93 protein-coding genes, 1 tRNA gene and 11 pseudogenes (1 of these 105 running past the window's edge) are annotated in these 115343 nt (G+C 56.2%); 49 read left to right on the top strand and 56 right to left on the bottom strand.

Annotated features, from left to right (window positions below):
- The 4 genes from AU509_RS18315 to AU509_RS11545 form a co-directional block, all read left to right on the top strand.
- Positions 1 to 1031 carry the 3' portion of a glycosyltransferase family 2 protein gene (locus AU509_RS18315; RefSeq protein ID WP_085653413.1) on the top strand. 244 nt of this gene lie to the left of the window's left edge, so only the last 1031 of its 1275 coding nucleotides appear in the window; its start codon lies off the left edge, out of view; it ends in the stop codon at positions 1029 to 1031.
- A complete protein-coding gene (locus AU509_RS11555) occupies positions 1031 to 2455 on the top strand; it encodes a radical SAM protein (RefSeq protein ID WP_094118391.1) in 1425 nt (474 codons plus the stop codon). The genes AU509_RS18315 and AU509_RS11555 overlap by 1 nt, the downstream gene beginning before the upstream one ends.
- A gap of 119 nt (positions 2456 to 2574) precedes the next feature.
- On the top strand, positions 2575 to 3378 hold the full coding sequence (locus AU509_RS11550; RefSeq protein ID WP_094118390.1) for a hypothetical protein: 804 nt from the start codon (positions 2575 to 2577) through the stop codon (positions 3376 to 3378).
- Positions 3379 to 3820: 442 nt separating this feature from the next.
- Positions 3821 to 4606, top strand: coding sequence for an endonuclease/exonuclease/phosphatase family protein (locus AU509_RS11545; RefSeq protein WP_094118389.1), 786 nt, complete (start codon positions 3821 to 3823; stop codon positions 4604 to 4606).
- A 125-nt stretch (positions 4607 to 4731) separates the two neighbouring features.
- Here AU509_RS11545 and mltD read toward each other — a convergent pair whose 3' ends face one another.
- A complete protein-coding gene (mltD, locus tag AU509_RS11540; RefSeq protein ID WP_094118388.1) occupies positions 4732 to 6120 on the bottom strand; it encodes a murein transglycosylase D in 1389 nt (462 codons plus the stop codon).
- 70 nt (positions 6121 to 6190) lie between these two features.
- Entirely contained in the window at positions 6191 to 6946 is a 756-nt protein-coding gene (gene gloB / locus AU509_RS11535) for a hydroxyacylglutathione hydrolase (protein WP_085653408.1), read from the bottom strand.
- Between the two features lie 43 nt (positions 6947 to 6989).
- Between gloB and AU509_RS11530 the strand changes: the two are divergent.
- Positions 6990 to 7711, top strand: a pseudogene (locus AU509_RS11530) (class I SAM-dependent methyltransferase).
- On the opposite strand, the gene rnhA reads toward AU509_RS11530, so the two are convergent.
- Complete coding sequence (gene rnhA / locus AU509_RS11525) at positions 7708 to 8274, bottom strand: ribonuclease HI (protein WP_162896321.1); 567 nt, start codon at positions 8272 to 8274, stop codon at positions 7708 to 7710. The pseudogene AU509_RS11530 and the gene rnhA overlap by 4 nt on opposite strands.
- Between rnhA and dnaQ the strand changes: the two genes are divergently transcribed.
- The 18 genes from dnaQ to AU509_RS11435 all read left to right on the top strand — a co-directional run bounded on the left by dnaQ (position 8228) and on the right by AU509_RS11435 (position 31421).
- Entirely contained in the window at positions 8228 to 8962 is a 735-nt protein-coding gene (gene dnaQ, locus AU509_RS11520) for a DNA polymerase III subunit epsilon (protein WP_094118387.1), read from the top strand. The genes rnhA and dnaQ overlap by 47 nt on opposite strands.
- 125 nt (positions 8963 to 9087) lie before the next feature.
- Positions 9088 to 9164: transfer RNA gene (locus tag AU509_RS11515), tRNA-Asp, on the top strand.
- Between the two features lie 1080 nt (positions 9165 to 10244).
- On the top strand, positions 10245 to 11015 hold the full coding sequence (locus AU509_RS11510) for a thioesterase II family protein (RefSeq protein ID WP_094118386.1): 771 nt from the start codon (positions 10245 to 10247) through the stop codon (positions 11013 to 11015).
- 30 nt (positions 11016 to 11045) lie between these two features.
- Entirely contained in the window at positions 11046 to 11909 is an 864-nt protein-coding gene (locus tag AU509_RS11505; protein ID WP_094118385.1) for an isocitrate lyase/PEP mutase family protein, read from the top strand.
- Positions 11909 to 12832, top strand: coding sequence for a hypothetical protein (locus AU509_RS11500; protein WP_094118384.1), 924 nt, complete (start codon positions 11909 to 11911; stop codon positions 12830 to 12832). Before AU509_RS11505 ends, AU509_RS11500 begins: the two co-directional genes overlap by 1 nt.
- Positions 12829 to 15009: an iron-containing redox enzyme family protein gene (locus AU509_RS11495; protein ID WP_094118383.1), complete on the top strand. Its 2181-nt coding sequence runs from the start codon at positions 12829 to 12831 to the stop codon at positions 15007 to 15009. The genes AU509_RS11500 and AU509_RS11495 overlap by 4 nt, the downstream gene beginning before the upstream one ends.
- Before the next feature lie 107 nt (positions 15010 to 15116).
- Positions 15117 to 16280, top strand: coding sequence for an acyl-CoA dehydrogenase family protein (locus AU509_RS11490; RefSeq protein ID WP_244200982.1), 1164 nt, complete (start codon positions 15117 to 15119; stop codon positions 16278 to 16280).
- Complete coding sequence (locus tag AU509_RS11485) at positions 16277 to 17416, top strand: cytochrome P450 (RefSeq protein WP_094118381.1); 1140 nt, start codon at positions 16277 to 16279, stop codon at positions 17414 to 17416. Before AU509_RS11490 ends, AU509_RS11485 begins: the two co-directional genes overlap by 4 nt.
- A 19-nt stretch (positions 17417 to 17435) precedes the next feature.
- Complete coding sequence (locus AU509_RS11480) at positions 17436 to 18758, top strand: ATP-grasp domain-containing protein (RefSeq protein WP_094118380.1); 1323 nt, start codon at positions 17436 to 17438, stop codon at positions 18756 to 18758.
- Complete coding sequence (locus AU509_RS11475) at positions 18751 to 20013, top strand: MFS transporter (RefSeq protein ID WP_094118379.1); 1263 nt, start codon at positions 18751 to 18753, stop codon at positions 20011 to 20013. Before AU509_RS11480 ends, AU509_RS11475 begins: the two co-directional genes overlap by 8 nt.
- 31 nt (positions 20014 to 20044) lie before the next feature.
- Positions 20045 to 21406: a lysine N(6)-hydroxylase/L-ornithine N(5)-oxygenase family protein gene (locus tag AU509_RS11470; RefSeq protein WP_094118378.1), complete on the top strand. Its 1362-nt coding sequence runs from the start codon at positions 20045 to 20047 to the stop codon at positions 21404 to 21406.
- A gap of 30 nt (positions 21407 to 21436) precedes the next feature.
- Positions 21437 to 22501 carry an NAD(P)/FAD-dependent oxidoreductase gene (locus tag AU509_RS11465; protein ID WP_094118377.1) on the top strand — a complete coding sequence of 355 codons (1065 nt, stop codon included), beginning with the start codon at positions 21437 to 21439 and terminating at the stop codon, positions 22499 to 22501.
- A gap of 23 nt (positions 22502 to 22524) precedes the next feature.
- Positions 22525 to 24726, top strand: coding sequence for a class I tRNA ligase family protein (locus AU509_RS11460; protein ID WP_244200981.1), 2202 nt, complete (start codon positions 22525 to 22527; stop codon positions 24724 to 24726).
- On the top strand, positions 24723 to 27977 hold the full coding sequence (locus AU509_RS11455) for a non-ribosomal peptide synthetase (protein ID WP_094118375.1): 3255 nt from the start codon (positions 24723 to 24725) through the stop codon (positions 27975 to 27977). Before AU509_RS11460 ends, AU509_RS11455 begins: the two co-directional genes overlap by 4 nt.
- Positions 27974 to 29470: an AMP-binding protein gene (locus tag AU509_RS11450; protein ID WP_094118374.1), complete on the top strand. Its 1497-nt coding sequence runs from the start codon at positions 27974 to 27976 to the stop codon at positions 29468 to 29470. Before AU509_RS11455 ends, AU509_RS11450 begins: the two co-directional genes overlap by 4 nt.
- Before the next feature lie 11 nt (positions 29471 to 29481).
- A complete protein-coding gene (locus AU509_RS11445; RefSeq protein ID WP_100053521.1) occupies positions 29482 to 29754 on the top strand; it encodes a hypothetical protein in 273 nt (90 codons plus the stop codon).
- Positions 29755 to 29778: 24 nt separating this feature from the next.
- Positions 29779 to 30393 (top strand): GNAT family N-acetyltransferase, encoded by a 615-nt coding sequence (locus tag AU509_RS11440; RefSeq protein ID WP_094118372.1) that lies wholly within the window; start codon positions 29779 to 29781, stop codon positions 30391 to 30393.
- Positions 30390 to 31421, top strand: a complete 1032-nt coding sequence (locus AU509_RS11435; protein WP_094118371.1) for a C45 family autoproteolytic acyltransferase/hydolase — start codon at positions 30390 to 30392, stop codon at positions 31419 to 31421. The genes AU509_RS11440 and AU509_RS11435 overlap by 4 nt, the downstream gene beginning before the upstream one ends.
- 433 nt (positions 31422 to 31854) lie before the next feature.
- Here AU509_RS11435 and AU509_RS11430 read toward each other — a convergent pair whose 3' ends face one another.
- From AU509_RS11430 to AU509_RS11335, 20 genes are all read right to left on the bottom strand, one after another.
- Positions 31855 to 33261, bottom strand: coding sequence for a condensation domain-containing protein (locus AU509_RS11430; protein ID WP_094118370.1), 1407 nt, complete (start codon positions 33259 to 33261; stop codon positions 31855 to 31857).
- A gap of 35 nt (positions 33262 to 33296) precedes the next feature.
- Complete coding sequence (locus AU509_RS11425; protein WP_162896383.1) at positions 33297 to 34589, bottom strand: MFS transporter; 1293 nt, start codon at positions 34587 to 34589, stop codon at positions 33297 to 33299.
- Between the two features lie 30 nt (positions 34590 to 34619).
- Positions 34620 to 35555 carry a sulfotransferase family protein gene (locus AU509_RS11420; protein WP_094118369.1) on the bottom strand — a complete coding sequence of 312 codons (936 nt, stop codon included), beginning with the start codon at positions 35553 to 35555 and terminating at the stop codon, positions 34620 to 34622.
- A gap of 797 nt (positions 35556 to 36352) precedes the next feature.
- The gene (locus AU509_RS11415) at positions 36353 to 37021 is read right to left on the bottom strand and encodes a GIN domain-containing protein (RefSeq protein WP_094118368.1); all 669 of its coding nucleotides are present in this window, start codon (positions 37019 to 37021) and stop codon (positions 36353 to 36355) included.
- Between the two features lie 20 nt (positions 37022 to 37041).
- Complete coding sequence (locus tag AU509_RS11410; protein ID WP_094118367.1) at positions 37042 to 38379, bottom strand: cytochrome P450; 1338 nt, start codon at positions 38377 to 38379, stop codon at positions 37042 to 37044.
- 12 nt (positions 38380 to 38391) lie between these two features.
- Positions 38392 to 39333 carry a beta-ketoacyl-[acyl-carrier-protein] synthase family protein gene (locus tag AU509_RS11405; RefSeq protein ID WP_085651167.1) on the bottom strand — a complete coding sequence of 314 codons (942 nt, stop codon included), beginning with the start codon at positions 39331 to 39333 and terminating at the stop codon, positions 38392 to 38394.
- On the bottom strand, positions 39324 to 40184 hold the full coding sequence (locus tag AU509_RS11400; RefSeq protein ID WP_094118366.1) for a hypothetical protein: 861 nt from the start codon (positions 40182 to 40184) through the stop codon (positions 39324 to 39326). The genes AU509_RS11405 and AU509_RS11400 overlap by 10 nt, the downstream gene beginning before the upstream one ends.
- Positions 40184 to 41293, bottom strand: coding sequence for an acyl-CoA dehydrogenase family protein (locus AU509_RS11395; protein WP_094118365.1), 1110 nt, complete (start codon positions 41291 to 41293; stop codon positions 40184 to 40186). Before AU509_RS11395 ends, AU509_RS11400 begins: the two co-directional genes overlap by 1 nt.
- 98 nt (positions 41294 to 41391) lie before the next feature.
- Positions 41392 to 42336 carry a 3-oxoacyl-[acyl-carrier-protein] synthase III C-terminal domain-containing protein gene (locus AU509_RS11390; protein ID WP_085651170.1) on the bottom strand — a complete coding sequence of 315 codons (945 nt, stop codon included), beginning with the start codon at positions 42334 to 42336 and terminating at the stop codon, positions 41392 to 41394.
- A complete protein-coding gene (locus tag AU509_RS11385) occupies positions 42320 to 43126 on the bottom strand; it encodes an alpha/beta fold hydrolase (RefSeq protein ID WP_094118364.1) in 807 nt (268 codons plus the stop codon). Before AU509_RS11385 ends, AU509_RS11390 begins: the two co-directional genes overlap by 17 nt.
- The gene (locus AU509_RS11380; RefSeq protein ID WP_139824048.1) at positions 43126 to 43710 is read right to left on the bottom strand and encodes a hypothetical protein; all 585 of its coding nucleotides are present in this window, start codon (positions 43708 to 43710) and stop codon (positions 43126 to 43128) included. The genes AU509_RS11385 and AU509_RS11380 overlap by 1 nt, the downstream gene beginning before the upstream one ends.
- A gap of 90 nt (positions 43711 to 43800) precedes the next feature.
- Positions 43801 to 44949, bottom strand: a complete 1149-nt coding sequence (locus AU509_RS11375) for an acyl-CoA dehydrogenase family protein (RefSeq protein WP_094118362.1) — start codon at positions 44947 to 44949, stop codon at positions 43801 to 43803.
- A 79-nt stretch (positions 44950 to 45028) separates the two neighbouring features.
- On the bottom strand, positions 45029 to 46582 hold the full coding sequence (locus AU509_RS11370; RefSeq protein WP_094118361.1) for an AMP-binding protein: 1554 nt from the start codon (positions 46580 to 46582) through the stop codon (positions 45029 to 45031).
- The gene (locus tag AU509_RS11365; protein ID WP_254901566.1) at positions 46515 to 48026 is read right to left on the bottom strand and encodes an AMP-binding protein; all 1512 of its coding nucleotides are present in this window, start codon (positions 48024 to 48026) and stop codon (positions 46515 to 46517) included. Before AU509_RS11365 ends, AU509_RS11370 begins: the two co-directional genes overlap by 68 nt.
- A 46-nt stretch (positions 48027 to 48072) precedes the next feature.
- Positions 48073 to 48336, bottom strand: a complete 264-nt coding sequence (locus AU509_RS11360; RefSeq protein ID WP_085651176.1) for an acyl carrier protein — start codon at positions 48334 to 48336, stop codon at positions 48073 to 48075.
- Positions 48323 to 49879, bottom strand: a complete 1557-nt coding sequence (locus AU509_RS11355; protein WP_094118360.1) for a class I adenylate-forming enzyme family protein — start codon at positions 49877 to 49879, stop codon at positions 48323 to 48325. Before AU509_RS11355 ends, AU509_RS11360 begins: the two co-directional genes overlap by 14 nt.
- Positions 49876 to 50844: a beta-ketoacyl-[acyl-carrier-protein] synthase family protein gene (locus tag AU509_RS11350; RefSeq protein ID WP_094118359.1), complete on the bottom strand. Its 969-nt coding sequence runs from the start codon at positions 50842 to 50844 to the stop codon at positions 49876 to 49878. Before AU509_RS11350 ends, AU509_RS11355 begins: the two co-directional genes overlap by 4 nt.
- Positions 50841 to 51674 (bottom strand): hypothetical protein, encoded by an 834-nt coding sequence (locus tag AU509_RS11345; protein ID WP_094118358.1) that lies wholly within the window; start codon positions 51672 to 51674, stop codon positions 50841 to 50843. Before AU509_RS11345 ends, AU509_RS11350 begins: the two co-directional genes overlap by 4 nt.
- Before the next feature lie 2 nt (positions 51675 to 51676).
- Positions 51677 to 53005 carry a diaminopimelate decarboxylase gene (lysA, locus tag AU509_RS11340; RefSeq protein ID WP_094118357.1) on the bottom strand — a complete coding sequence of 443 codons (1329 nt, stop codon included), beginning with the start codon at positions 53003 to 53005 and terminating at the stop codon, positions 51677 to 51679.
- Positions 52992 to 53291 carry a hypothetical protein gene (locus AU509_RS11335; RefSeq protein ID WP_085651181.1) on the bottom strand — a complete coding sequence of 100 codons (300 nt, stop codon included), beginning with the start codon at positions 53289 to 53291 and terminating at the stop codon, positions 52992 to 52994. Before AU509_RS11335 ends, lysA begins: the two co-directional genes overlap by 14 nt.
- 258 nt (positions 53292 to 53549) lie before the next feature.
- Here AU509_RS11335 and AU509_RS11330 point away from each other — a divergent pair, with 258 nt between their 5' ends.
- From AU509_RS11330 to AU509_RS11310, 5 genes are read left to right on the top strand one after another with little or no spacing between them, the layout of a single operon-like run.
- Positions 53550 to 54467 (top strand): hypothetical protein, encoded by a 918-nt coding sequence (locus tag AU509_RS11330; protein ID WP_094118356.1) that lies wholly within the window; start codon positions 53550 to 53552, stop codon positions 54465 to 54467.
- Between the two features lie 10 nt (positions 54468 to 54477).
- Positions 54478 to 54732: an acyl carrier protein gene (locus tag AU509_RS11325; RefSeq protein WP_085651183.1), complete on the top strand. Its 255-nt coding sequence runs from the start codon at positions 54478 to 54480 to the stop codon at positions 54730 to 54732.
- Complete coding sequence (locus AU509_RS11320) at positions 54729 to 55418, top strand: acyl-CoA dehydrogenase family protein (RefSeq protein WP_085651184.1); 690 nt, start codon at positions 54729 to 54731, stop codon at positions 55416 to 55418. Before AU509_RS11325 ends, AU509_RS11320 begins: the two co-directional genes overlap by 4 nt.
- Positions 55400 to 56752 carry an MATE family efflux transporter gene (locus AU509_RS11315; RefSeq protein WP_094118355.1) on the top strand — a complete coding sequence of 451 codons (1353 nt, stop codon included), beginning with the start codon at positions 55400 to 55402 and terminating at the stop codon, positions 56750 to 56752. Before AU509_RS11320 ends, AU509_RS11315 begins: the two co-directional genes overlap by 19 nt.
- Entirely contained in the window at positions 56742 to 57785 is a 1044-nt protein-coding gene (locus tag AU509_RS11310) for an alpha/beta fold hydrolase (RefSeq protein WP_162896319.1), read from the top strand. Before AU509_RS11315 ends, AU509_RS11310 begins: the two co-directional genes overlap by 11 nt.
- A 30-nt stretch (positions 57786 to 57815) precedes the next feature.
- On the opposite strand, the gene AU509_RS11305 is transcribed toward AU509_RS11310, so the two are convergent.
- From AU509_RS11305 to AU509_RS11250, 12 genes are all read right to left on the bottom strand, one after another.
- The gene (locus AU509_RS11305; protein WP_094118353.1) at positions 57816 to 59126 is read right to left on the bottom strand and encodes a sensor histidine kinase; all 1311 of its coding nucleotides are present in this window, start codon (positions 59124 to 59126) and stop codon (positions 57816 to 57818) included.
- 5 nt (positions 59127 to 59131) lie between these two features.
- Complete coding sequence (locus tag AU509_RS11300; RefSeq protein WP_094118352.1) at positions 59132 to 60550, bottom strand: sigma-54-dependent transcriptional regulator; 1419 nt, start codon at positions 60548 to 60550, stop codon at positions 59132 to 59134.
- Positions 60551 to 60575: 25 nt separating this feature from the next.
- Positions 60576 to 63008 (bottom strand): ADOP family duplicated permease, encoded by a 2433-nt coding sequence (locus AU509_RS11295; RefSeq protein WP_094118351.1) that lies wholly within the window; start codon positions 63006 to 63008, stop codon positions 60576 to 60578.
- Between the two features lie 10 nt (positions 63009 to 63018).
- Entirely contained in the window at positions 63019 to 63726 is a 708-nt protein-coding gene (locus AU509_RS11290; RefSeq protein WP_085651190.1) for an ABC transporter ATP-binding protein, read from the bottom strand.
- Positions 63727 to 63740: 14 nt separating this feature from the next.
- Positions 63741 to 64925: an efflux RND transporter periplasmic adaptor subunit gene (locus tag AU509_RS11285; RefSeq protein WP_162896318.1), complete on the bottom strand. Its 1185-nt coding sequence runs from the start codon at positions 64923 to 64925 to the stop codon at positions 63741 to 63743.
- A gap of 518 nt (positions 64926 to 65443) precedes the next feature.
- Positions 65444 to 66406 (bottom strand): class 1b ribonucleoside-diphosphate reductase subunit beta, encoded by a 963-nt coding sequence (gene nrdF, locus AU509_RS11280; RefSeq protein WP_094118350.1) that lies wholly within the window; start codon positions 66404 to 66406, stop codon positions 65444 to 65446.
- 22 nt (positions 66407 to 66428) lie between these two features.
- Positions 66429 to 68558, bottom strand: a complete 2130-nt coding sequence (gene nrdE / locus AU509_RS11275; protein ID WP_176223478.1) for a class 1b ribonucleoside-diphosphate reductase subunit alpha — start codon at positions 68556 to 68558, stop codon at positions 66429 to 66431.
- Positions 68558 to 68965: a class Ib ribonucleoside-diphosphate reductase assembly flavoprotein NrdI gene (nrdI, locus tag AU509_RS11270; protein WP_085651194.1), complete on the bottom strand. Its 408-nt coding sequence runs from the start codon at positions 68963 to 68965 to the stop codon at positions 68558 to 68560. Before nrdI ends, nrdE begins: the two co-directional genes overlap by 1 nt.
- Positions 68966 to 68974: 9 nt before the next feature.
- Positions 68975 to 69208 carry a glutaredoxin-like protein NrdH gene (gene nrdH, locus AU509_RS11265; protein ID WP_085651195.1) on the bottom strand — a complete coding sequence of 78 codons (234 nt, stop codon included), beginning with the start codon at positions 69206 to 69208 and terminating at the stop codon, positions 68975 to 68977.
- A gap of 201 nt (positions 69209 to 69409) precedes the next feature.
- Positions 69410 to 70204, bottom strand: a complete 795-nt coding sequence (speD, locus tag AU509_RS11260) for an adenosylmethionine decarboxylase (RefSeq protein ID WP_085651196.1) — start codon at positions 70202 to 70204, stop codon at positions 69410 to 69412.
- Positions 70205 to 70233: 29 nt separating this feature from the next.
- Complete coding sequence (speE, locus tag AU509_RS11255) at positions 70234 to 71097, bottom strand: polyamine aminopropyltransferase (protein ID WP_085651197.1); 864 nt, start codon at positions 71095 to 71097, stop codon at positions 70234 to 70236.
- Between the two features lie 108 nt (positions 71098 to 71205).
- Positions 71206 to 71553 carry a YacC family pilotin-like protein gene (locus AU509_RS11250; RefSeq protein WP_085651198.1) on the bottom strand — a complete coding sequence of 116 codons (348 nt, stop codon included), beginning with the start codon at positions 71551 to 71553 and terminating at the stop codon, positions 71206 to 71208.
- A gap of 243 nt (positions 71554 to 71796) precedes the next feature.
- On the opposite strand from AU509_RS11250, the gene AU509_RS11245 reads away from it, so the two are divergent.
- The 3 genes and pseudogenes from AU509_RS11245 to AU509_RS19085 form a co-directional block, all read left to right on the top strand.
- The gene (locus tag AU509_RS11245; RefSeq protein ID WP_139824047.1) at positions 71797 to 72018 is read left to right on the top strand and encodes a hypothetical protein; all 222 of its coding nucleotides are present in this window, start codon (positions 71797 to 71799) and stop codon (positions 72016 to 72018) included.
- Positions 71925 to 73406: an ABC transporter permease gene (locus AU509_RS11240; protein WP_176223477.1), complete on the top strand. Its 1482-nt coding sequence runs from the start codon at positions 71925 to 71927 to the stop codon at positions 73404 to 73406. The genes AU509_RS11245 and AU509_RS11240 overlap by 94 nt, the downstream gene beginning before the upstream one ends.
- Positions 73407 to 73413: 7 nt before the next feature.
- Positions 73414 to 74421, top strand: a pseudogene (locus AU509_RS19085) (ABC transporter ATP-binding protein); the annotation flags it as partial.
- Here the strand turns inward: AU509_RS19085 and AU509_RS18960 are convergent.
- The gene (locus AU509_RS18960) at positions 74353 to 74793 is read right to left on the bottom strand and encodes a DUF6515 family protein (protein ID WP_322788442.1); all 441 of its coding nucleotides are present in this window, start codon (positions 74791 to 74793) and stop codon (positions 74353 to 74355) included. The pseudogene AU509_RS19085 and the gene AU509_RS18960 overlap by 69 nt on opposite strands.
- 87 nt (positions 74794 to 74880) lie before the next feature.
- Positions 74881 to 75222, bottom strand: coding sequence for a hypothetical protein (locus AU509_RS11225; protein WP_085651202.1), 342 nt, complete (start codon positions 75220 to 75222; stop codon positions 74881 to 74883).
- A 334-nt stretch (positions 75223 to 75556) separates the two neighbouring features.
- Here AU509_RS11225 and hpt point away from each other — a divergent pair, with 334 nt between their 5' ends.
- The gene (gene hpt / locus AU509_RS11220; protein ID WP_085651240.1) at positions 75557 to 76087 is read left to right on the top strand and encodes a hypoxanthine phosphoribosyltransferase; all 531 of its coding nucleotides are present in this window, start codon (positions 75557 to 75559) and stop codon (positions 76085 to 76087) included.
- Positions 76088 to 76163: 76 nt separating this feature from the next.
- Here hpt and can read toward each other — a convergent pair whose 3' ends face one another.
- Positions 76164 to 76823: a carbonate dehydratase gene (gene can, locus AU509_RS11215; RefSeq protein WP_085651203.1), complete on the bottom strand. Its 660-nt coding sequence runs from the start codon at positions 76821 to 76823 to the stop codon at positions 76164 to 76166.
- 112 nt (positions 76824 to 76935) lie between these two features.
- Between can and AU509_RS11210 the strand changes: the two genes are divergently transcribed.
- From AU509_RS11210 to AU509_RS11200, 3 genes are read left to right on the top strand one after another with little or no spacing between them, the layout of a single operon-like run.
- Positions 76936 to 77874 carry an ABC transporter ATP-binding protein gene (locus tag AU509_RS11210; protein WP_094118346.1) on the top strand — a complete coding sequence of 313 codons (939 nt, stop codon included), beginning with the start codon at positions 76936 to 76938 and terminating at the stop codon, positions 77872 to 77874.
- Positions 77871 to 78641, top strand: a complete 771-nt coding sequence (locus AU509_RS11205; protein WP_094118345.1) for an ABC transporter permease — start codon at positions 77871 to 77873, stop codon at positions 78639 to 78641. Before AU509_RS11210 ends, AU509_RS11205 begins: the two co-directional genes overlap by 4 nt.
- 58 nt (positions 78642 to 78699) lie before the next feature.
- On the top strand, positions 78700 to 79941 hold the full coding sequence (locus AU509_RS11200; RefSeq protein ID WP_094118344.1) for a polysaccharide deacetylase family protein: 1242 nt from the start codon (positions 78700 to 78702) through the stop codon (positions 79939 to 79941).
- A gap of 50 nt (positions 79942 to 79991) precedes the next feature.
- On the opposite strand, the gene panD is transcribed toward AU509_RS11200, so the two are convergent.
- The 9 genes and pseudogenes from panD to thpR form a co-directional block, all read right to left on the bottom strand.
- Positions 79992 to 80372, bottom strand: a complete 381-nt coding sequence (gene panD, locus AU509_RS11195) for an aspartate 1-decarboxylase (protein WP_094118343.1) — start codon at positions 80370 to 80372, stop codon at positions 79992 to 79994.
- A gap of 20 nt (positions 80373 to 80392) precedes the next feature.
- Positions 80393 to 81247, bottom strand: a complete 855-nt coding sequence (gene panC, locus AU509_RS11190) for a pantoate--beta-alanine ligase (protein ID WP_085651208.1) — start codon at positions 81245 to 81247, stop codon at positions 80393 to 80395.
- Between the two features lie 15 nt (positions 81248 to 81262).
- Entirely contained in the window at positions 81263 to 82057 is a 795-nt protein-coding gene (gene panB / locus AU509_RS11185; protein WP_094118342.1) for a 3-methyl-2-oxobutanoate hydroxymethyltransferase, read from the bottom strand.
- A 94-nt stretch (positions 82058 to 82151) separates the two neighbouring features.
- Complete coding sequence (gene folK / locus AU509_RS11180; RefSeq protein ID WP_085651210.1) at positions 82152 to 82646, bottom strand: 2-amino-4-hydroxy-6-hydroxymethyldihydropteridine diphosphokinase; 495 nt, start codon at positions 82644 to 82646, stop codon at positions 82152 to 82154.
- Positions 82646 to 84051: pseudogene (pcnB, locus tag AU509_RS11175) on the bottom strand (polynucleotide adenylyltransferase PcnB). Before pcnB ends, folK begins: the two are co-directional and overlap by 1 nt.
- Positions 84052 to 84119: 68 nt before the next feature.
- Positions 84120 to 85035: pseudogene (gene gluQRS, locus AU509_RS11170) on the bottom strand (tRNA glutamyl-Q(34) synthetase GluQRS).
- A gap of 77 nt (positions 85036 to 85112) precedes the next feature.
- On the bottom strand, positions 85113 to 85568 hold the full coding sequence (gene dksA / locus AU509_RS11165; protein ID WP_026741198.1) for an RNA polymerase-binding protein DksA: 456 nt from the start codon (positions 85566 to 85568) through the stop codon (positions 85113 to 85115).
- A gap of 161 nt (positions 85569 to 85729) precedes the next feature.
- The gene (gene sfsA / locus AU509_RS11160; protein WP_085651213.1) at positions 85730 to 86452 is read right to left on the bottom strand and encodes a DNA/RNA nuclease SfsA; all 723 of its coding nucleotides are present in this window, start codon (positions 86450 to 86452) and stop codon (positions 85730 to 85732) included.
- A 5-nt stretch (positions 86453 to 86457) separates the two neighbouring features.
- Positions 86458 to 86994 (bottom strand): RNA 2',3'-cyclic phosphodiesterase, encoded by a 537-nt coding sequence (gene thpR, locus AU509_RS11155; RefSeq protein WP_094118341.1) that lies wholly within the window; start codon positions 86992 to 86994, stop codon positions 86458 to 86460.
- Positions 86995 to 87068: 74 nt separating this feature from the next.
- Here thpR and hrpB point away from each other — a divergent pair.
- From hrpB to fhuB, 5 genes and pseudogenes are all read left to right on the top strand, one after another.
- A pseudogene (gene hrpB, locus AU509_RS11150) lies at positions 87069 to 89512 on the top strand (ATP-dependent helicase HrpB).
- Between the two features lie 101 nt (positions 89513 to 89613).
- The gene (gene mrcB, locus AU509_RS11145; protein WP_085651216.1) at positions 89614 to 92100 is read left to right on the top strand and encodes a bifunctional glycosyl transferase/transpeptidase; all 2487 of its coding nucleotides are present in this window, start codon (positions 89614 to 89616) and stop codon (positions 92098 to 92100) included.
- A gap of 534 nt (positions 92101 to 92634) precedes the next feature.
- Positions 92635 to 93434 (top strand): annotated as a pseudogene (gene fhuC / locus AU509_RS11140) (Fe3+-hydroxamate ABC transporter ATP-binding protein FhuC).
- A 2-nt stretch (positions 93435 to 93436) separates the two neighbouring features.
- Positions 93437 to 94360 carry a Fe(3+)-hydroxamate ABC transporter substrate-binding protein FhuD gene (gene fhuD / locus AU509_RS11135; protein ID WP_094118340.1) on the top strand — a complete coding sequence of 308 codons (924 nt, stop codon included), beginning with the start codon at positions 93437 to 93439 and terminating at the stop codon, positions 94358 to 94360.
- Positions 94357 to 96345 (top strand): Fe(3+)-hydroxamate ABC transporter permease FhuB, encoded by a 1989-nt coding sequence (gene fhuB / locus AU509_RS11130; RefSeq protein WP_094118339.1) that lies wholly within the window; start codon positions 94357 to 94359, stop codon positions 96343 to 96345. The genes fhuD and fhuB overlap by 4 nt, the downstream gene beginning before the upstream one ends.
- 38 nt (positions 96346 to 96383) lie before the next feature.
- Here the strand turns inward: fhuB and hemL are convergent, their stop codons facing one another.
- Positions 96384 to 97664 carry a glutamate-1-semialdehyde 2,1-aminomutase gene (gene hemL, locus AU509_RS11125; protein ID WP_094118338.1) on the bottom strand — a complete coding sequence of 427 codons (1281 nt, stop codon included), beginning with the start codon at positions 97662 to 97664 and terminating at the stop codon, positions 96384 to 96386.
- A gap of 309 nt (positions 97665 to 97973) precedes the next feature.
- Here hemL and erpA point away from each other — a divergent pair, with 309 nt between their 5' ends.
- Positions 97974 to 98318: an iron-sulfur cluster insertion protein ErpA gene (gene erpA, locus AU509_RS11120; protein ID WP_085651221.1), complete on the top strand. Its 345-nt coding sequence runs from the start codon at positions 97974 to 97976 to the stop codon at positions 98316 to 98318.
- 124 nt (positions 98319 to 98442) lie between these two features.
- On the opposite strand, the gene mtnN is transcribed toward erpA, so the two are convergent.
- Positions 98443 to 99144 carry a 5'-methylthioadenosine/S-adenosylhomocysteine nucleosidase gene (gene mtnN / locus AU509_RS11115; RefSeq protein ID WP_094118337.1) on the bottom strand — a complete coding sequence of 234 codons (702 nt, stop codon included), beginning with the start codon at positions 99142 to 99144 and terminating at the stop codon, positions 98443 to 98445.
- Positions 99145 to 99303: 159 nt separating this feature from the next.
- Between mtnN and dgt the strand changes: the two genes are divergently transcribed.
- The 6 genes and pseudogenes from dgt (at position 99304) to AU509_RS11085 (ending at position 106553) form a co-directional block, all read left to right on the top strand.
- Positions 99304 to 100818 carry a dGTPase gene (gene dgt, locus AU509_RS11110; protein WP_094118336.1) on the top strand — a complete coding sequence of 505 codons (1515 nt, stop codon included), beginning with the start codon at positions 99304 to 99306 and terminating at the stop codon, positions 100816 to 100818.
- 168 nt (positions 100819 to 100986) lie between these two features.
- Positions 100987 to 102435, top strand: coding sequence for a serine endoprotease DegP (gene degP / locus AU509_RS11105; protein ID WP_094118335.1), 1449 nt, complete (start codon positions 100987 to 100989; stop codon positions 102433 to 102435).
- Between the two features lie 327 nt (positions 102436 to 102762).
- A pseudogene (locus AU509_RS11100) lies at positions 102763 to 103772 on the top strand (sulfate ABC transporter substrate-binding protein).
- 98 nt (positions 103773 to 103870) lie between these two features.
- The gene (cysT, locus tag AU509_RS11095; RefSeq protein WP_085651226.1) at positions 103871 to 104683 is read left to right on the top strand and encodes a sulfate ABC transporter permease subunit CysT; all 813 of its coding nucleotides are present in this window, start codon (positions 103871 to 103873) and stop codon (positions 104681 to 104683) included.
- 9 nt (positions 104684 to 104692) lie between these two features.
- Positions 104693 to 105572 (top strand): annotated as a pseudogene (cysW, locus tag AU509_RS11090) (sulfate ABC transporter permease subunit CysW).
- A pseudogene (locus AU509_RS11085) lies at positions 105562 to 106553 on the top strand (sulfate/molybdate ABC transporter ATP-binding protein). The pseudogenes cysW and AU509_RS11085 overlap by 11 nt, the downstream one beginning before the upstream one ends.
- A 1461-nt stretch (positions 106554 to 108014) precedes the next feature.
- On the opposite strand, the gene AU509_RS11080 reads toward AU509_RS11085, so the two are convergent.
- From AU509_RS11080 to AU509_RS11050, 7 genes and pseudogenes are all read right to left on the bottom strand, one after another.
- Positions 108015 to 108407: a Mor transcription activator family protein gene (locus AU509_RS11080; protein ID WP_085651229.1), complete on the bottom strand. Its 393-nt coding sequence runs from the start codon at positions 108405 to 108407 to the stop codon at positions 108015 to 108017.
- A 144-nt stretch (positions 108408 to 108551) separates the two neighbouring features.
- The gene (locus tag AU509_RS11075) at positions 108552 to 108794 is read right to left on the bottom strand and encodes a hypothetical protein (RefSeq protein ID WP_094118334.1); all 243 of its coding nucleotides are present in this window, start codon (positions 108792 to 108794) and stop codon (positions 108552 to 108554) included.
- 2 nt (positions 108795 to 108796) lie between these two features.
- Positions 108797 to 109698 (bottom strand): annotated as a pseudogene (locus tag AU509_RS11070) (ExeA family protein); the annotation flags it as partial.
- A 198-nt stretch (positions 109699 to 109896) separates the two neighbouring features.
- Positions 109897 to 111657: a DDE-type integrase/transposase/recombinase gene (locus AU509_RS11065; protein WP_094118333.1), complete on the bottom strand. Its 1761-nt coding sequence runs from the start codon at positions 111655 to 111657 to the stop codon at positions 109897 to 109899.
- 9 nt (positions 111658 to 111666) lie between these two features.
- Positions 111667 to 112583, bottom strand: a pseudogene (locus tag AU509_RS11060) (DUF3102 domain-containing protein).
- Positions 112584 to 112600: 17 nt separating this feature from the next.
- Positions 112601 to 112906 carry a helix-turn-helix domain-containing protein gene (locus AU509_RS11055; RefSeq protein WP_085651234.1) on the bottom strand — a complete coding sequence of 102 codons (306 nt, stop codon included), beginning with the start codon at positions 112904 to 112906 and terminating at the stop codon, positions 112601 to 112603.
- A gap of 54 nt (positions 112907 to 112960) precedes the next feature.
- Positions 112961 to 113149 carry a DNA-binding protein gene (locus tag AU509_RS11050; protein ID WP_085651235.1) on the bottom strand — a complete coding sequence of 63 codons (189 nt, stop codon included), beginning with the start codon at positions 113147 to 113149 and terminating at the stop codon, positions 112961 to 112963.
- 86 nt (positions 113150 to 113235) lie between these two features.
- Here AU509_RS11050 and AU509_RS11045 point away from each other — a divergent pair, with 86 nt between their 5' ends.
- A complete protein-coding gene (locus AU509_RS11045) occupies positions 113236 to 113658 on the top strand; it encodes a helix-turn-helix domain-containing protein (protein WP_162896316.1) in 423 nt (140 codons plus the stop codon).
- Positions 113659 to 113676: 18 nt separating this feature from the next.
- Positions 113677 to 114207, top strand: coding sequence for a hypothetical protein (locus AU509_RS11040; RefSeq protein ID WP_085651236.1), 531 nt, complete (start codon positions 113677 to 113679; stop codon positions 114205 to 114207).
- Positions 114208 to 115343: the final 1136 nt, after the last annotated feature.

Genomic DNA, 115343 nt, shown 5'->3' with positions numbered 1-115343 from the left:
CTTCCGCGAGAAAGAAAGGGATGGATTACGCTTCTCAGCGCGCCAGTATTCGTAATATCGAATACGGCGTCAATAATAAGCACTATATCGTTTCCGCCGATGCGGACTGCGAAGTCGATCAATATTGGATCGACGAACTGGTTTATACCATGATCGAACAACAAGGCGATTTGGGCACCTGTAATTACTACTACGACAAAAGTGATTTCGAACTGCGGCCCAATCTGTATCGTGAAATCGATAAAACTCTGCGTTGCCGCCACTTTTCGTTCTCGCTGTTCGGCGGTTTCCCTGACGGTAAAGGTTTCGCGGTCGAAAAACGGATGTACGATGCGGTAGGCGGCATCGAGATTTTTTACCAGTTGGAAGGGGGACGCTTTGTCGAACACCTCTCCGACGACTGGGACTTTGGCATCAAGGTCATTGCCTGCGGCGGTAAGCCGGTCTATGCGCCGGACGCTTACGTCAAAATCAACAGCCGACGCGTGGACACGCTGCTGTACGAGGTGATGAACGGGACCGCTTACGGAAAAGACGGCATCATCATCATGAAAGATGTTCGCCCTACGGAGCACGCGCTGGAAAACTATCAGGATTTGTCGCCTGAACAGGCTGAAATCTCATGGTTTAACTCGATCAAAGACTACATACCGAAAAATATCGTATTGCCGGTCTTATTGAATCCGTCGCTGCTAGTTGATAACCCAGAGGTGATCGAGTTCTTCACGCCGGAAGTGGCGGAAAGTTTGTACCGCCGTATCTATCAAATCAAGTATGAAACCAGCGTCGTCGACTTCAAGCCGATCCACGCATATAAAACGCCCGCCTTCCGCCTCTATTTTGAATTCCGACACGAGATATTCAATTCGCTGCGGCGTTTTGTCGGTGAGGATATCGGCTCAGCACCGCCGCTGCCAGCCTGTTTCGATACCGTGGATGAAAAAGACTTCCTGCGCTTTGTGTACTACTTCTGCGAAGACCGCGAGTCGGGCGAAGCGCATAACTATTTTGCCAATGGCGGGGTGTTTTGATGAATAAGAGCCATCTTGATACCTTGCTCGATCTCGATAGCCGGTATCCCACACCGATAGTGTGTGAGGTGCTGGCGAAGGAAGAGAATGCGAAGCTGCTCGACTATGTCGTCAAAGACCCCTTTGGGTGCCACGTTTTCCCCGGCGATATTGAGGATTACCCGCTCTCTGATTTTCATGCAGACATGGATGTGGAAGTGGGCAAAGCAGAGCGGATCCACCTCTGGGCTTATATCCCAACTTGCCGCTATAAGTGTCACTTTTGCCAGTTCCCTACGGTGATCCTCAACCCGGAATCAGCCAAAGCGGGCGCGCTGTTCACCGAAGTGGTGGATCTGAATATAAAAGAGGCGCAGCTGTGGCTGAAGCATGTTCCCAGCCTCGCTCGTACGCCCGTCGGTGAATTCAACATTTTCGGCGGCACGCCTTCGCTGTTGCCGGAGGCCGAATTGCGTCGGCTGATGGCGTTTTACATGGAGAACTTCAACTTCTCCTCCGCCACGCTGCGGTTTGAAGGCGAGCCGGGCAGCCTGCCTGAAAACTATCTGAGCATCTTGAAAGAGTTGGGATTCACCAAGTTGTCGTTCGGCGCTCAGTCGTTCAACGATCGCCTCATCCATGCCTGCGGCAGAAGACATACGGCGGCGGAGTGTTTTTCTACGTTGGAAAATGCCAAAGCGATGGGGTACGAGCTGATCACGATCGACCTGATGTATGGGCTGATGGGACAGACGGTGGATGATGTGGCCTACGACATGGAGATGGTGAAGAAGTACGACCTGTCGCATGTGGTTTGCACCAAGCTGCACATGAAAGAGTTTATGGAAACCCGCAGCGGCGTGTCGGGGAAACGTAAAAACCTCTGGCAACGCAAGCTGATCTCGCTGGGCGATAACGAAATGCCGAGTCTGGGAAAACAGTACCAGATGCGTCAGCTGGTGGAGGGCTATCTGGCCGACGACTACCTCGAACATCCCACGATGTATTTCCACAAACGTGATTTGCCGCCGGAGAAATGGAAAAGCCTGATCACCGATCTCGACAAGCAATATCCCGAGGTCGCGATAGGGCTGGGCGGAAGCTCTAAGTCGCGTCGCTCCGAGATGATTAACCTGACGGAGTACGGAGAGTATCGCGATGCCCTGAACGAGGGACGTCTGCCCTGCGGATCGATACGTGGCTTCTCCCCGCATCAGCAGCGTGTCAATGCTTTCAAAATGGCGCTATCGACGCTGATCCCGGTTGACGATGCGGTCTACAAACAACGATTTGATGGGGAAAGCTTCTTTGATAATCCCACCATCTCGGCGGCGTTGCCCCAACTTGAAGAGAAAGGGTTGGTGACCGTGGACAACGCCGTGGTGACCTTAACGCCCGCAGGACGAGTGCTGGTGGAAGCCATTATCAACACGCAGTTTGAGTAAGCGACTCTGACGCCTCAGGGCGTCAAATGAGGGAGCTTAAAAATACGGAACGTACGCCGAAAACCCGCCGCCGGTGACTTAGCCCGTCGGCGCGGTTCAGGCGTGTAAGGATGAGTGTGATGCAAAACTTCTCTTCTCGTGTATTCAGTTTTTATTACATTGGTATTGATACCGAAGCGGGGGTCACTAACGCACAGTTTGAAGCCTTTGTGCGTGATAAAGGCGTTCAACTGCCGATTTATCCGGGATGGCGTTGGACCTTGTTGCGCGGGCTGCGCGGGGAACGTACCGACCAATATCTGATGTTGTTCGAAATGAAAAATGCCGAGGCGCGCGATCTGTACGTCGATGAAAACGGCAACCTCACGGCGCTGGCTCGGCAGTTCTGGCAGGATGCGCCTGAGGCGCAGGAGATCCTCGAAGTGTGGAAACATCTGGCCACTTTCGCGGAATTGCCCACGTTGTTCACCGACTACCAGCTTTTGGCGGAAAACAACAAAAGTACGGTGAAACCCGGCCCTCGCTATCATCAAGGGGAGGAGGGGGACGAGACTGCGCGAGTCATCGGCATTCATAATCTGGCCTTGCGAACGGGGGTTACCCCCGCGGAGTTCGAGTCCTTTATCGCGGAGAATCACCACCGCATAGAGGACTATCCCGGCTGGAAATTTCATTTGTTGAAAGGGGAGCGCGGCAACCGGCTGGATCAATACGTCGTCATGATGGAGATTGAGAGCGTGGAGGCATTGACGGTGTTTTATCCGGAGGCGGATATCGGCACTCAGGAAACGGACAAGTTCGCTCAGGCGCATCGCGATACGAAGCAGATGTATGAAGAGTGGAAAAAACTGGCCTCGTTCTCTGGCTCGCCGCAGATTTATACGGACTACATCTCCGTCGCCGAATGCGGAACCTGTGACTAGCACGCCTTCACGTTAGGTGCCGTTGTATGTCTGGTGCGGCACACGGCGAACCCGATAGCCTGAACACTTTGTTCAGGGCTTTTTTATCTTGTTGACGGCGTATTCGACCGTGCTCTATAGACCATGTTGATCATCTGCATCAGAACCGCTGGCGGTCGCTGTCATGACGAACAGACGTAGTTTCTTATTACATTATAAGTGATGGGGTGACACAGTAACGATTGCTCTGCTGCGCTCATGTCACGTATGTGATTGCAATATGGAGTATTTTTTCTTTTTTATGGGCAAGAATCCTGACTGTTTTGATCCCGCATTTTGCCCCAACTGGCTCCCCTCGTTTTCCAATCCGCTGTTGAAACTCATCGGCAAAGCCCTATAACTGGACTATCACTGTTGCAGTAAGCAGTCGCTGACACTCAGTCATCTTGATAGCAGGCGAGACGTGCGAAAGAAAACTTATGCCATGAGATATGTAGCCGGGCAGCCTGTGGAGAGAATTTTCCAGCCGGTGGTGATGCATTATTCCGGGCAGCCGGTATTATCCGGTCCGCTGCCTTTGGAGGACGGTGTTTTACGTCTGCTGGTGTGGAATATTTTTAAACAACAGCGGATGGATTGGCTGTCGGTGCTGAAAGGCTTTGGCCAGAACGCTCAACTGATGCTCCTACAGGAAGCGCAGAGTTCGCCGGCGTTGATTCAGTTCGCCACCTCCCACTATCCTGCCGCCGATCAGGTTCCCGCTTTTTCCCTTCCGCAGCATGCTTCAGGCGTAATGACGCTCTCTGCCGCGCAACCAATGTATTGCTGTCCTTTGCGTGAGCGTGAGCCGCTGCTGCGCCTGTCCAAATCCGCGCTGGTGACGATCTACCGCCTACACGATGGACGTTCATTGATGGTCGTGAACATTCACGCCGTCAATTTCAGCTTCGGCGTCGAGGTCTATACCAAACAGCTGCAGGCTATTGGAGAACATCTGAATCATCACAGCGGACCCGTGATTATGGCGGGGGATTTCAACGCCTGGAGCCAGCCGAGAAGCAATGCGCTCTACCGTTTTGCCGGGGTAATGGGGTTAAAAGAGGTGATGTTTAGCAACGATCAGCGGCGCAGGGCGTTTGGTCGTCCACTGGATTTCGTTTTCTACCGCGAGCTCGACGTGGCGCACGCCTCCGTGCTGGTCACCGATGCTTCCGATCACAACCCGCTGCGGGTGGAGTTCAATCTCTAGGCGCTTCGGCCGATGGCCTGGGGTTTGAATGAACGGCCTTCGCTTTCCCTCGTTTCTGTTGCTGTCACGGCGTTACGCCCATAAAAAAACCTCTCCGAAGAGAGGTTTTTGCTTTACGTGACCGATCAGGAATCGGGAGATTGTTTTTTGCTGACGAACAGCGTCAGTCTGTCGCCCGGCTGGATATTGGCATTCTTGTTAATGACCGTATTCCAGCGCATCACATCTGCGATGTCGACGCCGTGACGTTTGGCGATACTTGCCAGCGAGTCACCTTTGCGAACATGGTAGATGATCGAGCCACTTTTACTGCTGGCATCAGACCCTGCCGTGGCGAAAGATGCTTTCGCGACCTGAAGCGTTTGACCTGCTTTCACCGTATTGCCACGAAGGTTATTCCAGTTCTGCAGGTCTTTGGTGCTGACATTGAGCCGTTTGGCGATGGCGGATAACGTATCGCCTGTACGGACTTTATATTCAGAACCCCGGGTTGTTTGTGCCAGACGCGTCGGCTGAACCGCCGCAATATCTACTTCTGCCAGCGAGTCTTTCAACTGCTCGACATGTGCCTTCGGTACCATAATGTAATGCGGCCCGTTTGGCGCAGTCACATTCTGTTTATAACCCGTATTGTAGCTTTTCAATTTTGTGACGGGTAAACCGGCTAGCTCGGCGGCTTGGGTCAGCTGCATCTGCTGTCCTAAATCCACTTGCGCCAGGGCACGTTCTTCATTCGTTTTCGGCAGGTCAAGGCCGTATTTTTTGCTATGCTTTAAAATGTCGCTTAAAGCCAGCATCTTGGGCACGTAAATCGACGTTTCGTAAGGGAGCGCCAATGACCAGTAATTCGTTGGGCGGCCCTTTGCCTTATTCGCTTTGATGGCTTGCATCACACGACCTTCACCACTGTTATAGGCGGCGATGGTCAGCAACCAGTCTCCATCAAACATCCGGTTAAGGCGCTGCATCATGTTTAATGCGGCTGTCGTGGAAGCGGCGACATCGCGGCGTCCGTCGTACCATTTATCTTGCTGCAATCCATAATGACGTCCCGTTCCTGGGACAATCTGCCACAATCCAACGGCGTTGGCCGACGATTGGGCGTTTGGATTAAAAGCGCTCTCCACTATGGGTAGCAGTACCAGTTCCATCGGCATTTTACGTTGCTTAATCTGCTCGACTATCCAGTACATGTACGGCTCTGCCCGTAATGTTACATCGTGGAGATAGCTCTTATTTTTCAAATAACGCTGTTTCTGCTCGCGGATCCGGGCGTTTTCCGGAACCTCCATCTTCAGCTCACGACTAATTAAGTTCCACAGGTCCTGCTGCGCGAGGCTGTCATCATCCAACCATCGCGCCCCGGTCTCTCGACCTTCGGCATACTTTCCTGCTTCACTTTGACTGGCCGAAGACAGACTCTGTGCATGTTGTTTGGGCTGGGAGGTATCATGGGGTGAAACCTGGCAGCCTGCCAACAAGACCGAGGCGATAAGTATCGCTTTAGCCTTCATATTTTTGTCAACAGTTGCTCAAAAGACGAACGATCATACTTTGATTGGTCAATGCGTACAACTAAAACCTTCAGAAGTGGTCCTTCATAGCCCTTAGTTGCGCAAATGTCTGCCAATCGCCCCTGGTGCTCACATCGTTAAATATTTTTCTTTGTAAATCAGTGTTATGACAACGTAAAAAAAGATTAATATTTCGCTCAAAACCGAGGTTTGTCGGGACTGTTGACAGCCCTTTTTCCCTTAATTGTCTGACTTTTAGCAGATAGTCGGCAATTGTCGGTTCCTCTGGCCATAACCGATGGGCGAACTCCAGGTTTGACAACGTATATTCGTGAGCGCAACACACCAATGTCTCATTCGGTAGCCGGGAAAGTTTGCTTACCGATTCAAACATTTGTTCCGGTGTGCCTTCAAAAATACGTCCGCATCCAGCGGAAAACAGCGTGTCGCCGCAAAACAGGTATGGAGCGCTATAATACGCGATATGTCCCGCTGTATGCCCTGGGACGGAAAAAATAGAAAATTCCGAGTCCAGCAACGTCAGGCGGTCGCCCTCGTTTAAGATATGTGTCGTTCCGCTGCGGGAAGTTTCCTGCGGACCGTAAATGTCGATGTGGGGAAAGCGTTCCTTCAAGGCTTTTACGCCGCCGACGTGGTCCTGATGGTGGTGGGTTAACAGAATAGCCACCGGCGTAAGCTGCTGCGCTTCCAGCGCCGCCAGCACCGGCGCGGCTTCTCCGGGGTCGACGATCACACACGCCTTGTGTTGATTGATCAGTAACCAAATGTAGTTATCTTTGAGTGCGGGAACACTGATAAGATTCATGGTGAGTCCTCTGTTTGCCGTTACCTGTGGAAGATACTAGAACATGAAGCCAGCACAAACTGTCCAGACTGTAGAGGCTCCTGATTCATGGGACTCCATCCCCTGGGGGACATCCTATCGCGATACGCTCGACGATGCGCTACAGCCGTGGTGGCCGAAGATTTTTGGTTTTCACCTGGTGAGGGTAGGCGCGCTGAGCGCAGAATTGAATAGCGCGGACTGCGCCATCCCCCATCAGATTAACGTTACCCAGAACCGTGCCTGTGCGGATGTCATCGCCGACCCGTGCCAACTGCCGTTTATCGAGAAATCTGTGGATGCCTGTCTACTGATTCACGCCCTGGCGTACTCCAGCGATCCCCATCGCGTGCTGCGGGAAGTGGATCGTGTGTTGATCAACGATGGCTGGCTCATCATCAGCGGTTTTAATCCGATGAGTTTGATGGGATTGGGAAAGGTGGTGCCGGGGATCCGGCGTCGACAGCCGTATTGCAGTCGAATGTTCAGCCAGATGCGGCTGCAGGACTGGCTGAATCTGCTCAACTATGAAATCGTGCATCACACCAGCTGCATGCCTTGCCCTGGCGTCAGCAAGGGCAGGGCCGTTGGAACAACCATCTGCCGCTGCTGGGATGTTTGAACCTGATTGTGGCGCGTAAACGCACTGTGCCGCTAACGTTTACGCCGATGCGTTCCAGACTGAAAAAAACACCGATGCGCAGTCCGGTGGGCGTGACGAAAAGTTATCGTCGCGGCCCGGATTAATCCTGTTTGTAACCGACGTCATCCTGTGTTGGAGAGCCTGCCGCTTCACGCGCTAGCTGATCGCAACGTTCGTTTTCCGGGTGACCGGCATGGCCTTTCACCCATTCCCACTGGATGGTGTGGTGGTGGATCGCTAAATCCAGCCGCTGCCAGAGATCGACATTTTTTACCGGCTTTTTGTCGGCGGTTTTCCATCCGCGTTTTTTCCAGTTGTGAATCCAACTGGTGATCCCCTGACGGACGTATTGGCTGTCCGTACTGAGCGTCACGTCGCACGGTGTGGTCAGCGACTCCAGCGATACAATCGCCGCCATCAACTCCATGCGATTATTCGTCGTGAGACGGTAACCGGCGCTGAGCTCTTTTTCGTGCTGTTTATAGCGCAACACCGCGCCGTAGCCCCCGGGGCCGGGGTTGCCGAGGCAGGAGCCGTCGGTGAAAATTTCTACCTGTTTACGCATCTCTGGTAGACTCTTGTCCATGCTGAAAACCACAAGTCTGACATAAACGAAAACGATGAGCACTGAAATAACACGACAAATCGTCCTGGATACCGAAACCACGGGTATGAACAAGTTGGGTGTTCATTACGAAGGTCATCGCATCATCGAAATCGGTGCCGTTGAGGTGATTAACCGTCGTCTAACCGGCCGCAACTATCATGTTTACCTCAAGCCCGATCGCCTGATCGACCCGGAAGCCTATAACGTTCACGGGATCAGCGACGAGTTCCTGGTCGATAAACCTACTTATGCCGACATTGCCGACGACTTCATGGACTTTATCCGTGGCGCCGAGCTGGTCATCCATAACGCGGCGTTTGATATCGGCTTTATGGACTACGAGTTCCGGATGCTGCAGCGAGATATTCCCAAGACGGAAACTTTCTGCAAAATCACGGATAGCCTGCTGTTGGCCCGTAAGCTTTTCCCCGGCAAGCGTAACAACCTGGATGCGTTGTGCGACCGTTATCTGATCGACAACAGCAAGCGTACGCTACACGGCGCGTTACTCGATGCCGAAATTCTGGCGGAAGTCTATCTGGCGATGACCGGCGGCCAGCGTTCGCTCGCGTTTTCCACGGATAACGAAGGGTCGCAGCAGGCGAATCAGGGAGACACTATTCAGCGCATCGCGCGTCCGGCGTCAGCGTTGCCGGTGATCTACGCCAGCGATGACGAGGTAATGGCGCATGAACAGCGGCTCGATCTGATTGTGAAAAAAGGCGGCAGCTGCCTGTGGCGTGATTGAACATCGCCTGAGCGAAAACAGACTCTGCGCTGGAAATCTGAGCAAACAGAGTCGGTTAGCGTGAAAAAGCATTGACGTGATTAGGGCACCATTTTAGTATTCAACCCGCTCACAGAGCGCAGAGTGGAGCGGTAGTTCAGTTGGTTAGAATACCTGCCTGTCACGCAGGGGGTCGCGGGTTCGAGTCCCGTCCGTTCCGCCACTTATCTTTCCCAGGGTGTTGTTCAACATCCTGGATGAAAAAACCGCATACCTTTAAAAGGGTATGCGGTTTTTTTTCGTCTCGATAATCCCCGACATAGCCGTATATCCGACGCGAAATAGCCCTTAAATGGCACTCGCATCGGAAAGAGAAATTTCATAGGTCATTTGGGCTCTGAGGCTGACAAAAGGGGGCTCAGGACATCACGGCATTCCCATTATTCAGTTTTTACCGAAGAGCAAGGAGTCAATGGTGGCCACCATTCGCTTCCTGCTTTATGTCGAGGTAGTTTGAGAAGCAAAACTAGCAACTAAAAATGATGAGCTGTCTTATTGGCATGGCCTGAACTTTCTATCAGAACTACGGGTAAGAAAATCTGGCGTTTTCGATACCAGCACCCAATTCCTCAACGCGTACTAGCATCATGCCAGGCCATTATCCCGCTATGACGCTGGTTGCCACGCGTACCCTACACGATGAATATATTGTTTTTTTGACCAAAAACTTCGCCCAAAACAGACCACGCTTTACGGCGCGTTTTTCGAACTTATCGCACGGTATGCTGCGTGTCTGCATCTAAAAAGGATGAAACCACACTATCTACATCCACCCGATGGGGAAGTATTGAGGGGGCACCGTATGTTAAATCCAGTAGGAACGGCAACGCTTCACCACAGGACATCTTGTTTGCTTCTGTATAATTTGTGCATAGATTTGACAGACACTTTGCTCATCAACACGATGATCCCTCTTTCCCTTTCTCAAGCGCTTCATTTTTCGCTAAAACTGCTATCCCCCATACACACACTTAAAAGTTAGTTAACTAATCAATGATGTTTATTATTATCTAAGTAAGAACAAAAACTTAACATAAATTTTACTTATTTTTTAATCTTTTATATCATTGATTTTAATATGTAATATTTAAAATCTTTGGTTTTTTTCTGTATTTAATAGGTTGGAGATAGTTTAGTGAAATAGAAGTGTTATTGACATAAAAAAATTGAGGTGATAGGTTCGATTACACCTTGCATGAATTTAAATAAAAATCAGTAAATATTTAAATAGGCAGGATGGTTTATGGAAAACCTAAAATTTTTTAAAAGCTTCCCAGTAAACAATGATTCTAAACCTCTTATATTATGCTTTCCTCATGCCGGAGGGAATTCAGAAGATTATTTGAAGTGGCAAGAATTTTTGGAATTGGATGCCACTCTCATGGCTATGTGTCTACCTGGGACAGGACGTCGTTTTTCTGAAAAATATCCTTCCAGTGTGGAATCGCTGACTGAAGAGATTGCTAAGAATATAGACCGGTCGGGCATTAATAATTATTACCTTTTCGGCCATAGTATGGGAGCAATATTGGCATATGAAGTCGCTCTCAAGGTGAGGGCTTCTCCAAAAGGGCTAATCGTATCCTCTAGCGCAGCCCCAGCCGGCGTGCCTTCATCCAGAGTTCTGAAGATGAACGCTATGTCAGACCAAGAATTTTCTAAAGAAATCCTTTTTTTTAATGGAATGGAAGAAGGTGCTATAACGGAAGAGCTCATCAGTTTTTTTCTAAAAAAAATCCGGAAAGACTTCGAATTGATAGGTAGATATAAGTATCAACCTAAAAATAAACTTTCAATACCTATCTATAGCGTTGTCGGAGACAATGATTCTCATGTTTCGCTCGAAGCAATAACGCAATGGAAGAAAGTTACAACGACGGAATATAAAAACCATATCGTTCCTGGAAATCATTTTTACTTCAACGAAAATCCCGAGCTAATCGCTTCTGTTATTAGAGATTGTATCAGTAGCGAAAACAATAGTGAGATATTTCACCAGTCTTTAATAATATAAATCTATTAAAGAAAAGATTAGGGTAAAACTATGACTGTCAATATTGAGGCAAGTCAGTTTATTAAAACACAAAAACTAAAAGGTGAATTATTTAAACGCCTGCATGCCAACGGCGTGCCTTTCGTTATGCCCAATCCATGGGATCGCGGCACGGCTATTTTAATGGAAAAGGCGGGATTTATTGCGCTCGGCACCACCAGCGCCGGACTAGCTTTTTCCCTCGGAAAGCTTGACCGCACCGCGGCGGTAACCTTGGAAGAAACTCTGGAAAATGCCAGTCAGATAGTCAGCGTGACCGATTTGCCCCTTTCTGTCGACTTGGAAGATGGTTTTGCCAGCGATGCCGATGGCATTATCAGCAACATCATGGCAGCAGCGGCCACCGGGGCCGTGGGTTGTTCTATCGAAGATTATTCCGGCGACGAACAGCAACCCATCAGAGATTTCTCCACCTCACTAATGCGTGTCGAAGCCGCTGTGGAGGCGGCCAGAAGACTACCTTTCCCCTTTACCTTAACGGCACGTGCTGAAAACTTTCTGTACGGCATCCACGATCTTCAGGACACCATTGCACGGCTGAAAGCCTTTGAAAAAGCAGGTGCGGATGTGGTGTATGCCCCGGCGCTGCCGGATGCTGAATCAATTAAAACGGTATGTCGTGCGGTCAATGTGCCGGTAAACGTGCTGCTAGGCGCAGGGAATCGGCTGACCGTATCCGAGTTGTTTGCCCTTGGCGTCACACGCGTTAGCCTGGGATCGGCCTTATCCCGCGCGGCGCTGGGCGGCTGTTTCTCTGCGCTACAGGAGCTTCAACAAAACGGAAGCTGTACTTTTCTTGACCGGTCTGTCGGCTATTTTGACGTGGCGAAGCTTCTCACGAAAGGAAAACTCTGATGGTTGGCGATGTTTTTGCGCAGATAAAAATGACCGCCCTCCATTATGAACTGGGCGAGGAAACACTGCCTTACGATCAGCTCCCAGGCTGGCAGCAGCGTGCCGCAATGTTTTCTATGCCTGAGCTGCCTGAAATGTGGGGATGGGGAGAGGTACGCAAGACTACATCCTCATTTATGCAGTTGGCGTTGGAAAGTGCGCGTAAAACTTTAGCTGATTCGGTTGAACCCATAGACACGGTCATTTTTTGCAGCAGCTCACTGGCCGCCAATGCCGATGAGCAAACCCGCATGCTTTGTACTTTTGCCGATGCTTTGCAGCTGAATCAGGCCGAAATAACAGGTGTGACGCTGGGGCGCTGTACCAATTTACTGAAAGGCGTACGGCTGGCCCAGGCGCGGATTGCGAGTGGGCAATCAAACGCGATTCTCCTAGTGGCCAGTGATTGCATGGCAGATGCAAAACCACGGTTGGAAAATTTTGCCTTGTTCTCTGACGGGGCGGCAAGCTGTGTGATAACTGGCAGCGGCCATCCCAGCGAGGGATTCACCATCTTAGCCAGTGCAGAAAAACAGGATCTCTCCACGGTTGCCGACGGACTGTCTTCAACACTGGCAATCGCAGTTAATCAGCAATTGTTTGCCGAGACGCAAATTAATATCAGCGATATTAGCCTTTTATTTCATACCAACGTTTACCTGCCGCTGTGTAATTTGAAAGAACGCCAGGCAGGCTACGCCGCTGGACAGCTGTTCACTGACAACATCGCCCGAATTGGCCACTGTTTTTCCGCCGATCCGTTGATCAATCTTATTGATGCTGAAGTCAGTGGACGACTCCCCGCTCAGGGTATCTTCCAACTGGCTGCGAGTATTCCCGGCGCACGAGCGTCAGTTCTGTTGCAAAAAAGGAAAGAAAAGTGAATACGACAATCAGGGACTGCACCACGGCACTTCCTTATTTACAGTTTCATTTTTCGCCGGAGGCGAAGCCTGTGCTGGATGCGTGGCTAGAACAAGGGTCCGCGAAGACGCTGTATAAAGCGTTTGCCAGCGATATTGAGAGCGAAGGGCAACAGCTGCTGGCCCTCCAGTTAACTGAGACCTTATTGGCCAGTACAACAGCGGATTTTCCGCCGCTGACCGCCGTAGAACTGCCCGCATTTATTGCCACGGCAAAGACCACGTTGTTCAAGCGGGTCGAGCGACTGTCGCAGGCGAATGATGACGATCGTAAACAGCTACTGCGTCAGCGTGCTCTGTTAGCACTGATTGCAGGCTGTTGGTTGGATTATGTTTCGCAGCCCGCCACCGAACCCGCTGAAGTGGTTTGCCTCCTTGGTGGACAAAATTTTGCGCTGAAAGGGCATGGTGAAATAGCCAACAGCCAGCAAAGGCTGCGTTACCGCCAGTTCGCCGCGATGGGTATCGCCATACCTGAAGTTTACACTTCTGGCATCACAGAATGCCTCGGAAGTGTTGAACTCACCGCCTGGCAGGCGTCTTTCTGGTTGGCGTTGTCCCGCTTGCCCGCCAGCCATCTGCCAGAAGTGGTGGGGCTTCATTACGCTTACTACTGCCTCGGTTTTGATGATGCGCTGCTGGGGTTGCCCGCGCCTATCGCTCAGGTGCAGCTTGATACGCTGATGGCCACATTCTTGCGCCACTGTCAGCAGGATGAGCAAGGGGCGGTCAGCGAAAAACGCATGCTGAATGCTGTGGTTCGTGCCGTAGATCTAGAGCTAGCCAACAGCGAGATGTTGTTGGCGCTGCAAAGCCAACTGGCGCAACGCACGCCGGACGACCGCATGGCGGAGATTGTTCGTCGTCATCTGCCGCTGGCAGGTAAACATCATAAGCGTATCCGTCTGGAAAAATGCAGCCTAGCGGAGTGTCCGGAGCAATTATCTGATACGGAGACATTTTTACGCGCCCTACGCGCCTCGCCTTACTTTCGCCAGTTACCGTCAGGTGAATGCAGTTTTCAGAAAGCGATCCGTTTTGGCGGATCAATGTTTGGTATTTTCAGCCCCCAAGAAGCGGCAACCATGGCTCGCTGGATAGCCAATTCGCAAAGCGGGGATGACATTTGTCTCAGCGACTTTACGGACGCAGGAAGTGAGCAGTCAGCAGTCTGGCTAAAACGCTGCCGAGATACTTCTCTACAATCGCACGTTGTCTGGCAGAGTGCGCAGTTGCCCGATCACCGGGAGCTGTTGTGGCGCCTGGTGAATATCGAGCATTACCCCTGTCATCTGGCGCGATTAAAACTGCGGGTTGAGCAAACGTTGCAACAAGCAGAAGCGCTTTTCACCACCGGCAGCAGTGGGCGCTACACAGACGCCAGCTATTTCAGTTACACCCCGGAAGCGCTGTTGGCGCGCATGGAAAAAATTTACTGGGAAAAACTGGTGCACCCTTATGAACGCCTGACGGAAATCCCCGATCGAGAAAGTGTGCTCTTTGGCCAAAAATTGATGGCGCTAGGTAGCATGATCGATGGCGCTTGGGCGCACCGGTTCGGTGGAACCCTGCGTAATCACCGGCGCGTTGATGGCAAAATGCTGGCGATCTACGCCGACGAAATGGGGCTGGGTGAATATGAGAAAAATCACATCACTCTGATCCTGCGGGTGCTGAAAAGCATGGATATCAGCCTGCCGCACATCCGTGAAAAAGCCTTCTGCCAGCAGGAAGAACTGCCCGATATCTACGATTTTTCGCTGCATCAGTTGGCAATATCGCAGTTTCCCGACACTTTTTATGAAGAACTGCTTGGCTACAACCTAGGGATTGAAATGCTGGGACTAGGCGAAATGCGCATGCATGAGATCCAGAAGCTGCGTCGCTATGGTTTCGACACCATTTATGAAGAAGCGCATTTGACTATTGATAATTTCTCCGCAGGGCATTCCCGGCAGGCGGTTGATCTGATTATTGACCATTTGGATGACAGTAAACTCGGTCTAAGCGAGGACGAAGTTCAGCAGCGCTGGCGGCGCATCTGGCGCGGCTACGCTTCCTTTGCGCTTTATGTTGAAACTGATCTGCCAACAGAGAACGTGCCTGAAAATACAAATCACAGCGAATTACTGATCTGATCTTCACACCACAATCATTTAACAGCCGATCTCACAGGGCAACGCTGCGGAGAAGAGCATGGATACAGGGCTGCGCAATGGATAATCTATTCAGTCATGATAATGCAATGTTAACGGTGCCTTTTTACCAACCAGAGCATATTGAACAGATCGCGGCGCTGGATAGCTGGTGCCAGCACCAACAATTTGCATGGCAACAAGACGGCGCGGATCCTGCGACGCAGGGCAAACGTCTGCTGCAACTGCTGGGCCGAGCTGGTTGGCTGGCGCACCTTGACGGACCGGAGCATCACTTTAGCACCGATGCGCGTAGCGCGTGTTTATTTCGCCAGACGCTGGCTTATCACAATGATTTGCTGGACTTCGCTTGGTCGATTCAAACCTTAAGCGGAAGTGTGATTCGCCGTTACGGTAACGACGCGCAGCGCCAGTTGTATTTGCCCCGGCTCGCTAGCGGTGACTGTGCGGCTGCTTTCGCCATATCAGAGCCGGAGGCGGGATCGGATGTCTCCGCAGTGGCACTTGTCGCTGAACGTGAAGGTGACCATTATCTGCTGAGTGGCGATAAAGCCTGGATTGCGCAAGGCGACATTGCCGGTTGCCTCATTGTCATTGCTCGCACAGGTGAAGGCCCGGGACCATTAGGCCTGAGCGCCTTTATCGTCGATGCCTCGCTGGCAGGTATCTGCAACAGGCCGCTGGAAGCCCTTGCTCCGCGCTCTTGGGCGCATCTGCACTTCGATCGCGTCAGGGTTCCTGCGGAAAACCTGCTGGGTAAGCCGGGGCAGGGGTTCATCATCGCGCTGGATACCCTGGATCGCTTTCGCATGACGGTCGCCAGCGCGGCTATCGGTTTTGCCCGCCGCGCGGCGGATATTGCGCTACGCCACGCCTCGCTCAGAAAAATCTACCAGGGGCGGCTCATTGACTTACAACTGGTGAAAGCCACCTTGGCAAAAATGGAGATCACACTGTCTGCAGCTACGCTGATGACGGCACATGCAGCCTGGCAGATGGACAACAGTGAGCCGGGGTTTGGTAAAAGCTCGGCAATGGCGAAATACTTCTCCACGGAACAGGCGAGCCGCATTGTTGATGATGCATTGCAAATGCTAGGGGCCGCTGGTGTGGTGGCTGACAGCGCTATTGCTCGGCTTTATCTGCAGATCCGTCCACTGCGTATTTATGAAGGTGCGTCGGAAACGCTGCTGATGAATATCGCCTCGGCACTGGATACCCACCGTCTTAAGCTCCGGGAGGATCTGCTATGAGCCATATTGCACTTAATCCCTTCAGCGCGATTCAGCATGAAAATCCTTATGGCTGGTACGCCATGCTGACGCGTGAGCAGCCGTTCAGTTTTGATCCGGAGCTAAAGTTGTGGATCGCTGCGGATGCGGCCTCGGTCACGGCGGTTCTCGAGGCGTCACAGCTTCAGGTGCGTCCTATTTCGGAACCCGTTCCGGTTGGCCTCGTCGGCACTGCGGCAGGCGACATTTTCGGTAATCTGGTGCGGATGCGCGAAGGAGAGCACCAACAGCGGTTGAAAAGCATTATCGTGCAGGCGATCGCCTCCGCAGATTTGCAGCAGGTGCAGCAAAAGGCATTTGCGAACGCTCTTCGCGGTTTGCAACAGCACGGTGAAATTAACGATCTGGTATTTACCCTTCCGGCCGCAATAGTCGCGTCGCTGTGCGGTTTTAGTGATGACGCTCTGCCGGAAATGAGCGCATTAATCGCCGAATTTGTACTTTGTATTCCTGCTTCTGCCAGCGCTGAACAGCAGGCTCGAGCCAGTTTAGCCGCGGAGCAACTGCTCACGCGTTATGGCAGTCAGCTTGAGCAGGTCAAAGAAGGGACCTTGCTGGCCGCGCTACTGCATGCGGCGGTGGCCGATGACTGGACGCACCAGGCTGCACTGATTGCAAATAGCATCGGTTTACTTTCGCAAACGTATGATGCCACCGCCGGATTGATCGGCAATGCTCTACTGGCAGCACAGCGCTATCCGCAATCATTCATCGAGGCCTCGCTGAACGACTTTGTGGAAGAAGTCGCGCGATTTGATGCGCCGATCCAGAACACCCGCCGCTTCGCCGCCGCGCCATTCCGGTGGCGCGGTGAGGAAATCGCCGCGGGCGATACAGTACTACTGTTGCTGGCTGCCGCCAACCGAGATCCCCAGGCCAACCCGCAGGCGGACTTATTTATCCCAAACCGCACTGACCGCCGTTGTTTCACCTTTAGCAATGGACGCCATCGTTGCCCGGGTCAAGGTGTGGCGGTGGCGATTGCCAGTGGTTTTCTCGATGCGGTGCGGCAGCATGACGCTGTAGCGATTAAGTCGCTCCATTGCACCGGCTATCTGCCATCTGGCAACGCGCGTATCCCCAAACTGATCCTTTAACGGCTTACAAGGTTTATTTATGAACGCTGAAAAAGATTTGCCCTGTGCTTTCGTGCTGACTGGCGCATTTTGGGTCATATGCCGCAATTCACTTTACCTGCGTGAGCTGGCGAACCGGGACATTACCATTCTGGTCGTCACGCCGGAATCCTATCGTCAGGGGGCTGAGGCCGCTCGTCAGAATAAGCACAGCATCACTGGGTTGATCGCCGATATTGCCTATGTTCAGGGAGCGCTGGATCGGGAAGCGTCTTTTAACCCCAGTGTCGTGGCCGCGCTGCAACAGTGGCAGCAGCAGTACCATATCGTGGGGGCTTTTGCGGTAGGAGAAACCTTGGTGGAACCGACCGGAATCATTGCCGATGCGTTAGGCCTGAACAGCCCAGGTCTGCGGGCAACCCGCGTGTGCCGCAGTAAATATTTGCAGCGTTTTTACTTAAGTCCATTCAGCCCGCCTTCGCGAGTGATTGCACCGGAAAAGCGCGAGGAAATTGACTGGAGTACGCTGCCTTGGCCATTGATCGTAAAACCGGCGACGCGGCACTCCTCATCAGGCGTCATTTCTGTGGATAACGAACGGCAGGCACGCGCGGCGCTGGTGGATTATCCAGCTTATGAAACCCTGCTGCTGGAACAACGGATAGAAGGGCAGGAGTATTCGGTGGAGTCATTGGTGCAGGATGGCGAAATCATATTCTCTTCCGTAACGCACAAAATGACCACCGACCAGCACAGCAACACCTTTGTGGAGCTAGCACATACCGTGCCCGGATTGGGATTCGAAAATGCCCTGCTATTGCAATCTACCCGGCAGGTGCTGAGTGCGCTGGCGTTTTCTGATGGTATTGCCCATTCCGAGTGGCGCGTAAGCCTTGATGGCAAACCTTACCTGATGGAAATTGCTGCCCGCACGCCGGGAGACGGCATTCTGCCACTTTACCGGCTGGCCTGTGGGGAGCCGTTGGAGTCCGCCATTATCAAAATCATGCTTGGTGAGAAAGCGCGTTATCCGATACCAATGCGTGTAGCGCGCCAGGTTTATCTGGAACATACGCCGGGTGTGCTAAGGGACGTGCATGTGCGATGGCCTGATGTACAGGTAAGTTGGATTGAGGATAACCAGACCTGGCCGGAAATTCTTCCGGGACAGCTTCAGGATCCGCCGGTATTACGCGCTGTTTTTGTTCACAAGCAACGCGGCGAATCGCTCACAGCGCTGCGTTCTTCCGACGATCGCGCCGTTACCTTCTTTATCGATGCTGCTAGTGAGGCGGAGCTCAACCTACTGGAAGCAGACGTTCGTGCATCCATCACTGTAGATATTGAGGTAGACCATGACTAATCATTCCGCCATGCCTGGCGTATGGGAAACCTTTGCGCAAAGCCCGCTATCATCGAAGGTCATTCTGTTCGGTGTGATGATTAATCGCCTTTCGGGCTTTTTACAGATTTTTATTGTGCTGTTTCTTCTTTCTCTGGGGTACACCCATCAGCAGACTATCATCGCGCTATTTGTTTACGGCACCGGTGCGGTAATGGGCGCGTTGATGGGCGGTAGCCTCAGCGAGCGGCTGGGGGCTCGTACTGCCACCATGATCAGCATGGGTGCCACGGCGGTGCTGACAGCAGCGCTGCTTTATTTGCATCATTTTACGACGATTTTGTTGGTGGTGGCGTTAGCTAGTCTCTGCGCCCAATTATTTCGACCGGCGTCCTCGACGCTGCTTTCGCAGCAAACGCCAACTGAGCGACAGACGATGATTTTCGCCATCTATCGGCTGGGGTTAAATTTGGGAGCGACGGGCGCGCCGCTGATTGGCTACGCGCTGTATCATTGGGGCGGAGAAAGCTTTACCTGGCTGTTCTGGGGCGAGGCGATCATCGCCGGGCTATATGCGCTGCTGGCAATGCTGACTTTACCCGGTAAACCCCGTAGGACCGAGGGATCACCATTACCTGCCACACAATGTGGAGGCAGCTATCTGGACGTGTTGGCGGACCGCCGAATTGTGCTCTTTTTGCTGGCAACCCTGTGCCATTCAGCTGTATTTGTGCAGTACATTACCACGTTGCCCATGTACGTAGAAGATCAGAACATTGGCCTGTTTTGGTACACGCTGGCGGTGTCGTTGAACGGCGTAATTGTTATCTGCTTTGAATTGCTTATAACCAAAATCACACAGAACTACGCCAGACGTAAAATGCTGGCGCTGGGATTTGCGCTGATTGGCAGTGGCGTCGCGTTTTATGCTGTGCCGATCGGCCCTGCGGCGCTGATTGTCGGCACGCTGATCTGGTCGGTTGGCGAGATCATCTCCGGCCCCGCATTTTTTGCCTTCCCTGCTAATGCCGGACCGAAACATCTCAAAGCACACTACCTAGGCAGCTTTCACTTTATGTTTAGCATGGGTATCGCGTTGGGGCCGGTGGTTGGTGGTTGGCTTTATTTGCAACTTGGTACTGCCATCTGGCCGGTTATTTCGCTCGGATCATTTTTCGCCGCGGTGGTTTGCGGATATTGCGCTACGGAGACCTCGATAGGAAAAAATCAACACAGCCCTGCTGAAAATGTCGATGCAAGCAAAGTTGCTGAATAACTATCTTTGATTATGTATGAAGGAAGAATATATGACCGGATCATGCAAGGATGTACAGCCACATTTTAAACTGCTGGGAATTGGTGCGGGACCGGCCAATTTAAGTTTGGCGTCGCTATTATATGGAAAGCAGGGGATTAAAAATATTTTCCTCGACGGAAAATCCTCTTTTTCCTGGCATGACGATCAGATGATCGAGGGGGCTACGTTACAAGTTTCACTGTTTAAAGATCTCAGCACGCTAGCCGATCCAACAAATATATTTACTTTTCTGGCTTATTTGCATGAAAAAGGACGTATTTATCACTTTCTCAATGCCCAGTTCGATGAAGTTCCTCGCCGGGAATTCCGTAATTATCTAGCCTGGGCCGCTGAAAAAAATGAGAATGTTATATTTGGTGAGAAGGTGCTCAATATTGATTTCGACAAGGTTTTTAAAATTGTCACCGATAAAAGAGAACTGACCGCTGAAAATATTTCCATCGGTGTAGGCACTCAACCGTGGGTGCCGGAATTCGCCACGGCGTATATTGGGAAGACGCAGTTTCATGTCAGCCAGTATATGCAGAGAAGTAGCTTAATGGCCGGAAAACGGGTGATTATTATTGGTGGTGGACAATCAGGGGCGGAAGTTTTTCTGGATTTACTGTCGAAGCCCGATAGTGACCGGCCGACCAGCATTCACTGGATTTCACGACGGCGTAATTTCTTTCCTATTGATGATTCGACTTTCACCAATGATTTTTATATGCCGTATTATTCAGACTATTTTAACAAGCTGCCGTTGCATCTGCGACAGAGTACCAATCGGGAAAATATTCTAACCTCCGACGGTATTTCAGAATCGACGCTGCGCCAAATTTACCAGAAACTTTACAGCCTCAACTTTATTACGCCAGGGAAAACTCGCATTGTCATGCAGACCAGTCGCTCAGTCAGCAACGTAAAACCGACTGGGAGAAACAGCTGGCAGCTCGAATATTGTCATCTTGATTCATTAGGCACGGAGATCCAAGAAGCTGATGTGGTGGTCTGGGCTACCGGCTATTCCCCTACTGAAAAGCGTTTTCTCGGCACGCTGGTCGAGCGTATTCACCGCGAAAAAGAAGAATTCGTAGTGGATAAAGACTTCGCCGTAAAATGGGATGGCCCTAAGGGAAATAATATTTTTGTTCAAAATGCGGTACGGGGACAACGCGGCCTACCGGATTTAAACCTCAGCCTAAATGCATGGCGCGCGCAGCGCATTGTGGGCCGACTGTGCGGCGAATATCCTTCGCTTCAACATCCTTCTTTTATCGACTGGGCTCCGCCAGCGGAAAATAACCCGCAGGAAGACCCGAATATTGATGAAAAAGAATATAAGCGAATTTCACATGGTTTCTTGAGTTAAGTCGCAGCATTTTTCTAGGAACGAAACATTATGCTGAAATATGACATCGCGCTTGTCGGTGGGGGCATTCTTGGGTCTACCATCGCCAGAGAACTGATAAATAATCACCCTAATTTAAAACTTGCGATTATTGATAAAAACCTTTCCGGTTCTGGTGCCTCTTTTTATTCCGCAGGTGTGCATTTTCCACGTGGCGGTAGTGAAAGAGTGAGACAGATGTCGGAATACAGCCATGATTATTATCAGCGGTTAATAAACGACTGTGCGCCGATATATCCGCTTGCGATGGAATTAATAACGGAAAGTCGCAATATCCCAAGCGTAGAGGGAAAATATCTTCCGAGTGTGGGGTTTCATCAGAGGATAAATTGCATTAGTGATCTGATTGATTTAAATGCGGCAGCTGGTAATGACTTGCGCGTATTAAAAGGCGGCGGGGCAAATTATGCCAATGTGTTTGCGCTGGTTAATTATTATATGGAAAAACTGCGCGACAAAATTGATTATCTCGAAGGGACTGAAGTAGAGGCACTGAGGCGAGAAGGGCCGTGCTATCGGCTGTCCTTACGTTCCGGGGTGGATATTCAGGCGCGTCAGGCAATTATTGTGCCTGGCCCGTGGATTAACCATCCCCTGAACGGTGAAACCCTTTCCTCCAGAGGCCTGCGGATAAAAAAGATTGTTGCTGCGCATATCAACGTCAAGCCGACAATGCAGGCACCGCTTGTCGTCTTTGATAAAGAAGACGCCTTTTTGCTTCCGTGCCATCACCGTAAACAGTGGCTGTTCAGTTACACCTGCAAAGAGTGGGATGTTGACCCGGAATCTGTCGGCTCACTCACTCCAGCCGACCTCGCTAACGCGCGCGAAACCCTCGCGAAATATGCCCCGGCGCTAGCCGAACAGATTCACGATGGTCGGGTATTTTGTGACGCCTATAGCCCCGGCAGTGAACCGACAGTGATTCGTGCAGATGACGGTGTGATCTACGCCGCAGGCTGCAATGGTTCCGGCTACCGTCTGGCGCCAGCGATCGCCGCTGAAGTGATCAAATTAATTCCACATCTGTCAGGACTGGAGAAAAAAATATGGTGATCCATCATTTAGAAAATGCAGATATGGCCCAGATGTTTGACATTGATATCAGTCATCTTGACGGGCTTGATTTTCCGGCAGGCTTGGGCAAGGTTGCGCCAGGCGAGCGCTCCGCTAGCCATCAGCACGATGAAACAGAGATGTTCGTTATCGTCAGCGGCGAAGGCACCTTACTGGTTGACAGCCATGTTCATGCAGTGAAAGCCGGTAGTGTGGCGCAATTTGCGCCCTTTGAATCCCATGTGTTGGAAAACACCGGCGAGGTAGATCTGATTTTCTTTTTGCAATATCGCCGTGATGCCGCCAGTTCAGCACGTTCTGCATCGTCACAAGAGCGCCAGAACCCGGCACGCCCACAGTTTGTATTCTCGACGCCACCAACGCCGAACGGGGATTTGCATCTTGGACATCTTTCTGGCCCTTACCTTGGCGCGGATGTCTATGTGCGCTACCAGCGACTGTTGGGTCATCCGGCGTGGCACATGACAGGTTCCGACGATTTCCAAAGTTATGTCGCGGCGCTGGCCAATCGCGAAGGCTCAACTCCAGCGGAAGTGGCGCGTCATTACTCCCAGGAGATCCGCCAGACGCTGAGCATGATGGATATCGAACTTGATCACTACACGATGACTAACGATGCGGACGGCTATGCCGAAGGTGCGCAGCGCTTTTTCAGTCGGCTGGTGGCGAGTGGTCAGGTCCAAATGCGAGAAGCGCCAGCACTGTGCGATAAGGACAGCGGGCACTATCTGTATGAAGTGGATGTCGCCGGTGCCTGTCCGGGCTGCGGTCATGCCACTAACGGCAACATCTGTGAGGAGTGTGGTGAGCCAAATGTGGTGACTGACCTCGACATGCCCGTCAGCAAAGCCAGCCAGCTTCCGCCGCTGAAGGCCATGGTTAAGCGTTATATGCTGCCGCTACATCAGTTTGCCGAAACAGTCAAAGCGCACCACAAAGTAGGCCGGGTACCCGCAAGAATGCGCGAGCTGGCGCAGCGGGTTTTCAGCCGTGATTCACTGGATGTGCCGCTCTCTCATCTATCAGATTGGGGGATTACTCCTGCTGAGGTGGAAGGTGAAGGTCAGGTTATCTGGGTATGGCCAGAGATGAGCTACGGATTTTTGTGGGATATTGAACAGTTAGGAAAAAAAGTTAGCCAGCCGTGGAAAGCGGACCAACCTGATTCCAACTGGAAAATTATTCACTTTTTTGGCTATGACAACAGCTTTTATCACAGCATTCTTTACCCCGTGCTATATCGGCTGGCTTACCCAGAATGGCAACCGGATATCGATTATCATCACAATGAATTCTATCTGCTTGACGGTAAAAAATTCTCTACCAGTCGCCGCCATGCAGTCTGGGGCAAAGAGATCCTCACTCCGGAAAGCGTTGATGCGGTACGTTTTTATCTCTGTCTGACTCGCCCGGAGCAGGAGCGCACCAATTTCCAACTCGCGGCCTACCTGACGGAGCTACGTCAGACCTTAATTGGCGAATGGCAAGGCTGGTTGCACGAGCTTGGTCAACGTACTGCCCGCCTTTTTGCGGGGCAGGCGCCAGATGCCGGGATCTGGACCAAAGAGCAGGTCGCGTTCTGGGCACAGCTTAACGGTCATCTGCAATGCATGAAGAACGCGCTGAACAGTGATGGTTTTTCACTGCGCCGTGCGGCGCAACAGCTGAAATTGCTGGTACAGGATACCCTGATCTTTTCGCAATCCCAGCAGCAACTGGCGGCCATCCCTGACTGGAAAGACGAATATCGTACCTCGCTGGCGCTGGAATTGGCGGCGGCGCAGCTACTTTCACGCATTGCTCAACCGCTGATGCCGCGTTTTTCTGGCCATCTGGCGGCGGCATTGGGTAATCCGGTAGCGGATGACTGGCCGCAGCAGGCGGAGATTGTTACGCCGGGCAACGCAATTACCCTGCATCAAATCAATTTCTTTAGCGATCCTGACGCATCGCTGGATACGCCTCACTGGGCCTGGCTGGCCGGGAAATTAACGACGCTGTTGCCCAACGTCAACCCCCAACCTTCACAGCGACTGTCAGAGTTGGGGGCCACCTCACTGATGGCGGTCACGTTGCAATATTATTTGCTAAACGAGATGCAGGCGGATATCCCGTTGGACTTATTGCTTAACCAGCCGTTAGGCAAAGTCGCGGATGAGGCTGCGCGTCAGCAGAGCAGTGCAGCGAAGGGAGTCACCGAATGACCCCAGCAGAACTGTTAAAGCAAGTTGAAGAGGCTGGTCTGAAAATCAGCCAGCTAGACGGTAATCTGAAACTGGAAGGCGCCACGCAAAATATTACGCCGTCTTTGGTGGCGGCGCTGCGCGAAAATAAGGCAGCGCTGTTGGGATGGCTGCAACAGCGTGCGGACAGTTTCTCACTGACGCCATTACAGCAAGCCTATTACCGCGGACGTTCACGGCTTTTTGACGGTGGCGGAGTGGCGAATCAAGTCTGCCATGAAATCGAAGGATGTTGGGACGTTGCGCGGTTGGAACAGGCGCTTCAGCAAGTGGTGGCGGCGCATTCTGCGCTGCGCCTACGCATCTTAGACGACAATGCCCAGTTTATCAGTGATGACGTCCCCGTGATTATCCGCCACGATTTGCGTGGGTTACCGGAGGAACAGCGACAGCGGACACGGGCGTGTCTACGTGACGAGAAATCCCATCTGATGTTGTCGACAGAAGGCGCGCTGTTGCAGGTAAATGTTGCGCTGCTCGCCGATGATCGGATGGTACTGTTCATCAATCACGACGGTATGATTGTTGACGGTATCAGCATGTTTCTGCTGTTCCATCACTGGTATCGCTATTATCAGGGGGAGGAGGACGCGGTCGGTTACTTGACATTTAACGACCATATTGATGCTCTGCAAAATGAGCGTGGGAAGCCCGCCTGGCAGCGTTCACGCGATTACTGGCTGGCCCGCATCCCTATGCTGCCGCCTGCGCCCAATTTGCCGCAGACCACGAAGCCGAGCGATCTGACATCACGTTTCAGCCAGCGGGTAGTGTCGCTGGAAGCCGGTCCCTGGCAAGCGTTAAAGATACAAATTCATGCGCATCAGCTGACACCCGCTGCTGTGCTGATGACCGCATGGTCCGAGACCCTCCACTACTGGGGGGCTCAGGATCACTTCACCCTGAATGTTACCGTTTCAGAACGCCGTCCTATCCACCCACAGGCGTTTCGCTCCATTGGGCCTTTCTCCGCTCCGCTGTTGGTGGAAGTGATGCGCGATGCACAACTGACTTTCTCCGAGCGAGCGAGCGCACTACAACATCGCCTGCATCAGGATGTGGACCATCGCCATTTTTCCGGCATTGAGGTGATGCAGGAGTTAGCCCGTCAACGCGGGCTGGCGGCCGCCCGAACGCCCTACACGTTTAACTGCACGTTGGGCGCGCTGGAAGGGGTAAACGGAGATGCGCTGGAGCTGTTTGGTGAGGAAGTTTTTACCCTTAGTCAAACGCCGCAAGTACTGATAGATGTCTTCGTTTTTGAACAGCATGACAAGTTAATTATCCGGCTGGATGGTGTTGAGGAAAGCTTCCCTGAGGGCTTCTTTACGGCACTGGCGGCAGGTTATCAGCGGATGATCAGTCTGCTTTGCCAGGCGAAAAGTTGGCACCAGTCGCAGTTTGACCTACTACCGGACGATCAGCGTCAGCGACGTGAAGCGGTTAACGCAACTCAGTCGGCAGTGACGCCGCGTATGCTGGGGGATGATTTTGTCCTCCGTGCACGACAGCAGCCCGCCGCACAGGCGCTTTGCACGCTGGACCGCCAGTTAAGCTACGGCGAGCTCTACAATCGCGTAGCTGAAGTTGTGCAGTGGCTGAAATCACAGGGCGTGCAACGCAATACGCTGGTGGGGCTGGTGGTAGAACGATCGCCGGAACATGTCATTGGTATCCTGGCCATAGTGTTGGCAGGGGCAGCTTATTTGCCTATCGACGCCCACTTGCCCGCTGCTCGCCGCGATTATATGTTGCAAGATGGTGAAGTGAGACTGGTGTTGACGAATGTCGATATAGACTGCGGCCTGCCGCAGTTCGATCTACGCCGTCCTCAGCCGGGAACCTGGACACTGATGCCGTGTGATGCGGAGGCCACACCAGATGATCTGGCCTACGTGCTGTATACGTCTGGCACCACCGGACAGCCAAAAGGAGTGATGGTGACGCACCGCAATGTGATCAATGTGGTGGATGACTGCCAGCGTCGTTTTGACATCACACCGGAAGATCGCTTTTTTGCCATCAGTGCCTTAAATTTCGATCTCTCTGTGTGGGATCTTTTCGGTGCCCTGTCGGTGGGTGCGGCGCTAGTGATCCCTGATGCGGATAAAAGCGGCGATACTGAACATTGGGCGCAGCTGTGTGCTCAATACCGGGTTAGCGTGTGGAATTCGGTGCCAGCCATTGTGCGGATGATGCACGATCACGGCGATGCGATGCCGTCATCGTTGCGTCTTCTGATGATGAGCGGCGACCGTATTCCTCCGAACCTTCCTGCGGCGATCTTGGCGAAACAGCCCGCGATCCGTCAGTGGTCGCTCGGCGGTCCTACCGAAACCACCATCTGGAATATCTGCCATCCGATTAGCGCTGAGAATTGTGCAGCTCAAGTAATTCCCTACGGTCGTCCCAACGCTAATAACCAAAGCCTGATTTGCCATCCTGACGGAACGCTCTGCCCAGACTGGGTAGCAGGGGAGATCCTGGCCAGCGGTATGGGAATTACTCCGGGGTACTGGCGTGATGAGCCGCGAACCCGCGAGCGTTACCTTGAGAGTCCGGAAACTCGGTCTCGTAGCTTCCGCACCGGCGATCTAGGACGTTATCTGCCTGACGGCAACATTGAGATCCTTGGGCGGGTGGATTTGCAGATCAAGGTTAATGGTTACCGCATTGAGGCTGGTGACGTCGAAGCCGCGTTGGCAGCGCTTTCGGGGATTAACGAGGCGGCTGTGGTGGCGGTGAAAAGTGCCAACGGCGATATGTTGGTAGCACATCTGGTCGGTGACGAAGCGGGTTTGAATCCGGAGCGGATACGCCAGACGCTCAACCAGCATCTGCCGAATTACATGATCCCGTCTCGTTTTTGCTGGCATCAAGCGCTGCCATTGAATCGCAATCTGAAAGTGGATCGCAAAGCACTTAGCCAGCTGGCATTGAGCGATACGGTCGCGCAGCCAGAAGCACGGAGCGAGGAAAATGGTGCTATTGAAGACCAGTTGCAGAGCATCTGGCAGTCTGTTCTACCAGTCAGGCAGCTCAACCGTACCCACGATTTTTTCAGCGTTGGCGGTAATTCGCTGAGCGCGCTGCGCATTCTTACTATTGTGCGTAAAACCTTTGGCGTGGCGCTACCGCTGGAGTCTATGTATCAGTTTAATACCGTGCAGAGCATGGCTGCACATATCGCGACACGAGGAACGAGCGAATGAGTGCATCCCTGATTAATGACATCGTTAATCATCCGCCTTCGCCGGATGGAAACCTAATTATCGCCACCCTCAGCGAGCGCAAAACCATCCCGCTGACGGCGCTTTACGACAAGGTAGGGCAGGTGGCGAATGGCCTGCTGGCACAAGGGGTTCGTGCCGGAGATACGATAGGTATTCTGGCAGATAACTGCCTTGAATGGGTGTTGCTCGACCTGGCGGCGCTGCGTATCAAAGTACGTACCGCAGGGTTTGACCCGGGCAAATTTGAGGCGACGGAAGCGTTGGTCCAACGCTATCAACTGAAATGGCTTTTCACCGATAAGCCGCATAATCACGAGATAGCTAGTCTCCGCTATATTGATGAAATTCATGTTTTTCTCACGCAACACCCCTCCACATTACCGCCGGTCAGCTATGCCGCTGATGAAACCACAACGGTCAAATTCACCTCTGGCTCCACCGGCGTGCCAAAAGGGCTGGCTGCCACTGTTGGCAGTATCGATTCTTCTTTGCGCGATGTGCAAACCCTGTTTACTCATGGTCCACAAGATAGCCTGTTGGTGTTTCTGCCTCTGTCCTTGTTGCAACAGCGTTACTGGATTTATTCCGCGTTAAAATTTGGACACGACATAATTCTAACCAACTATCAGGCGGCGTTTTTCGTTATGCCACAGCTTAACCCGACCGTGGTGATGGGGGTTCCAGCGGTCTTTGATGCCGCTCGGCGTCATATCGAGAAGGCGGACGGTGATGTGGCAACGATGACGACGCAAGGCCAGCGTCTGTTTGGTAATAAGATCCGCTATTTGTGGACCGGATCCGCACCGGCTGATCCTGCGACAGTGCGACTGTTTCATCAGATTGGGCTGCCATTGTTCGAAGGCTATGGCATGAACGAGACCTGCATCGTAAGCAAGAATCACCCGGCCGCTAGCCGCCCCGGCAGTGTAGGGCAAGTACTGTCAGATAAGCGGGTGGAGATAGATACGGAAGGCGCGATCATTGTATACAGCCGCTACCCGGTCAACACCCACTATCTCTATGCGGATCCGGGTGCGTCGGAAAAAATGTTCACTGCCGACGGCGGAGTGCGTACCGGGGATTTGGGCTATGTCGATGAAGAGGGCTTTCTCTATATCCGGGGACGAGCTGACAATGTCATCGTGCTGGGTAACGGCAAAAAGATCGATGTACATCCCATTGAAACGCGTCTGAAAAACTGTGATTTGATTGCGGAGTGTGTGATTTTCAGCCCGAAGCAAACTGAGCTGGTGGCAGTGATCTCGCCGGTTAGTGTCGTTGCCGATGCTGCCGGCATCGACGATGGAGTAAAGAAAGCCAATACGGCGGCAGAAAAAGATGAATATGTCGCCCGTTACATTATTGCTGAACAGCCGTTCACCATTGAAAACGGCCTGCTGTCATCACAGTTCAAGCCGTTGCGTAAAATAATTTTTGAGCGTTACCAGCAACAACTCATCACCTCTGTTTAAGGAAACTGTCTATGAACGCTGAAACCGCCTTTGCTGCGCTGGAACCTGCTGCCCGTAAAAGCCTCTCTGCCACGTTGACGACACCGTTAGCGGCTGAACAGATAGACGCTTCGCTGAATATGCGCGATGCCTACGGACTCACCTCATTGAACAAGATCTTATTTATTACGTCACTCTGTCATGAGATGAACATCAGTCTGGCTTTTCTGACCGAAGATGACCTCGCCAGGATGAATAGCCTGGCCGATGTTACTCAGATTTTGAGCAAATACATTGCTGTATAAACCCACCGAGAGAGGGCAGAAAAAATGAGCTGGAATCAGAACGCTACAGCAACGCTGGAAAATGACCGAGTACTACTAAGAGCAGTACAGGAAAGCGATCGTCAAGCCATGCGCGAATTGGCGCGTGACAGCCAGATTTGGCAATACTTTGTGTTCCGCGTCGATACGGATGCGCAGTTTTCGACGTTTTTTGATGCCATGTTACGCGATCAGGCGTCCGGCAGCCGAGCGGTGTTCACCATCATCGACAAACTTTCCGGGCAGGTTGCCGGAAGTATGAGCATTGGCTCGATGGCGGAGCAGGAGGCTCGGTTGGAGATCGGCTGGTCGTGGTTGGGGCAAGCCTTTCGCGGTACTGGCATCAACCGTCACGCGAAATATCTGCTGTTGTGCCATGCGTTCGAAACGCTGAAGGCCATCCGAGTGGAGTTCAAAACGGATGTGCTGAATACCCGTGCTCGTGCCGGGCTTCGCAACATTGGTGCCACGGAAGAAGGAACGCTGCGTAGCTTTAACTTTATGCCGGACAATCGCCGCCGTGACGCGATCTTTTACAGTGTATTGGCGCATGAATGGCCCGACGTTAAAGCTATGTTGCAGGCTGCTCAGTCCGCCTCCCAAGAGACGAAAGCAGAATGAGTCGCGACAATCTCATTATTCATCTGGAAGGAGATGCCCTGTCACGGGGCATTCAACACGGTGAACGCTGTTGCGACGCGCTGCGGCAGTTTGTTAATGAAGGGCTATGCCGCCTACAACCCCTGAGTGACCGCCCAATATCGCTGGACTGCCTCCGTGAAAAAATCGCTGCTTACCGAGCGATGGTGAGCCATTGGCTCCCTGATATTTCCGAAGAAATTAATGGGTTGTCGATCGGAGCGGGCATTCCTAGCGATCTCGCCTGGCTGTTGCAACTTCGACGGGAAATCTTGGGTTATAACCGTATCAATACCGGCGGCGATTGCTCGACTCTGGCGTCGCACAAAGGCGAACCTCTGCTGGCGCAAACTGTCGATCTTAACGGCAATCTGGATGATTTTATTCGCGTTCTGCACATAATCACCCCACAGCGACGTTCATTGGTGCTGAGTTTTGCCGGGCTGTTGGGTTACCTCGGGGTGAACAGCGCGGGCCTCGCCATCGGGCTGAATATGGTGCTGGGGGGGAAATGGCAGGAAGGTATTCCGCCTTATCTAGCCGTCCGTCATCTGCTGGACAACTGCGCCAGCGTTGACGAGGCTCTCGAAACTCTTGCAACACTGCCCTTATCCAGCTCGCGATCTTTTACCTTTTGCGATGGTCGGCGGGCGGTTTGTGTGGAAAGCCTTGATAATAAGCTGCGTGTAGCAGAGCAAGGCACGGTGACTGCGCACACGAATCATTTTCTGCACGCGGACTTTATCCCACAGGATGAGATCAATATCTTCGCCCGAAACTCCTCTCAACTGCGGCTGGATCAGACCAGAGAGTTTCTGCAACAGCCGGCGATCAGGCCTGACATGTGCTTTGATCTTTTCAGTACGCCGCCGGTTTGTGTGGCGGACAGCGGTGATATCAGGCGTGAGCGCACTGTGGCGGCGGTAGTGTTGCAGCCCCTGCAAGGGACTATGCTGTTGCGTACCGGTAATCCTTCGCTTTCTGACACACTCTTTTTCTCTCTGGACTGATACCATCCAGCTAGAGGACCCTGTTCAGGGGGAGTCCATGAAGATGAAGTGGAATCGTGAATGATCTCGTTATGGCGCGAGTTTCCGATTGGCAGACGCGAAAACTTTTTGATCTCGAAGCGACTCTTCGGCGGAGATCGGCCTGCTCGAACGACTCCGCTAAGTGTTGATTCCTACCGGATTGCCGGGCTTCTCTTCCATACCATGGCCGACGGCCGCCGACTTGGCAGAGGCGAGCGCTTCTAATGCCAGGAAGCACAGGCTCTGTGTTTGAATCAATAAACGACGGACCGTCACTCCCGAAGCGATCTTTTTCCACAGAGCCTATGATATGCCCGCATCCAGTCTTAAGCTCCGCGGTCGACTTTTTATTGCCGACCGCGCCTGTTTCATCCCTGAGAAACAGGTTTCCCCTCAAAAAAGAGGAGACGCCTTACCCATCGCCGGTGGCGATAATCGACGCCAGAAGCGCTTGTGTCCGTGCGAGATAGTCGGCGATGGTCTCGGCGGCCTGCTGAGTGGCGGGATGGCGATAGTTGATGAACAGACCCTCATGCGTGCGGACATACCATAGACACACCTCGTCAGGGTCGACGCTGCGGCTGCGGAAGCTTTTGACCTGCCACGTCTTCCACTCGCGCGCGCCTGCGATACGCCGCAGCTCCATGTAGGAGATCATAAAGGGATCGCGCAGAGGCTGGTCGAGAAGCTCGGCCACGCGGGTCATGGGTATCTGGGCCAACGCTTTGACGCCTACCAGTCCGTCTGCCGCCGCACGGAGTGTCTGCGCAAATGAGCGATTTACATCGATTGGAAAAGCCACCGGTCCCATTCCAACATACCAGCCCACCGACGGCTGGCGCTGCGCGGTCTGCGTCTGGAAGGGGACCATGGTGCGAAAGGCGTCCTGGCCTGTGCGTTCACTGGCGGACTTTGCCAGACAGGCCAGTAGTCCGGAAAAAATGTCGCCTCCGGCAGACCGGCAAATCTGTGCAAATGTGTTGGCCTCCTCTTTATCGAACACTCTGGCGTGGCCGCTCGGTTGCTCGGTCACACCATCGCCCGCGGCGCCCAAAGGGAGAGGAAACGGCGGCAGACGACCGTCTCCCTCCGCCACAAAGGTCTTCCAGCGCAGAATGCCTTCATGGCTGGCGGTAAGCGCCTCCGACGCCTTTCGTTCCGCCTCGGCGAAGTCGAGATAGCTGGCGACGCCGGGAAGGGCGGGCTGAGAGGGATTCTCATCCGATGCGGACAGGGCGGCGGCGTACAAGGTATGGATCTCGCCGGGGATCTGGAAAAGGGAATAGCCGTCGATCAGCGTGTGATCCACCGCGAGGCAGACGGTCGTGGCTTCAGAATGACTGAGGGTGGTAAAGAGATAGCCCGGCCAGTGCAGGGGGCCGACTTCACCATCGAACAGCGACTCGAGATGGCTCGCCAACGCTGTCGCGTCGGTAAAATCGCCCGCCTCGCCGGGGGTTATCTCAATAGCGTCGGGTTCCAGCGTTATCCGTGTTAACCGCCGGTCGGCGTGAGAGGGGCCGACGGGGATCAGGTGGCTGCGCAAGGTTTCATGACGGTCAATCCATTGACGGATAGCTGTCATGAAGGCCGAAGCGTTCAAGTCGGCCGACATATCGAAGGCGCATCCCAGCCAGGCCGCCGTGGACAAGCCGTTGTCTCTGTCATCCAGCGCACCCATGATGCTCGCTTCCTGAAGGCAGGAGGCCCGGCGAGAATCTTTGACCCAGCGGGCGTCGGTGGCGGAAGGGCCGTGTACGCGCCAGGCGGTGAGGCGTCCCGCAGGCAGATTAAGTGAGGCTATATCAGTGAACTTCATGAACGTTTCCCTGTATCGGTGAAGGATGAAAAGGCTCAGGCGGGGGCGGTTTCGTTTCGGAGCGCGGCCAGTTGAGGTTCGCGCACCGCCCACAGCGGCGACATGACAATCCACACGGCGGCGGCGGCGATCAGCACGCCCGTCACAAACAGCGTCGTTCGCGTTCCCAGCAGCATCCCGCAGGCGCCACCGACCACCGCGCCTAACGGCGCCAGGCCCCAGACCAGCGTACGGATACTGGCGTTTACCCGTCCGTGGATTTCTGCTGGCGCCAACGCATAACGGATGGGGACCTGATGGACGTTGTAGGTCTGTATGCCGATCCACATGATGCATTGGGATAATCCGACGACGAGGATGTTCGGCAGCAGCGGACAGAGCATGGCGCCGACGGCGCTGATGAGGATCGCCGCGACCAGCGTGCGGCCCAGTCCCAGAACTCTTGCTATCGGGCGGGCCAGCAGAGCGCCCACGACGCAGCCGATGGCGGCAACGCTGGTGACGATGCCAATCTCGGTCGAGGTCAGTTTCAACTGGTCGGAGAGATAGAGAATAAAAACGGCGGAATAGGCGCTGTAGAAGAAAATCAGCGTGACGGTGGCGAACGTGGACGCGCGCAGCGGCGGCGTCTGAATCAAAAATCGGATGCCCTCGGCCGCCTCCTTCAAAATACGCGCCAGCGCGCCGCCTGTGGGGGCGTCACTGACAGTGCTGACGCTAAGCCGCCGACGCGCCGACGCGGTGGCGACGAAGGGCAGCAGGGCCGACATCAGCAGGAAGGAAAAGGAGTCCGCCAGTATCGCCACGGCGGGCGACGTGGCGGCAATCAGCCATCCGGCGATCGGCAGGCCGATCACCATGACGGCGGATTGCCCGAGCTCCAGCCTGCTTTGCGCCTTTGTCAGTTGCAGGTAAGGCACCAGCGCGGGTACCCAGGCCAGAAAGGTGACGTCGGCGACCACCATCGCGGCGCCGGTCAGCGTGGCGACGGTATAGAGGTGCCACATACTGACCTGTCCGGACAGAAAAAAAACCAGCGGCACGCTAGCCAGCGTTAGCGCCATGATGATGTTGGCCGTCATCAGCAGCAGACGGTGCGAGTAGCTGTCGACGAGCAGACCGGCAAACAGCCCGAGCAACAGGTACGGCGTTCTGCTACAGGCAAGCAGAACGCCGGTTTCGAACGGGCTGGCATGATTGAGGTTGATCGCCGTCAGTGGGAGAGCGAGGTGCGTGACCTGCGTCCCCACCAAAGAGAGCGACTGGCCCGTGAGAAGAAGGTGGAAGCTGCGTGGCAGCCGCTGTGAGACATCCTGTAAACCCTGCATCGCCATGCTCTCCACGGATCGTTGATGAGCTTACAGCTCGTAGCCCAGACGTTTTAGTTCGGCACCCGCGATGTGCTCGAATTCAGCAATTTGCGTTGGGCTGAGATCCTGCAAATAGCGTCCATTCCGCCCCCGGTAGAGCGGTTGACGCGCCGTATCAGCGGAAGGATGGCCCCAGGGTTTGTCGAACAGGGCATGGTTCTGATCGGCATGGCGCATGACCGCTTCATTCCACGGCAGCCCCAGAAAATCCAGCATCTGCGCAATCGTCTCGCGCGGATGGTTCACCAGATCTTCATAGCGGATTTCCAGATAACGTGAGTCCGGTGCGGTGAGACGCGCGTGGGCGACGATCTCGAGCCAGCCGTTGGCGGCTTCGGCAATCGTCTGGTATCCCCAGTCGGGAACGGTCTTGAGGTGAGAGGCCGCCAGATCCCGCCCATCGCGCACGATATGGATAAATCGGGCCTCAGGCCAGATTGCCGCATAGGTGCCGATATCCTTGATTCTTCGCTGTAGTTTCAGCCCCCATCGCTGCGTTCCCGTTTGTTGGCGTCGACGCTCTCCCATCGACTCGATAAGACGGCAGCGATCGTCCAGTGCGGAAAGATCCCGTCCGCACTTGGCCATCAGGCTCTTCACCTGTGCTCTGACTTCATGACGATCGAGACCGAAGCGTTCACACTGAACCACAAAATGCACCCCGTCGTACCACTCGGGGGCGAACGTTTCCTTCGTAGCGCCAACGAGCAGGTGTTCGTTGGCATCCAAATAGTCGCAAACGGCCAGAATATGCGGCCCCAGATTGACCGGTTCCGTGAAGTCGAGCTCCGGGCCGACCACGAGGTCCGGATGTGAATCGAGAATGACGCTGAGCAGCGTGGTGCCCGAGCGGTTTTCCCCTCCCAGCAGCACCGGGTTGGTCGTGAGTTCACAAGACGTGACGGCGGCGGATGGACCCGACATGTTGCCTCCTTTCCATGGAAGAATATTTCAAATAAACATCACCCGCTTGCGAATAACGTGACCGCGAAGGCAAACAAGGGGCATATATTGTCTAGTCATAAGCAATAAACGGACTAGGGTGACATGATGTCACCCCACGAGAATATTTACGCTTAATACATAATTAGCATTGGCTATTCTGATAATCAACATTGGATTGAATGAATTTATTTATTTTTCATGATGTGAGAAAAATAAATAACAAAACTTGCTGCAAGGGCACGAGATATCAGGTGTTTTTGAGTTTGGAGAAGGGAATAAATAGCCAATAGATATCCAGCTAATCCGGAAATAATCAGTATTGTCGAGAGTTATTTCTAAAAATAAAGCGAAAATAATGAGGTTGATTTTATTTTTATTGAGAGTGAATTTATATTATCTCCACAGAGATGAAATACGCCTTGTCTTATTGTTAATTCGCGTCTCATGTCACGGGGAAACTAAGTCGGGTCATTATTTATATTTTAATTAATGGCTATGGGTGACCGGGTCTCCCAGGCGTCGAAGAGAATATCGGGCCATCATTCGTGATTGTCGAATTCAGCAGGGGAATTTATTCTGGGGATGAACGGCATGATGTATAAAAAGGCGAATATCATGCCGTTTTAGTGTGGGGGATGGGCGAAGGTTTAGCGCGATAGCGCTCCACGGATAGGGAGAGCGCTACGGAGAGTTTGAGGCTTCATTGTCTGCGTCAGCCTCTCATCAGTGTCCGTATCCTCCGCTGGACGGGAGCGCCGCGTGCCTATCGCGGGGGATTATTGGCAATCGCGGGTCAGCACCGTCGCGCCCATCTCGCTGGTCAATGTGTTGTGCGTATCTGTCCCTATATAGACGAGTCCGCCCATCGCGGCGCTGCCCGAGACTTCCCGCGCGCGGCACAGGTCCGCTTCCGCGCCCATCGCCACGCTCATGTGGGCTGACTGGACCACCAGATCATGGGTGTCGTTGACCAGTTTCGCGCCCATCGCCAGCTTGGCATCCAGACGATGAAGGTTGCCGCTCAACGCTATCGTGGAGCCCATGCTGCCCTCCACCGTCACCTGCTCCGTACTGAGGGCGCAGGCATCAACCTTCAGGTTGACGCCAAAGGTGGTTTTAATCGACCGCACGGGTTTGTCCGTAAAAATCGTCAGGTCTGTTTTATTGTCTGAGAGATCCCATCCGTCTATGTCGCGGGTCACGCCCGTCAAACTTAGCTTCTTGCTCGCCGAATTGACCTGCAATTGATCCAATACCTTTTGAGATGCGATGGCCACGGCATAAGGCTTATCCGCGCATTTGAGTGTGACGGAAAGCCCTTTCGATAATTCCAGTTCGTCAAAAGAAGACAGGGCTATCTGTTTCTCAATGTCGGCCGCAGAAGCGACGTTGAGGGTGGCGCTAAAAAGCAACGCGAGGGAAAAAACAGTGTTTAAGCGGGTCATAGGACCTCCGTAGCGCGTATTTAAAAAGAACCATGAGAAAGCGGGGTCGCCAGAGGCGAGGCCGTCAAGGACACATCGCCCCGCGGCGCGAGGCTGAGACCAAATTCCGGGCGCAGATCCACCGGTCGCGTTCCGGGGGCCAGTTGGAATCGGCAGCGTCGCGAGAGTCGAGCCAGTGTTATCACCAACTGATGCAGCGAAAGTGACATCCCTACGCAGTGGCGTTTACCCGTCCCAAAAGGAAAGTAGTGGTAGGGCGGGATAGGTCCCTGGAGAAAACGATCGATATTGAACTGCATCGGTTCGGGCCAGAGGCGGGCGTCATGATGCACCAGCCAGGGGGAGAACAGGATCGCGGTGCCGGTGGGGATGCGGTAACCCGCGATCTCAATCTCCTGTAATACCGTCCGTTCCACCAGCGATGAGACCGGCGTCAGCCGCAGCGATTCTTTGACGGCGGCCAGCGTAACCGGGCATTTTTGCAGGCTGATCTCGTCGGGGGGCAGCGCGCGCGTTTCCTGAGCGATCCGCGCCTGCACGTCGGGATGCCGGGCCAGATGGATCAGACACCATTGAAGGCTGGTGGCCGGATTATCAATGCTGCCTGACAAATTGCCCATCACCTGATTCACCAGCGAGGCTTTGCGCTCCGGGTAGCGGGCGACGTCGAGGGCATGGTAAAGCTGTGCCAGCATCGTATCCGGCTCGTCGGCAATGCCGAGCAGGCTCGCTTCCACTAGCGTATGCAGGCGCTGACGATAATTCAGCAGGATGGGATCGCGAAGCAACGTCTCTCGATCAACGGTAGCGGCTTTCTGGATCAGCGCGTAGAACGCCTGATGGGTTTCCGTGGCGAAGCGCTGGCCTTCCCGGCGCGAACAGAGATGGCCGATAAAGGGCGGCATCACCGCGCGCACCGCCCACTCAAGCGTCAGATCGCGCAGTGCCACGGGCGCCGATGTGGCGAACTGGCTGACGAGCCAGTCCGCGCTTTCTGTCACAGACTGCTGCAACGACGCGCATTTCGGATTGACACGCGGCACGGTGAGTTTTCTGCGCTGCCGCCATTCATCGCCATCCTGAGCAAACGTGAGGGCATCTCCCAGCAGCAGGCGGCCAACGGCCGCGGAGGACGGAAGAGTCATGACGTCCTTACCGAAAAGATCGTCATTTTGCTGCCAATAGCGCACATGACGGGCGCCGCCCAGCACGACCAAATCGGCGCTGTTGACGAATCGAAGCCGGACCACATCGCCCTTGGCGGCGACCGCTTCCTCCACCGTCTTTAAAATGCCGATCGCACGTAGACGCTTTTCCTCAACGTCAACGGTGGGTAGGGCGGTATAAGGTCGTATCACGTTTGCTCCTTATCATCCGGCAATGCGCTGTGGGTCTGGGAGGACGCTGCACGCCCCGATAAAGGCACCCGCGCCGATGGACAGCAGGCCGCAGCGTTTTGATAAGGGCTGACTATTTTCCAGTCGGCGGCTCAACAGCAAAAAGGGATCTGCCGCACAGCAATGGCCCACCTCCGGCAATAACCGGGTATCGATACGCGCTTCGAATTCAGGATGGAGCCGTGTGAAGTTGAGCCAGGTCAGACGGTTGATATTGTGCGGTAGCAACGTGTCATGGGTCTGAAATGAAAACTCAATTTCTTTCAGCGCGTGATCCATCATCGCGTTGTGCTCGGCATAAAAGGCGCTTTTTTGCTGCGATTCGACAAAGAGTCCAGGCCAGAATTCAGCGCGATGTTCTATAAAAGGAGGCGTCAACTGTATCCCGTCATCCTGATTGTCCAGCAGCATGACGACGAAGCCGTCGCCAAGAATCGTGCAGCCGGGAATATAACGCTCCCCCAGCGCGAACGTGCTGAGCGAGTCGCCTAACACCAGCAGCGCCCGCTGCGACAGCCCGGCCCGAAAAAGAGACTGGAGCATCTTGAGTCCCCAAAATCCGCCGCCGCAGTTGTGTTGATCAATCTCGTAGCGGTGCTTCACCTGTGTTAACGCCGGATGACGACGGATCAGCGCTGTCGTCAGGCCTTCCCCTTCGATGGGCTGAATCGGCAGGGCATGTACGTAAATCAGCGTATCGATCGGCGTCTCGTCGGCGCTCACATCAAGCCTGTCCAGCAGAGACAAAAAGGTATTAAGGAGCGAGTCCGTACGCGGCAGCGCGGCGACATGTTCGATACCGAAGAGTTTGCTGAATACGCGAGCCTCGCTGCGGCTGCCGCCGGCCGCTTGAATGATATCGACTGCGTCTACGCGCGCCGTAGGGATGTCATCCGCCATGCGGGTCAGTCGCATGCTCTGTTCTCCGTTCCCTGAAACGCCAATGCGGTGATCGTCGTCTCTTCCTGCAGCAGCAGCAGGTGATCGTAGCGCGTGTCGCCTTGCGCCAGGGCCGCAAACAGCGAGGTGCACAACAGGCGATCGTCCGCCGGGAGAGGGTGTTCGTGTGCGGGCAGCAGCGACAGCACGGTGGGACTGGCGACGAGACGATAGTGATCCGTTAGACCGAAATGCTGTTTTATCCCGTCGCAATGTGCCGCTATTCCTGAGGCATTTAGCTCGCTGCGTTGATAACCCAGATAGCGCCAGCCCTCGTCGTCCCGATTCACGGCGACAATGCTGGCGCTGTTATGCGGCGCGAGACGGCGCATTAGCGGGGAGCGATAGAGCAAATGTTTTTGGTCGGCAATCAGCAGCAAGCCTCGTCGGGCGTTTTGCCGAAGATAACGATGCAGTGCGTCAAAGGCGAAAAGCGGGGCGGACAGCCCACGGTCGCTGATGGCCAGCGCAAAACTCTGTTCGCTGAGATCCAACTGGTGGATAACATGATTGACGACGGACGTTCCCAGATGAAGATCTGGCGTCCAGTGCGCCAGCATCACTACATCGATATCCCGGCAGTCGGTGACGGCCTGTAGCGACGGCAATAAACGATCCATCATGCGGACGAACGGCGCTTTGTCTTCGGCGGTAATGCACTCGACCACCTGGCTTTGAGCGGGATCCCACGGCAGCCCGTTCGACTGAAAAAACGCGGCGACGTAATCCTCCCAGTGATCGACTTCATCCAGCCAGGCGGGATTAAACGGCTCCAGTTCGCCAAACGTATTCCAGATGATGTGCCGGGGATGCAGGCTCAGGCTCATCACTGCTCCTTATCGGCAAGGAAGCCGCGCCAGCCGTTGAGCAACTGGATATGAGACGTCCCTTCCATGTATTCAAAGGCGAAAGCATCGCGGTATCGTTTCATGAGGCCCGGCTGATTCACCCACTGTTCCGTGGGCAGAAGATGAGGAAGCCGGTGAGCGACCCGTTCGACGAACGCCGTGGCCTGTCGTTTGATCTGACTGGTTTGCCAGACGCGTGAACGCTGTTGCTGAAAGTGTTCACCCACTTCCATCAGGCGGACGTACAGCGAGTGGTACTCCCGCCACAGCGCGGTTTCAGGGATATTTTCCCGGTCGAGCGCCTCCAGAAAACCGCGCGCGGTGCCCAGCGCCATCGCGGCGACGAGGGGGCGATGCTTCTCGAAGACCTGCGTCAGCGCATTCATGCCCTGTCGCAGGGGGCTGGCGGTGAATCCCAGGATGTGTTCAGGCTGAACGGGGAACGCGTCAAAGGTTATCTGCGATAACCCCGCACCGGCAAGTCCGTAGGCGGCCAGCGGTTCGACGGCGATGGCTGCGGGCGCTTGTTTCGGCTCCACCATGATCAGTTGCGTTCTGTCGCCGTGTCGCGCAAACACCAGACCAATGCTGGCAATCTGCGCGCCGCCGATAAACATTTTGCTGCCCGTCAGCGTCAGCCCCTGTTCACTGCTGTCGAGGCGCGTCGTAATCGACGCGGCATCAGAGCCAATCTCTGGTTCGCTCACCGCGAAAAAGGTCCAGGAGGGCTGCGTCAGGAAACGGGAAAAAAAATGTTCCTGCTGCGCGTCGTTGCCCAGCATCTGCACGGCCCGGCAGGCGAGAGAAGTGCCCGGCAGAGAGAGTAAACAGCTGGCGTCCGAACGCGAAATATATTCCACGACGCGTAAATAGGTGGGGAAGTGACGCATATCGAACGGCAATGCCGCAGCATGATCTCGCCAGGGATTATATTTATCGGGCAAGCCGGTATGAGATAACGTTAATAAGAGATCATCCTTAATATAATTGACGCCTTCCTGAACGTTATCTTCGAGCATTAAACCTGCGGAATAAAATTTCTCCAGGCTTTTATCCAATACGTTCAGGTGATATTCATCCTTTTTCACTATTATCCCTCAGCCGATCAATGACGCTGCACTCTATTTCCTGACTGCAGTCTAATCCTTGTCGAGTTATTGAATTGATTCAGATTGCGCACGGCGCGTTAATTCATCTCAGGAGCATATTCCACAATAACGGAGGCCGCTGTAACCCCTAAACCAATACTCATTAATAGGACTTTGTCGCCGGGTTTTATTTGTTTTGTTTTTATCAGGTGCTGCAAATTGATAAATGGATCGGCGCCGAAACAGTGGCCGTACAAAGGAATATTCTCCATCACTATTTTGCCGGATGGCAAAGACAACGTTCTTTCAATTTCTTTCCAGGACGCCAGGTTAACGTTATGAGGCGCAATATAAGCTATATCCTCAAAGTCCAGACCGACGTTGGCCAGGCTCTCGGTGATGTGGCGGCACACAAAATCGGTGTAGATATGGGAAAAATGCACCGGGCAGGTGTCCGTAAAGTGGCCGCTATTGATGCTGAACCGGCCATCGCGCGTTGTTGTCGTCCCGATCAGGCGCACCGGACCGGGGCGTCTCGATACCAGCAGCACGCACGCGGCCTCGCCCATGATAGTCGTGTCGGCGATGAACTGGACTTTGGGATGGAACGCCTTCTCCGCGATGATCACCAGCGCGTATTCCTCGTCACCGAGCCAGGTGGCAATTTGCTCCAGCGCCACGAGTCCGGTGGCGCAATGGCTCATGGTGTATCCCGCGTACTCGGCGTGATCCCCGACGATCTGCCTGACGAGCGCGGGCAAAATCGGCGCGCCAAAGGGCGTGACGGAGGGAATGGTATGGCAATGCACGCAGAGCCTGATGTTATCCACAATCGCCGCGTGGCGTCGAACGATGCTCTGTAGCGCGGGCGCGATAAGACCGGCCAGATCCTGACTTTTGTCATGAGGAAACTGCCGCAGTCCATAGAAGCGCTCAAACATTCTGGCTTCGATGCGCGTCAGCCCCAGCGTGCGCGCCGCCTCGTCCAATGTCTGCATCTTCGGCGCGAAGGCAATTTCCATGTCGTTAAGCGTCAAGCGCATCAGCGGTCCTCCCCTCCGGCAGGGGACAAAAACGCGCCACCCGCTGCGCCAGCTCGGGATGCTGCACCAGCCCCATGTGTCCCGTGTCGGCGGGAAGCCAGAGCGTACTGTGGGGATGCCTGGCGGCTAAGCGTTTCGCGTCCTTCACCGGAATGACCTCGTCGTTGTTTCCATGGCAGATCAACAGCTTGTCGTCGGATGAACACGGTTCCGAGACCAGTAGCGATGGGGGAAGATGCTGGTCATCCAGATAGGCCGCCGCCAGCTCTGCGGCGTCAAAACCGGCCTGAAGGGTCTGGCTTAGGTAGCATTCGAATAGCGAGATCAGCGTGACCGGCCCCGCCAGTGACAGGCGAGCGCGACTCATCAATGCCCCCTGAGCCCGCGCGATTTCTACCAGCAAGGCCCCCGCGGAGTGAGCGACGATGAGGTCAAAATGGCCGAAGCGACACTCAAGGGCGTTGAGCCACTGCAACTGAGCGGTGTACCCACACGAAGTGGCGCTGGCGTCGCCATGCCCCAGCAGGTCGGGGATGATCACGTGCCAGCCGATGGCCGACAAAGCGTCCGCCAACGGGCCGAACAACGAGGCATCGCCTCCCCAACCATGCAGAAGTAGCGCCTTTGGTTCATGCGTCGCCCCCCGTTCACGCCAGCAGCCCTGTCCGTCGGCAATGGTCAGGCGCGAGGCGGGCGTCGTCTGTCGCCACGCGATTTCCTGCCTGCGCAACGGGCGGGGACGAGGACACGCGAAATCCGACAGCAACGCGGCGAGTTTGACGTCTCTCATCAACCTCTCTGCCCCGTCACGCGCTGGATTTTCATGGCAACCGGCGGACGGCCGCCCACGGCATCGAGCAGAACGTGTCCTTCCGAGGGCGACGCCAGCCAGTCGGGCAGACGTTGGCACTCTTCTTCGGGCTGCGTGGCGATATCCCAGCGCCAGCCTCCGGCGTCGAGGAGCGCCGCTTCGGAAGTGAAATGCAGATACAGCAAATGAGACAGCGCCTGCTCGGGATGGGGCGTGAAGCGGGTGATGGCGTCCAACACCAGCCAGCAGCCGCCGTGCTCTTGCGCCATCGCGGCCGCCAGCTGCATCTCAGACCAGCCCGGCATCGGCGGGTCCACCGCCAGTCCGAGGACTTCACGGTAGTGGCCCGTCTGCCAGATAAAGCTGGGCAGCATGGCGGACTTGCACTCTTTTGCCAGATCGGTATGCAGATACAGCAGCGCATCCGTTTCATCTTTTTTCAGGTTTTGGATGGCCTCAACCACCGCCGGGTGATGGGGGATGTGGACGTTGTTGAACGCATAAGGCACGTCGCGATGCGTATGGCCTGTTCCTCGACATTCGGGTGCAATGCGTGCCAGCAACTCAGACCAGCCAGGTCGAAGTCGTTTGCCGCCCGCCACAAGATTTTTGGGTGCAACAGGCCCGCCAGATCGATCCAGAACGGGGCAATATCACGCATGAACCCGCTCGCTTTTGAAGACGTGACTGGCGTTCAGCAGGTGGATATTTCGTGTCCCTTCCGTGTATTCGAAACCGCTGATATCGCGCCAGGCTTTGCAAAAGAAAGGGTCGCAAACCACCGCCGGGTCGCAGGCGTGAACCAGCTCATGCACCAACTGCTCCGCCAGCAGGGTGGTCTCCGCTTTGGCGAGGCCGATGTGCCGACTGATGCGCTCTCCGCGGTCCATCCGCTCCGCGATGGTCAGAAGACGATCAAGTCCGGCGGATAACCGCCTGCGCATCGTACGCAGGCGCGCAGCCTGAGTACGCGGTAAATAACCCACTTCGACGACGTGATCCAGTAGCGCCCGGACCACCCCTAGCGCCAGCGCGCCGACACAGGGGCGCAGATGATCGAACGTTGCGAGCGTGGCGGAAGAAAAGCGCTGCGCGGGGTTCAGATGCGCGCCGACCAGCGCCTCCTCCGGCAGCAACATGTCTTCAAAGCGCAGGTGCGAGATATTGCTGCCGGGAACCCCAAAGACGGGCTGGCGAGTGGCGCTAAACCCATCGACCTTGGCCGGTTCAAACAGAAACATATTCAGCCCCAAAGGGCCTTCAGCCGTGCGGGCGAACACGATACCGACATCAGTGATGTGTCCGTTGCCGATGAAATATTTTTCCCCGCTGATACGCCATCCGCCATCGACCTTGGTTGCCCGCGTTCGAAGATCGCTCGCGTCCGATCCGCGTTCCGGTTCGCTCATGGCAAAACAGCTGCGGCTGAGTTTCGTTTTGAAGTGGCTGAAGAAGGTCTCCTGCTGCGCTGCGCTGCCGATGGCTTCAATCACAAATCCTGACATGCCGGGCGTGGGACTGGCGAAAATAAGATTGGGATCGATATATCCCAGCGCTTCATAGAAATAACAGCGTTGAGAAACCGTTAATTCATATAAGACGTCGCCATTTTCCAAAACCAAGGGCGTGGGATTCCATTTTTCAGGCAATCCCAAACGATTGAGCTGCGGCGCTAACGCGTAGTCATTGGTACGCAGGTAATTGTCGGCGTCGGCCTCCAGGAGTCGCCCGATATACCGGCCTGAATCGAAAGTCGTCATCGCTAATACTCGAAGCGCATGATGTGTTGAACTGATTTCCATGACATTTCCTTTGTCTATTCAGGCGGCAGGCTCATGACCTTTGAGACGTGACAGAATAGAGTGATAAATAAAAATTTTTTTACCCGGCTTGCAATGAGCGGGGCGGCTGACCGTCTTTATTCGCGGCGGTGAAAAGGTGCAATAGCGCCTGACGATCAATTTTTCCGTTTTGATTAAGGGGGAATTCGGAAATAAAGCGAATGCTGGTGGGAACCATATAGTTGGGCAACAGCTGAGATAAATGAACCCGTAAGTCATATTCCCCGTTTTCGAGGTGGGAACGGAGCTGCACCAATAACAGCACGTCGGCCAATTTCTGCTGTTGATAGACGGGCAGCGTCGTCGCCATGACCGTGTGGGCGAAACTGCACGCCGCGGCATCGATTTCCTGAAGATCGACGCGATTGCCGTGCCATTTGACCTGTGAGTCCAGGCGTCCTTTGATGAACAGATGACCTTGCGCATCCAGCCAGCCGAGATCGCCGGTGCGATAGAAGGCGACGCCGTGACGTGAGCCAAAGGCGACATTGTTAGGGTGTGACTCCGGCAGATAGCCCCGCCCGACCTGATCGCCGTAGACGACGACTTCGCCGATTTCACCTTCCGGCAGCGACATGTGCTGCGCATCCTCAATGGCGACCCGCAGCGTGCCGCGAGGCCGCCCCAGCGGGAGCAGGCCCGCGTCCTGCGCGGTGGTGCCGTCCACCGGATGCAGGTGAGTCAGACAGGTCGTCTCCGTCGGGCCGTAGGCATGTAGGATCTTGAGCGACGGAAAGCGGGCCAACAGGCGTTCGACCAGTGGTGGGGAGACGCTTTCGCCCCCGACCATCAGGGTGCGAAGATGCGGCAACGTTGCTGCGTTAAAGCGCGGATCGTTGCACATGATTTCCAGAAAGCTGGGGGTGGAAAACCCACTCGACAGGCTGACCTCCGGTTCGGAAACCATCATGTTGAGGTTCAGGCGGGGCAGCGCGTTGTACGCGTGCGGCAGCATGATGAGCGGTTTGCCCAAGGCGAAACAGGTAAAGAAGTCCAGCAGCCCCATATCAAACGATAGCCGGGCATGATTGAGATGCCCTTCATCCTCCGCGCCCGCGGCTTGCATCACGCGGTGATACCAGCCAAAAAACGCGCCGAAATTATCGCATCCGATCTGCACGCCCTTGGGCTGCCCGGTGCTGCCGGAGGTGGAAAGGATATAAAACAGCGGATTGACCGAGGAGGGCGGGACGTAGCCGCCCGTAAAGTCGCCGTCCGGCAGGGCGGGCAGCCACAGACAGCGATAGCGCTCATGGGCGATCGGCGCCGTGTCTGGATGTTCGCGCCCGTCCAGAATCAGCTCTGTCCCGTAAAGGGCGGCGATGCGCGCCATACGCAGCGGCGGGTTGACGCTGTCGACGACGGTAAATGGGACGCCGCACCAGGCGCAGGCCAGCAGCGCCGCCGCCGTATCGCGCTCTTTATGACCGTAGATGAGCGCACGTTGCGGCTGAATTCGCGCTAACTCGACGCAAATAGCGCCAACGCGCGACGCGATGTCGGCATAACGCCAGCTTCCCTGCGTGTTAACAATGGCAATCCGGCGGCTGCTGAGAAGCTGCCGACCGATCATCCGCATCATGGACGTAAACATAGTATTTCCCTTTTGACTGAGTCGCGGCGCTTATCGCGTGCCGATCCAGCTTGCTGTTGACATTCAGACACGGTTCACTGATGGCGTACCAGCGTCTGGGGATCATCCAGGGCGGCATGCGCGTCGCCAGCGCTTTTCCTAACCGCGCAAAGTTCGCGTCGCCGCCTTCATCGTCGCCGTCAAACAGCACGAATGCGCAGATCCCTTGCAAAGAACCTTGTCGGCGCCAGGTATCGACAAACGCCTCGCGCACGCCGGGCTGACCCAGAAGAACCTGTTCAATATCGTTGAGATTGATGCGATAGCCCTGCAGTTTGATCTCGCGGTCGTCCCGACCGTGAAAATAGACCAGACCGTCCCGGATGACGCCTCGGTCCCCGGTCCGATAGGCTTTTTCGCCCCGGTCATTGATGAAAAAACGGGCCTGCTGCTCGGGCGAGGCGTTGAGGTAGCCTGAGCCCACCGCCTTGCCGCTGATGATCAGTTCCCCGACCGCGTCTTCGCCCGGCGACAGCGTGATACGGGTTCCGGGACGCGCGACGCCGAGCGGTAGCGGCTCGTCATCATCGACATGGTGAGGGTGGATATCGACGGCGGTGACGGCGACGGTGCATTCGGTCGGGCCGTAGGTATTGGTGATCCGCGCATTGGGAAAGCGCTGCCACACTGCGTTGACCAGCGTTTTCGTCAACACCTCGCCGCAGAAAATAAACTGCCTGATCGTCGGGAGCGCGTCTGCATTGAACTGCCGGTCGTTGAGATAACACCGTGTGAGGCTCGGGGTCGAGACCCAGCAGGTCGTGCCCGCCGCCGCGTGGCGCTGAATCGTCAGACGGGTGTTAAAAAAATTCGGCTGGTCGAGGACGACCATGGGTTTCAGGCACAGCCAGGAAAGCCACAGCTCGTAGAGCGACACGTCAAAGCCGTAGCGAATATTGCCGCTGACCGCGCCCTCCAGCGGAAACTCGCGGCGGATCCAGTCGATGAAGTCGGCGACATTGGCGTAGCTCACGCCGATGCCTTTGGGCTGTCCCGTCGTCCCGGACGAAAACAGGATGTACATGTTTTGTTCCGGAGCGACCGCTCTGACGACGTGGGAGAGATCCGGCGCCGCCGCTGACCGCGTGCCTCCGTCGCGCACCGCGAGCTGCCGACACGTCGCCGGGTTAGCCCGCGCGGTGGTATTGAGCAGGAGAGACGCCTGCGCGCTGTGCTGGATCTGCTGAATCCGTGCGTCGCTGTTTTCATCTTCCGTGGGAACAAACGTTCTGCCCGCCAGAATGCAGGCCCACATCGCCGTCAGGTAGCGTAAGTCTTTGTGACCATAAATGAGGACGGGCGCGTCACCCTGCGCACGCAGCGTCACGGCCAGCCGCGCGGCGCTGTGGTAGAGCGCGTCAAACGTGATGCTGCGCTCGCCCAGCCAGGCGGCGGTTGATGACAACCGCGGAATCGGGCGAAGATCGCCAGCAGTGCCGACTGTCCTTTCATCAGGCGGAGGCCGGAGAAGGCATGCAGGCGGCGAGGTAGTCCGCGATGGTGCCGACGGACTCAAAATGTTTGATGTCCAGCGTCGCGGGATCCAAATGCAGCGTCTCGATCGTATCTTCCAGATACATGATCAGTTCGATATACAACCCGCTGTCAAAACCCAAATCCCGCTCTATCTGGGTGTTTCGATGCAGCTCTGAGGTATCGTCGATGTCCAACACCAGCGCGATAGCGGCGATGACCTGGGATTCATAGTTCGGCATGTTTCTCTCCTGAAAGACCGGCGGTGGGGGATGCGGTCTGGCTCAACGCGCACAACCGCCGGCGATCGATCTTGTGGTTGCTGTTTTTGGGCAGTGCGTCGCAAAAAAGGAAGCGATGGGGGATCAGGTAATGTTCCATTCTGGTCTTACACCAGTCGCGCAGCTGGCGGGGTTCCATCGCCTGACGGGTTTCAATCCAGGCAACGATTTCATCACCGTAAACGGCATGCGGAACGCCGACGACGGCGACCTGAATCACGAGCGGATGGAGGGACAGGAGGCTTTCGACTTCCCGCGGGGCGACCTTCTCGCCACAGGCGTTCAATACGTCATCCATTCGGCTGATAAAATAGACAAAGCCGTCCTCATCAAGACGGCAGAGATCGCCCGTGTACAACACGCTCTCGCCGGGAAAGCGCCCCGGCCGTAACTTGCCGGCCGTTTTTTGCGGATTGTTCCAGTAGCCTCGCATGACGGTTTCACCGCGAATCACCAGTTCACCGGTCGCGTTGTGGCGGTGCGTTTTTCCGTCGGCATCCACGACCCACAGTTCGGTCCCAGGGATCGCCTTGCCCACGCTCTGCGTTCTGGCGCTGAGTTCACTTGGGTCCAGCCAGGTACAGCGATGGCACTCGGTCAGGCCGTACATGGAAAAGAGGCGCGCCTGCGGAAACACCGTTGTCAGCGTGGCGATATCGCCGGGATGCAGCGCCGCCGAGGTGCTGGTCACCGTTTTGATGGCGGAGAAGTCGAAGCGGCGACTTAATCGCGCAATCAGGCTGACCATTGTCGGCACCAAGGGAAAGACGGTCGCGCCTTGTTGGACAAGTCGGTTGAGCGCGAACAGCGGTCGGCTGAAGTTTTTCTCGATGATGACCGTCGCGCCGGTCAAAGCCGCCATCGTGATCTGATGCAGGCCATAGTCGAAGCTCAGCGGCAGAGCGCAGTAGATGCGGTCGTGGGCATCCAGCTGCAAATAGTGGGCGACGGACTGCGACGCGGCGATCATATTGCGCTGGGTCAGCATGACGCCCTTGGGGTGTCCCGTGGAGCCGGAGGTATAAATAATGCTCGCCAGATCGAGGCTTAACGGCAGCGGTAACGAGCAGGCGTACGCGCCGCGGGCGACCTCAGCGAACGCGGCGTCAGTCGCCACCCAGTGCGGCGGACGGTGTTTCATCAGGGGAGCGGCACGGCGCGCTTCCTCTTCACACGCCGCATCCACAATGAGCAGGCTGGCCGTGCAGTCGTCGGCGATCCACGCCAGCTTTTCCGCTTTGGTGTCGGGATGGAGCGGGACATAGACGGCGCCGCAGCGTTGGGTCGCCCAGAAACAGACGATCAGATCGAGGCTGTTATGCATCAGCACAATCACCCGGTCGCCGCGAGCAAGCGCGTGATGCTGCATCCAGCCCGCGAGCCTGTCCGCCCGTTGGCGCAGTGCGGCGTAGCTGAGGGCGGCGTTTTCGCCGATTAGCGCGACGTGGTCGGGAGCCTGCTGGCAGCGTACGTCCAGATATTGACTAAGAGCCTGATGATTCATCGCGGTGACCGCTCCTGTTGTCGATGGAAGACCCGTGCGCCAAAGGTGCCGGCGACGCCTGCCGCTACCGCCAGAAAGTAGCCTGAACGCGGGGCTGACGGGCTGAAACAGCAATCGTGCAGGTTGATAAAACCGTCGCCGCAAAAACAGTGGCCAAGCCGATAGAGATGGGTGCGGAACACGCGATCGCGCGGCACGTTCAACTGGTCGGCGATGCGATCGAAGGTGATCGGACTCATGTGATAGGGAAGGATGCCGTCGAGTCGATCGGCGCCGATCCCGGCGTCGGCCAGCGCACGATGGATGGCGCGCATCATCGTGGGCATGAAATCATGATCGTAACGATTTTCGAGCGACGGACTGCTGTGGTAGGTCCGGCTGCCGATGCCGCCGATCATCGCCTGCCCGACGCCTTGCACCGTACAGCCCGGCAGCGTGTCATCCTCCGCCAGCAGCAGCGCCGTTCCGCCCTCGCCGAAGATGCCGTTTTGATTGGCGTACTGAATCGTCCGATGAAAACACTTCTCGCCCGTCAGCAGGACGGCGTAACGCGGGCCGTCCTCCTTGTGTTCGCCCGGCAAGAGGCTCGCCAGCAGCGAAAGTGCGTTAAACGACGAGGCGCAGGAGTTTTGCGTCGCGGACAGAATTTCTGTCTGAGCGGGCAGGAGCGACGCCGCCATGTTTCTCAGGCCCTCCGTGCCAAAGGGAAAGGTACTGTTCAGCGAGTGCGCGTAGGCCAGATACCGTATCTGTCCGCGCTTGTCGGGATGACGGCGGAGCAGCTTTTCAAGGCTGCCTTTCAGCAACTGCGGCAACGAGGCGTCCGGGAACAGGCAGGCCGACTCCAGCTTTAAAAAACGGGAGAAGATTTTGTGATTGCGTTCTCCCCACTGATAACGCGCCTGGAGCGCATCCAGAGGCGTGAGCTCCGGATTGATCATGGTGGCGACATCAATAATGTTCATGCCATTTCCCTCTTTGCTCTGTAAACCACGGGAGATGTTTGCCCATGGGCGACAGACAGCAGGGCCGCAGGCCCCGTGGGATTCGCCCGCAGAAAGTCCGCCAGGGCATAAAACGGGGCGGCGCAGAGGCGTGAGGGATCGGGCGTGATCGTTGAGATAACCGCCTCCGGCGGAAAACCGGGCGGCGGCGAGCCAATCACCACGATCGGTTCCGGCGGCGTGTCGTTTCGATCCTCACCGTGTTGCGGCCACGGATAAGGCGATAGCGCGATGCGTCCCTGAGCGGGCTGTCGGTCAAGGCATAACGTCGCGCCGCTGGTCCTCACGTCTCCCCGATTGAAACTGGCGCTGGGGTGAAGCAGCAACGGTTGATCGAGGCTCATCAGCAGGGCTTTACCTTGGTGGGGAGGAAGGTAGCGATCGATCATTGCGAGCGCCTGAAAGGGCGCGGTCAACCCACAGTCGCTGACGGCAAAGGCGTAGGCATGGCGGGCTTCGATGCGGTGCAGAATGTAATTGGTGACCGAACCGCCCATCACACAGTCAGGGGTCCAGTGGGCGACGACGACCACATCAACCGTTTGTAGATCGTGGTAGGGCGCCAGCTGATCCATCAGGTGCGAGGCGATTTGCTGAAAGCTGACGCGCTCCGGAGACGCCAGCCAGCTCTGGACTTCCGTCATGGCGCCGTGCGCTTTCCCGTTGGAGGCGTAGAAGCCCTTCAACCAGTCGGTCACGATCTCAGGCGCGTCAGCGACGGCATCGCGCCAGAGGTGAACGCTATCTGCCTGAAAGCATTGCAGGCCCGCGATATCGAAATACAACGGCATGATTACGCTCGCTGTTTGATAAGCGGCGGGGACAATACGATGGGCTCGGCCTGCTGCTGACGCAGCAGATGGGCCATATCGTCAGGTCGCCGGATCAGGACGACGCGATCGCCATCGACCAACGCCTCGGCGGGGTAGCCGAAACTCAGAAAATAGACGGGAGAGGCAGTGGGGCCGTAAGCGCCCGAGTTGAACAGGCCGATAAGATCCCCGGCCTCAAGCGTGGGCAACAAGACATTTTCGCCGATGATATCGGTCGGCGTACACAGCGGGCCGGTCAGATCGTAACGCTGTAGCGGGGCGCCCGGCGGCGCTACCCCGAGCCGCTCCACGGGGAAGTTTTTTCGGATCACCGCGCCCAAACCGGCGGCGGCGCCGTGACAGTTGGAGCCGCCGTCACAGATGGCAAAACGCTTATCCCGCGACGACTTCACGTCGCGGACGCGCGTCACAAACACGCCGCTGCGAGCGACGATGAATCGACCTAACTCCATCACCAGTCGAACGTGCGGGTGACGTTGCTGAAACTGGCTGATGGGCGCCTGCAACAATCTCCCCAGCAAGGCGAGGTCCAGCGGCGTCTCTTTCTCGTGGTAGGCGATCCCCAGCCCGCCGCCGATATCGACAAACTCCAGCGCAACGCCGGTCGCTTGCTGACATTTTTCGGCGGTGCGCAGGATGTTGAGGGTGTTGTGGGCAACGGCTTCCGCATCCAGAATCCGCGTACCCAGATAAATATGAATGCCGCACAGCTGCAAGTGTGAGTAAGCGTGTCGTTGCGCCATCAGGCTCAGCGCCTGTGATTCGTCCATCCCAAACTGCCGGGGTTTGCCGCTCATGACCAGGCGCGCTTTGGCGGGCGCGAAGTCCGGGTTGATGCGTAGGGCAAATCGCTGCCGTTTATTCTGTTGCGCGGCAATCTGATTAAGCCTGTCCAGCTCATCCCGGGATTCCACCACCACCGCGTGGATCCCCAGCTCGACGCTCCGTTGGAGTTCCGCATCAGACTTCGCCGGCCCCACGAAGATGATGTCGTCGGACTGGACGCCCGCCATCAACGCCGTTTCCAGCTCCGGCAGCGAACACACTTCACAGCCCACCTGCTGTTGACGGATCAGGCTGACCAATGACAGGTTCGGGTTCGCTTTGAGCGAATAGAAAAAATGCAGTTCGGGCGGCAAAGCGGCTTTGAGTTGTCGCAGGTCGTCCTTTATTTGATTAGCGCTATAAATATAACAGGGCGTACCAATGGCTTCGGCGAGCTTATTATACTCGACCCCTTCAATATTATTTTTTGTTATGTATCTGCTGTCGTATTTACAGTGGTGCATGCTGAATGCTCTCTGCCAGGTAATGGCTCAATGCATTAATGTTTAAAAAATTACCAAAAAACTCATTATCCATTCGTTCGAAAAGATCAATATTCTTTCCAGTGATTTTCTCAATGCGATCATTCAGTCCTGCAATCAGCTCGACTAATTTCACGGAGTCGAGAACGCCGGAAAAACCATATAATTCTCGGCCGGATAGCACCAGGTTGATTCGGTGCTCATCCAGACCAAGACTCTCAAGTTCGCTGGTAATGATTGTTATTAAATCATTAATAATGTCAGCCATTGCCTCTCCCTGATGAATGAATTCACCCTGTCATTTTTATATTGCTATTTAGGCTGAAGACTACGCTGTCATTTTTAAGTGGATTTGACTGAAATTGTCATTGAATGAAACTGAGTTAACTTATTTACAGGCAATCTCAGTCAAGTGCTCACAATAAAAGATGATACTTTCGCCATCGTGAATCTAATAGGTCGCCTGCGACGTAAACTATTTGTGAAGAGCTATTTAACGGCTGAAATTAGACAGGGATGGTAATTGATGACGCTCTTCATCAAAGATATTCAATGTAGCGACATGCGTTATCAGCAGTGCTGCAATCTGGATGCGCTTAACGTGACGCATCAGGTTAATGATAGGGATATCAAGGTGTTCAAGCGAATTTTTTCGCTAGATAGCGTGGTAATGAATCGGCTTTATCATAAGCAGATGCATTTAGAAACGATGGCGAGATTATTGGATAAATATCCTGAGCTACGCCGTGGTTTCGGAATGGTTATTTATACAAAAACGCAAACACATAATACCTTTTTCGATGATGAGTGGCTGGGGGAAATTGCAAGTGAATGTGGAATTCCCCACTGGCGGTATTTTACGCTGAGCATGAATCATTGTGCGTCAGGCCTGAGCGCCGTTAATCTGGCTTGTCGTATGGACGATAATGGTTATCAATTTCCTGTTATTATTTTGAGTGGGGAAAAAAGCTTCAGCGCTTCATTTAATCGGATGCCGGTGGGGCTATTGGGCGAACTGTCGACGGCCTGTTTATTAAGTCCTGAGGATGGCGTTTGGGAAATTAAAGATACACAAGTAGAACATGTTCATCGTTACTATAAAAATCAGGATGAGATGACGCAGCAGGAGCGGAGTGAATTACGCACTCTGTTCTTTGAGGAATTAAATCGGTTTTTAGCGCAGTTTTTAGGTGCCAATAAGACGCCTGATATTGTTATTCCTTATAATCTGAATATGCCTTTGTTAAAAAGACTAGCGCAAGCGCGGGGATGGACATCGGTCATCGATCTTTCCCAAATCTCTTGCATGGGACATCTGTGGTGCTCAGATATTTTTCATCACCTCTCTCTTAAAAAAAATGAACCTTCCCATCAAACGGTGATGGCATTTTCCGCCGGAATGGGAATCACTTTATCCGCTATTAGTCTCGTAAAATCTCATTAAGGTCATTCAAATGGAAACTCTAGACGTTATTAAGCAAGCTCTTCAGGATGTTCTCGAAACGCCGTCGCTGGATGTGACGAAAAATACGCGTTTCGAAGAAGATCTGGACTTGGACTCCGTGAACTTTGTTCAATTTCTTTTGACGCTTGAGGACAGCATCGAAGGACTGATGTTCGATCCCGATCAAATCAGTCAGCACTCTTTCTCCAGCGTGGGGGCGTTGGCCGAGTGGCTTGACGCCTGGCAAGGCGCTGAATCGGTATGAGGGCAGTCAGCGCGGAACACCTCACCCAGGCCACTTCGTATGGTCGTCACCTCGAACCTGTCGATGCGTTGTCCCAGTTCACTGCGCTTACCGCAGGAGCATCCGGCGGTCTGGCCTGCCATGGGATCGGGCTGTTGCCCGAGAACGCGTCTTCGCCTCTCTACCACCCGGATGGATCGGACATTGCGCTCGACGGCTGCACGGCGCTGCCGACGGATCGCGTGTTGTCATTCATGCATCTCCGTAAAGTGTCGGTGGCGGAATCACACCCTGCGCCTCATTGGCTCTCTCTGATGGCTGCCGCGCTGCGTCTGGGCGTGGTCGCCCGCATGCTGGATATCTCCTACGCGCATTTGAACGCACGCAGCAGTTTCGGTCAGAAAACCACGCGGCATCAGCTGATCAAGGCCAGTTTCGCCAGTATCTACGGGGAGATCACCCAGCTTCAGAGCCAGCTGAACGTGCGGTTGGAACAGGCGGATTATGAGGATCTGGAGCAGGAGCATCGCGCGATCACCCACCTCAGCGGTCAGGCCGAAAAATTGATGGGGGGACACGGTTATCTGCTCGGCAATACCCACACCCTTAGCCATTTTTCGATGATGGTGTACTGCGTGTTCGGCAAAACCGGCGCGACGCCCTCGGCGGGCAACGAGGTGAATGAAGCATGGCAAAGCCTTCGCTGATTGGCTCCACGGCTGAGGCGCCTGGCGGGGAGATCCGCCAGATCCTCACGTTGGCCTGGCCGATGATCCTGACGGCCGTCGTCGTCTCGTTGTCGCAGAATGGGCCGATATGGCTACTGGGTACGCAGAGTGGAGGGCAACGGGCGCTTTATATCTTGTCCATGCTTCAGCCTTTTTACTTCATCTTCATCGCGCTGTTAGAAGGGCTGACGATCACTAATCAGATTTTCAGCGCGCGTTCGGTCACGCACTGGGCGCCCTGTCGGGTCTGGCACAGCAGCGCAATTTTTTCGGTCGGCGGCGGCCTGCTGCTGGTCGCGCTTGCACTCGGCAGCCGATGGGGCGCTGCCGGGTTGCAGGGCATTTACCCGAACGACGAACCGGCGCTGTTTTCCCGTTTTCTCCCGGCTTATCTGTTGTCGGTGATACCGCTGTTGATGCTGGAGCTGTGCAACGCGGGCTTGAGGGGGCAGGGGAAAACCGCCGTCAGTATGGTGTTCGTCTGCCTGTTTATCATCATCAATCTGACCAGCTGCTTTATCAGCCTGCATTATTATCAAAACGGTTTTATGGCGGTCATCTACGCCAACCTGATCGCCGCGCTTGCCATTTTACCGTTCTCGGCGGTGTCTTTATTCACATCGGTGATGGGGCGCGCGGACCCGCAGCCGCGCGCATTTTTGCCCAGACTGCGTGCCATCACAGCGGATGCCGGGGTGCCTATTTTCCTGACCATGCTGTTCGCGTTTGCCAGCTCCGCCGTGCTGTTTCCGCTGCTCAGTCAGCTAGGCGCCGCTTACGCCAGCGGGTTTCTCATCGTGGTGAAGCTGCGCGCCTTCTTCATCATTCCGGCCGTGGCGCTGGGGTCGGCTATCGCGATTGGGATCAATCAGCGTCTCGCCACCACGTCGCCGCCGCAGCTGAGTCGGCTTCTGCGTCAGGGAATGACCGGGATTGCGCTGGTGTATGCAGGTCTGACGCTGGTGGCGTATCTCACCCGGACTGAGCTGGTTGATATGATGTCCGTCGACGGCGCGGTGCGCGTGAGCGCCTATGCGATCATGTTCTGGCTGCTGCCTACGTTTTTCATCACCTCGCTGATTGCCAGTATTCAGACGATGTTGGAACAGCTGGGCGGGGGAAAACGGGTGCTGCTGATCACGTTCATCATGGAAAGCCTGATGGTGGCTATCGTGCTGTTTGTGGCAACGCAGCCGGAGGCGCTGCTGAAGCTGATGAAGAGTATCTTGATTTTCAATGTGTTGTATTTGGCGATTTTCACGTATGAATACGCGATGTTGTGCCGCAGGCTGGACCAGCAACATGCTTTATGATGTTTTTCTGCCGGTGCTGAAATTAACGGCGATATTGCAGCGTCGCTACCATGTCTTTCTGGTGCGTTGTCAGCGGCGGCCCGCATTGTTGCTCAAAAATCCGATCGTGCCTGAAAACCACTACGCGCCGACCTGTCGCCGATTGCGCTGGCTGGACCTGCACCTGTTGCGCTGGCTCGCGCCCGGCAAAGCGGCCTGCTACGCCTTGAATCTGTTTGAGCGCCCACACCGAATGCCCTGCAAGAAAACCGATGTGCGATGGCTGAGTGCGCTGCGACAGGATGAGTTGATCTGCGCCGGACAGCGGGTTGTCGTATATCGCGCCGGGGCTGAGTCTCCGGCCCGGCGGGTATTATTGATACACGGCTGGGAGGCGCGGGCCGTCATGTTGCGTCCGCTGATAGCGTCGCTGACTCAGGCTGGATACGAGGTGATTGCACCGGATTTGCCCGCTCACGGCGAGTCAGAAGGGGAGCGCTGTTCTTTCAGCGATCTGGTGGCGGTGATTCGTCAGCTGGGCGAGCGATACGGCGTCTTTTGCGCGGCATTGGGTCATTCGTTTGGGGGAACGGCGTTGCTGCATGCCGCTACACGGGGATTGCGGTGCCAGCGGCTCGTGATCCTCAGTAGCCCGGAGTCTCTGCCCTGCGTGCTGGAGGCTTACATCGCCTTTCATGGTGTGCCGGTGGCGCTCACCGAGCGGATCAAACGGGTTTATCTTGAACGCTATGGCCATGATCCCGACGCGATATCCTATACTCGCTGGCCGCGGATCGCCGTTCCAACGCTGGTGTGTCACGATCGGGACGATCACAATATCGCGCTGATGCAGGCTTTTCATTTATTGAGCGCGACCGACGCGGGCGAAATCTATATCACGCAGGGCAGCGGACATCGCGGGATTGTGCGGGATCGCGCGTTGATCCAACGTGTGACCGATTTTGTACAGGCCCCGTCAGCGCATCAGCAGAAAGCGCTGAGCGTTTTATGCGGATGCCTGAGCGGACACGCCGTGCGGCACGTTGCTGACTGAGGAACCTCATCACGCCGGTGGTCTTGAGGTCTACTCCGTGGGGAATTTGATGGTGACCTTACAGCCGGGCTGATCTTCCCGGTTCGCCAGGCTGAAATAACCGCCGTGGGATTCGACAATCTGGCGAGAGAGCATCAAACCGATGCCGCTTCCGTTTTTCTTCACGCTGTAAAACGGAACGAAGATATTTTCCGTGTTGCCAATGCCGCAGCCTTCATCGAGGATTTTCAGGCAGAACTCGTTGTCTCTGACTTTCCAGCTCAGATAAATGGCGCCTTCCGGTGATGACATGGCTTCATCGGCATTCTTTAAGATGTTGATCAGCATCTGTTCTATTTGAACGGCATCGATATTGACCTCGACGCTTTCACTGGCAATGATGTGCGTTTTTCGGTGTTCAAATAAGGTGAGGATTTTTCTGATCAGTGAATCGATATTGTGCGGCGCTTTCTGGGGGAGGGGGAGCGAGGTGAGTTTCCGATAGCTATCCACAAAACTTTTCAGATTCAAGGCCCGCTCATTAATGATATCCAGCCCGTCGCGTAAATCCTGATTCTCCTCCTTGCCATCATCAGGCACAGCCGACAATAACATCTGGCTCAACGAGGCGATGGGCGTCAGCGTATTGTTGATCTCATGGCTCATGACGCGCAGCAGGTTACGCCATGCGCGGTACTCTTCCTCACGCAGCAACTGGCTGACATCCGTGATGAACAGCAACTGCTGTTTCTTTCCATCTTCGAAATATTTTTCCAGGATGATTTTGTAGCGTCCGCGCCGTTTTGGAAACTGGTATTCCACGACGCTGTTGGCCGGGAGTTCGAAGAGCGAACGGAATGACAGGTCATGCAGCGCGAGGCCTTTCAGCGCTTTGGCCGACTGGCCGAGCAAGGAAACGGCGGTTTCGTTCACAAACGCGATCTCCTGATCGCTGTTCAGCGCGACGATGGCGACGTCGATATTGTTGAGCACCTTGCGCACCAGATACTGCTGCTGTTTGACGTGCAGACGCTGTTTTTGCATGGAGGAGGCCAGCTCGTTGATCATGTCAATCAGGCCATTGAGCTCGCTGTCGGCTTTCTGACGTTTGCCGCGCAGGCTGAAATCGTTATGCGTGATGGCTTCGATCAGATTGGTCAGCGTCGTCAGCTGAAAATTGAGCACCTGCCGGGTCATCAGCGAACAGTAGCCGATGAGCGTCAGAAAAATCAGCGCCACTAAGGCGATCAGATATCCGGAGTAATCATTCCAAATCATCAGCACGATAATCGCCAGCGACGAGGGAAGCGAGGCGATGATCAGCAGACGTTGCTGTAATGACTCGAGTGAGTGCCGGAACATAGAATTCAGCCTGTCCTTTTAAGACGACGATAAAAGGCGCTGCGGCTCAGCCCCAGCGATTCGGCCGCTTCAGAGGCGTTGCCGTTGTACACCGCGAGGCGTTTTTGCAGGGTTTCCTGCTCGATGTCTTCCAGCGTCAGTAAGTCAATCGGCTGACTTCTCGGCGTGTCAGACAGCGCGTTTTCCCCCGTTTTTTGCGGTTCACCTTCCGGATCGGCAGGCAGGGCGAGTCGCAGGAGGTGCGAGTCCAGCACGTGGCTGCTGCTGAGCAACACGGTGCGCTCCAGCGTGTGATTGAGCTCCCGGATATTGCCCGGCCAGGGGTAGTTTTGCAGCGTCTGCATCGCCTCGTCCGTGATGCTGAAGGCGGGTTTGCGGTAGCGCTCCGTCAGGCTTTTCAGCTTCCGTTTGACCAGCTCGGGGATATCCTCTTTTCGTTCACGCAGTGCGGGAATGCGGACTTCAAACGTGTTCAGGCGATAGTAGAGGTCTTTGCGGAATTCGCCGGCGTCGATCATCGTCGCTAGGTCGGCATTGGTGGCTGAGATAATACGAACATCCGCCGACTGGGTTTTACTCGCCCCGACTTTTTCAAACTGGCGCTCTTCCAGCATGCGCAGCAGTTTCGCCTGCTGGTTGATCGGCACATTGCCGACTTCATCGAGGAACAGGGTGCCGCCGTCCGCCAGTTCGAAGCGCCCGATGCGCTGGGTTTTAGCATCGGTAAACGCGCCTTTGACGTGGCCGAACATTTCGCTCTCAAACAGACTGTCAGGAATACAGCCCATATTGACCGAGACGAAGCTGGCGTCGCTGCGGGTCGAATGCTGATGAATGTAGTTGGCCAGCATGCTTTTGCCCGTGCCGTTTTCACCGGTGAGCAAGATGCTGGCATGACTCGGGATCACCTGCTGCAAAATCGCCATTACCTGCTTCATCGACGGAGATTGCGCCACCAGTTCATCTTGCAAACAGGGGTGAAGCTGGTGCTGCAGGAGGACGTTTTGCTGCTGCAACGAGCGCTGTTTTTTCAGGACTTCCACCAGTTGCAGCTGCACATTCAGCGCCTGCACCAGACGTTCGTTGTCCCAGGGCTTTTGAATGAAGTCGGCGGCCCCTTTCTTCATCGCGTCCACGGCGATATCGATAGACCCCCAGCCGGTCATGACGATAATCGGCAAATCGGGCTCAATCCGTTTGATGTCCGCAATCAGCTCGAGCCCTTCATTGCCTGACGTGGTATCACGCTGATAATTCAGATCCAGTAATGCGATATCGGGCTTGCCTTCCCGAACCTGCATGAGCGCCTCATCCGTCTGGGTGGCGGTGATAACATCGAACTGATGCAGTTTCAGCATCAATTTCAATGTCTTGATGATGCTGATGTCATCATCCGCCACCAGTACCTTGTAACTCGACTTCATGAGGCCCTCACTCTTTCCTGCTTAATTATTGATGTCTTAGCGCATCGATAGGCTGTATCTGGATGGCGCGTCTTGCCGGAACCAGCGTGGCGACGGTGACGACGACGGCAATCAGCAGTGCCGTGGCGACAAACAGCGCCGTTAACGCAATGCCCTGGCTGCCGAATATACGCAGTATCATCGGCGTGACGACAGCGATCACCGGCAGGCTAATCACCAGACCGATAGCCAGCTGCCACCATCCCTGCATCAGGATCAGCGAGAGGATGTTGGCTGGCGTCGCGCCCAGTGCGCGCCGCGTTCCCAGTTCGGCATAACGTTGGTGAATGCTCTTTGCCATCACCCCATAAATACCGCTGCCGGCAAGCAACACGGCCATAATTCCAAACATATTGAATAATATAGATATGTAACTTAAGCCGACAGTATTTCTTCCCACCACTTCCTGTAAAGTTTTCTCCTGATAGGCCGGAAGCTGATTATCGATGCGGCTGACGCTCGACTGAATAATATGGCTGAGATCTTCGTGATTCACCCCTTTAACGAGAATCGACATCTGTTCCTGCGGCGCTTGCAGCATAGAGCGGTAGGCCGTGGGCATCTCTTTGGTGTGACCGAAAGGCCGTCCCTGAATGATGTGGGGGATGATGCCGACCAGGGTGTACCAGTCGCGATCGTCGCCCTCGACCCATCGAATTTTCTTGCCGATCGGCACCGGCTCGTCGGGCAGGTAGCGATCGATAAACGAACGGGTGACGACAACCACCTTTTGCGAGCGGCTGTCATCGTTCATCGTCAGTAAACGGCCGGTCTCCGCTCTGACGCCCAGCGCTTCCAGCGTGCCGGGATAGGCAATCACATCATTCACGCGCGGGTACTGGTTGCGGTTGGAACGCAGATAGCTGGCCCCTTCGATTTCGACATTGCTGGTCGGCGTGAATTCGCCGGGCAAGCGGCTGATCAACCCTGACTGTTCCACCGACGGCTGAGATTTCAGCTCAGCGACGACGCGATTGTCGAAATTAAAGCTGTCGAGCGCGGTAGGGTAGGTTCTGTCCGGCAGGCTGACTTTGGCTGACCAGATGTTCTGTATCTGAACGCCGTAGTCGATTTTGGACGCCTGTACGACAACCAGCGACAGCAGCGCGCCGATACACAGCACCGCGCAGGAGAGGGCGACTTCGAAAATCACCAGAGCGCGGCTGATGCGGCTGCTGCTGCGGCTTTGCGCGCCGCGCGTTCCATCGCGCAACACGTCGTTGACGTTGCTGTTGACCATTTTCCAGGCGGGCAGCGCGCCGGTAATCAGGCTGGCCAGCGCCACCAGGACGAACGTTTTTATCACCGTGCCGGTATCGATACCCAGATGCCACCAGAAAGGCGGTTGATCCGGCACGATTCTGACAATCAGTTTATTGGTGAGAGACAGCCCCCAGCCGGCCAGCAACAGCCCAATCAGTCCGCCCATGCAGCAGATGATTGCGCTTTCCCACATCATTTGCAGGACGACGCGCAGGGGCGGTGCGCCGTGCGCGATACGAATCGCGGTTTCTTTGCTGCGTTCGATGGCGCGCACCAACAGCATATTGCCAACGTTACAGCAGGCCAGAAGCAGGACGAGTCCCACCGCCAACAGCATGATCAGGAAGATGGGTTTGGAGTCCTCTCCCATAAAGCTGTCCATGAAAGTCATGACGAAAGCCGACCGGCCTCGGTTGATTTCCGGATACTGCTGGGCTCGCGCGTCCATGATATTTTTCAGTTCCGCATCGACGTCGTCAGCTGAAAATCCGCGCTTAATCTTGCCGAAAATCTGAATCGTTGGCGCGTTCTCCACGGTGATGTGCCGTGGGTTTAGCGTCGAAGGTTGCCAAATCTGGTTATTCATCGGAAAGGCGAACCCTTCGGGCATGACGCCGATAATTCGGGTGCTGATGCCGTTGACGATAAAGGATTGGTCCAGAATGTCCTGACGCCCGCCAAAATAGTTCTGCCATATCTCATGACTGATCACCGCGACGGGATTGGCGCCTTCTCCGGTGTCCTGCGCGTTATAAATGCGCCCCAGTTCTGGCTGTACGCCTGTGTAGCTAAAGAGATCCGGTTCTGAGCGGATGGCGATATACCGCGAAGCCTGTCCATCCAGGCTGATATTGGCGACGTCGCCATAGTAGTAGCCGAGCTGCTCCAGACGCTGGCTTTTCGCCTTCATGTCCGTGAAGTCCATGTAGCTGATAGGCGAGTCGCCTAACCGGACGCCATTGATGCTCGGGCTGACGACCACCATGCGTTCCGCATCCTCGAAAGGCAGCGGTTTCAACACCAGCCCGTTAATGACCGAATACATGTAAATGCACATGCCGAGCCCAATGGCCATAATCAGCATGGTGAAAACAGAAAAACCGGGGCGTTTTAGCAAGAGACGACAGGCATAGCGCAAATCAAAAATCATCGACATCGGTTTCTCCTTAAACCACTCTGGCGAAGTGTTTCAGCTGATGGTCGTCAATCACCATACCGTCGAAAATTTCAATCTGTCGCAAGGCCCGGGCCGCTGAACGCGGGTCATGGGTCACCATGCAGATGGTTGAGCCGGCCTGATGGAGCTGATCGAACAACGACATCACGGCATCGGCATTACGCGAATCCAGGTTACCGGTCGGTTCATCCGCCAGCAGCAGGGATGGGTTGCCGACGATGGCGCGCGCCACCGCGACGCGCTGCTGCTGTCCGCCGGAAAGCTGGGAAGGGTAGTGTCTTCCCCGGTGTTTCATGTCCACTTTTTCCAGCGCGGCATCCGCCATGGCTTTCATTTGCTTGTTGCTGATGCCCTTGCGGTAGGTCAGCGGCAGCATGACGTTTTCGTCGACGGTAAGATCGCTGATCAGGTTAAAGGACTGAAAGACGAAACCTATCTCAAGGTTACGAATTTCCGCCTGCTGCTTGGCGGTCAGCGCATTGACGTTATGACCGTTAATCACATATTCGCCCTCCGTGGCCTTGTCCAGTAATCCGAGGATAGACAAGAGCGTGGACTTTCCACATCCCGACGGGCCGGAAATAGAAACATAATCCCCTTGGTTGATCGTGAAGCTCACATCACTCAGAGCATGAGTTTCCATTTCCTCAGTAAAAAACACTTTTTTGATGTTTTTAAGCTCGACAACTGCTGACATACAAGAATCCTTTATTAGCGAGTGATGCTTATTTGATCGACGTGTTCCCAGGATTGATAGCTCGACAAAATGATGTGATCCGACGCTACCAGCCCTGACGAGATAGCAATTTCATTTGCCGATCCCATCCCAAAGGTCACGGGTACTTTTACCGCACTTTTACCATCTGCTGCGAGCTTATACACGATCCCAGGCGTATTGCTCTGGGCGTACATCGGCCGCGGCGCGTAAATCACATCTTTCAGGTTCGCGACCTGCACGCGACCTTCGATACTGAGGTCCGGCCGCGCTTCGTTGGGCAGCGGTTCCGTGAACTCGACGTCAACCTGCACCGTGCCATTGATGACGGCAGGATCGATGCGGGACACTCTGCCGTGGATCTGGTTGGTGTGAGTATTGATCAGCACGGATTGATCGAGCGCGACGTCTCGGATCTGGCGCTCAGGCACTTTTAATTCGGCGATGAGCTGATCCTTACGCGCAACGCGAGCGAGGCTAAATCCATTGGTGATGTGTTGTCCCACTTCAATATTGGTGACCTGAATAATACCGGCTTCGCTCGCTTTTACCGTCAAAGAACGTATCTGCGTTTCCGCCCGCGCCAACATATTTTTCAATTTGCTGAGCCGTGCGTCGTCCGCTTCTTTGTTTTCCTTTTGCACGACGGCCAGTTTTTCAAGCTGCTCTTTCGTGTACATCAGGCTTTGCCGGGTTTGTTCGGTCGCGAGCTTTGAGCGATGCAGGACCAGAAGGGGGACTGAGCCGTCGTTACGCTTATTCAGCATTTCGGCGACATCATATTCGAGTTTGGCGTGGCGGTACTCTTGTTCCGCTTTGACGATAGCGATTTTGGCGGCCAGATAAGCGCTCTCCTGCTGGCCCCGCAGCGCTTTATTTTCGGCTTCCTTCGCGCCGATCTCCCACCGCAGTTCTTCCGTGGTCTGAATCAGCTCCGGATTGACCAGCACGGCGATAACGTCTCCAGGCTCTACGGCGGCGCCGGGTTTGACTTTCACTGACTCGACGATGCCGTCGATATTCGATGATATCCAGGTCGCATTGCGCGGAGCCAAAATGCCATTGCCCTGAACCTCGATCGTCATGTCGCCTTGTTTAACCTGACCAATCAATACGTTGGAGGCTCTTACTTCAAAACCGCTCGGATCAAAACTGATCAACAAATACCCAGCAATAAGCACGCACAACGCGCTCCCTGCGATTAAAAAGGGTTTGAGACGTCCCTTCTTAATTGTTCTTTTAATATCCATTTCGACATACTCATTCCAATAAACTCGGGCTTATAAAGCATGTTTTATGCCAATTTTTAACTTATTGATTAATATGATTTTTTGTTTTGTTGGTTTTTAATAATTCTCACTTTTGGGATTAAGTTAACGCTTTAAGTTAAAAATGGGACAGTAAGATAGGTGATTGAAATATGTGATTAACTTTAGGCTTGATTAAGAATTCGTCGCTAAATGGGGGAGGCGGGGCCATCGTCGTGGCGGTATTGCCGACCGGCATTAGCGTGTTTCGCCCCGGCATCAGGTCAGAAATAGTCAGCGTCGTTGGATATCATTGACGTCAGGAAAGGATCGATCGGGAAAGCGTTGAAGGGTATCGCTGTCGCACCGAGCGTCCGGAGAGGTCATGTCTGATGATGTTTGCTTCGACGCCTTCCACCCAAAATGGACGGGAGGCGTCGTGGTTTGGGGAATTAAAAATCCCAGTCCTCGTCTTCCGTTTCGACGGCTTTGCCGATGACATACGATGAGCCGGAGCCGGAGAAGAAGTCGTGGTTCTCGTCGGCGTTCGGCGACAGCGCCGCCAGGATTGCCGGATTGACGTCCGTCATGCTGGCGGGGAACAGCGGCTCATAGCCGAGATTCATCAGCGACTTATTGGCGTTGTAATGCAGGAATTTCTTCACGTCTTCCGTCAGGCCCACCTCGTCATACAACGCCGCGGTATAGTCGACCTCGTTGTCGTACAGATCTTGCAGCAACTCGTAGGTGTACGCCTTGATCTGCGCCTGACGGGCGGCATCCACACGTTTGAGTCCCTGCTGGAACTTGTAGCCGATGTAGTAGCCGTGGACCGCCTCATCGCGAATGATCAGCCGGATAAGATCCGCCGTGTTGGTCAAACGCGCGCGGCTGGCCCAGTACATCGGGAGATAGAAGCCGGAGTAGAACAGGAACGATTCCAGAAACACGCTGGCGACTTTCTTCATCAGCGGATCGTCGTGCTCGTAGTGTTTCAGGATCAGGGCGGCCTTGTTTTGCAGCGCCTCGTTTTGTTCGCTCCACAAATAGGCGTCGTCCACCTCGCGGGTTTGGCACAGCGTGGAGAAAATCGCGCTGTACGAACGGGCGTGCACGGCTTCCATAAAGCAGACGTTGGACAGCACCGCCTCTTCGTGCGGCGTGATGGCGTCTTGCATCAGCGACGGCGCGCCGCGCGTGTTTTGCAGGGTGTCCAGCAGCGTCAGGCCGGTGAATACCCGAATCGTCAGCTGCCGCTCTTGAGCGGTGAATTGCGCCCAGGAAGGAATGTCGTTCGACAGCGGAATTTTTTCCGGCAGCCAGAAGTTGGCGGTCAGTCGATTCCAGACCTCCAGATCTTTGTCATCCTGCGGTCGGTTCCAGTTAATCGCCCGCAGCGGGGGAAGTTTGCTCATAGCGTCAGTTCCGTCAATAAAATCACAATGCGCAGGATACGCAGCCTTCAATCTCAGTGCCTTCCAGCGCCATCTGACGCACCCGGATGTAGTAGAGGGTTTTAATCCCCTGTTTCCAGGCATAAATCTGCGCCTTGTTGATGTCGCGGGTCGTGGCGGTATCCGGGAAGAACAGCGTTAACGATAGCCCCTGATCCACATGCTGGGTCGCCACCGCATAGGTATCGATAATTTTCTGCGGGCCGATGTCGTAGGCGTCCTGATACAGCGGCAGGTTCTCATTGGTCATGAACGGCGCCGGATAGTACACCCGTCCGATTTTGCCTTCTTTACGGATTTCAATGCGCGACACGATGGGATGAATGCTGGCCGTGGCGTGGTTGATGTAAGAGATGGAGCCGGTGGGCGGGATCGCCTGTAGGTTCTGGTTATACAGACCGTGCGCGATCACGCGGTCCCGCAACTGCTGCCAGTCTTCACGGTTCGGCAGGTGAATGCCGTTGCCTTTGAACAGCGCGCGGACTTTCTCCGTGGCGGGCCGCCACTCCTGCTGAAGATACTTGTCAAAGAACGCGCCGCTAGCGTAAGTCGAGCGCTCAAAGCCTTTGAAGGTTTCCTGCCGCTCGATAGCCAGCTGGTTAGAGGCGCGCAGCGCATGATAGGCCACGGTGTAGAAGTACATGTTGGTGAAATCCAACGCTTCTTCCGAACCGTAGTACATGCCTTCCCGTGCCAGATAGCCGTGCAGGTTCATTTGGCCGAGGCCGATGGCGTGTGAGTCTGCGTTACCTTTCGCGATGGAGGGAACCGCGTTGAGCTGGCTCATATCGGAGACGGCGGTCAGTCCGCGCACGGCGAACTCCACGGCACGGCCGATATCCTTGCCGTCCATCACATTGGCGATGTTCAAAGAACCGAGGTTGCAGGAAATGTCCTTCCCGATCTTCCGATAAGTCAGATCCTCTTCGTACTCGCTTGCCTGATTGACCTGCAGGATCTCCGAACACAGGTTGCTCATGTTGATGTGGCCGTGGATCGGGTTGGCCCGATTGACCGTGTCTTCGAACATCATGTACGGGTAGCCGGATTCGAACTGGATCTCGGCCAGCGTTTGGAAGAACTGACGCGCGCTGATGGTCCATTTGCGGATCGACGGGTTGTCGATCATCTCCTGATATTTTTCGCTGATGGCGATTTCCGACAGCGGCTGACCATAAACCCGCTGAACATCGTAAGGAGAGAACAGGTGCATCTCTTTGTTTTCACGCGCCAGATGGAGCGTGATATCCGGGATCACCACGCCGAGCGACAGCGTTTTTATCCGAATTTTTTCGTCCGCGTTTTCCCGCTTGGTATCGAGGAAGCGCAAGATATCGGGGTGGTGAGCGCTCAGATAGACCGCGCCCGCGCCCTGACGCGCGCCGAGCTGGTTGGCATAAGAAAAGGCGTCTTCCAGCATTTTCATCACCGGGATGATGCCCGATGACTGATTCTCGATACGTTTGATAGGCGCGCCGGTTTCGCGGATGTTGCTCAGCGTGAATGCGACGCCGCCGCCGCGTTTGGATAGCTGCAACGCGGAGTTCACGGCCCGGCCGATGGACTCCATGTTATCTTCGATGCGCAGCAGGAAGCACGAAACCAGCTCGCCGCGCTGCTGCTTGCCGCAGTTGAGGAACGTCGGCGTCGCGGGCTGGAAACGCCCGGTCATCATCTCATCGACCAGGGCGCTCGCCAGCGTCTCATCGCCGCGCGCCAGCGTCAGCGCGACCATGCAGACCCGGTCCTCAAACCCTTCCAGATAGCGTTTGCCGTCAAAGCTTTTCAGCGCGTAGCTGGTGTAAAACTTGAATGCGCCGACGAACGTTTTGAAACGAAACTCGTGGCCGTAAGCCTGTTGAAACAGCGCTTTGATAAAACCGGCATCGTACTGGGCCAACACGTTGGCTTCGTAGTAATTCTCATCCTGCAGGGAGGCCAGCTTGTCTTCCAGCGTGGCGAAGCGCTGCGTTTTGGGCGCGACATGCTGCGCGAGATACTGACTGATGGCCTGCTGATCCTGCTCCAGCTGAATCCGGCCGTCGGCATCGTAAATGTTAAGCATGGCGTTGAGTGCATGGTAGTCGAGCCCGCTGTCGAGGGGCCGCGTCATCACTGGTTCTGCTGTAGCCAAAGGTTGACTCCTTTACGCACGTTTTCCACATCTTCAGGCATACCGGACAGTTCGAAGCGGTACAGGCAGGGCACCTGGCATTTGCGCGCGATAATGTCTCCCGCAATACCGTAGGCTTCACCGAAGTTGCGGTTGCCTGCGGCGATGACGCCCCGAAGAAGATGCCGATGGGAAGGGTTGTTGAGAAAGTGGATCACCTGACGCGGCACTGCGCCAATCACCGTGCCGCCGCCATAGCTGGGAACCACCAAAATATAGGGTTGCGTGACCTCTTCCATCACCGCGCTCGGTCGAATGGGGATACGGATGGCCGGGAGTCCCACTTGGTCGATGAAACGACGCGTGTTCTCTGACTGGCTGGAGAAATAGATCAACAACGGATTCATGAATTGGCCTCAGACGGCAATGGCACGCAGCGCATGAATTTTGTCGGGGCGAAAGCCGCTCCAGTGTTCCTGTCCGGCCACGACCACCGGCGCCTGCTGGTGACCCAGCGAGCGGACGTAGGCCAGCGCCTGCGCGTCCTGAGTCAGATCGATTTTATTATAGCCAATCTGGTGTTTGTCGAGCGCTCGACAGGTGGCATCGCACTGCGGGCAGTTGGATTTGCTGTAAACAGTAATGCTCATGATTCGTATTCACCTCTAGGCGCAAAAAAGGGGGGCGAAACGCCCGATGGAGACGGTCTGCCGCGGTGGCACACGTGATGTCGTCTTCTGAAAGGTAATACTAGATATAGTGGTGAAAAATATCAACCACGCAATATATGGGATTTTTAAGGAAGCTAAGCACAAGAAAAGCCTAAGGGCAGGCGCCCTTAGGCTTGGCGGTCACATGGCGGGGATGTTTCTGCCGTAATAAATTTCCTGCATTTCGCGATACAGCAGATCGGTAATCCGCTGATGCTCTTCCGGACTCAGCGCATCCGGGCTGGCGTTGAACAGGTAGTGCTTCAGATCGAAATCTTTCAGCAGCATTTTAGTGTGGAAAATATTTTCCTGGTAAACGTTCACATCCATCAGGTGATACAGCGACTTCATATCATCCGACATAAAGTTTTGTATTGAATTGATTTTATGGTCGATGAAGTGTTTAACGCCGTTCACATCGCGGGTAAATCCGCGCACGCGATAGTCGATAGTCACGATATCCGATTCCAGCTGATGGATCAGATAGTTAAGCGCCTTAAGCGGGGAAATGACGCCGCAGGTCGACACTTCGATATCGGCACGGAATGTACACAACCCGCCTTCCGGATGACTTTCCGGGTAGGTGTGCACGCAGATATGGCTTTTGTCCAAATGGGCTACGACCGAATTCGGCAGCGGGCCGGGATGTTCGGAGGTATCCACGTCACGCGGATCTACGGGTTCCTCGCTGACCAAGATGGTCACGCTCGCGCCCTGCGGCTCATAATCCTGGCGGGCTATGTTCAGGACGTTGGCGCCGATAATAGAACAGGTTTCGGTCAGGATTTCTGTCAAACGGTTCGCGTTATATTGCTCGTCGATGTAGGCAATATAACCATCGCGATCGGCTGGCGTTTTGGCATAACAGATATCGTAGATACAAAAACTCAGGCTCTTGGTCAGATTGTTAAAGCCATGTAGTTTCAGCTTTTGCAATTTAATTCACCCCCTTATGGATGCGAGTCTCAGCGCGCGGCTGACAACGCATTCAGTAAATACTGCGGCAGGGCAAAGCTGCCGACGTGGATGGCCGGATTGTAGTAGCGGCAGTCGATTCCCGTCGCGGCGAAACGTTCCTGCAGACTTTCCGGGCTCAGTTGGCGTAAGGCTGGGTTGTTGCTCGCCCAGGCGAAGGTCATGATCCCGCCGTAATAGGTGGGGATCGCCGCCTGATAGAAGCTGACGTCGCTAAAGTAGTGGCTCAGCTTGTTGTGGCTGGTGACCGCCTCATCCTGCTGGAGGAAACAAACGCCGTTTTGCGCCACGAAAATACCGCCGTCGTTCAGGCAGCGTGCGCAACCTTCATAGAAATCGGAGGTAAACAGGCTTTCTCCGGGACCTATCGGGTCAGTGCAGTCGGAGATAATGACGTCGAATTTGTCCTGGCAGGCTTTAACGAAGTTCACGCCGTCGTCGATGACCAGACGGAAACGCGGATCGTCATAGGCGCCTGCGCTGTGGTTCGGCAGGTACTGACCGCAGAACTCCACTACGCCGGCGTCGATTTCGACCATCGTGATCTGTTCAACGCCGCGATGACGACAGACTTCGCGCAGCATCCCGCCGTCGCCGCCGCCAATAATCAGTACGCGTTTGGCATTGCCATGCGCCAGCAGGGGCACGTGAGTCAGCATCTCATGATAGATAAACTCGTCACGTTCGGTGGTCTGCACCACGCCATCCAGCGCCATCACTCGTCCCAGCGCGGCGTTTTCGAAAATAATCAGGTCCTGATGGTCGGTCTTTTCGTGATAGAGCACGTTGTCTACAGCAAAGTACTGACCGAAGTTGGCATGGAGTGTTTCATACCAAATTTCTTTCTGGGACATGTTAGTGCTTCCTCCGCGATAACAGCCATGAAAATTGGCGCGCTATGATAGCTAACTCTTATTAGGCTTGCACGGTCAAATTTCACGCAGCGCGGAGGATTTGGACAATTACTGGGTATTCGCCAGCAGACTGAGCGAATTTCGTGCCAGTGACTGGCATTTTTTTTGGGTGGGGATGGCGATACCGCTCAAATCGCGATAGCTGGATTCGCCCAGGGTGATCATGTCGTAGGTGTTGTAGTTGCTCAAATCCCAGCGGTTTTGCTGAGCAAATCCTACCAGCGCGCGGCGAATTTGTTCATTGGGCAGATCCTGGTAGCCACAGTTATTTTTCAGATACACGAAAATAGCCGTCAGATCGGCCAGATCTTCGGCTTCGAATTCGTTAAGTGCTTTACTGGCGGAGGAGACACTCAACAGACTTAGCAAGAGTAGCGCCAGTGCGGATTTTTTCATGATTAGACCTGTTTCATACTACCGTTGGTGAGACGTTACCACAGTTATTATCGCGGATTCCAAGTTTTATTATGCGGTTAAGCGCTCCTTTGCCTACCACGATCCACCGTGTTAAGTAGGCCTTGACGGACCGCCAAGGCTAAGTATTGACCAATAGCCGGATTACCGCCTTTTTCTCGCAGATTGATTTCATGACGACTGAGTTATGCTCTGTTATTAATAGTGTTATCTGAAACTTTCTCTATGCTTTTACCTATGAATCTCAGTATCTGGCGCGTCAGTAGCGGGTGGTTGGCGGGGATGCTGCTGTTTCCTGTATGGGCGGTGGCTGTGCTGGCCGTGGTTGAACCGGGCATGAGCATGGCTTCCCTGTGGGCGATGTTGCCGCGCTATGGGATAAATACCCTGACGATTATGGCGGAGAGCGCGGCAATCAGTTTATTGCTGGCGCTTCCGTTCGCCTGATCATGGCCCACTACCGTTTCCGGGGACAGCGCTGGCTGCACCTGGCGCTCCTGCTGCCGTTGGCCATGCCGTCCTATCTGCTGGCGGCCGTGTATGGCGAACTACTGGAGTTCGGCGGTCCGGTCCGGCAAACCTTCTATGCGCTTTCCTTCGCCAGCCTGTCAGGTTGGGGCTTCGACTGGAGCCCGCCGCTGCGTCAACTGAGTTGCAGCCTGTGTCTGGCGTTGGCGCTGTTTCCCTATCTCTACCTGCTGTTGCGCGCCACGCTGATGAGCCTGCCGGAAGGCATGATGCAATCCGGTCGGTTGCAGTGTCCCTCCGCGCTGCGCATGTTTTTTCGCGTTCGTTTTCCTTTGGTTCGCCCGACGCTGTGGCTGGGTCTGGCTGTCGTGGCGTTGGAAGCCGTGTCGGATTACGGAGCGGCGAATTATTTTTCGGTGCCGACGCTGACGACCATCAGCATGGATTTCTGGCGCGATAAGGCCCAGTTCGGGACGGCGGCGCGTATGGCGCTGGTGCTTCTGCCGTTGATCGTGCTGCTGGGCGCGATAGCGCGTCACGGTCGTCTCTGGCAAGTCCGTTACCAACGCCCCGCATCGCTTTATCCGGCCGAGCGGCCGGAGTCGCCGATTTGGCTCCGCCGCATCACGCTGTCGGCCGGTTGGGGGCTGGTGCTGCTGGCGTTCGGCGTGCCGCTGTTGTGGCTGGCGCATCACTGGCTGACGACGACGGTCACCATCTGGACGCTGCCGCTATTGCTGGCGACCATCAACAGCGTACTGGCGGCTTCGTGCGCGATGCTGATTTCGCTGGGGCTGGCGATGTTGTATCTGTTCGATAAGCGGACCGCGGACAATCCTGCGTTTCGGCATCCGCTGCGCTGGCTGGGGTTTAATCGTGTGCTGCCGGGGAGCCTGGCGGGCATGGGCGTGCTGGTGGCGCTGATGCTGTTCGATTCGCGCGGCATGCCGTTGGCGATGGGCGTTTTGTCCGGATCGGTACTGATGTTGATCCTGGTCTATAGTTTGCGAGGCGCCAGTCTCATTATCGCCCCGCTGCACCAGCAGTTGCGTCAGCTGCCGCCCGGGATGAACGCGATGAGTCGAACGCTGGGCTATTCCACGGCGCAAAACGTGTGGCTGAACGTCTTTCCGTCTGTCCGCGGAACGCTACTCGTCGGCGCGCTGCTGGTTTGGAGCGAAAGCCTGCGAGAGCTGAACGCTTCGCTGCTGCTGCAGCGCGTCAACGTCGATACTCTGTCGACCTATGTGTTCGGCTTTGTCGAATCCGACCAACTGGCATGGGCCGCCGCGCCGGCGTTTCTGCTGGTGTTGCTCGGCGTGCCGCCGTTATTCGGACTTCATCGTCTGCTACAGAGGGAAGGATAAATTCCGCATGACCATGCCTGATATCTTGTCGGTGCGCGAACTGCACTGCGGCTACCCATCTCGTCCCATCCTGGACGGCATCACTTTTTCCATTCATGAAAGCGAACTGGTTTGTCTGCTGGCGGAAAGCGGGGAGGGCAAGAGTACGTTGCTCAAGGCCATCACCGGGCTGATTGCGCCGACGCAGGGCCAGATTGTGCTGGCGGGAACGCCCGTCAACGGCGAGCCTCCTTCTTCCCAGTCTGTCGGGATGGTGTTTCAGGATGACGCATTGTTCCCGCATCTGACCGTGAGGGAAAACGTCCGCTTTGGGATGCAGCACATCCCCGGCGAAGCGTCCCGTCGTGTACTGGAGGAGTCGCTGGCGCTGATGGGCGTGACGGATATCGCGCAGCGTTACCCGCATGAATTGTCGAAAGAGCAGTGCCTGCGCGGCGCGCTGGCCCGTACGCTGGCCTGTCGTCCCTCGCTGCTGCTGCTGGATGCTGCGTTTACCGGGATAGACAGCCAGCATCGTTACCCGTTGCTGACGCAGCTACGCCGGCTGTTGAAACAACACCATATCGCGGCCCTGTTCGTGACCACCGAGAGAGAAGACGCCTTTGCCTTCGCCGACCATTTGATGCTGATGCGCAAGGGCCATCTGGTTCAGCAGGGCGTATCCGCCGACTTGTACTATCGACCGGTGAACCGCTACACCGCGGACTTCATGGGCTACGGCAATTATCTGCCGGTGAAGATTACCGGTGACAAAGACTGGAAGAGCTTTCTGGGCGAGCATCATGCGGCGCGTTCGCTGGGGCTGGAGTCGGGGATGATGCGAGACTGGTTGGTGCGTCCGCAGGAAATCGCGCTGGCGCTGGACCCGGAAGGCGCGGCAGTGATCGAGGATCGCCTATTTCTGGGAACGAATAACCTATATCGGGTGAGAGTGGGGGATGATGTGCTACAGGTCCAGACCAATAACTGGTTTGAGCCTGACCAGCCGGTCAGACTCAGTATTCGTACCGAACAACCGGTCTTTTTTCCTCATCAAGAAGGCAAGACCGTGATTACAGGCCCGGCGGCTAGGCACTTCGATGTAATCGCCTTCAACGGTGTGGCGGTAATAGCGTCCGTCTTTGACGTAAAAACGTTCGCCGTTGACGTCCAATACCGTCATCGTGTTCGTGGTCTCAACGTTATCCGGGTTGTCGACCACGACATAGCCTTCCTGATCCGGACGATAAAATATGCCGTTCAGTACGTAGTAAGTCAGTCCGGCGATCAGCACGGTTTCGACTCCTGGCGGCAGATGGTCGTAGTGAAAACCGGGACCCGGCCCCGGGCCATGATCGTGACCATGCCACCTATCCGGGCCGCCAGGCGCGGCAAAGGCCGCTGGCATGAGGCTCAGCACTGCGAAAGCTGTCACTAATCTTTTCATACGAAATTCCTGTGTTGCCATGGGACGATCACATAAACCTTAGCAGGTTTACTTATCCGCAGCGCCTTTTTGCGGTGCGGGCGGAACTTCACGCACGCTCACGCTGACTTCATAGGTCTTACCGTTGCCGGCAGCAGGGACGTTGGAAACCAGTTTGTTCACGCCTGCGACGGGATCGTTAGTCTGTAGAGAAGCCTGATACAACGCCGGCGGCATTGGGTGGAACGGCGGATGGTGCGGCATACGGTCATGGTCGTTATCGCCGTGGTCGTGGCCTTCCATCTGCGGCGCGCCCTGTTCCGGATGCGCAAAGGCGCTGGGCAGGGTAGCGAAAAGAGAGAAAGCGGCGATGGCGGCAGCGATGCCATAACGTTGGGTTAATGTTTTCATAAATGCACCTCTTCAGTAGGGGGTAGCCCTATATAAGGGCATTCTCCGTCTGAGGGGCAACCCGCTTTACCCAGCTTTATACGGGCATAACACAATCCTGATTATTTTGTGCAAACGTTGCGGTCAACGCAGTTTTTTTAGCGATATTCCTACGATTGGACAGTACCTTAGCAGCCCGCTTTGGGCGCTGAACATGAAAGCGCCTGTTAGTGGAAGGGGGCTTTTGCTATACTCCGCGGCCATATCTTCTGGTGCGCACAGGTCGCGTATTCAGCATCGGGGTATGGCCTGCGAGGCGATACAGAACACATCCTTTCAATGAGTTTTCAATATGATGAAACACACCGTCGACGTCATGATCTCCGAGCAGGACATCAAGGCGCGTGTAGCCGAACTCGGTCGCCAAATCAGCGCGCATTACCAGAACAGCCAGAGCGACATGGTGCTAGTGGGATTATTGCGCGGCTCGTTCATCTTCATGGCGGACCTGTGCCGGACGTTGGAAGTGTCTCACGAAGTCGATTTCATGACGGCGTCGAGCTACGGCAATAGCATGAACTCTACGCGTGACGTGAAGATTCTGAAGGATCTGGACGAAGACATTCGCGGAAAAGATGTGCTGATCGTGGAAGATATCATCGACTCAGGCAACACCCTGAGCCGAGTACGAGAAATCCTGCAGCTGCGCGAACCGAAGTCCCTCGCCATCTGCACGCTGTTGGATAAACCGTCGCGTCGTGAAGTTGAAGTGCCCGTCGAATGGGTTGGCTTCTCAATCGAAGACGAATTCGTGGTGGGTTACGGCATCGACTACGCGCAGCACTATCGTCACCTGCCGTACGTCGGCAAGGTCGTGCCGGAGTAAACTTCCCCATTGATCCGAAAGGCAGAATAAAAGAGCCGCGCCACCTGCGAACGATGAGCGCGGCTTTTGACTTCGATTAGTCTACCCGGGAAGATGACAGCAGTGAGGACATCGTACGGCGGTAGCGCTGTTCCAGCGATTCGCGACTGGTGGCGGTGACTTCCAGATCGCTTAGCCGACCGTCCTGAATACCGTAGACCCAGCCGTGAATCATCACCTTCTGGCCCCGTTTCCAGGCGGACTGCATGATCGTGGAGTGGCCGAGGTTATAAACCTGCTCTACCACGTTGAGCTCACACAGCTTGTTGAAGCGCTCTTCGGGAGGCAATTCTCCCAGCAGAGAGCTATGCTTGTACCACAGATCGCGGATGTGCAGCAGCCAGTTATTAATCAGCCCCAGTTCGGGGTTTTCCACCGCCGCCTGTACGCCGCCGCAGCCGTAGTGACCGCAGATGATGATGTGTTCTACCTCTAACACTTCGACCGCATACTGCACGACCGACAGGCAGTTCAAATCGGTATGGATCACCAGGTTGGCGACGTTGCGGTGAACAAAGAGCTCTCCCGGCTCCAGGCTGGTCAGGCTCTCCGCGGGAACCCGACTGTCCGAACATCCAATCCATAGAAAACGCGGGCGCTGCGCCTGAGCTAATCGTTCAAAATAACCCGGATCTTCCTTCACCATCTTTTCGGACCAATTCTGGTTATTAGCGATAAGCGTTTCGATTGTTTTCATGAAAGTAAATGACCTGTAACAACAAATGGCAGTGGAGTTAATATAGAGCAATCACTGGGGTTTTAACATTGAAAACTGACGTACACACTGACAATAAGGCATCCTTTTTCTTATGACGTATGCACTGGAACTAGCGAAATTAAGCAAGACCTACCCAGGAGGAGTCAAAGCGCTGCGAGGGATTGATTTACAGGTTGAGGCCGGCGACTTTTATGCGTTGCTGGGACCGAACGGCGCGGGGAAATCTACTACCATCGGCATTATCAGCTCATTGGTGAACAAGACCTCAGGCAAAGTTAACGTCTTTGGTTACGACATCGACCAGGACATCGTCAACGCCAAACGCCAGCTGGGTCTGGTGCCGCAGGAATTCAACTTCAACCCGTTTGAAACGGTCTATCAGATTGTGACGCATCAGGCGGGTTACTACGGCGTCGATCGTAAAACGGCGCAGCAACGCGCCGAAAAATACCTTAACCAGCTCGATCTGTGGGGCAAACGCAATGAGCGGGCGCGCATGTTGTCCGGCGGCATGAAGCGGCGTCTGATGATCGCCCGCGCCCTGATGCATGAACCCAAATTACTGATCCTCGACGAACCGACGGCAGGGGTGGATATCGAACTGCGCCGGTCTATGTGGGGGTTCCTGAAGGAGCTGAACGGTCAGGGCACCACCATTATTCTGACCACGCACTACCTCGAAGAAGCCGAAATGCTGTGCCGCAATATCGGCATTATCCAGAACGGCCTGCTGGTGGAAAACACCTCAATGAAGCAACTGCTCTCCAAACTGCAATCGGAAACCTTCATTCTCGATCTGGCGTCCAAGAGCGCCTTGCCTCGTCTGGACGGCTATCAGCATCGGCTGGTGGATACGACGACGCTGGAGGTCGACGTGAAACGGGATCAGGGGCTGAACGGCGTATTCAGTCAACTGAGCGCGCAGGGCATTCAAATACTGAGCATGCGCAACAAGGCTAACCGGTTGGAAGAGCTATTCGTCAGTCTGGTTAACCATCATGGAGAACATGCCAACGAGGAGAAAGCATGAGCAGGTTGTATTGGGTCGCATTGCAGAGTATCTGGACGAAAGAAGTGAATCGTTTTGCCCGTATTTGGGTGCAAACGCTCGTGCCGCCGGTCATTACCATGACGCTCTATTTCATTATTTTCGGCAACCTCATCGGCGCGCGCATCGGCGAAATGCATGGCTTCACCTACATGCAGTTCATCGTTCCCGGTCTTATCATGATGTCAGTGATTACTAACGCCTACGCCAACGTCGCGTCGTCGTTCTTTAGCGCGAAATTCCAGCGCAACATCGAAGAACTGCTGGTAGCGCCGGTGCCGACGCACATCATCATCGCCGGATATATCGGCGGCGGAATGGCGCGCGGGATCTGCGTGGGCATTCTGGTGACCGCCGTGTCGCTGTTCTTCGTTCCGTTACAGGTGCATGCCTGGTGGATGATTGTGGTGACGCTGTTGCTAACCGCGATACTGTTTTCGCTGGCCGGTCTGTTGAACGCGGTGTACGCCAAAACCTTTGACGACATCAGCCTGATCCCGACCTTTGTGCTGACGCCGCTGACTTACCTCGGCGGGGTCTTTTATTCGCTCACGCTGCTACCGCCGTTTTGGCAGTCCGTCTCCCAGCTGAACCCGATCGTGTACATGATCAGCGGTTTCCGCTACGGCTTCCTCGGGATCAACGACGTTTCACTGACGTTGACGCTCGGCGTGCTGGTGATCTTTATCGTCGCGTTTTATGCGGTGGCGTGGTGGCTCATCGAGCAGGGTCGCGGCCTGCGCGGCTAATGTGTCCGCCCCCTTCGGGGGGCGTTTTTGATTATCGGCATCAACAAGTCAATTCCCTATGCACTTTCAATCCAGGACGGCCGCGTTAGGTATCGGTCTGGCGCTTCTGGCGTTGCTGACCGGCGCAGAGGCATTATCGCGCTACGCTGAACCGTCTTCCGAATATCGAACGCTCATCCACGACAGCAATGTCTACGCCTCGATTGGCGACAGCATGACTATCGTCGCGGAAATCAAACGCGGCGAAGTGGTCCGGGTACGTCCCGGCACCGAAGAGCGCGATGCGATCGCTTTCGGCTTCGGCTCTGGCTTCATCGATAAACATGCGCTCGGCGACTCAGCCGACGCCCCCTCGGCACCCGAGGGGCCGCTGACGCCTTGCCCCCGACGTAATCTCATCACGCCGAGGGCGGTGACGCTCTACACGGCGCCGGATGACGACAGCCCGACGATGGGCGTGATGGCGGGCAACCTGCGCTATCCTATCGCCGGACAACGACATGACCGCTTCAATCATCTCTGGTATGAAATCAGCCTGGGCGATCGGCCTGCGTTTGTCAGAGCGCGGGACAGTGAACAGGACAACGGTATTCCGGTGCTGACCTATCACTATCTCCTGACCGACGCCGAGAACACGCGGTTTTTGCATACCTCGACGACGACGTCCGACGACGCATTCAACCGCCAGATGGCCTACCTGAAAGAAGCTGGTTACACGACGCTTTCGCTGTATCAGCTGGAGGATTACCTGCATAACCGCATCAATCTGCCGGGCAGGGCGGTGGTGCTAACGTTTGACGATGGCCTCAAGTCCGTGTGTCGCTACGCCTATCCGCTGCTTAAGCAGTATGGATTTCACGCCACCGCCTTCATCATCACTTCGCGCATCAAGCGCCATCCGCAGCCGTGGGACCCGAACTCGCTGCAGTTTATGAGCAGCAGTGAACTCCGGCAGATTGCCGATGTGTTCGACTTCCAGTCACATACCCATTTTCTGCATCGACTGGGTCCCGCGCGTCGCCCGGTTTTATTGAGTCGCACGCTGCGTAATATCGAGCTGGATTTCGAGCATACGCGGCGTGCGTTGTCACCGTTTAACGCTCAGGTGTGGTATTTGTCCTATCCGTTCGGCGGCTACTCCCCGACAGCGGTTCAGGCGGCGAAGGACGCGGGCTTTCATATGGCGTTGACGACGAAACAGGGAAAGGTACTGCCGGGGGACAATCCGTTCGCGCTGAAAAGACTGTTCATATTGCGCACGGACTCGATTGAGACGATGGCGGCGCGGCTGGCCAACTAGTGGACGGTTTGGGCGGTAAAACAGCGCCGCAGACACGGCGCCATGGGGGATCAGGCTAACTGCACCGGAATGGCTTTCGCCGTACGCTGAAGTTCGTTTTTGTCGTTGAAATAGGCGACTTTCGGGTGATGCGTGCGGGCCTGTTCGTCCGACATCTGCACGTAAGAGCAGATGATCATGCGGTCGCCGACGCAGGCGCAGCGCGCGGCCGCGCCGTTGACGGAAATGATGCGCGATCCGCGCTCGGCGGCGATGGCGTAGGTGGAAAAACGCTGACCGTTGTCCACGTTGTAAAGATCGATGGCTTCATATTCCAAAATGCCCGCGGCTTCCATGAAGTCGAGGTCGATGGCGCAAGAGCCTTCGTAGTGTAAGTCGGCCTGAGTCACTTTGACCCGGTGCAGTTTGCCTTGCAGCATAGTTCTTATCATTAGCGAATACCGGGTGTCGATTATGCGGTGAGATCAACCTGCAGGTTATCGATAAGCCGCGCTTTTCCGAGCCAGGCGGCCATCAGAATTACGCCGCGGGCGCTGTCAGTCGTCAGCGGATGCAGCGAGTCCGCGTCGCGGATAAACAGTTCATCCGGCGTAAAGCCCGCGTTGCGCAGCGCTTCCTCCGCCCGGCCCAGAATTTCGTCAATTTGCCGGTTGCCGGTCGCCAGTTCTTCCGCGATGGCGTGCATAATGCGCGGCAGCTGAGGCGCGATCTTGCGCTCTTCGGGCGTGAGGTAACCGTTGCGGGAGCTGAGCGCCAGCCCGTCCTGAGCGCGGACAATCGGTACGCCCACGATACTGATGTCGTAGCCCATATCCGCCACCATCTGACGAATGAGCGCCAACTGCTGATAATCTTTTTCGCCGAAGCAGGCGACATCCGGCTGTACCAGATTGAACAGTTTGCTGACCACCGTGGCGACGCCGCGGAAATGGCCGGGACGGCTGGCGCCCTCCAGCATCTGCGACAGACCGGGGACTTCGACAAACGTTTGCTGCTCAATCCCGGCGGGATAGATGTCCTGCGCTGCCGGAGCGAACACCAGATCGGCCCCGCGTTGGGTCAGGCGCTCGCAGTCTTCTTGCAGCGTACGCGGGTAGCGATCCAGATCGTCCGCGCGTTCGAACTGCATTGGGTTGACGAAAATGCTGACGATAACGATATCGGCGCTCGCCTTGGCGGCGTCAACCAGCGCCATATGGCCGTCATGCAGATTCCCCATGGTGGGAACCAGCGCCACTCTTTTCCCTTCCTGCTGCCAGCGTCGGACTTCGCGCCGTAGCAAAAGGGGCGTTTCGATAATTAACACTCCGCTTCTCCTGCGTTAGTGAAAGGCGTGCTGGTCGTCAGGGTACAATCCCTGCTCTACTTCCTGCACGTAAAGGCGAATGGCCGAGGGGATATCGTCCGCCAGGGCCAAAAAGTTTTTGGCAAAGCTCGGCGTCTGCTCGCCGCTGATACCTAATGCGTCGTGCATCACCAGAATTTGTCCGTCCGTCACGTTGCCCGCGCCGATGCCGATCACCGGGATTGTCAGCGCTTCGGTGATGCGTTGGGCCAGCTCGACCGGTACGCACTCCAGCACCATCATTTGAGCACCGGCTCGCTCCAGCGCCATCGCGTCTTCCAGCAGACGTTCTGCGGCGCTTTCTTCGCGTCCCTGCACCTTATAGCCGCCGAAGATATTGACCGACTGCGGCGTCAGCCCCAGATGACCGCACACGGGGACGGCGCGGTCCGTCAGCATCTGCACGGTAGGCACCAGCCAACTGCCTCCCTCGATTTTCACCATGTTAGCGCCTGCGCGCATCAATTCGGCGGCTTGCTGACAGGCCTGCTCCGGCGTGGCGCAGCCCATAAACGGAATGTCGGAGAGCAGCAGACACAGCGGCGCGCCGCGTCGGACACAACGGGTATGATAGACCATATCTTCAAGCGTCACGGGGATCGTGGAGTCGTTTCCCTGCACGGTCATGCCCAGAGAGTCGCCCACCAGCATGACTTTGATGCCTTGTTCGTAGAACTGGCGGGCAAAGCTGGCGTCGTAGGCCGTGATGGTGGCGAACTTTTTGCGGGCCTGTTTCCACTTTCGCAAATGGGTTAACGTCGTTGGTTTCATGGCGGCCTTCCTGAATAAAATGAGGATGAGAAAAGGGGGCAGCGATACTCCACTGAAAACGGCGAGGCAGCGGATGCTTTATTGATGGCAACGATTACTGCGCCGCGTGATCCCACAGGGTGAGTCCGTTGGACGGCACGCACGCCAGGCGATCGACCAGCGATTCTCCGTCGGGGAAAATCAGCGACGGGGCAATGTCGGCCAGTGGATACAGCATGAATTCGCGGTTTTTCATATCGTAGTGGGGAACGGTGAGGCGGTCGGTATTGATCGCTTCATTACCGAACAGCAGGATGTCCAGATCGAGCGTGCGTGGACCCCAGCGATGGGCCTTACGGACGCGTCCTTGTTCCTGCTCGATGCGTTGCGTCTGATCCAGCAGCGCTTCCGCTTCAAGCTCGGTGTGAAGCTCCGCCACTGCATTGAGGTAATCCGGTTGGTCTTGCGGGCCCAGCGGGCGACTGCGGTAGAAAGGCGAGCAGCACACCAGCCGGGTAAGCGGTAACGCGTCCAGCGCCGCCAGCGCGGCATGTACCTGTTGTAACGGCTGCGACAAGTTGCTGCCGAGCGCCAGATACACGCGCGTCATTATTGCTGACCTCGGCGCGGCGCGGCGGGGCGCTTACGCGGACGGCGAGAGCGGCGGTGCGGCGTCGGGCCGTCATCCAGCGAGCTCAGTAATACCTGCTGCCGCGGCGGCGCGGCGACCTGGAATTCGCCCCACCACTGCGCCAGGCGCTGCAGTTCCGGCTGATGTTCGATCTCGGCGCGCAGGCACAACAAATCGTAAGCCGCACGGAACTTAGGATGTTCCATCAGTTTGAAGGCGCGTTTGCCCTGACGACGAGACAGGCGCAGCTGCAACTGCCAGATATCGCGGATCAGCGAAGTAATGCGTTTAGGAATGGACAGCGATCGGCACTGTTCGTCGAGCACGTCGTTCATCGCCAGCGCAAAGGCTTCGAAATAGGCCAGACCGCTTTCCTGCGCCAGCTTCTGGGCATGCTCGATCAGCGGATACCACAGCATCGCGGCGAACAGGAAGGCCGGGTTAACGCGCATGTTGTTCTGAATACGCTGGTCGGTGTTTTTCAGCACCTGCACGATCATCCGCTCCATCGCGGTGTCGCCCGTGTCGGTGAAGTTACGGCTAATCAGCGGGAACAGCGGCTGGAACAGCTGGTATTCGCACAGCAGTTCATAGGTGGGATGGCCATAGCCTGCCTGCAGCAGCTTCAGCGACTCTTCGAACAGGCGCGCTGGCGGGATATCGTGCAGCAGCGAGGCCAGACGCGGGATTGGCTCGGCGGATTCGGGCTGATGGTCATGTCCAGCTTGGCGGCGAAACGTACCGCGCGCAGCATCCGCACCGGGTCTTCGCGGTAGCGTTTTTCTGGCTCGCCGATCAGGCGAATGATTCGCTGATTCAGGTCGCTAAGCCCGTTGGTATAGTCGCGAACAGTGAAGTCGGCGCTGCTGTAATAGAGGCTGTTGATGGAAAAGTCGCGGCGTTGGGCGTCTTCTTCCACCGAGCCGAAAATATTGTCGCGTAGCAGCATGCCGTTCTGCCCCTGTTGGGACGTGTTTTTCAGCAGCTGTTCCTGATGCTGTTCGTGGTGGCCGCGGAATGTGGCGACCTCAATCACTTCAGGACCGAACATGACGTGCGCCAGACGGAACCGGCGTCCTACCAGACGGCAGTTGCGGAAGAGCTTGCGTACCTGTTCCGGCGTGGCGTTGGTGGTGATATCAAAATCTTTGGGCTTTTTGCCTAGCAGCAAATCACGTACGCCGCCGCCGACCAGATAAGCCTCATAGCCTGACTTGTTCAGGCGGTAAAGTACTTTCAGGGCATTATCGCTAATGTCACTGCGTGAAATAGTATGTTGGTCACGCGGAATGACCGTCATGGACTCGCGCGGTGCTGAGGAAGCGCCGGACTCGTTCTCACGGTTCAGTACCTTACGACAGAAATTAGCTACTCGGGTAAAGATAATACACCTCGATAATGATGAAAAATGAACGGCCCAACCAAAAAATAGCGGCTAATCATAGCTCACCCTCAGCACTTTGAGAATGCCGTTGTGATTTCGGGCAGCGGAATGGCCGCTTCCGTCGATATTGTCGCCAGCGACCAGTGGGTCTCAGCCCAGTTGAGAAGTTCCGACAGAGTAAGGTCCCGCCAGCTTTCCGGCAAGCTGGCGCAGAAACGCGAGCGCCTGCGCCAACGTCGGCCGCGGATCGCTTTGCGGCAGCGGCGGGGCATGATTTTGTTTGGACAACTTTTTGCCTGCCGCATCCAGCGCCAGCGGCAGATGAATATAGTCCGGCGCGTCCCACTGGAGCTGTCGAAACAGCGACAGCTGGCGCACGGTCGGCTCAATCAGGTCCGCGCCGCGTACAATTTCCGTCACGCCCTGATCGCGATCGTCTACGACGACCGCCAAATTATAGGCGAACAGGCCATCGCGGCGGTGAATGATGAAGTCTTCTCGCGCCAGCGCCGGGTCGGCGTCCAGCCAGCCGCGTAGCCGGTCTTGGAAGCGCATTACCGGACAGCTTTGCGTCAGCCGTAGCGCGGCGTTATCCGCTCCGCGCTCCAGCATACGACAGTGGCCGTCGTAACGGCCGCCGAGACGCTGGATGCGACGGCGCGTGCAGGTGCAATAGTAGCAGCGTCCCTGTTGTTTGAGGTCGTCGAGGATCTGGCGGTAGCGGTCGTGGCGCTGCGACTGGTAAACGATGTCGCCGTCCCAATGAAGGCCATAGTGCTCTAGCTGGCGCAAAATACGCGAGGCCGCGCCGGGGACTTCTCGTGGGGGATCGATATCTTCGATGCGAACCAGCCAACGTCCCCCGCAGGCACGCGCCTGCAGGTAGCTGCCGAGAGCGGCTATCAGGGAACCAAAATGCAGATCGCCGGACGGAGAAGGGGCAAAACGCCCGACGTAATGATTATCTTGATGTAATGCGGACATACTACTGCGAGAGCGTCATGTCGATGGACGTCATATAAAGAAACGGGAAGGCCGAAGCCTTCCCGTTCAGGAATAGATTATCCTGCCATTTGTTTTTCGCGTATTTCCGCCAGCGTTTTGCAGTCGATGCAAAGGTCAGCGGTCGGACGGGCTTCCAGACGACGGATACCAATCTCGACACCGCAAGAGTCGCAGAAGCCGAAGTCTTCGTCTTCGATTTTTTGCAGCGTCTTGGAGATCTTCTTGATCAGCTTACGTTCGCGGTCGCGGTTACGCAGTTCCAGGCTGAATTCTTCTTCCTGGGCCGCGCGGTCAACGGGGTCTGGGAAGTTAGCAGCTTCATCCTGCATGTGTGATACGGTGCGATCAACTTCGCCCCGTAGCTGGTTGCGCCATGCATCAAGGATGCGCTTGAAATGCGCCAGCTGAGCGTCGTTCATGTATTCTTCGCCCGGCTTTTCCTGGTATGGCTCCACTCCGGCAATCGCGAGGATGCTCAGAGAGGATGTCTTACGGTTTTGCCCTTCTTGCATGTTGCTTCTCCTACATAACACGACACGCAGTATCGATCCCCGAGGGGAAAAAACAGGCCGCTATAAATAACAGATGGACGTTAGGTTGGCAATCATTCCTGACACCGGCCTGATAAAGTGTGAGGAAGCGTTGAATTCATCCGTAAACATAACGTATCACGCTATTCGCGCATTGCCGCCATGTTATCGAATGGTAACGGGCCATTGACTGTCATCCCTTCCGCAGCAAGATGGGTCCCGTAACAGAGAATTTCAACCCCCAGATGCTGTGCCTGCCATAATAATTCGGCATAACGTTTATCTATGTGGCCGGCAGGAGAGACCCGGTTGATGCCGGAATGCATCACGGCGAAAAAGAGTACAGCGCGCGCTCCGCTGGCCGCCATGTACTGTAGTTCACGTAAATGCTTTTGTCCTCTCAGCGTCACCGCATCAGGAAAATAACCACACGCATGTTGCAACAATGTGACTGATTTGACCTCAATATAGCAGTCGGCTTTGTCCTCTGCCCGCAGAAGAAAATCAATGCGGCTGCCCTCTTCGCCATAGCGCACCTCGCCCTTCAGCGCGTCGTAGCCGTTCAGTTCCGGAATTTTCTGCGCCAATATCGCCTCACGGACGACCTGGTTGGCGCGCAGCGTATTGACGCACAGGAGATCGCCGGTCTGCGTCTCGGTGAGTTCCCAGGTACAGGGATAGCGGCGTTTGGGATTATCGGAAGTGGCGTACCAGACGGTGTCGCCCGGCGTGGCGCAGCCGGTCATCGCGCCCGTGTTTGGGCAGTGGATTGTCATGACATCGCCTTCGGGCGTGATCACATCAGCCAGAAAGCGTTTATAGCGTTTAATCAGCGTTGCGGGCTGCAACGGGGGCGAAAACTGCATCGTGTTTACTCTTTGGCGATAAGCGGCCAGCTTGCCAACGACCGGTAGCGGGTTCGGCCATGTTCAAACTGTGATTCGTACAGGGAGAAGCTATCGACCTCCGTCGACCAGCCGAACGTGGCGGGCGGCAAGGCCACGGGGTGGGTCGCCCCGCGCAGGAGGGTCACATGAGGATGGAACGGCTGCAGACTTTGGTGACAACCATGACGCGCCGCTTGTGCGCGCAGCAGTTCCGCCAGCTGCAACAGACCGCGCGGCGCGCGGCGACATCCCAGCCAGACCACGCCGGGGCGCGGCCAGTGACCCGCGTCATCAAGCGTTAAGGCAAACCCCGGCTGTCGAATGCGTCCCGCCAGGGTTTGTAGCGCACGTTGCTGACCGTCGCCGACCTCGCCCAAAAACGCCAGAGTGAGATGCAGATTGGCCGCCGCAATCGGACGTCCCGCCTGCATCGGAAAATGCGCCGCGCGCCAGCGGATAATCTGGCGGCGGGTGTTTTCCGGCAGCGGCAGGGCAAAAAACAGGCGGCGGGTGGCAGTCATGACGCTCTCTCTGTAATAGGGGGCTCCGATGCTACAATGTGCGCCGCTTAAAGTTAATCATTACGGAGAATTCTGTGAGTTTACCGCCCGTCAGCGAGGTGCTGGATGATGTCATTCACGCGTTGCGTCATTCGCCACAGGTGCTGCTGCATGCGCCGACCGGCGCCGGAAAATCCACCTGGCTGCCGCTGCAACTATTACAGAACGCTGAACTGCCCGGCCGTATCATTCTGCTGGAGCCGCGACGTCTGGCGGCGAAAAGCGTGGCGTTCCGACTGGCGGAACTGCTGGGAGAAACGCCTGGTCAGACGGTCGGCTATCGGATGCGCGCTGAAACTTGCTGTAGCTCGCAGACGCGGCTGGAAGTCGTGACCGAAGGCATACTGACGCGGATGCTACAACAGGACGCCGAGCTGGCAGGCGTCTCTCTGGTGATCCTGGATGAATTTCACGAGCGCAGTCTGCAAGCCGATCTCGCGCTGGCGCTGCTGCTTGATGTGCAGGCGGGGCTGCGCGACGACCTCAAACTGCTGATCATGTCGGCCACGCTCGATAACGATCGCCTCTCTTCCTTATTACCTGATGCGCGCAAGGTGAGCTCTGAGGGCCGGGCTTATCCGGTGACGCGACACTTTCAGGCACCGGGCGCGCACGAGCGCTTGGAAGTCTCGCTGGCCCGACTGATTGCGCAGGTGTTGCAGCAGGAAAGCGGCTCGATGCTGGTTTTCCTGCCGGGCGTGGCGGAAATAAAACGCTTGCAGCTCCTGCTCAGTGAACGTATCGCGGCGGATACCGATCTGTGTCCGCTGTACGGCGCGTTGGCGCTGGCAGAGCAGCAGCAGGCCATTCGTCCGGCGGTCGCGGGGCGGCGCAAAGTGGTGCTGGCGACCAATATTGCCGAAACCAGCCTGACGATTGAAGGCATTCGCGTTGTGGTCGATTGCGGTCTGGAGCGCGTAGCGTTGTTCGACGTCAAAAGCGGACTGACGCGGCTGACGACCCAGCGCATCAGTCAGGCGTCAATGACGCAGCGCGCTGGCCGAGCGGGACGTCTGGAGCCGGGCGTCTGCTGGCACCTGTGTACGAAAGAGCAGGCGGAGCGTGCGGCGGCGCAGAGCGAAGCGGAGATTCTGCACAGCGATCTGTCCGGCCTGTGGCTGGATTTATTGCAATGGGGATGTCGCGACGTCGGTCAGCTCACCTGGCTGGATATTCCGCCCGCGCCAGCCCTGTCGGCGGCTCAGCGCCTCTTGTTGCAACTGGACATCGTCGACGATCGTCAGCAGTTGACGACCCTCGGCAGGCAGATTGCGGGCATCGGCAGCGATCCCCGTCTGGCGGCGATGCTGCATGCCGCCGCACGGCAAGGGGGCGACGCGCTGAGTACGGCGGCGTTGCTGGCGGCCATCATTGAAGAGCCGCCCCGCAGCGGTTCGCCGAACTTGTTCGAGAGTCTGCGCCGTCCGGCCAGTCACTGGCAGCGTCGGGCAACGCAGTTGGCGCGACGGCTGGGGGGCGTCAAAGGTCGTTTCGACGATGGGCTGGCGGCAGGACTGTTGGCGCAGGGCTTCGCCGATCGCATCGCCCGGCGGCGTGGTCAGGACGGTCGTTATCAGTTGGCGAACGGCGTCGGCGCTCAGTTGGCGGTGGACGATCCGCTGACGTCTTCCGAGTGGCTGATTGTGCCCGCGTTGATGCAAAGTCCTCAGTATGCCGATGCGCGAATTCAGCTGGCGCTGCCGGTGGATATCGACCGGCTGTTGCAACATTCTCCGGGGTTGTTAAGTGAGCGGAATAGCGTGCACTGGGATGAAGAAAAAGGTACGCTGCGCGCCAGCCGGCGTAGCCAAATCGGCTGTCTGACGTTACGCACCCAGCCCTTGGCGAAACCCTCTGACGACGACCTGCAGCAGGCGATGCTGAACTGGCTGCGCGAGCAGGGCTTATCCGTACTGAATTGGGATGCGGCGGCTTTGCAGCTGCGCGCCCGTATTCAGTGCGCGCGCCAATGGTTGCCGGACGTCGAGTGGCCTGCGGTGGATGACGACGCGCTGCTGACGACGTTGGAACAGTGGCTCTTGCCTTCACTCACGGGCGTGCGCGATCGGCGAGGGCTGAATCAGCTCAACCTGGCGGAAGCCTTCAGCGCTGTCTGGACTGGCGGCAGAAACAGCGCCTCGACAGCGCGCTGCCGAGCCATTACACGGTGCCCGGCGGCAGCCGTCTGCCTATCCGCTATGCTGAGGATAGCGCGCCGGCGCTGGCGGTGCGGTTGCAGGAAATGTTCGGCGAACGGGAAAGCCCGCGCGTGGCGGAGGGCCGGGTGGCGTTGGTGCTGGAGCTGCTGTCTCCGGCGCAACGTCCGCTGCAAATCACTCGCGACCTGGCCGCATTTTGGCAGGGCGCCTACCGTGATGTGCAGAAAGAGATGAAAGGGCGTTATCCCAAGCACGTCTGGCCTGACGACCCGGCGACGGCCGTGCCGACCCGGCGCACCAGAAAGTATCAGAACCAGTAATTTCGGACGTTTCCCCCTTTCTTGCGAAAGGCGGGAGACACAGAGTAGACGGCCAGGTACTGCACAGGTGCCGTTAGCAACCTGATGGAGATGTCACAGTAATGTCTCGGGACGATCGCGAACCTATCGGACGCAAGGGAAAAGCGCCGCGAAAACCTACACGTAAACAGGCACTACGGCGTCGCAGGGATGATGATGACTATGATGATGATTACGAAGAGTATGACGATGATTATGATGACGAGGACGACGAAGAAATGAGCCGCAAGCCTGGTAAAAAGCGCCGTTGGTTAGGACTGGTGCTGAAACTGCTGCTGGTGTTCGTGGTCGTCATGGCGGTCTACGGCATCTATCTGGACAGCGAAATCCGCAGCCGCATCGACGGCAAGGTCTGGCAGTTGCCGGCGACGGTTTATGGCCGGATGGTGAACCTCGAACCCGGCATGTCCTACAGCAAGCAGGAAATGGTGCATTTGCTGGAAGGGATGCAATATCGCGAAGTCACCCGCATGACCCGCCCCGGCGAGTTCACGGTTCAGGCCAATAGCATTGAAATGCTGCGCCGCCCGTTCGACTTCCCCGATGGTAAAGAGGGACAGATCCGCGCCCGTTTGGTGTTCAACAACGATCGCCTGTCGCAGATCCAGAATCTGGACAACCAGCGGAGCTTCGGTTTCTTCCGGCTCGATCCCAAACTGATCACCATGCTGCAGTCGCCGAATGGCGAACAGCGTTTGTTCGTGCCGCGCGCGGGATTCCCCGATCTGCTGGTGGACACGCTGATTGCGACCGAAGATCGCCACTTCTACGAGCATGACGGCATCAGCCTGTTCTCTATTGGCCGCGCCGTGCTGGCCAACCTGACCGCCGGACGTGCCGTGCAGGGCGGTAGCACGCTGACCCAGCAGTTGGTGAAAAACATGTTTCTCACCAATGAGCGCTCGCTGTGGCGTAAGCTCAATGAAGCCTATATGGCGCTGATTGTGGACGCCCGCTACAGCAAAGATCGCATTCTGGAACTGTATCTGAACGAGGTCTATCTCGGTCAGAGCGGCAGCGATCAGATCCGCGGTTTCCCGCTGGCCAGCCTCTACTACTTCGGCCGTCCGGTGAACGAACTGAGCCTCGATCAGCAAGCGATGCTGGTCGGTATGGTCAAAGGGGCCTCGCTATACAATCCGTGGCGTAACCCGAAACTGACGCTGGAGCGACGCAATCTGGTGCTGCGTCTGCTGCAAAACCAGCAGGTGATCGACGAAGATCTCTATAACATGCTGAGCGCGCGCCCGTTGGGCGTCCAGCCGAAAGGCGGCGTGATCAGCCCGCAGCCCGCGTTTATGCAGATGGTGCGTCAGGAGCTGCAACAGCGGCTGGGCGACAAGGTCAATGACCTGTCCGGCGTGAAGATCTTTACCACGCTTGACCCGGTATCGCAGGATGCCGCCGAGCGCGCCGTAGAAACGGGCGTGCCCGCGCTGCGCGCTGCGCGTAATCTTAAAGATCTGGAAGCGGCGATGGTGATCGTCGACCGTTTCAGCGGAGAAGTCCGTGCGATGGTGGGCGGCGCCGATACGCAATACGCCGGTTTTAACCGTGCGATGCAGGCGCGTCGTTCGGTCGGCTCGCTGGCGAAACCCGCGACTTATCTGACGGCGCTCAGCGATCCCGATCACTATCGCCTCAATACCGTGCTGGCGGATGCGCCGCTGTCGCTGAAACAGCCGAACGGCGCGATTTGGGAGCCGAAGAACTACGACCGCCAGTTCCGTGGTCAGGTGCTGTTGGTGGATGCGCTTGCCAACTCGTTGAACATCCCGACGGTGAATCTGGGGATGGCGGTAGGACTCGATCAGGTCAGCGCCACGCTGCAACGTTTGGGGATCCCTAAAGAGGTGATCCAGCCTGTACCGTCGATGTTGCTGGGGGCGATCAGCCTCACGCCGATGGAAGTGGCGCAGGAGTACCAGACCATCGCCAGCGGCGGCAACCGCGCCCCGCTGTCGGCGGTCCGTTCCGTGATCGCGGAAGACAATACGGTGCTGTATCAAAGCTTCCCGCAGGCGGAACGCGCCGTACCGGCTCAGGCGGCCTATCTGACGCTGTACGGTATGCAACAGGTGGTTGAACGCGGGACATCCCGCTCGCTGACGGTGAAATTCGGGCGCTATCATCTGGCGGCCAAAACCGGGACGACCAACGATCTGCGCGACAGCTGGTTCGCTGGCGTGGACGGTAAAGAAGTGGCGATTGCCTGGGTGGGTCGCGACAACAACGGTCCGGCCAAGCTGACCGGCGCTAACGGCGCATTGACGCTCTACCGCCGCTATCTGGAAAACCAGACGCCGCTGACATTGACGCTGACGCCGCCGGAAGGCATCAACACCATGACGGTCGACGGCAATGGCAACGTGATCTGCAATGGCAGCGCGGGACGCGCGCTGCCGGTCTGGAGCGATAATCCGCAGTCGCTGTGCCAAACAGCCCCTCAGACGGTTCAATCGCAGGAAGGACAGCCAGGCGGACAGCCGGATGAGCAGAAAGACGGGCAGGGCGTCGCCGGTTGGATCAAAGAGATGTTCGGACAGTAATTTCGCCTAAGGCGTGACTGCCGCTATTATCTTCAAAGCCCGCAACTTTCGTTGCGGGCTTTTTTGTTGTCAGTTCGATATCACTTCCTCAAGAGCAGAGGAGGGTTGCTCCGTTCTAACCGCCAGAGAAAACGTGTGGGCGTTTGTGGATCAGGACATTTGAAAACGCATCCCCTGTCATTGACGGCAGGCGCTCAGAGTGGATGTCGCTCGGCCCGAAACGGGTTGATGACTGGGCATGACGAGATAGATACCGGTGGTATCAATACGCTACCGACAGACTTCGACGTGAATGAGGTCCCGCACGAGCATCCGGCTCGGCGCCGACCGCGTTGGTTTCATACCAACCAAAGGCGCTTGCAGTGCTCGTCCCTTTTGCAAAAATGCGATGCTTATAATAATTATTCTCGTTTGCATTAATTAATAATCCCCTAGAGATGCGACCTATGCTGACGCCCGCTTATCCGTCCCACCTTTCCGCACCATCATTCGCGATGGCGAATATCGTCTGTGCTATCGCTCAGAGCCCGTCTTATGCAGCGTAACGTCCCGCGGGATAACGACATGACGTTCTCGCTTGAGGCGGTCAGCTTCAGCGTCGGCAACCGAACTCTGCTGCACCCGCTGTCGGTCGCGTTTCCCGCGGGAAAAGTCTACGGGCTGATCGGCCATAATGGATCGGGTAAGTCGACGCTGCTCAAAATATTGGGTCGCCATCAGCCTGCCAGCAGTGGTCTGCTCTCGCTGGCGGGACAGCCTTTACCGCGGTGGAGCAACGCGTTGTTCGCCCGTCAGGTGGCTTATCTACCCCAGCAACTGCCCGCCGCCGAAGGGATGACGGTGCGCGAGCTAGTGGCGGTAGGGCGCTATCCGTGGCACGGGGCGCTGGGCCGTTTCGGACAGGTCGACCGGGAGCAGGTGGAACAGGCCATTGCGCTGGTCGGGTTGGCGCCGTTCGCGCAGCGGCTGGTGGACAGCCTCTCTGGCGGAGAGCGTCAGCGGGCCTGGCTGGCGATGACGCTGGCGCAGGCAGTCGCTGCCTGTTACTGGATGAACCCACCTCCGCGCTGGATATCGCCCATCAGGTCGACGTACTGGCGCTCATCCGACAGCTCAGCCGTGAACGTGGGCTAACCGTGATTGCGGTTCTGCACGATGTGAATATGGCTGCCCGCTACTGTGACTGCCTGCTGGCGCTGCGTCAGGGAAAATTGATTGCGCAGGGCACGCCCGCAGAGCTGATGCAGGCGTCGGTATTGCAGGACATCTATGGGATCCCGATGGGGATCCTGCCGCATCCGGCGGATGGTTCGCCGATAAGTTTTGTGTGCTGACGATGACATTTTCCTCCGGGCTATCTTCTTGTGGTTGCTTTACTACCGGTCTTTCTCGCCGCCGTTTTCTGACCGCGCTGCTGTTGTCGCCGTGTGCGTATGCGCTGCGAGGCCAGGCCGCGAGCGCGGATGTTCATCGTATCGTGGCGCTGGAGTGGCAGCCGTTGGAGCTGCTGATGGCGTTGGGCGTCACTCCGCTGGGCGTGGCTGATAAACATAACTATCAGCGGTGGGTGAAGTCGCCGATGTTGCCGGACAGCGTGGTGGACGTCGGGCTGCGCACCGAACCGAATTTGGAACTGTTGACTCAGTTGCGGCCCTCCCTGCTGCTGTACGCCGACGGCTTTGGTCCTTCGCCCGCGCAGATGCAACGCATCGCGCCGGGCATGGGGTTTTCGTTCATTAACGGTGACGATGGCCCGCTGGAGAGCGCCCGGCGCTCGCTGCGGGCGCTGGGCGACCGCCTGAATTTGCGCCCGGCGGCGGAGCAGCATCTGGCGTCGTTCAGTCATTTTCTTCAGCAGGCGCGGGTCAATTTACACGCCTACACGCATCGGCCACTGCTGTTGTTCACCGTGATGGATGCCCGCCATGTCCTGATCCTTGGGCGCAACAGTTTGTTTCAGTCGGTAATGGATGAACTCGGGATCGAAAACGCCTGGCAAGGGGAAACCAATGCCTGGGGCAGTCTGATCGTGGGCATGGAAACGCTGGCGACGCTGAGCGCAGATATCGACGCGCTATGTTTTGATCACGGCAACGGCGCGTTGATGGACGAGGTGGCGGCCAATCCGCTGTGGCAAGCGTTGCCGTTCGTTCGTCACCGGCGCTGGCAGCGGGTGGAACCGGTCTGGTTTTACGGCGGCACGCTTTCCGCCATGCGTTTTTGCGAGACGCTGGCTAACGCGCGGGAGGCGTTCCGATGATATCGACATCCTCCCGTCGTTTTACCCTCTTTGTCATCGGCGCACTGTCCTTGCTGGTGCTGGCGATATCGCTGAGTCAACTGAATCAACAGCTGCCAGTCGGTCTGTGGCGACAAGGTATTGTGAACCCCTCGCCGGACGATATTCGGCAGATGCTGTTTCACTACAGTCAGCTGCCGCGTCTGGCGTTGTCCCTGCTGATTGGCGCGGGGTTGGGGCTGGTCGGCGTGCTGTTCCAGCAGGTGCTGCGCAATCCGTTGGCGGAACCTGCCACGCTGGGCGTCGCCAGCGGCGCGCAGCTTGGTATCACCGTCGCCACGCTGTGGGCGCTCCCGGGCGGGGCGATGACCTCGCAACTGGCGGCGATGTTCGGCGCGCTGTTGGTGGGGGGACTGGTGTTCGGCGTCGCCTGGGGACGGCGCTTGTCGCCGGTGACATTGATCCTCGCGGGTCTGGTGCTGAGCCTGTATTGCGGCGCGGTCAATCATTTGCTGGCGTTGCTGAATTTTGACCAGTTGACCAACCTGTTTCTGTGGAGCAGCGGCTCGCTGAATCAGCAGGACTGGCGCAACGTGGCATTTGTGCTGCCGCGTCTGGCGCTGGGGTTTATCGCCGCCGGTCTGCTGGTGCGGCCATTGACGCTGCTGGGGCTGGACGATGGCGTGGCGCGTAATGCAGGTCTTGGGCTGGGACTGGCGCGTCTCGGTACGCTGACGCTAGCGATCTTTCTCAGCGCCCAGTGGGTGAATGCCGCGGGCATCATTGGCTTCGTCGGCCTTTTCGCGCCGCTGCTGGCGAAAATGTTAGGCGCGCGCCGTCTGGGGCAGCGGCTGTGGCTGGCACCGCTTCTGGGGGCGCTGCTGTTGTGCCTTACCGATCGGCTAACGCTCTGGCTGGCGGACGTCTGGCGCGAGGTCCCAACGGGGGCGGCGACCGCGCTGGTCGGCGCGCCGATTTTATTGTTCCTGTTGCCGCGCCTGCGCAACGGGATGACGGCGGCGGTGGATGATGCGCCTGCCGCCATGCGGCAACGGCGTCTTGGCCCACTTTGGCTGTCGGGCGGCGTGGTGGCGTTGGTGTTGGTGGTTATCGTCGCGTTGTGTCTGGGACGTGACGCGCAGGGCTGGCATTGGGCCAGCGGCGATGCTTTCTCTGAACTCTTGCCGTGGCGTTGGCCGCGTCTGGCGGCGGCGCTCTGCGCGGGCATCATGCTGGCGGTCGCGGGATGTTTGATTCAGCGGTTAACCGGCAATCCGATGGCGAGTCCTGAAGTGCTGGGGATCAGTTCGGGGGCGGCATTTGGCGTCGTGATCCTGATGTTGCTGTGGCCGGGTAATGCGCTGGCGTGGCGTTTGCCCGCAGGCAGCCTCGGCGCGGCCATCACGTTGATGGTGATGATGGCGGTCGCAGGGCGAGGCGGCTTTTCCACGCAGAGATTGTTGCCGACCGGGATTGCGGTGGGCTCCGCGCTGACCACCTTGGTGACGTTACTGCTGGCGAGCGGCGATCCGCGTATGGGGGCGGTGCTGACCTGGATCACCGGTTCCACTTATGGGGTGGACGGCAGGCAGGTGATCTATACCGGCGCATTGGCGGTAGCGGCGCTGTTGTTGACGCCGTTTTGCCGCCGCTGGTTACAGATCCTGCCGTTAGGCGGCGTCACCGCCCTCACGCTCGGCGTACCGGTGTCGCTGGCCCGTCTGGCGATTCTGCTGCTGGCGGCGGTACTGACCGCGGGCGCGACCTTGATCGTCGGCCCCATGAGTTTTGTCGGGCTGATGGCACCGCATCTCGCGCGGATGCTGGGATTCAATCGGGTGATGTCGCACCTTGTCTGTGCAGCGGCGATAGGGGGCGGTCTGATGGCGGCGGCCGACTGGGCGGGCCGGATGATGTTGTTTCCGTATCAAATCCCGGCGGGGTTATTGGCGACGTTCATCGGCGCGCCGTACTTTGTCTACCTGCTGAGAAAGCAGGCGCGTTGAGCCTCAGAGCCGGACTGACTCTGAGGCTACAAGACGCACTACAGCTGCGAGAAGCTCTTGCGTGCGGCGGCCACGGTGCGATCGATATCCTGTTCGCTGTGTGCCGTGGACATGAAGCCGGCTTCGAACGCGGACGGCGCCAGATAAACGCCTTCATCCAGCATCAGGTGGAAGAAGCGTTTGAAGCGTTCCACATCGCATTTCAGCACGTCCTGATAGCTCGTCACCGTGTCATCGTCGGTAAAGAACAGGCCGAACATGCCTCCGGCGCGGTTGATGACCAGCGGCACATTTTCTGCCCGAGCCGCGTCCAACAGCCCTTCCGCCAGACGATCCGTCAACGCGGTTAGTCGCGGATGAACGTCCGGTTTGGCGACTTCGGTCAAACAGGCGACGCCCGCCGCCATGGCGATGGGGTTGCCGGACAGCGTCCCCGCCTGATAAACCGGCCCGGTCGGCGCTAGCGCTTCCATCACGTCGCGGCGACCGCCGAATGCGCCGACGGGCATGCCGCCGCCGATGATTTTACCCAGACAGGTCAGGTCCGGCTGGACGCCGTAGAAGGCCTGCGCGCCGCCCAGCGCGACGCGGAAACCGGTCATCACTTCATCGATGATCAGCAGCGCGCCGAATTCGTCGCACAGGTCGCGCAGCCCCGGCAGGAACGTCGGCAGCGGCGGAATGCAGTTCATGTTACCGGCGACCGGTTCAACGATGATGGCGGCGATATCTTCGGGATACTGTTCGAAGGCGGCGCGCACAGAAGCCAGATCGTTATACGTACAGGTCAGGGTATGACGCGCGAAATCGGCGGGGACGCCGGGTGAGTTCGGCTGTCCCAGCGTCAGCGCGCCGGAGCCGGCTTTCACCAGCAGGCAGTCCGCGTGGCCGTGGTAGCAACCCTCGAACTTGATGATTTTATCGCGGCCGGTAAAACCTCGGGCCAGACGAATGGCGCTCATGGTGGCTTCCGTGCCGGAGTTGACCATGCGGACCATGTCCATGCCTTTCATCAGCGAGGTCACGAGATTCGCCATCGTGACTTCCATTTCAGTAGGCGCGCCGAAGCTCAGTCCGCGCTCCGCGGCGGCGATCACCGCATCGCGAATCGCCGGATGGTTGTGCCCCAGCACCATCGGTCCCCAGGAACCGACGTAGTCGATATAGGCTTTGCCGTCCGCATCGTAGATATAGGCGCCCTCGGCGCGTTCGATAAACAGCGGCGTGCCGCCGACGCCGTTAAATGCCCGTACCGGTGAGTTTACGCCGCCCGGTATGACCTGCTGCGCCGCCGCGTACAGACTTTCAGATTTATTCATTACAGATTCCTGACTGGGGATTGATGTCACAGAGTATGCCCTCATTCTAATGAAGAGCGGCCGGTTGTGAAATCCTTGTGACCAAGATGGGAGGACGATGTAGGCGAACGACGTTGTTTTGGGACGGCAAAAGGCCGATAATCGCCCCCATGAACCTGCCGGAGCACATGCCTGCCTGAGCGCGGCGTCATTCACTGCCGCCCCGCCGCGAACCGATCATCTCTTGAACGTTGTCGGGGGCTATTAGATAATCGAAGCATCACCGGGTCGGATAATCACCGCCCGATACTGAGTTTGGGAGTACCAAAGATGAGCGACGTAACAGCAGTGCCGCTGCAATTCACTGATGCCGCGGCCAATAAGGTGAAATTCCTGATTGCTGACGAAGAAAATCCCGATCTGAAACTGCGGGTGTACATCACCGGCGGCGGCTGCAGCGGTTTCCAATATGGCTTTACGTTTGACGACAAGGTCAACGAGGGCGATATGATGATTGAAAAGCAGGGCGTGTCGCTGGTCGTTGACCCGATGAGCCTGCAATATCTGGTCGGCGGCTCGGTAGACTATACCGAAGGGCTGGAAGGCTCGCGCTTCGTGGTCACCAATCCGAATGCTAAAACCACCTGCGGCTGCGGATCGTCCTTTAGCATCTGATCCTCAAGCTCGGCCACACCCGGTGGCGTACCTAGAAAACCCGTGCTCAGCCTGGCTGCCGCACGGGTTTTTTTTTATCCGCGCCGAATCCACTCGTCAGTGAATGCGGCGGCGGGCTATCGAATCAGCCCTGTTGGCCCAGCGACTGCACGAGGGCTTCCACCATCAGCGTGGACTGCTTGGCCGCCACGCTCAGGAACTCATCGAAGCTCAGATGAGATTCCTGGTCCGCGACGTCGGAGATCGCACGCACGACAACGAAAGGTACGCCGAACTGATGGCAGACGTGGCCGATAGCCGTCGCTTCCATCTCCACGGCGACCGCCTGCGGGAAGGTGCTGCGGATGCGAGCCAGCGGCTCCGCGCCGTTGATGAAGGCATCGCCGCTGACGACCAGGCCGCGTACCGCATTCAGATCCAGCTTGGCGATAGCCTGTTCTGCCTGAACGATCAGCTTTTCGTCCGCGACGAAAGCGGCCGGGCAGCCCGCCATCTGACCGGCTTCGTAACCGAACGCGGTGACATCGGCGTCGTGGTAGCGGACTTCGCTGGACACCACGATATCGCCCACTTTAAGGCTGGAGGCCAGACCGCCGGCCGAACCGGTGTTGATCACGACGTCTGGGCGGCAGTGTTCCAGCAGCAGCGTCGTCCCCAGCGCCGCCGCGACTTTACCAATCCCGGATTTGAGCAGCGCCACGTCCACGCCGTGCAGCTGTCCGGTGTAAATTTCACAGCCAGCGCGCTGTATGGTCTGGCGGTTCTGAATCTGATCGCGCAGCAAGATAACTTCTTGTTCCATGGCGCCAATGATGCCAACTTTCATAGGATTCCCCACAAGTTTTGCTTGAATTAACAGGTGTGTCGTGGCCGGTAGTCTATCATGGCCGTTATGATAGCGAGAGCACGCGAACAAAACGCCTTAACCGTTGTATCGCCCGTGCGGGCATGCTATCACCGGTCAGGGCCAGAAACGGAGAACAGCATGTCCAACATCGATTTTGCCAAGAAAATCAGCTATCAGAGGGCGTTAAGCAAGCCTAAAGAAAAGAAGGATGATTACGGCGTTATCCGCGAGTTCGAAAGCGATCGCGGCCGTATCATCAATTCCGCCGCCATTCGCCGGTTGCAGCAGAAAACGCAGGTGTTCCCGTTGGAAAGGAACGCGGCTGTGCGTTCCCGCCTGACGCACTCGATGGAAGTGCAGCAGATTGGCCGCTATATCGCTAAAAATATTATCGATAGTCTGAGGCGACAGGGGAAGTTGGACACCTTCGGGCTGAGCCAGTATGAAATTCCCTTCGAAAGTATGGTGGAAATGGCCTGCCTGATGCATGACATCGGCAACCCGCCGTTCGGCCATTTCGGGGAGTCCGCGCTGAGAAACTGGTTTTCCACGCAGATGGATGCTGAGTTTTGCAAAAAAAACACCACGCGAGAAGACGCCTGCCAGATTGCCTGCTTGACGCTGAAGGAGGGCGAGGAAGAGCTGAACGAACTGCGTTGCCGCATTCGTCAGGATTTGAGTCAGTTCGAAGGCAATGCCCAGGCGGTGCGGATGGTGCACACGCTGTTAAAGCTGAATCTGACCTATTCGCAGGTCGCCTGTATCCTCAAATACACCAAGCCCGCCTACTGGATTGATGAGCCGCCCGCTGACTATCGCTACCTGATGAAAAAGCCGGGTTTTTATCTGGCGGAAGAGGCGTTTGTGAATCAGCTGCGTAGCGAACTCGACATGAAGGAGTTCCACCGTTTCCCGCTGACCTACATCATGGAAGCGGCAGATGATATCTCATACTGTATTGCCGATCTGGAAGATGCGGTGGAGAAAAAACTGTTTTCCATCGACCGTCTCTATCAACTTCTGGAAGACGCCTGGGGCACCTCTGAGCCGAACGATTTGTTCATGGAGACCGTCGGTAAGGCGTTCGAGTCCCGCGAGTATCACCGCTGGCGCAGCAGCGACGATCAGTTTTTCATGAATCTGCGGGTCAATACCGTGGGTCGTCTGGTGCCTCATGCATCAAAACGTTTTATCAAACATCTGCCGGAAATTTTCAGCGGAGCCTTCAATCAGGCTTTACTCGAAGACGACAGCCCGCAAAACCGGCTATTGAAAACATTCAAGCAGGTGGCGATCAAGCATGTTTTCAACCACCACGAAGTGGAGCAGTTGGAGTTGCAGGGAAGCCGGGTGATGCACGGTTTGCTCGACATCTACCATCCTTTGCTGCAAATGCCGTCGGCTGACTTTAAGACGTTGGTGGAAGAGGAGTTCCATCGCGATTATCCGATTGAGACCCGCCTCTACCACAAGCTGTCGCGCAAGCACTGTCTGGCTTATCGGGAGGCTGTGACGTCGCTGGAGAAGCAGCCCGCTGAGCAGCAGGAGTGTCTGGAGTTTTACTATCGCGGTCGCCTGATTCAGGACTACATCAGCGGCATGACCGACCTTTATGCCTACGATGAATACCGTCGGCTGATGGCGGCTGAGTAGGCGAGAGGCAGGGCGTCGCCGACGGCCGTTTTGTAAACAGAGACAATATTTCCTTACGTTTCACAGGATTGCGCAGAGGAACTTCCTTTGCGCAGAGTTATCTTATCTGCACGACCACAGCAAAAGGCCGTAAAATTTGCGTGTTGATTGACTATGAGATCTATTCCTATGAAAAGAAAATCATTGGTTCTGAGTGCATTGACGTTAAGCCTGGCAATGGCCACAGGGACGGTTCCGGCCATCGCGGCGGAATCGGTCTCCTCCTCCAGCCAACAGCTGCCCAGTCTGGCGCCCATGCTCGAAAAAGTGATGCCTTCGGTCGTCAATATTTCCGTCGAAGGACATGCGCCGGTCAGCCGGGCGGGCAGCGGGGCTATACCGCCTCAGCTACAGCCATTCTTTGGTGAGGATTCCCCGTTTTGTCAGGAGGGTTCGCCGTTCCAGTCCTCACCGATGTGTCAGGGCGGAGATGACGATGGCAATCCTAATCAACAGCCGCGTCAGCAGCAGACCTTCCAGGCGTTGGGCGCGGGCGTGATTATCAATGCGGCTAAAGGTTACGTGGTGACGAACAATCACGTGGTCGATAACGCCGACAAGATCCAGGTGCGTCTCAATGACGGACGTAAATACGACGCGCGGGTGATCGGCAAAGATCCGCGATCCGATATCGCCGTGGTGCAGATCAAAGACGCCCGTAATCTGACCGAGCTTAAAATGGCGGACTCCGATCAGCTGCGCGTCGGCGACTATGCCGTTGCGATCGGCAATCCTTACGGTCTGGGCGAAACGGCGACCTCCGGGATCATTTCCGCGCTCGGTCGCAGCGGGCTGAACATCGAAAACTATGAAGACTTCATTCAGACGGATGCGGCGATCAACCGGGGTAACTCCGGCGGCGCGCTGGTTAATCTCAACGGCGAACTGATTGGCCTGAACACGGCGATTCTGGCCCCGGACGGCGGCAACATCGGCATCGGTTTCGCCATTCCGAGCAATATGGTGAAAAATCTGGTGAATCAGATCGTTGAGTTTGGTGAAGTGAAACGCGGCGAACTGGGTATCGTCGGCACGGAGTTGAACTCCGAGCTGGCGCAGGCGATGAAGATCGACGCCCAGCGTGGCGCGTTCGTCAGCCAGGTTCAGCCGAAATCGGCGGCGGCGGGGGCCGGGATCAAAGCTGGCGACGTTATTGTGTCGCTGAACGGTAAAGCGGTCAGCAGCTTTGCGGCGCTGCGCGCACAGGTGGGGTCGTTGCCTGCGGGCACCAAGCTGACATTGGGTCTGCTTCGAGACGGCAAGCCGGTTTCCGTGGACGTGACGTTGCAGCAAAGCAGTCAGGCTCAGGTGGCGGCGGGCAATCTGAACTCGGGCATTGAAGGCGCCGAGCTCAGCAATACGCAGCTCGACGGCCAGAAAGGCGTGAAGGTCGAGAAGGTGAAACCCGGCTCTTCCGCGGCGCGTATCGGCCTGAAACCGGGCGATGTCATCCTTGGCGTGAATCAGCAGGCCGTGGCCAACATTGGCGAACTGCGCAAGATTTTGGACGGCAAACCGCCCGTGCTGGCGCTAAATATCCGCCGTGGCGACAGTAATTTGTATCTGTTGCTGCAGTAATCCGATCGGGCTGGCGTCGTTCGCGGCGTCAGCCTTTCCCCCGGTTCTTTGCGCGCGCGGCCAGCCCAATTTAAAACCCCAAAAATTGTGCGAAGAATATAACGGGATTGCATAAATTATCGCGAAACAGTCTTTTTGCCGTCCTCCCATATCCTCTATTGTCCAGTCTTACTTCCTGCCTGATAACACACTTAGCTTATCGCTATTTCCGGCTATGGCGCGCTCTCCACAGACTGCCGCAACGCCAGACCCTATCAGGACGGACCCATAATTAGCCCGGTTGCCTGCGGGTATCGAACTGAATGACTTCTTGAGGGAGTGATAACTATGTCAAAGCGTCGTCTGGGGCTGTCGTTGGCTGCCGCAACCCTGTTGTTTTCAGGCGTTGCCTCTGCAGCAACAGAACTGCTGAACGTGTCTTACGACCCTACGCGGGAGTTCTATCAGGACTATAACGCCGCTTTCAGCAAGCACTGGAAGGCCACCACGGGTGAAGATATCTCGATCAAGAATTCCCACGGCGGCTCCGGCAAGCAGGCACGTTCGGTTATCGACGGACTCCAGGCGGATGTTGTCACACTGGCATTGGCGGGCGATATCGATGCGCTCAACCTCAATAAAAAACTCATTGACCCGAACTGGCAGGCTCGTTTGCCGGATAACAGTACGCCTTATACCTCCACCATCGTGTTTCTGGTGCGTAAAGGAAACCCTAAACAGATCAAGGATTGGGGCGATCTGATTAAACCCGGCGTGCAGGTGATTACGCCTAACCCGAAAACGTCCGGCGGGGCGCGTTGGAACTTCCTGGCCGCTTGGGCTTATGCCAAACATTTGCCGGGCGGGACCGACGAAAGCGCGCTGAAATTCGTCACTGAACTGTATCGTCATGCCCCGGTGCTGGATACCGGTGCGCGTGGCTCGACCGTCAGCTTCGTACAGCGTCAGCTCGGTGATGTGCTGATCGCCTGGGAAAACGAAGCCTATCTGTCTTTGAAAGAGCAGGGCGGCGAAAATCTGGAGATCGTCACTCCGTCGCTGTCCATATTGCTGAACCGCCGGTGGCCGTTGTCGACAACGTGGTCGAAAGAAAAGGCACGAAAAAGCAGGCGGAGGCGTATCTGAACTATCTTTATAGCGATGAAGGGCAACGTATCATCGCCAAACACTTCTACCGTCCGCGTAATGAAAAAATTGCGGAAGAGTTCAAGAGCCAGTTTGCTCCGGTGAAACTGGTGACGATCGACAGCGACTTCGGCGGCTGGAAGCAGGCTCAGCCCAAGTTCTTCGCTGATGGCGGTATTTTTGACGGCATCTTCGAAAAAATTAATCAGTAAGGTATCTCATGATGTAAACCGCCCCGGTATGGGGCGGTTTTGTCACGCAGGGATGCGGGAGACCTTTGTGGTCTGGTAGATAAAAAGAAAGGCTTGTTATGTCACGACGCGCTTCGCCGGTGATGCCCGGTTTTGGATTGACGTTAGGGTTTAGCCTCACCTATCTGGGGCTGATTGTTTTAATCCCGCTGGCTGCGATGTTCCTCTACGCCAGCCAACTCACACTGACCCAGTTTTGGGATCTGATCACCAGCCGACAAGTGTTGTCCTCGGTGCGGCTTTCGTTTTCCACGGCGTTATCTGCCGCCTTTATCAACGGCATTATTGGCACGCTGTTGGCCTGGGTGCTGGTGCGCTATACCTTCCCAGGGCGCAAAATTATCGATGCCATGATCGATATGCCGTTTGCCTTGCCCACCGCCGTGGCCGGTATCGCGCTGACGTCGCTCTACGCGCCAACCGGACTGGTGGGCAGCTTGTTTCCCTTCAAGATCGCCTACACCCCATTGGGAATAACGCTGGCGCTGATTTTCGTCACGCTGCCGTTCGTGGTGCGGACGGTACAGCCGGTGCTGGCGGACATTCCCAAGGAAGTTGAAGAGGCTGCCTCTTGCCTTGGCGCAAGGCCGCTGCAGATATTTCGTCATGTACTGCTCCCCGCCATTCTGCCTGCCTGGTTGACCGGCTTCGCGCTGGCTTTTGCGCGCGGTGTGGGCGAGTACGGTTCCGTGGTGTTTATCGCCGGCAATATTCCGTTCAAAACAGAAATCATGCCGTTGCTGATCGTTTCTAAGCTGGACCAGTACGATTACAAAGGGGCGACCGGTATCGGCGTATTCATGCTGGTGCTGTCATTCATTATGCTGTTGCTGATCAACGTGTTGCAGCGCCGAATTCAACCAAATCGCTGAGGGATGATGATGGATAACACAGTCTCCGTGTCGGATAAGACACGCTCTGTTTCCCGGCGGCCTGTCACTTATTACACCTTGGTCGGGCTTGCTGGGTGGTCTTTGTGCTGGTGTTGGTGTTGCCGCTGGTGATGGTGGTGACACAGGGATTACATAACGGCGTGGGCGCCTTCTGGAATGCGATTTCCGAGCCCGACGCCGTGTCGGCCCTCAAGCTGACGCTATTTGCCACGGTCATTTCCGTCCCGCTGAATATGATTTTTGGTCTGGCGACGGCATGGTGCGTGACCAAGTTCGAATTTCGCGGCAAGACGCTGCTGCTGGCCTGATCGACCTGCCGTTCTCGGTCTCTCCGGTGGTGACGGGGCTGGTCTATGTGTTGTTGTTCGGGGCGCAGAGCAAGCTTTACCCGTTCCTGATGGAGCACGATTTGCAGGTGGTCTACGCGGTGCCGGGCATCGTGCTGGCGACGATCTTCGTAACGCTGCCCTATGTGGCGCGCGAGCTGATCCCGCTGATGGAGCAACAGGGGTCGCAAGAAGAAGAAGCCGCTCGCCTGTTGGGGGCGAATGGTTGGCAGATGTTCTGGAACATTACGCTGCCGAACGTGAAATGGGCACTGATTTACGGCGTGGTGCTGTGTACGGCGCGCGCGATGGGCGAGTTCGGTGCGGTTTCCGTGGTGTCGGGACATATCCGCGGTATGACGAACACGCTGCCCTTGCACATTGAAATTCTCTATAACGAATACAACATCGTCGCGGCGTTCAGCGTGGCTATTCTGCTGCTGGTGATGTCGTTGGTGATACTGCTGCTGCGCCAGTGGAGCGAGGCACGGTTGACAAAACAGGTAGAGCAACAACAGGAGCTGGCCAAAAATGAGCATTGAAGTCCATAACGTTAACAAGCAATTTGGTCAGTTCCGGGCGCTGAATGCGATTAACTTGTCCATTCAAAGCGGCGAGTTGGTGGCGTTACTCGGGCCGTCCGGCTGCGGCAAGACGACCCTACTGCGCATCATCGCCGGACTGGAGCAGCCTGACAGCGGCAATATTGTGTTTCACGGCGAAGACGTTTCGGTGCATGACGTACGCGATCGCAACGTGGGCTTCGTGTTTCAGCACTATGCTTTGTTCCGGCATATGACGGTTTTCGACAATGTCGCCTTTGGCTTACGGATGAAACCGAAAGCGATACGCCCGTCCAAACGCGACATCGAAACCAAAGTGCATGAATTGCTGAATATGGTACAGCTGGACTGGCTGGCGGATCGGTATCCTGAGCAGCTTTCCGGTGGTCAGCGCCAGCGTATCGCGCTTGCCCGCGCGTTGATCGTCGAGCCGCGAATTCTGTTGTTGGATGAACCTTCGGGGCGCTGGACGCGAAAGTGCGTAAAGAGTTACGGCGCTGGCTGTCTCGTCTGCACGAGAATATCAATCTGACGTCGGTGTTCGTCACTCACGATCAGGAAGAGGCGATGGAAGTGGCCGATAGAATCGTGTTGATGAATAAAGGGGTGATTGAGCAGATCGGCACGCCGCATGAGGTCTATAACCATCCGGCCAGCGAGTTTGTGTACCATTTCCTTGGCGACAGTAACCGACTCACGTTGTCTGAATCCGACAAATCCATCCTGTTCCGCCCGCATGAAGTGGTGTTGTCGAAAGATCCGCAGCCGGACTACCAGCCGGTTGCCGTTAAAGATATCCGTCCGTTGGGGGCGTTAACGCGTCTAACGTTGCAAATTGAAGGGAATCCCGAGCTGATTGAAGCTGAAGTCGCGCATGACGACGCCACGCTCGCCGGACTGCATCGGGGTGATGTCATTCAATTCAAACCTAAGACCTACAATCACGACTGGGAAATTTAACTCTTATGGAATGACGTGGCCTGAGTAAACTGGGCCGCGTCGTGCTATTTTCCAGATCTCAACAAGCATGTAATAACCATATACATTATTACCACCCTATCTAAATAACGTATTTATCAAACTGACACCCACCTCGCCAATATTCTTCATCGCTGACTTTTTGCGCTGAAGCTATTTTTTTATCTTTAATAAGCGTCGAAAAATAACCTTAGGCTAATGTCCATTTTCTGTTCAATACCGCTTTTGTTTTCTACGTGATATTTATGGATATATCCTATTGATCCCCCCAATATAAACCCCGGCGACAGAGAGAGATAATAAGCGTTGTGAATGCGACGGCGGGAATGGGAAACTCGGACGAATGAAACTGTTTTTTGCTATGTGAAAAAAGAAATGCATCTGAATAATCATATGCAAGAAAAGGAAAGGTGGATTTTTTATTATTCTTGATCGCTGGTTAATAACACAGATAAATGCGTAAGCGTTTCGGGTCTATTTCCTCTTTCCTTGACTAACTATTTCGTTAGTATTTTGTCTGTTTTTTGATAAAAGCGCGTTGCCTGCTTATTTTTTGCGTTCGTTATTTTACGACGGGTTTGTTATTCAGCGTCGCCGGGGACACTGGTCCTATCAGTGTTTTTATTTTTTCTTTACTTAGCGCCGGGGCGGGCTTAATGGAAATAGGGAATAGCCATAAAAGCCGCGTGTGCGAAGTTCGTTACCTTTATTCAGCGAATATCCGCGAAGCGAATCGTCGTATTATCCGCGGAATAGGGGCTTGCGATGAATTGCAACAGGTCAGAGGACCATGGAGTCTATTCTTCCGTGGCCCATCCTCCGCGACGGAGCGTCGGTGAAAAACCGGCAACTGCCGTCATTTTTTGAGCACGATTTTCAGCGCCTTCGCGGCGGCCCATCGGCCTACTCTTCCGGGTATTATCCCTTAATTGCCGGGGCGCGAAGGCCTTTTGGGAACCTGTCGACTGTTCGCCTCTCGGTCAGCCGATGCTTGACCTCTCTTGCCATCGCCGCATCGCCCTGACGTTTCCATCACGAATGCCCCTGACTGGCATGGCGAAAGCGACCCGGCACGGGGCTCCGTCCAGCCATTCTCCGTCCAGCCGTTGCGACCTGCCGCCGCATCAGCCGGGGCTTTTGTCCTTGATGCGTCTGCTTTCGATGCCTTTGTCCGGGCGTTCGCAGCCCCGAATCCGCTCTGGTATCGCGCCGAAAGGGAACGCTGTGTGGTTTACGTGAAGCGCGCATCGGCTATTCGCCGTCGGCCTGGCGTGGACGAACGTTCCAACAAGCGGACGCGCGAATCCCCGGTTTTCCGGCGGTCAGATGGGGGTGACTCAGGCATTGGTGGGATGTGGCAGGGGGATTGCGGTGTTTCAGGCGCGGCGTGAGCCGTGGAAAACGCCGCCCGGACCGACGGGGAGTGTGGTCCGGGCGGGGCGATCAGTCGTCGTCGGCGGCGGTGTCGCTGGCGGCGCCGCCCTCAAACAGCGAGCCTTGAATGCGCGCCTGCTCCTCTTTGCGGACGCGTTTGACGACGCTGTAGATCCACTGTAGCGATACGCCGTATTTGCGGGCCAGATCGTGGTGATTTTTGCCGTTGAAGTCGCTGAAGATCTCCTGGTCGCGCTGGCTGACTCTCCAGGCCATTCCCATCGGGAAGTAGACGTTTTGTCCGCCCCACACCTGCATCATCCGGCTGGCCACGGCTTCGCCTATCTGGTCGGCGGTGCGGGTGTCGATATCGACGGCCTCGTGCAGAATGTTGGCGGTGTGCTGTGCAAGCTCGACCAGCAGCTCCGGGCCTTTACTGCGAAAACTGTTGCTGTTTGTCATGATGTATTCCTTTCCTTAATGTCAAAAACAATGGATTTCACTGCGATTTCTCCGTTAACGGAGGGATGGACGACCGGCGCGGACGCCGGTCAGGGTCTTATTGACGGGTTCCTCCCGTGTCGTCCGACGCCGCGGCGTCGGTGTTCAGCGGCGTGACGGTGGCATCGGCCACCCGCACGCCTGATCTTCCAGCAGCATGACCAACTGGTCGTTGGCGGACTCGATCAGGTCCGGCAGCCCCGCGCCGAGCAGCTGGGTCATCAGCAGGGTCATCTCCTCCTCGTGGTCGTCCAGCTCCGCCGTGACGGCGCAAGACAGGTCCACCGCGCTCAGTCCGCGCGCCGCTTTTTCTTTTTTGTGCGTAATGTTGATGATGATTTTGGCCATGATTAGAGTCCTTTAATAACGTCTGAATTGATGAGGGGGATGCCGATGCTGGCTGCCAGATTCATGGCGGCGATCATCAGGTTGCCGATAGCTAAGGGGTAAAGCAGGCTGACCGCATGGCGGCCGCTTGCATGGAAACAGAGGCGGGCGCGGAGGGCGTCCAGCGCGCCGTCGTCGAGAACGTCGTCGAGCGCTTTGCCGACGCGGCCCAGTTTGAAGCTGAGGAAATCCGCCAGCGCCCCGTCCAGCGGTCGCAGTTCGACCACTTCGCAGCGTTGCACGACTTCGCGCACCTCGGGGTTGCGTTCGCTGAGTTTGGACGCCAGCTCCGGCTGCCCGATCAGCACGATGGACAGCAGTTTTTTGAAGCCGCTCTCCAGCTCGAAAAATCGCTTGAGATGCTTGAGCGTGGGGATCGGCAGGCTGTGCGCTTCTTCGATGATCAGCACATGGCTGTAGCCGCTGCGGCTGCTGTCGCGCAGCACCCGGTGCATCTGGCGGAAGCGGGCGTCCTGCGTGCGCTTGATGGGTTCGAGCGGCGCCAGCGTGCTGATCACGGCTTCGGCGATGCTACCGCTTTCAGCGTCTTGCCTTTAACGTCGTTGTCTTCCATCGCCAGCGTGTACGGCTCGATGACGACGACCGGGGCGCGCTCGCGCTCCAGCCGGTCGATCAGGTCGCGGCGCAGCGTGGACTTGCCCGCGCCGGACTCGCCGATCACCGCCATGAAGCCGCCGTAGCACGCGGTCTGGTGCAGCGCTTCCCGCACATAACGAATGTCGGGCGTGACGAACACGTCTTCCGCGCCTTGCAGCGCGTCTTCCGCGAACGGGTCGCGAAACAGTCCGAACGCTTTGCGGGTTTCGGGGTGCAACACCTGTTTTTTCAATAACATCCTTGCCTCCATCACGCTGAATGAACGCGTCCTGACGGCGTGCCGTCGGGGCGTTGTGCGGTCTCGCGTGGTCTGTGCGACGTGCTTTCACGCCGAAAAAAGGTTGAGCGTCCCCTGGGCGGCGCGATATCGCGTCGCTCTGGGTCGGCGGGGAGGGCGGCCTGTTGCGGCGGCCCGGTCAGGTTGCGGCGCGGTCGCGCTGAGAAATTACGGCCCGTTGACGATGCGGGCGGGCGGCGTCAGCAGTTCGTCAGCCAGCGTCTCCAACGCGTCGATCGGCACGCCGTCGGGATAGCGGGCGGCCAGTTGACGATAGTGCGCCGAGGTCCAGCTCTGCCGCTGGCTCAGGAAGCGCTCGCGCAACAGGCGGGCGGCTTCGACGTGGCTCAGCGGACGCTGCTCCACGCGCGGGGCGCGGACCGGAGATGGCTGGCCGCGACGCGGCAGGTAGCTCGGCAATTCGGCGTCGTCGATATGCTTATACGGGTCGAGCCGTCCGCCGAACGGCAGGGCGTGGCGACGGCGGGCGTCGGCGGCATCCGTCGCGCTGTCGGTCCCGGTGATGCGCCGCTCCAGCTCGGCTTTGGCCGTCTGCGCGGGCGTGGCGGCCTGCGCGCGGAAGCGTTCGCCGATGACGGGCGCGGAGGCCGCGAAGCCGTAGGCGTCTTTCTCGACCTCTTCGACCTGCCAGTAGTGCTCGTAGCCGTCCTCGCCCATCATCACCACCTGCGCGCAGCGGCTGCGCCACGGGTTGCGGGTGATGCGCAGCGTCTGGCCGACCATCACGTCCGGCACCGACGACACGTCGTACTCCACGCCGCGGAACGAGACGCGCAGCTTCGGCGTCACCTTGCGGGTATCCGGCGCGGAGACCGCCAGTTCGCGGCAGACGTCACGCGACGGCGCTTCCACCAGCTCGCTGTCGCTGATGTTCAGCCACGCGGCGGTGCGCGTCAGCCCGGTGCGGCTGTGGACGGCGGTGGCGTTGAAGTGGCTGCGCCATTTGGCGGCCAGCGCGTTCAGCTCTTCCAGGCTGTGGATCGGCTGGAACTTCAGGCCGGGTTCCAGCTTGCGTTCGATGATGTCGCGGGCTTTCTCGACCTGGCCGGTGGCGCGGGCGGAGTGCGCCTTGTGGGCGATCAATTCGATGCCGAGCGACTGGCACAGGTTGCGGGTCATGCTCGCGGTATTGGCGGAGCCGGGATCGAGGTAGAGGATGCGCGGTACGCCGTGCAGGACGTCGGCGCCGCCGCGCGCCTGCATCGCGTTGATCAGCACCGAGCACAGGTTCTCGCCGGACTCCGCGCCCATCACGTATTCCACGTAGATCCAGCCGGTGGCGTGGTCGGTGATTTCGTAGCTCCACACCCGGTCGCTGGCGATGCGCGCCAGGTTGGCGGGCTTGTTTTTGTAGAAGCGCGCGCTGTCCATCACCTGTAGCCCTTTGCGGCCGTTGCTGAGGTAGTAGAGCGTGCAGAGCGACGCGTCGATTTCCCAGACGTGGTTGGGATGACGGCTTGCCAGTTCGGTGACCGGCGCGGGGGCGCTCAGCTGGTCCGGATGCAGGCCGTAGCTGCGCAGCGCGCGGCTCAGCGTGGAGGCGGACAGCGGGATGCACTCGCCGGTGGTCGGGTCCATGCGGCTGGCGTCGATCAGGCCGTTGGCGCGCAGCGTGTCCGCCGCGTCGGCGATGGCGTACAGGCGTTTGCCGTTTTTACGCGTCGCTTCCATCAGCGTGGCGGCCAGCAGCGCGGCTTCGTCGCGGGTCAGCGCGCTGTTGCCGGCGTCGCTGCGCTGCTTGCGAGGGCGGCGGGGCATCGCCACGGTCTTCAGCTTGCGCAGCAGGGTGCCGCGGGACATACCGAGTTCGGCGCAGGCGGCGTCGTAGATCGGACCGCGTTGGCCGTGTCCGGCTTCGCGCGCGGCGCGGGCGACAGCGACCAGTTTTTCCGTCAGGGCGGCGTTCATCATCACTCCTCAGACCGTCTCGACGTGGGGCAGGCGAGGTTCCGGGGCATCGAGCCAGGCCGGTTTCAGGCTGGCGTTCGGCGCATCGTCCAGAAAGAAGCGCTCGCGCAGCTGGTGGATAGCGCGCTCCAGCTGGCACAGCAGGCCGTTCATGAACTCGGTGGGCGGCGACTGGAGGCTGTTTTCGCTGATGTCGACCAGCGCGCTGAAGCCGGCCTGCAGTTTGCCGAGCAGGTGCGCTTCGGCGTCGAAGGCGATGGCGCCGACTTCCGCCCGCAGCTGCGCGCTCTGCTGGTCCGGCTCCGGCGGCTGAATGCGGGACTTTTTCTCCAGCCGGGTGGCCAGTTCGTCGATTTTGCTGTTTTTATCGGCCAGCACCCGCTGCTGCGCGGCGCTGTTTTCGCGGGATTCGCGCAGGGCCGCCTTCAGTTCTCGGCTGGTCATGCGGTCGATCTCGTCGAGCGTCGCGCCCGCCACCGTGCCGCCTTCGGCCAGCTGATCCAGCTCGTCGTCGTCCAGCACCATCAGTTCATACAGCTTGGTTTTGCCCAGAACGCGCAGCATGAGCGCTTTGGCTGCGTGCTGTCGCCGTAGCCCAGAAACTTGACGCTGGCCTGCATCATGCGGCGCGCCACCTGCGGCGCGAGTCCCAGCTCGTTTTCCACGATGGTCGTGAAGGTGCCGTGCGGTTCGTTTTCTTTGAGGATCACCAGGCGTTTACCGGCTTCCAGCATCGCTTCCGCGCTTTGCGCCATGTAGAAACGGGCTTCGTGCACGATGCGGTCGCGCTCGTAGGGCAGACCTTCGCCGTACTGCTGCATGATGCGCGTCTGGTGCTGCGACAGCGCGTTCAGGTTTTCGTCGAGATCGCGGGCCAATGCGGCATCCGCAACTAATTCAAGCGGTGGAGTTTTTATTCTTGCCATGTGTGTGAGTCCTTCTACTACCGGCTGCCGGCCAGCAAACGCTGGTTCATTTCGTTGATGCGGTCTTGAGCGCGAGCGACTTCGTTGGCATGAGCCTGAGCGATTTGCAGGGTTTGCATGCTCAGTGCGAAACGCCCGTTGTCCAGCCGTTGCGCCAATCCTTCTTCGATCAGGGTGTGCAGCGCGCGGTGGATGTTGGCGGGCGACTCGTCGAGCGCCGCCGCCAGTTCACCGTTCGAAACGCCGCCGAGCGTGTGGCCGCGCAACGCCTTGAGAACGCGCAGAATACGAACGCCTGCGCTGGATACGTTTGCCTTGCTCATGCCACATTCTCCTTTTTTTAATATGTGATAATCTGTTACGCAGGTTGATAACCATCAAACGGGTTGAGGCGCTTTCAGGCCGAGTTTCACTGCAATTTCATGGCCTTTTCCGTATTTCGCCTTCGTTAGTCCATTCAGTACGCGGTAGACGTCTGAGGGGCGGTAGCCGTTTTCCTCGGCCCAGCGGTTGAATGTCCAACCGTTTTGCCGGAACAGCTGTTTGACCTGCTCGGGGGTTTTCATCGAGATGGCTCCTTTTTCTACGAAGAAAGTGTTTATTTGTTCAATAGATTTTGTGAACTTTAGTTCTCATTGTCAATGGGGTTTTTGTGAACTTTGATTCTCTTTGTGCTCAGCGTCTGAAATCTGAGCGAAGTCGGCTAGCGTTGAACCAGGGCGAAGCCGCGGCCAGATGCGGCGTGTCTCGTGAAATGTGGAGCAAATATGAGCGCGGCGTTGCGGTGCCAGGAGGCGATGTGTTCGCCGCGTTTGCACAGTCGGGCGCTAACGTGCAATTCATTTTGACCGGCGAGCAGGGCGCGTCTTCGGAGACGCGTGCTGGCGCATTGGATGCGGAGCTGCTCGCAAAAATTGTCCTAAAATTGGAAATGCTGGCTAAACAAGCGGGACGACGCTGGACGTCAGCGGAACTCGTATTACAATCAGCAAAAATATATAACTTCCTAATTAAAGAACCTGCTATCGATAATGATAGGATTGATAGCGTGCTGAAGTTGGTTATAAATCATTGATAATATAAAGGACTAATCATGGACAGAAGAGATAATGAATTACAGGAGCTTGCAGATCAGGTCGCGGGCAGTTTAAAAATGCTTCCCCAAGAGAACCTGGATCGACAAATAACGATAAGCGTCGGGGGGGATAATCCCGGCTCCATACATGTCGGGTCCGTCGTGAATATAAATCCCGCGCCGGTAAGACCCCCTGAGTTGCACGAGATGGATGACCGAACTTTACTGAATATGAAAAAAGCCCTGATATCAAACCGTAATGAATCCTCGCGCCGCTGTTATTTCAATATCCCGTGCATCCTCTTATTCGGATTGATTTCTGGCGCGTTTATTTTTGTTCTGTGGAATATTTTTCTTATACTCCACCAAAAACCCACCTTGTTAGATTTAGACGAAAAGAAACTGATTATTTATGCCAGCTGGGTATGTTTAGTGACGCTGGCAGGTAAAAATCTGGAGAAGATCCGAAAAATCGAATCCCGGATAGCCACGGAAAATCAGACTATTATTGATACTATCGATGTCATCTTGTTTCGCCGAGGCAGGTAAGGGAAACACCTGACGCCTTGCGGAGTCCCCTGAAGCCATATCGCGCGGTGGGAGCGGTTTTATCCCTGATTTCCGTGCCGAGCACAGACATTCATCATCTTTGCCGAAGCCATTTAATGGCGCCGTAACGTATTCGCTTTTCGGCGATGTGCGAAAATAGGTCGGCGCGGCCGGACCATAAAATAAGCGAAGGCGATATAAAGACTCTGGATAGTCAATATCAACAATAACCGCAGGCTGATGTATTTATTGAATTCATTGTTACTTCCCTGGAATATACCAATAAAGTTCCGCATGGGAGCGTGGGCGGCAACAGCACCCTCCCGGGCGGAACCTGGCCCTTCTTATGATGTCATTTGTCATGTTGTTCGAACACGGACCGCCACCCGATAACGTTGCGACGCGCGGGCGGAATAGCGATGTCATCATGATGCTTCGCCGTTCGCCGCATAATCCGCCTTAGCGCCCATTCTGGCGCTCGCGGTTCCCCGTTGGCACGCGGGGACGGCGAGTGATGTCAGCACGGTGCCGCCGTTTCGCTCTTCTTCGGTGGAGGGGAATTTCCGACGCGTTTGCGTCGGCAGATCGCTACGCCCGGCATACGCTCAACACCAGAGCGTATCCCAGGCGTAGACGGGGCGGCAAGGCGGTGTGAAAACGCGGAATAAACGAACGCTCAATCATGCCTCTCTTCCTGATTTCCCCCCGGACAAACGTGCTAGCGTGTTGCTCTTTCCCCCTTAATGCCCCTGAAGTGTTGGCGTCATGATGATGTCCTTACGACCCGTTTTAACGGTACTGCTTTCCGCCAATCTTCTGGCGTGCGCGCCCTATGATTATGATGCGGAGCGAAACAGAAAAACCGTCACTCCCTCGCCAATCCCAGGCTATCTCCATGATAAATAGTGGAATTTCATCAAAAGTCGCCGTATGGAGCGTGTGAGTCAGCAGGCGTGCCGTGAGTACGGTTCGAACTGCGGGCGTCCTTTCGGTTGGTCGCCACTCGTCGGCCTGCCGCTACGGTTGAAAACTGACGGGTGGGGGACCACGCGGTGTCAGCGAACGGGATGATGGCCGCTGCGAGGGGTTGCTGCCGCCGATATCCCCGAGCGCGACGCCGCTGATATCTCGCACGT

Origin of the sequence: Lonsdalea britannica (assembly GCF_002111595.1) — a bacterium.
Classification (GTDB): domain Bacteria; phylum Pseudomonadota; class Gammaproteobacteria; order Enterobacterales; family Enterobacteriaceae; genus Lonsdalea; species Lonsdalea britannica.
The sequence above is the reverse complement of the archived record's forward strand: the minus strand, read 5'-3'. Positions and strand labels throughout refer to the sequence as shown.

Excerpts from the sequence above, each read along its gene's own strand:
- AU509_RS11555 (WP_094118391.1), top strand. The coding sequence starts at position 1,031 with ATGAATAAGAGCCATCTTGATACCTTGCTCGATCTCGATAGCCGGTAT.
- AU509_RS11550 (WP_094118390.1), top strand. The coding sequence starts at position 2,575 with ATGCAAAACTTCTCTTCTCGTGTATTCAGTTTTTATTACATTGGTATT.
- mltD (WP_094118388.1), bottom strand. The coding sequence starts at position 6,120 with ATGAAGGCTAAAGCGATACTTATCGCCTCGGTCTTGTTGGCAGGCTGC.
- gloB (WP_085653408.1), bottom strand. The coding sequence starts at position 6,946 with ATGAATCTTATCAGTGTTCCCGCACTCAAAGATAACTACATTTGGTTA.
- dnaQ (WP_094118387.1), top strand. The coding sequence starts at position 8,228 with ATGAGCACTGAAATAACACGACAAATCGTCCTGGATACCGAAACCACG.
- AU509_RS11510 (WP_094118386.1), top strand. The coding sequence starts at position 10,245 with ATGGAAAACCTAAAATTTTTTAAAAGCTTCCCAGTAAACAATGATTCT.
- AU509_RS11505 (WP_094118385.1), top strand. The coding sequence starts at position 11,046 with ATGACTGTCAATATTGAGGCAAGTCAGTTTATTAAAACACAAAAACTA.
- AU509_RS11500 (WP_094118384.1), top strand. The coding sequence starts at position 11,909 with ATGGTTGGCGATGTTTTTGCGCAGATAAAAATGACCGCCCTCCATTAT.
- AU509_RS11490 (WP_244200982.1), top strand. The coding sequence starts at position 15,117 with ATGTTAACGGTGCCTTTTTACCAACCAGAGCATATTGAACAGATCGCG.
- AU509_RS11485 (WP_094118381.1), top strand. The coding sequence starts at position 16,277 with ATGAGCCATATTGCACTTAATCCCTTCAGCGCGATTCAGCATGAAAAT.
- AU509_RS11480 (WP_094118380.1), top strand. The coding sequence starts at position 17,436 with ATGAACGCTGAAAAAGATTTGCCCTGTGCTTTCGTGCTGACTGGCGCA.
- AU509_RS11475 (WP_094118379.1), top strand. The coding sequence starts at position 18,751 with ATGACTAATCATTCCGCCATGCCTGGCGTATGGGAAACCTTTGCGCAA.
- AU509_RS11470 (WP_094118378.1), top strand. The coding sequence starts at position 20,045 with ATGACCGGATCATGCAAGGATGTACAGCCACATTTTAAACTGCTGGGA.
- AU509_RS11465 (WP_094118377.1), top strand. The coding sequence starts at position 21,437 with ATGCTGAAATATGACATCGCGCTTGTCGGTGGGGGCATTCTTGGGTCT.
- AU509_RS11460 (WP_244200981.1), top strand. The coding sequence starts at position 22,525 with ATGGCCCAGATGTTTGACATTGATATCAGTCATCTTGACGGGCTTGAT.
- AU509_RS11455 (WP_094118375.1), top strand. The coding sequence starts at position 24,723 with ATGACCCCAGCAGAACTGTTAAAGCAAGTTGAAGAGGCTGGTCTGAAA.
- AU509_RS11450 (WP_094118374.1), top strand. The coding sequence starts at position 27,974 with ATGAGTGCATCCCTGATTAATGACATCGTTAATCATCCGCCTTCGCCG.
- AU509_RS11445 (WP_100053521.1), top strand. The coding sequence starts at position 29,482 with ATGAACGCTGAAACCGCCTTTGCTGCGCTGGAACCTGCTGCCCGTAAA.
- AU509_RS11440 (WP_094118372.1), top strand. The coding sequence starts at position 29,779 with ATGAGCTGGAATCAGAACGCTACAGCAACGCTGGAAAATGACCGAGTA.
- AU509_RS11435 (WP_094118371.1), top strand. The coding sequence starts at position 30,390 with ATGAGTCGCGACAATCTCATTATTCATCTGGAAGGAGATGCCCTGTCA.
- AU509_RS11430 (WP_094118370.1), bottom strand. The coding sequence starts at position 33,261 with ATGAAGTTCACTGATATAGCCTCACTTAATCTGCCTGCGGGACGCCTC.
- AU509_RS11425 (WP_162896383.1), bottom strand. The coding sequence starts at position 34,589 with ATGCAGGGTTTACAGGATGTCTCACAGCGGCTGCCACGCAGCTTCCAC.
- AU509_RS11420 (WP_094118369.1), bottom strand. The coding sequence starts at position 35,555 with ATGTCGGGTCCATCCGCCGCCGTCACGTCTTGTGAACTCACGACCAAC.
- AU509_RS11415 (WP_094118368.1), bottom strand. The coding sequence starts at position 37,021 with ATGACCCGCTTAAACACTGTTTTTTCCCTCGCGTTGCTTTTTAGCGCC.
- AU509_RS11405 (WP_085651167.1), bottom strand. The coding sequence starts at position 39,333 with ATGCGACTGACCCGCATGGCGGATGACATCCCTACGGCGCGCGTAGAC.
- AU509_RS11400 (WP_094118366.1), bottom strand. The coding sequence starts at position 40,184 with ATGAGCCTGAGCCTGCATCCCCGGCACATCATCTGGAATACGTTTGGC.
- AU509_RS11390 (WP_085651170.1), bottom strand. The coding sequence starts at position 42,336 with ATGCGCTTGACGCTTAACGACATGGAAATTGCCTTCGCGCCGAAGATG.
- AU509_RS11385 (WP_094118364.1), bottom strand. The coding sequence starts at position 43,126 with ATGAGAGACGTCAAACTCGCCGCGTTGCTGTCGGATTTCGCGTGTCCT.
- AU509_RS11375 (WP_094118362.1), bottom strand. The coding sequence starts at position 44,949 with ATGGAAATCAGTTCAACACATCATGCGCTTCGAGTATTAGCGATGACG.
- AU509_RS11370 (WP_094118361.1), bottom strand. The coding sequence starts at position 46,582 with ATGTTTACGTCCATGATGCGGATGATCGGTCGGCAGCTTCTCAGCAGC.
- AU509_RS11360 (WP_085651176.1), bottom strand. The coding sequence starts at position 48,336 with ATGCCGAACTATGAATCCCAGGTCATCGCCGCTATCGCGCTGGTGTTG.
- AU509_RS11355 (WP_094118360.1), bottom strand. The coding sequence starts at position 49,879 with ATGAATCATCAGGCTCTTAGTCAATATCTGGACGTACGCTGCCAGCAG.
- AU509_RS11350 (WP_094118359.1), bottom strand. The coding sequence starts at position 50,844 with ATGAACATTATTGATGTCGCCACCATGATCAATCCGGAGCTCACGCCT.
- AU509_RS11345 (WP_094118358.1), bottom strand. The coding sequence starts at position 51,674 with ATGCCGTTGTATTTCGATATCGCGGGCCTGCAATGCTTTCAGGCAGAT.
- lysA (WP_094118357.1), bottom strand. The coding sequence starts at position 53,005 with ATGCACCACTGTAAATACGACAGCAGATACATAACAAAAAATAATATT.
- AU509_RS11335 (WP_085651181.1), bottom strand. The coding sequence starts at position 53,291 with ATGGCTGACATTATTAATGATTTAATAACAATCATTACCAGCGAACTT.
- AU509_RS11330 (WP_094118356.1), top strand. The coding sequence starts at position 53,550 with ATGACGCTCTTCATCAAAGATATTCAATGTAGCGACATGCGTTATCAG.
- AU509_RS11325 (WP_085651183.1), top strand. The coding sequence starts at position 54,478 with ATGGAAACTCTAGACGTTATTAAGCAAGCTCTTCAGGATGTTCTCGAA.
- AU509_RS11320 (WP_085651184.1), top strand. The coding sequence starts at position 54,729 with ATGAGGGCAGTCAGCGCGGAACACCTCACCCAGGCCACTTCGTATGGT.
- AU509_RS11315 (WP_094118355.1), top strand. The coding sequence starts at position 55,400 with ATGGCAAAGCCTTCGCTGATTGGCTCCACGGCTGAGGCGCCTGGCGGG.
- AU509_RS11310 (WP_162896319.1), top strand. The coding sequence starts at position 56,742 with ATGCTTTATGATGTTTTTCTGCCGGTGCTGAAATTAACGGCGATATTG.
- AU509_RS11305 (WP_094118353.1), bottom strand. The coding sequence starts at position 59,126 with ATGTTCCGGCACTCACTCGAGTCATTACAGCAACGTCTGCTGATCATC.
- AU509_RS11300 (WP_094118352.1), bottom strand. The coding sequence starts at position 60,550 with ATGAAGTCGAGTTACAAGGTACTGGTGGCGGATGATGACATCAGCATC.
- AU509_RS11295 (WP_094118351.1), bottom strand. The coding sequence starts at position 63,008 with ATGTCGATGATTTTTGATTTGCGCTATGCCTGTCGTCTCTTGCTAAAA.
- AU509_RS11290 (WP_085651190.1), bottom strand. The coding sequence starts at position 63,726 with ATGTCAGCAGTTGTCGAGCTTAAAAACATCAAAAAAGTGTTTTTTACT.
- nrdF (WP_094118350.1), bottom strand. The coding sequence starts at position 66,406 with ATGAGCAAACTTCCCCCGCTGCGGGCGATTAACTGGAACCGACCGCAG.
- nrdE (WP_176223478.1), bottom strand. The coding sequence starts at position 68,558 with ATGACGCGGCCCCTCGACAGCGGGCTCGACTACCATGCACTCAACGCC.
- nrdI (WP_085651194.1), bottom strand. The coding sequence starts at position 68,965 with ATGAATCCGTTGTTGATCTATTTCTCCAGCCAGTCAGAGAACACGCGT.
- nrdH (WP_085651195.1), bottom strand. The coding sequence starts at position 69,208 with ATGAGCATTACTGTTTACAGCAAATCCAACTGCCCGCAGTGCGATGCC.
- speE (WP_085651197.1), bottom strand. The coding sequence starts at position 71,097 with ATGTCCCAGAAAGAAATTTGGTATGAAACACTCCATGCCAACTTCGGT.
- AU509_RS11250 (WP_085651198.1), bottom strand. The coding sequence starts at position 71,553 with ATGAAAAAATCCGCACTGGCGCTACTCTTGCTAAGTCTGTTGAGTGTC.
- AU509_RS11245 (WP_139824047.1), top strand. The coding sequence starts at position 71,797 with ATGCTTTTACCTATGAATCTCAGTATCTGGCGCGTCAGTAGCGGGTGG.
- AU509_RS18960 (WP_322788442.1), bottom strand. The coding sequence starts at position 74,793 with ATGCCAGCGGCCTTTGCCGCGCCTGGCGGCCCGGATAGGTGGCATGGT.
- AU509_RS11225 (WP_085651202.1), bottom strand. The coding sequence starts at position 75,222 with ATGAAAACATTAACCCAACGTTATGGCATCGCTGCCGCCATCGCCGCT.
- hpt (WP_085651240.1), top strand. The coding sequence starts at position 75,557 with ATGAAACACACCGTCGACGTCATGATCTCCGAGCAGGACATCAAGGCG.
- can (WP_085651203.1), bottom strand. The coding sequence starts at position 76,823 with ATGAAAACAATCGAAACGCTTATCGCTAATAACCAGAATTGGTCCGAA.
- AU509_RS11210 (WP_094118346.1), top strand. The coding sequence starts at position 76,936 with ATGACGTATGCACTGGAACTAGCGAAATTAAGCAAGACCTACCCAGGA.
- AU509_RS11205 (WP_094118345.1), top strand. The coding sequence starts at position 77,871 with ATGAGCAGGTTGTATTGGGTCGCATTGCAGAGTATCTGGACGAAAGAA.
- AU509_RS11200 (WP_094118344.1), top strand. The coding sequence starts at position 78,700 with ATGCACTTTCAATCCAGGACGGCCGCGTTAGGTATCGGTCTGGCGCTT.
- panD (WP_094118343.1), bottom strand. The coding sequence starts at position 80,372 with ATGATAAGAACTATGCTGCAAGGCAAACTGCACCGGGTCAAAGTGACT.
- panB (WP_094118342.1), bottom strand. The coding sequence starts at position 82,057 with ATGAAACCAACGACGTTAACCCATTTGCGAAAGTGGAAACAGGCCCGC.
- folK (WP_085651210.1), bottom strand. The coding sequence starts at position 82,646 with ATGACGCGCGTGTATCTGGCGCTCGGCAGCAACTTGTCGCAGCCGTTA.
- dksA (WP_026741198.1), bottom strand. The coding sequence starts at position 85,568 with ATGCAAGAAGGGCAAAACCGTAAGACATCCTCTCTGAGCATCCTCGCG.
- sfsA (WP_085651213.1), bottom strand. The coding sequence starts at position 86,452 with ATGCAGTTTTCGCCCCCGTTGCAGCCCGCAACGCTGATTAAACGCTAT.
- thpR (WP_094118341.1), bottom strand. The coding sequence starts at position 86,994 with ATGACTGCCACCCGCCGCCTGTTTTTTGCCCTGCCGCTGCCGGAAAAC.
- mrcB (WP_085651216.1), top strand. The coding sequence starts at position 89,614 with ATGTCTCGGGACGATCGCGAACCTATCGGACGCAAGGGAAAAGCGCCG.
- fhuD (WP_094118340.1), top strand. The coding sequence starts at position 93,437 with ATGACATTTTCCTCCGGGCTATCTTCTTGTGGTTGCTTTACTACCGGT.
- fhuB (WP_094118339.1), top strand. The coding sequence starts at position 94,357 with ATGATATCGACATCCTCCCGTCGTTTTACCCTCTTTGTCATCGGCGCA.
- hemL (WP_094118338.1), bottom strand. The coding sequence starts at position 97,664 with ATGAATAAATCTGAAAGTCTGTACGCGGCGGCGCAGCAGGTCATACCG.
- erpA (WP_085651221.1), top strand. The coding sequence starts at position 97,974 with ATGAGCGACGTAACAGCAGTGCCGCTGCAATTCACTGATGCCGCGGCC.
- mtnN (WP_094118337.1), bottom strand. The coding sequence starts at position 99,144 with ATGAAAGTTGGCATCATTGGCGCCATGGAACAAGAAGTTATCTTGCTG.
- dgt (WP_094118336.1), top strand. The coding sequence starts at position 99,304 with ATGTCCAACATCGATTTTGCCAAGAAAATCAGCTATCAGAGGGCGTTA.
- degP (WP_094118335.1), top strand. The coding sequence starts at position 100,987 with ATGAAAAGAAAATCATTGGTTCTGAGTGCATTGACGTTAAGCCTGGCA.
- cysT (WP_085651226.1), top strand. The coding sequence starts at position 103,871 with ATGTCACGACGCGCTTCGCCGGTGATGCCCGGTTTTGGATTGACGTTA.
- AU509_RS11080 (WP_085651229.1), bottom strand. The coding sequence starts at position 108,407 with ATGACAAACAGCAACAGTTTTCGCAGTAAAGGCCCGGAGCTGCTGGTC.
- AU509_RS11075 (WP_094118334.1), bottom strand. The coding sequence starts at position 108,794 with ATGGCCAAAATCATCATCAACATTACGCACAAAAAAGAAAAAGCGGCG.
- AU509_RS11065 (WP_094118333.1), bottom strand. The coding sequence starts at position 111,657 with ATGAACGCCGCCCTGACGGAAAAACTGGTCGCTGTCGCCCGCGCCGCG.
- AU509_RS11055 (WP_085651234.1), bottom strand. The coding sequence starts at position 112,906 with ATGAGCAAGGCAAACGTATCCAGCGCAGGCGTTCGTATTCTGCGCGTT.
- AU509_RS11050 (WP_085651235.1), bottom strand. The coding sequence starts at position 113,149 with ATGAAAACCCCCGAGCAGGTCAAACAGCTGTTCCGGCAAAACGGTTGG.
- AU509_RS11040 (WP_085651236.1), top strand. The coding sequence starts at position 113,677 with ATGGACAGAAGAGATAATGAATTACAGGAGCTTGCAGATCAGGTCGCG.